At 50.4% G+C, this 115,343-nt stretch carries 112 protein-coding genes and 1 other annotated feature (1 of these 113 cut by a window edge); of the genes, 16 read left to right on the forward strand and 96 right to left on the reverse strand.

The window, feature by feature from the left end:
• Positions 1-553: 553 nt before the first annotated feature.
• The 11 genes from FD28_RS12250 to gmk form a co-directional block, all read right to left on the reverse strand.
• Positions 554-1,231 carry a thiamine diphosphokinase gene (locus tag FD28_RS12250; protein ID WP_057735338.1) on the reverse strand — a complete coding sequence of 226 codons (678 nt, stop codon included), beginning with the start codon at positions 1,229-1,231 and terminating at the stop codon, positions 554-556.
• On the reverse strand, positions 1,231-1,884 hold the full coding sequence (gene rpe / locus FD28_RS12255) for a ribulose-phosphate 3-epimerase (RefSeq protein WP_057735339.1): 654 nt from the start codon (positions 1,882-1,884) through the stop codon (positions 1,231-1,233). The genes FD28_RS12250 and rpe overlap by 1 nt, the downstream gene beginning before the upstream one ends.
• 12 nt (positions 1,885-1,896) lie before the next feature.
• Positions 1,897-2,793, reverse strand: a complete 897-nt coding sequence (gene rsgA / locus FD28_RS12260; RefSeq protein WP_057735340.1) for a ribosome small subunit-dependent GTPase A — start codon at positions 2,791-2,793, stop codon at positions 1,897-1,899.
• A 150-nt stretch (positions 2,794-2,943) separates the two neighbouring features.
• Positions 2,944-4,980: a Stk1 family PASTA domain-containing Ser/Thr kinase gene (pknB, locus tag FD28_RS12265; RefSeq protein WP_057735341.1), complete on the reverse strand. Its 2,037-nt coding sequence runs from the start codon at positions 4,978-4,980 to the stop codon at positions 2,944-2,946.
• A complete protein-coding gene (locus FD28_RS12270) occupies positions 4,980-5,723 on the reverse strand; it encodes a Stp1/IreP family PP2C-type Ser/Thr phosphatase (protein ID WP_057735342.1) in 744 nt (247 codons plus the stop codon). Before FD28_RS12270 ends, pknB begins: the two co-directional genes overlap by 1 nt.
• Before the next feature lie 12 nt (positions 5,724-5,735).
• Complete coding sequence (gene rsmB / locus FD28_RS12275; protein ID WP_057735343.1) at positions 5,736-7,079, reverse strand: 16S rRNA (cytosine(967)-C(5))-methyltransferase RsmB; 1,344 nt, start codon at positions 7,077-7,079, stop codon at positions 5,736-5,738.
• Complete coding sequence (fmt, locus tag FD28_RS12280; protein ID WP_057735344.1) at positions 7,079-8,023, reverse strand: methionyl-tRNA formyltransferase; 945 nt, start codon at positions 8,021-8,023, stop codon at positions 7,079-7,081. Before fmt ends, rsmB begins: the two co-directional genes overlap by 1 nt.
• A gap of 671 nt (positions 8,024-8,694) precedes the next feature.
• Complete coding sequence (gene priA, locus FD28_RS12285; protein WP_057735345.1) at positions 8,695-11,112, reverse strand: primosomal protein N'; 2,418 nt, start codon at positions 11,110-11,112, stop codon at positions 8,695-8,697.
• Between the two features lie 10 nt (positions 11,113-11,122).
• Positions 11,123-12,334: a bifunctional phosphopantothenoylcysteine decarboxylase/phosphopantothenate--cysteine ligase CoaBC gene (gene coaBC, locus FD28_RS12290; RefSeq protein ID WP_057735346.1), complete on the reverse strand. Its 1,212-nt coding sequence runs from the start codon at positions 12,332-12,334 to the stop codon at positions 11,123-11,125.
• A gap of 156 nt (positions 12,335-12,490) precedes the next feature.
• Positions 12,491-12,706, reverse strand: coding sequence for a DNA-directed RNA polymerase subunit omega (gene rpoZ / locus FD28_RS12295; RefSeq protein ID WP_020089007.1), 216 nt, complete (start codon positions 12,704-12,706; stop codon positions 12,491-12,493).
• Between the two features lie 3 nt (positions 12,707-12,709).
• The gene (gene gmk / locus FD28_RS12300) at positions 12,710-13,324 is read right to left on the reverse strand and encodes a guanylate kinase (RefSeq protein WP_057735347.1); all 615 of its coding nucleotides are present in this window, start codon (positions 13,322-13,324) and stop codon (positions 12,710-12,712) included.
• Between the two features lie 378 nt (positions 13,325-13,702).
• Between gmk and FD28_RS12305 the strand changes: the two genes are divergently transcribed.
• Complete coding sequence (locus tag FD28_RS12305; protein WP_057735348.1) at positions 13,703-14,032, forward strand: hypothetical protein; 330 nt, start codon at positions 13,703-13,705, stop codon at positions 14,030-14,032.
• A gap of 46 nt (positions 14,033-14,078) precedes the next feature.
• Here FD28_RS12305 and FD28_RS12310 read toward each other — a convergent pair whose 3' ends face one another.
• From FD28_RS12310 to FD28_RS12430, 24 genes are all read right to left on the reverse strand, one after another.
• Positions 14,079-14,540 (reverse strand): hypothetical protein, encoded by a 462-nt coding sequence (locus tag FD28_RS12310; RefSeq protein ID WP_083478193.1) that lies wholly within the window; start codon positions 14,538-14,540, stop codon positions 14,079-14,081.
• A gap of 198 nt (positions 14,541-14,738) precedes the next feature.
• Positions 14,739-16,520, reverse strand: coding sequence for a prealbumin-like fold domain-containing protein (locus FD28_RS12315; protein WP_057735349.1), 1,782 nt, complete (start codon positions 16,518-16,520; stop codon positions 14,739-14,741).
• A gap of 166 nt (positions 16,521-16,686) precedes the next feature.
• Positions 16,687-18,390, reverse strand: coding sequence for a DNA repair protein RecN (gene recN / locus FD28_RS12320; RefSeq protein ID WP_057735350.1), 1,704 nt, complete (start codon positions 18,388-18,390; stop codon positions 16,687-16,689).
• Between the two features lie 267 nt (positions 18,391-18,657).
• Positions 18,658-19,113, reverse strand: coding sequence for an arginine repressor (locus tag FD28_RS12325; RefSeq protein ID WP_057735351.1), 456 nt, complete (start codon positions 19,111-19,113; stop codon positions 18,658-18,660).
• Positions 19,114-19,209: 96 nt separating this feature from the next.
• Positions 19,210-20,025 carry a TlyA family RNA methyltransferase gene (locus FD28_RS12330; protein WP_057735352.1) on the reverse strand — a complete coding sequence of 272 codons (816 nt, stop codon included), beginning with the start codon at positions 20,023-20,025 and terminating at the stop codon, positions 19,210-19,212.
• Entirely contained in the window at positions 20,022-20,927 is a 906-nt protein-coding gene (locus tag FD28_RS12335) for a polyprenyl synthetase family protein (RefSeq protein WP_057735353.1), read from the reverse strand. Before FD28_RS12335 ends, FD28_RS12330 begins: the two co-directional genes overlap by 4 nt.
• Positions 20,917-21,165 carry an exodeoxyribonuclease VII small subunit gene (locus FD28_RS12340; protein ID WP_057735354.1) on the reverse strand — a complete coding sequence of 83 codons (249 nt, stop codon included), beginning with the start codon at positions 21,163-21,165 and terminating at the stop codon, positions 20,917-20,919. Before FD28_RS12340 ends, FD28_RS12335 begins: the two co-directional genes overlap by 11 nt.
• Positions 21,158-22,510 carry an exodeoxyribonuclease VII large subunit gene (gene xseA / locus FD28_RS12345; protein ID WP_057735355.1) on the reverse strand — a complete coding sequence of 451 codons (1,353 nt, stop codon included), beginning with the start codon at positions 22,508-22,510 and terminating at the stop codon, positions 21,158-21,160. Before xseA ends, FD28_RS12340 begins: the two co-directional genes overlap by 8 nt.
• Complete coding sequence (locus tag FD28_RS12350) at positions 22,497-23,363, reverse strand: bifunctional 5,10-methylenetetrahydrofolate dehydrogenase/5,10-methenyltetrahydrofolate cyclohydrolase (protein ID WP_057735356.1); 867 nt, start codon at positions 23,361-23,363, stop codon at positions 22,497-22,499. Before FD28_RS12350 ends, xseA begins: the two co-directional genes overlap by 14 nt.
• A gap of 200 nt (positions 23,364-23,563) precedes the next feature.
• Entirely contained in the window at positions 23,564-23,995 is a 432-nt protein-coding gene (nusB, locus tag FD28_RS12355; RefSeq protein ID WP_057735357.1) for a transcription antitermination factor NusB, read from the reverse strand.
• Positions 23,995-24,435, reverse strand: a complete 441-nt coding sequence (locus FD28_RS12360) for an Asp23/Gls24 family envelope stress response protein (protein ID WP_057735358.1) — start codon at positions 24,433-24,435, stop codon at positions 23,995-23,997. The genes nusB and FD28_RS12360 overlap by 1 nt, the downstream gene beginning before the upstream one ends.
• Before the next feature lie 36 nt (positions 24,436-24,471).
• Positions 24,472-25,032, reverse strand: coding sequence for an elongation factor P (gene efp / locus FD28_RS12365; protein WP_057735359.1), 561 nt, complete (start codon positions 25,030-25,032; stop codon positions 24,472-24,474).
• A 77-nt stretch (positions 25,033-25,109) separates the two neighbouring features.
• The gene (locus FD28_RS12370; RefSeq protein ID WP_057735360.1) at positions 25,110-26,174 is read right to left on the reverse strand and encodes a M24 family metallopeptidase; all 1,065 of its coding nucleotides are present in this window, start codon (positions 26,172-26,174) and stop codon (positions 25,110-25,112) included.
• 257 nt (positions 26,175-26,431) lie between these two features.
• Positions 26,432-26,725: a 50S ribosomal protein L27 gene (rpmA, locus tag FD28_RS12375; RefSeq protein ID WP_057735456.1), complete on the reverse strand. Its 294-nt coding sequence runs from the start codon at positions 26,723-26,725 to the stop codon at positions 26,432-26,434.
• 24 nt (positions 26,726-26,749) lie between these two features.
• Complete coding sequence (locus tag FD28_RS12380; protein WP_057735361.1) at positions 26,750-27,088, reverse strand: ribosomal-processing cysteine protease Prp; 339 nt, start codon at positions 27,086-27,088, stop codon at positions 26,750-26,752.
• A 27-nt stretch (positions 27,089-27,115) separates the two neighbouring features.
• Positions 27,116-27,424 (reverse strand): 50S ribosomal protein L21, encoded by a 309-nt coding sequence (gene rplU / locus FD28_RS12385; RefSeq protein WP_011667708.1) that lies wholly within the window; start codon positions 27,422-27,424, stop codon positions 27,116-27,118.
• A gap of 20 nt (positions 27,425-27,444) precedes the next feature.
• Positions 27,445-27,524 (reverse strand) — a sequence feature (ribosomal protein L21 leader region).
• 107 nt (positions 27,525-27,631) lie between these two features.
• The gene (locus FD28_RS12390) at positions 27,632-28,219 is read right to left on the reverse strand and encodes a TetR/AcrR family transcriptional regulator (protein WP_162255556.1); all 588 of its coding nucleotides are present in this window, start codon (positions 28,217-28,219) and stop codon (positions 27,632-27,634) included.
• Positions 28,220-28,607: 388 nt separating this feature from the next.
• The gene (locus FD28_RS12395; protein WP_057735363.1) at positions 28,608-29,150 is read right to left on the reverse strand and encodes a dUTPase; all 543 of its coding nucleotides are present in this window, start codon (positions 29,148-29,150) and stop codon (positions 28,608-28,610) included.
• Positions 29,151-29,162: 12 nt separating this feature from the next.
• Positions 29,163-30,104, reverse strand: a complete 942-nt coding sequence (locus FD28_RS12400) for a hypothetical protein (protein ID WP_057735364.1) — start codon at positions 30,102-30,104, stop codon at positions 29,163-29,165.
• Positions 30,097-30,975: a hypothetical protein gene (locus FD28_RS12405; RefSeq protein ID WP_057735365.1), complete on the reverse strand. Its 879-nt coding sequence runs from the start codon at positions 30,973-30,975 to the stop codon at positions 30,097-30,099. The genes FD28_RS12400 and FD28_RS12405 overlap by 8 nt, the downstream gene beginning before the upstream one ends.
• 934 nt (positions 30,976-31,909) lie before the next feature.
• Positions 31,910-33,250 (reverse strand): type I glutamate--ammonia ligase, encoded by a 1,341-nt coding sequence (gene glnA, locus FD28_RS12415; protein WP_057735367.1) that lies wholly within the window; start codon positions 33,248-33,250, stop codon positions 31,910-31,912.
• 45 nt (positions 33,251-33,295) lie between these two features.
• Complete coding sequence (locus FD28_RS12420; protein ID WP_020090028.1) at positions 33,296-33,679, reverse strand: MerR family transcriptional regulator; 384 nt, start codon at positions 33,677-33,679, stop codon at positions 33,296-33,298.
• Between the two features lie 126 nt (positions 33,680-33,805).
• A complete protein-coding gene (miaA, locus tag FD28_RS12425) occupies positions 33,806-34,723 on the reverse strand; it encodes a tRNA (adenosine(37)-N6)-dimethylallyltransferase MiaA (RefSeq protein ID WP_057735368.1) in 918 nt (305 codons plus the stop codon).
• Positions 34,708-35,475, reverse strand: a complete 768-nt coding sequence (locus FD28_RS12430; protein ID WP_235806906.1) for a glycerophosphodiester phosphodiesterase — start codon at positions 35,473-35,475, stop codon at positions 34,708-34,710. Before FD28_RS12430 ends, miaA begins: the two co-directional genes overlap by 16 nt.
• A 155-nt stretch (positions 35,476-35,630) precedes the next feature.
• On the opposite strand from FD28_RS12430, the gene FD28_RS13100 reads away from it, so the two are divergent.
• Positions 35,631-35,807, forward strand: a complete 177-nt coding sequence (locus FD28_RS13100; protein ID WP_083478194.1) for a DUF3042 family protein — start codon at positions 35,631-35,633, stop codon at positions 35,805-35,807.
• Between the two features lie 511 nt (positions 35,808-36,318).
• On the opposite strand, the gene FD28_RS12435 is transcribed toward FD28_RS13100, so the two are convergent.
• From FD28_RS12435 to FD28_RS12460, 7 genes are all read right to left on the reverse strand, one after another.
• Entirely contained in the window at positions 36,319-36,732 is a 414-nt protein-coding gene (locus FD28_RS12435; RefSeq protein ID WP_057735369.1) for a rhodanese-like domain-containing protein, read from the reverse strand.
• Between the two features lie 32 nt (positions 36,733-36,764).
• A complete protein-coding gene (locus FD28_RS12440; protein WP_057735370.1) occupies positions 36,765-37,736 on the reverse strand; it encodes an ROK family glucokinase in 972 nt (323 codons plus the stop codon).
• 3 nt (positions 37,737-37,739) lie between these two features.
• Positions 37,740-37,970 carry a YqgQ family protein gene (locus FD28_RS12445; protein ID WP_057735371.1) on the reverse strand — a complete coding sequence of 77 codons (231 nt, stop codon included), beginning with the start codon at positions 37,968-37,970 and terminating at the stop codon, positions 37,740-37,742.
• 42 nt (positions 37,971-38,012) lie between these two features.
• Complete coding sequence (locus FD28_RS12450; protein ID WP_057735372.1) at positions 38,013-38,693, reverse strand: rhomboid family intramembrane serine protease; 681 nt, start codon at positions 38,691-38,693, stop codon at positions 38,013-38,015.
• Between the two features lie 15 nt (positions 38,694-38,708).
• Positions 38,709-39,260, reverse strand: a complete 552-nt coding sequence (locus FD28_RS12455) for a 5-formyltetrahydrofolate cyclo-ligase (protein WP_057735373.1) — start codon at positions 39,258-39,260, stop codon at positions 38,709-38,711.
• Between the two features lie 59 nt (positions 39,261-39,319).
• Positions 39,320-39,469, reverse strand: coding sequence for a 50S ribosomal protein L33 (gene rpmG / locus FD28_RS13105; protein ID WP_081721478.1), 150 nt, complete (start codon positions 39,467-39,469; stop codon positions 39,320-39,322).
• Between the two features lie 752 nt (positions 39,470-40,221).
• Entirely contained in the window at positions 40,222-42,288 is a 2,067-nt protein-coding gene (locus FD28_RS12460) for a peptidoglycan D,D-transpeptidase FtsI family protein (RefSeq protein WP_057735374.1), read from the reverse strand.
• A gap of 156 nt (positions 42,289-42,444) precedes the next feature.
• Here FD28_RS12460 and FD28_RS12465 point away from each other — a divergent pair, with 156 nt between their 5' ends.
• Positions 42,445-45,084 carry a YfhO family protein gene (locus FD28_RS12465; RefSeq protein WP_235806907.1) on the forward strand — a complete coding sequence of 880 codons (2,640 nt, stop codon included), beginning with the start codon at positions 42,445-42,447 and terminating at the stop codon, positions 45,082-45,084.
• A gap of 217 nt (positions 45,085-45,301) precedes the next feature.
• Here the strand turns inward: FD28_RS12465 and FD28_RS12470 are convergent, their stop codons facing one another.
• The 10 genes from FD28_RS12470 to FD28_RS12520 form a co-directional block, all read right to left on the reverse strand.
• Positions 45,302-45,616, reverse strand: coding sequence for a HesB/YadR/YfhF family protein (locus FD28_RS12470; protein WP_057735376.1), 315 nt, complete (start codon positions 45,614-45,616; stop codon positions 45,302-45,304).
• A gap of 184 nt (positions 45,617-45,800) precedes the next feature.
• Positions 45,801-46,025 carry a hypothetical protein gene (locus FD28_RS12475; RefSeq protein ID WP_057735377.1) on the reverse strand — a complete coding sequence of 75 codons (225 nt, stop codon included), beginning with the start codon at positions 46,023-46,025 and terminating at the stop codon, positions 45,801-45,803.
• Between the two features lie 5 nt (positions 46,026-46,030).
• Complete coding sequence (gene greA / locus FD28_RS12480) at positions 46,031-46,507, reverse strand: transcription elongation factor GreA (protein WP_057735378.1); 477 nt, start codon at positions 46,505-46,507, stop codon at positions 46,031-46,033.
• A 106-nt stretch (positions 46,508-46,613) separates the two neighbouring features.
• Positions 46,614-47,297, reverse strand: coding sequence for a uridine kinase (udk, locus tag FD28_RS12485; protein WP_057735379.1), 684 nt, complete (start codon positions 47,295-47,297; stop codon positions 46,614-46,616).
• A gap of 3 nt (positions 47,298-47,300) precedes the next feature.
• A complete protein-coding gene (gene mltG / locus FD28_RS12490) occupies positions 47,301-48,434 on the reverse strand; it encodes an endolytic transglycosylase MltG (protein ID WP_057735380.1) in 1,134 nt (377 codons plus the stop codon).
• A 332-nt stretch (positions 48,435-48,766) separates the two neighbouring features.
• Positions 48,767-51,175: a phenylalanine--tRNA ligase subunit beta gene (gene pheT, locus FD28_RS12500; protein ID WP_057735382.1), complete on the reverse strand. Its 2,409-nt coding sequence runs from the start codon at positions 51,173-51,175 to the stop codon at positions 48,767-48,769.
• A gap of 9 nt (positions 51,176-51,184) precedes the next feature.
• Positions 51,185-52,231, reverse strand: a complete 1,047-nt coding sequence (pheS, locus tag FD28_RS12505; RefSeq protein ID WP_057735383.1) for a phenylalanine--tRNA ligase subunit alpha — start codon at positions 52,229-52,231, stop codon at positions 51,185-51,187.
• Between the two features lie 389 nt (positions 52,232-52,620).
• A complete protein-coding gene (locus FD28_RS12510) occupies positions 52,621-52,989 on the reverse strand; it encodes a winged helix-turn-helix transcriptional regulator (RefSeq protein WP_157059904.1) in 369 nt (122 codons plus the stop codon).
• 35 nt (positions 52,990-53,024) lie between these two features.
• A complete protein-coding gene (locus FD28_RS12515; RefSeq protein ID WP_057735384.1) occupies positions 53,025-53,522 on the reverse strand; it encodes an HD domain-containing protein in 498 nt (165 codons plus the stop codon).
• 127 nt (positions 53,523-53,649) lie between these two features.
• Positions 53,650-54,420 carry a TrmH family RNA methyltransferase gene (locus tag FD28_RS12520; RefSeq protein WP_057735385.1) on the reverse strand — a complete coding sequence of 257 codons (771 nt, stop codon included), beginning with the start codon at positions 54,418-54,420 and terminating at the stop codon, positions 53,650-53,652.
• 241 nt (positions 54,421-54,661) lie between these two features.
• On the opposite strand from FD28_RS12520, the gene FD28_RS12525 reads away from it, so the two are divergent.
• Together FD28_RS12525 and yidC are read left to right on the forward strand one after the other, a co-directional pair.
• Positions 54,662-54,937 carry an acylphosphatase gene (locus FD28_RS12525; RefSeq protein ID WP_057735386.1) on the forward strand — a complete coding sequence of 92 codons (276 nt, stop codon included), beginning with the start codon at positions 54,662-54,664 and terminating at the stop codon, positions 54,935-54,937.
• A gap of 110 nt (positions 54,938-55,047) precedes the next feature.
• Positions 55,048-55,983, forward strand: coding sequence for a membrane protein insertase YidC (yidC, locus tag FD28_RS12530; protein ID WP_057735387.1), 936 nt, complete (start codon positions 55,048-55,050; stop codon positions 55,981-55,983).
• Between the two features lie 360 nt (positions 55,984-56,343).
• Here the strand turns inward: yidC and FD28_RS12535 are convergent, their stop codons facing one another.
• The 3 genes from FD28_RS12535 to FD28_RS12545 form a co-directional block, all read right to left on the reverse strand.
• Positions 56,344-56,748, reverse strand: a complete 405-nt coding sequence (locus FD28_RS12535; RefSeq protein ID WP_057735388.1) for a YxeA family protein — start codon at positions 56,746-56,748, stop codon at positions 56,344-56,346.
• 224 nt (positions 56,749-56,972) lie between these two features.
• Positions 56,973-58,634 carry a HAMP domain-containing sensor histidine kinase gene (locus tag FD28_RS12540; protein ID WP_191982178.1) on the reverse strand — a complete coding sequence of 554 codons (1,662 nt, stop codon included), beginning with the start codon at positions 58,632-58,634 and terminating at the stop codon, positions 56,973-56,975.
• On the reverse strand, positions 58,631-59,317 hold the full coding sequence (locus FD28_RS12545; RefSeq protein WP_020090053.1) for a response regulator transcription factor: 687 nt from the start codon (positions 59,315-59,317) through the stop codon (positions 58,631-58,633). The genes FD28_RS12540 and FD28_RS12545 overlap by 4 nt, the downstream gene beginning before the upstream one ends.
• Positions 59,318-59,733: 416 nt before the next feature.
• Between FD28_RS12545 and adhP the strand changes: the two genes are divergently transcribed.
• Positions 59,734-60,750 (forward strand): alcohol dehydrogenase AdhP, encoded by a 1,017-nt coding sequence (gene adhP, locus FD28_RS12550; protein ID WP_057735389.1) that lies wholly within the window; start codon positions 59,734-59,736, stop codon positions 60,748-60,750.
• Between the two features lie 301 nt (positions 60,751-61,051).
• Here the strand turns inward: adhP and FD28_RS12555 are convergent, their stop codons facing one another.
• Both FD28_RS12555 and FD28_RS12560 read right to left on the reverse strand, forming a co-directional pair.
• Complete coding sequence (locus FD28_RS12555; protein ID WP_057735390.1) at positions 61,052-63,511, reverse strand: phosphoketolase family protein; 2,460 nt, start codon at positions 63,509-63,511, stop codon at positions 61,052-61,054.
• A gap of 614 nt (positions 63,512-64,125) precedes the next feature.
• Positions 64,126-65,256, reverse strand: a complete 1,131-nt coding sequence (locus FD28_RS12560) for a GGDEF domain-containing protein (protein ID WP_057735391.1) — start codon at positions 65,254-65,256, stop codon at positions 64,126-64,128.
• A gap of 415 nt (positions 65,257-65,671) precedes the next feature.
• On the opposite strand from FD28_RS12560, the gene FD28_RS12565 reads away from it, so the two are divergent.
• The gene (locus FD28_RS12565; protein ID WP_057735392.1) at positions 65,672-67,027 is read left to right on the forward strand and encodes an FAD-dependent oxidoreductase; all 1,356 of its coding nucleotides are present in this window, start codon (positions 65,672-65,674) and stop codon (positions 67,025-67,027) included.
• A 117-nt stretch (positions 67,028-67,144) separates the two neighbouring features.
• Here FD28_RS12565 and FD28_RS12570 read toward each other — a convergent pair whose 3' ends face one another.
• From FD28_RS12570 to FD28_RS12580, 3 genes are all read right to left on the reverse strand, one after another.
• Positions 67,145-67,795: a matrixin family metalloprotease gene (locus tag FD28_RS12570; protein WP_057735393.1), complete on the reverse strand. Its 651-nt coding sequence runs from the start codon at positions 67,793-67,795 to the stop codon at positions 67,145-67,147.
• Between the two features lie 332 nt (positions 67,796-68,127).
• Positions 68,128-68,766, reverse strand: coding sequence for an HAD family hydrolase (locus FD28_RS12575; RefSeq protein ID WP_057735394.1), 639 nt, complete (start codon positions 68,764-68,766; stop codon positions 68,128-68,130).
• A 2-nt stretch (positions 68,767-68,768) separates the two neighbouring features.
• Entirely contained in the window at positions 68,769-69,590 is an 822-nt protein-coding gene (locus tag FD28_RS12580) for a Cof-type HAD-IIB family hydrolase (protein ID WP_057735395.1), read from the reverse strand.
• Positions 69,591-70,095: 505 nt separating this feature from the next.
• Here FD28_RS12580 and FD28_RS12585 point away from each other — a divergent pair.
• From FD28_RS12585 to FD28_RS12595, 3 genes are all read left to right on the forward strand, one after another.
• A complete protein-coding gene (locus FD28_RS12585; protein ID WP_057735396.1) occupies positions 70,096-70,818 on the forward strand; it encodes a WxL domain-containing protein in 723 nt (240 codons plus the stop codon).
• A 124-nt stretch (positions 70,819-70,942) separates the two neighbouring features.
• Positions 70,943-72,007, forward strand: coding sequence for a WxLIP family cell surface protein (locus FD28_RS12590; RefSeq protein ID WP_157059905.1), 1,065 nt, complete (start codon positions 70,943-70,945; stop codon positions 72,005-72,007).
• 16 nt (positions 72,008-72,023) lie between these two features.
• A complete protein-coding gene (locus FD28_RS12595; RefSeq protein ID WP_057735398.1) occupies positions 72,024-73,484 on the forward strand; it encodes a WxL domain-containing protein in 1,461 nt (486 codons plus the stop codon).
• A 165-nt stretch (positions 73,485-73,649) separates the two neighbouring features.
• On the opposite strand, the gene rpmF is transcribed toward FD28_RS12595, so the two are convergent.
• From rpmF to FD28_RS12745, 30 genes are all read right to left on the reverse strand, one after another.
• Entirely contained in the window at positions 73,650-73,838 is a 189-nt protein-coding gene (rpmF, locus tag FD28_RS12600; RefSeq protein ID WP_057735399.1) for a 50S ribosomal protein L32, read from the reverse strand.
• A 67-nt stretch (positions 73,839-73,905) separates the two neighbouring features.
• Complete coding sequence (locus FD28_RS12605) at positions 73,906-74,460, reverse strand: YceD family protein (RefSeq protein ID WP_057735400.1); 555 nt, start codon at positions 74,458-74,460, stop codon at positions 73,906-73,908.
• Between the two features lie 73 nt (positions 74,461-74,533).
• A complete protein-coding gene (locus tag FD28_RS12610) occupies positions 74,534-75,682 on the reverse strand; it encodes a nucleotidyltransferase (RefSeq protein ID WP_057735401.1) in 1,149 nt (382 codons plus the stop codon).
• A gap of 2 nt (positions 75,683-75,684) precedes the next feature.
• Positions 75,685-76,428 (reverse strand): class I SAM-dependent DNA methyltransferase, encoded by a 744-nt coding sequence (locus FD28_RS12615; RefSeq protein ID WP_057735402.1) that lies wholly within the window; start codon positions 76,426-76,428, stop codon positions 75,685-75,687.
• Entirely contained in the window at positions 76,425-76,787 is a 363-nt protein-coding gene (gene rsfS, locus FD28_RS12620; protein WP_057735403.1) for a ribosome silencing factor, read from the reverse strand. Before rsfS ends, FD28_RS12615 begins: the two co-directional genes overlap by 4 nt.
• 60 nt (positions 76,788-76,847) lie before the next feature.
• Positions 76,848-77,450: a bis(5'-nucleosyl)-tetraphosphatase (symmetrical) YqeK gene (gene yqeK / locus FD28_RS12625; RefSeq protein ID WP_057735404.1), complete on the reverse strand. Its 603-nt coding sequence runs from the start codon at positions 77,448-77,450 to the stop codon at positions 76,848-76,850.
• The gene (locus FD28_RS12630) at positions 77,443-78,075 is read right to left on the reverse strand and encodes a nicotinate-nucleotide adenylyltransferase (RefSeq protein WP_057735405.1); all 633 of its coding nucleotides are present in this window, start codon (positions 78,073-78,075) and stop codon (positions 77,443-77,445) included. The genes yqeK and FD28_RS12630 overlap by 8 nt, the downstream gene beginning before the upstream one ends.
• A 14-nt stretch (positions 78,076-78,089) precedes the next feature.
• On the reverse strand, positions 78,090-78,413 hold the full coding sequence (yhbY, locus tag FD28_RS12635) for a ribosome assembly RNA-binding protein YhbY (protein WP_057735406.1): 324 nt from the start codon (positions 78,411-78,413) through the stop codon (positions 78,090-78,092).
• Between the two features lie 4 nt (positions 78,414-78,417).
• Complete coding sequence (gene yqeH, locus FD28_RS12640) at positions 78,418-79,560, reverse strand: ribosome biogenesis GTPase YqeH (RefSeq protein ID WP_057735407.1); 1,143 nt, start codon at positions 79,558-79,560, stop codon at positions 78,418-78,420.
• Positions 79,541-80,083, reverse strand: coding sequence for a YqeG family HAD IIIA-type phosphatase (locus tag FD28_RS12645; RefSeq protein ID WP_057735408.1), 543 nt, complete (start codon positions 80,081-80,083; stop codon positions 79,541-79,543). Before FD28_RS12645 ends, yqeH begins: the two co-directional genes overlap by 20 nt.
• 865 nt (positions 80,084-80,948) lie before the next feature.
• Complete coding sequence (gene rplT / locus FD28_RS12650; protein ID WP_057735409.1) at positions 80,949-81,308, reverse strand: 50S ribosomal protein L20; 360 nt, start codon at positions 81,306-81,308, stop codon at positions 80,949-80,951.
• A gap of 70 nt (positions 81,309-81,378) precedes the next feature.
• On the reverse strand, positions 81,379-81,573 hold the full coding sequence (rpmI, locus tag FD28_RS12655) for a 50S ribosomal protein L35 (RefSeq protein WP_045806761.1): 195 nt from the start codon (positions 81,571-81,573) through the stop codon (positions 81,379-81,381).
• A gap of 53 nt (positions 81,574-81,626) precedes the next feature.
• Positions 81,627-82,127 (reverse strand): translation initiation factor IF-3, encoded by a 501-nt coding sequence (infC, locus tag FD28_RS12660; RefSeq protein WP_057735460.1) that lies wholly within the window; start codon positions 82,125-82,127, stop codon positions 81,627-81,629.
• Positions 82,128-82,391: 264 nt separating this feature from the next.
• Entirely contained in the window at positions 82,392-83,894 is a 1,503-nt protein-coding gene (locus tag FD28_RS12665; RefSeq protein WP_057735410.1) for an MDR family MFS transporter, read from the reverse strand.
• Between the two features lie 275 nt (positions 83,895-84,169).
• Positions 84,170-86,113 (reverse strand): threonine--tRNA ligase, encoded by a 1,944-nt coding sequence (thrS, locus tag FD28_RS12670; protein ID WP_057735411.1) that lies wholly within the window; start codon positions 86,111-86,113, stop codon positions 84,170-84,172.
• Between the two features lie 446 nt (positions 86,114-86,559).
• Positions 86,560-87,486, reverse strand: coding sequence for a primosomal protein DnaI (gene dnaI, locus FD28_RS12675; protein WP_057735412.1), 927 nt, complete (start codon positions 87,484-87,486; stop codon positions 86,560-86,562).
• A gap of 3 nt (positions 87,487-87,489) precedes the next feature.
• Positions 87,490-88,848 carry a replication initiation and membrane attachment family protein gene (locus FD28_RS12680; RefSeq protein WP_057735413.1) on the reverse strand — a complete coding sequence of 453 codons (1,359 nt, stop codon included), beginning with the start codon at positions 88,846-88,848 and terminating at the stop codon, positions 87,490-87,492.
• A gap of 3 nt (positions 88,849-88,851) precedes the next feature.
• The gene (nrdR, locus tag FD28_RS12685) at positions 88,852-89,352 is read right to left on the reverse strand and encodes a transcriptional regulator NrdR (RefSeq protein ID WP_057735414.1); all 501 of its coding nucleotides are present in this window, start codon (positions 89,350-89,352) and stop codon (positions 88,852-88,854) included.
• A 203-nt stretch (positions 89,353-89,555) separates the two neighbouring features.
• Positions 89,556-90,191 (reverse strand): dephospho-CoA kinase, encoded by a 636-nt coding sequence (gene coaE, locus FD28_RS12690; RefSeq protein WP_057735415.1) that lies wholly within the window; start codon positions 90,189-90,191, stop codon positions 89,556-89,558.
• On the reverse strand, positions 90,184-91,044 hold the full coding sequence (gene mutM, locus FD28_RS12695; protein WP_057735416.1) for a bifunctional DNA-formamidopyrimidine glycosylase/DNA-(apurinic or apyrimidinic site) lyase: 861 nt from the start codon (positions 91,042-91,044) through the stop codon (positions 90,184-90,186). The genes coaE and mutM overlap by 8 nt, the downstream gene beginning before the upstream one ends.
• Before the next feature lie 20 nt (positions 91,045-91,064).
• Positions 91,065-93,728 (reverse strand): DNA polymerase I, encoded by a 2,664-nt coding sequence (polA, locus tag FD28_RS12700; protein ID WP_057735417.1) that lies wholly within the window; start codon positions 93,726-93,728, stop codon positions 91,065-91,067.
• 437 nt (positions 93,729-94,165) lie between these two features.
• Complete coding sequence (locus FD28_RS12705; RefSeq protein WP_057735418.1) at positions 94,166-94,870, reverse strand: Bax inhibitor-1/YccA family protein; 705 nt, start codon at positions 94,868-94,870, stop codon at positions 94,166-94,168.
• 198 nt (positions 94,871-95,068) lie between these two features.
• Entirely contained in the window at positions 95,069-95,794 is a 726-nt protein-coding gene (gene pnuC / locus FD28_RS12710; RefSeq protein ID WP_057735419.1) for a nicotinamide riboside transporter PnuC, read from the reverse strand.
• A gap of 40 nt (positions 95,795-95,834) precedes the next feature.
• Positions 95,835-96,560 carry a nucleoside phosphorylase gene (locus tag FD28_RS12715; RefSeq protein ID WP_057735420.1) on the reverse strand — a complete coding sequence of 242 codons (726 nt, stop codon included), beginning with the start codon at positions 96,558-96,560 and terminating at the stop codon, positions 95,835-95,837.
• A 2-nt stretch (positions 96,561-96,562) separates the two neighbouring features.
• On the reverse strand, positions 96,563-97,225 hold the full coding sequence (locus tag FD28_RS12720) for a Crp/Fnr family transcriptional regulator (protein ID WP_057735421.1): 663 nt from the start codon (positions 97,223-97,225) through the stop codon (positions 96,563-96,565).
• A 416-nt stretch (positions 97,226-97,641) separates the two neighbouring features.
• A complete protein-coding gene (gene murC / locus FD28_RS12725; protein ID WP_057735422.1) occupies positions 97,642-98,973 on the reverse strand; it encodes a UDP-N-acetylmuramate--L-alanine ligase in 1,332 nt (443 codons plus the stop codon).
• 139 nt (positions 98,974-99,112) lie between these two features.
• Positions 99,113-102,127 carry a DNA translocase FtsK gene (locus FD28_RS12730; protein ID WP_057735423.1) on the reverse strand — a complete coding sequence of 1,005 codons (3,015 nt, stop codon included), beginning with the start codon at positions 102,125-102,127 and terminating at the stop codon, positions 99,113-99,115.
• A 428-nt stretch (positions 102,128-102,555) separates the two neighbouring features.
• Complete coding sequence (gene ytpR / locus FD28_RS12735; RefSeq protein WP_057735424.1) at positions 102,556-103,197, reverse strand: YtpR family tRNA-binding protein; 642 nt, start codon at positions 103,195-103,197, stop codon at positions 102,556-102,558.
• A 21-nt stretch (positions 103,198-103,218) separates the two neighbouring features.
• Positions 103,219-103,551 carry a thioredoxin family protein gene (locus tag FD28_RS12740; protein WP_057735425.1) on the reverse strand — a complete coding sequence of 111 codons (333 nt, stop codon included), beginning with the start codon at positions 103,549-103,551 and terminating at the stop codon, positions 103,219-103,221.
• A 283-nt stretch (positions 103,552-103,834) separates the two neighbouring features.
• Positions 103,835-105,232, reverse strand: a complete 1,398-nt coding sequence (locus FD28_RS12745; RefSeq protein WP_057735426.1) for a MucBP domain-containing protein — start codon at positions 105,230-105,232, stop codon at positions 103,835-103,837.
• A 140-nt stretch (positions 105,233-105,372) separates the two neighbouring features.
• Here FD28_RS12745 and FD28_RS12750 point away from each other — a divergent pair, with 140 nt between their 5' ends.
• Positions 105,373-105,849 carry a hypothetical protein gene (locus FD28_RS12750; RefSeq protein ID WP_057735427.1) on the forward strand — a complete coding sequence of 159 codons (477 nt, stop codon included), beginning with the start codon at positions 105,373-105,375 and terminating at the stop codon, positions 105,847-105,849.
• 423 nt (positions 105,850-106,272) lie between these two features.
• Positions 106,273-106,539, forward strand: a complete 267-nt coding sequence (locus FD28_RS12755; RefSeq protein WP_235806908.1) for a PepSY domain-containing protein — start codon at positions 106,273-106,275, stop codon at positions 106,537-106,539.
• An 85-nt stretch (positions 106,540-106,624) separates the two neighbouring features.
• Here the strand turns inward: FD28_RS12755 and FD28_RS12760 are convergent, their stop codons facing one another.
• The 4 genes from FD28_RS12760 to pepV all read right to left on the reverse strand — a co-directional run bounded on the left by FD28_RS12760 (position 106,625) and on the right by pepV (position 109,727).
• A complete protein-coding gene (locus tag FD28_RS12760) occupies positions 106,625-107,236 on the reverse strand; it encodes a DUF2812 domain-containing protein (RefSeq protein ID WP_057735429.1) in 612 nt (203 codons plus the stop codon).
• Between the two features lie 19 nt (positions 107,237-107,255).
• Positions 107,256-107,567 (reverse strand): PadR family transcriptional regulator, encoded by a 312-nt coding sequence (locus FD28_RS12765; RefSeq protein ID WP_057735430.1) that lies wholly within the window; start codon positions 107,565-107,567, stop codon positions 107,256-107,258.
• A 228-nt stretch (positions 107,568-107,795) separates the two neighbouring features.
• On the reverse strand, positions 107,796-108,293 hold the full coding sequence (locus FD28_RS12770; protein ID WP_057735431.1) for a universal stress protein: 498 nt from the start codon (positions 108,291-108,293) through the stop codon (positions 107,796-107,798).
• A gap of 33 nt (positions 108,294-108,326) precedes the next feature.
• Complete coding sequence (gene pepV / locus FD28_RS12775; protein ID WP_057735432.1) at positions 108,327-109,727, reverse strand: dipeptidase PepV; 1,401 nt, start codon at positions 109,725-109,727, stop codon at positions 108,327-108,329.
• A gap of 147 nt (positions 109,728-109,874) precedes the next feature.
• Here pepV and FD28_RS12780 point away from each other — a divergent pair, with 147 nt between their 5' ends.
• Positions 109,875-110,705, forward strand: a complete 831-nt coding sequence (locus FD28_RS12780) for an NAD(P)H-hydrate dehydratase (protein ID WP_057735433.1) — start codon at positions 109,875-109,877, stop codon at positions 110,703-110,705.
• 137 nt (positions 110,706-110,842) lie between these two features.
• Positions 110,843-111,175 carry a nuclear transport factor 2 family protein gene (locus tag FD28_RS12785; protein ID WP_057735434.1) on the forward strand — a complete coding sequence of 111 codons (333 nt, stop codon included), beginning with the start codon at positions 110,843-110,845 and terminating at the stop codon, positions 111,173-111,175.
• Positions 111,176-111,257: 82 nt separating this feature from the next.
• Here the strand turns inward: FD28_RS12785 and FD28_RS12790 are convergent, their stop codons facing one another.
• Both FD28_RS12790 and FD28_RS12795 read right to left on the reverse strand, forming a co-directional pair.
• Positions 111,258-111,956 carry a pseudouridine synthase domain-containing protein gene (locus FD28_RS12790; protein ID WP_057735435.1) on the reverse strand — a complete coding sequence of 233 codons (699 nt, stop codon included), beginning with the start codon at positions 111,954-111,956 and terminating at the stop codon, positions 111,258-111,260.
• A 12-nt stretch (positions 111,957-111,968) separates the two neighbouring features.
• Positions 111,969-113,612, reverse strand: coding sequence for a putative polysaccharide biosynthesis protein (locus FD28_RS12795; RefSeq protein ID WP_057735436.1), 1,644 nt, complete (start codon positions 113,610-113,612; stop codon positions 111,969-111,971).
• 225 nt (positions 113,613-113,837) lie between these two features.
• Between FD28_RS12795 and FD28_RS12800 the strand changes: the two genes are divergently transcribed.
• Together FD28_RS12800 and FD28_RS12810 are read left to right on the forward strand one after the other, a co-directional pair.
• Positions 113,838-114,146, forward strand: a complete 309-nt coding sequence (locus FD28_RS12800) for a hypothetical protein (protein ID WP_057735437.1) — start codon at positions 113,838-113,840, stop codon at positions 114,144-114,146.
• 537 nt (positions 114,147-114,683) lie between these two features.
• Positions 114,684-115,343: the 5' portion of a flavodoxin family protein gene (locus tag FD28_RS12810; protein ID WP_057735439.1), read on the forward strand. It continues 105 nt past the right edge of the window; only the first 660 of its 765 coding nucleotides appear in the window; the start codon lies at positions 114,684-114,686; its stop codon lies beyond the right edge, outside the window.

The raw sequence follows: 115,343 nt of genomic DNA on the forward strand, positions 1-115,343 counted from the left end.
ACCTCCATCTCTGGCCTCCTCCGGCTAAGTTCGCGATTTTCCAAGGAATTGGCTTAGTTCCCGACGGCACGTAACTCACGTAGCCGAGAGTGAAGCCAAATTTGGGCTCAGCCGCGGGAGTTGCTTAGCGGCGTAAGCCGGTTAGCAACTGGCGCCTTTGAGATGTGAACTTCAGCTCAAAGCGAGGGAGAAGACCGCTCTTCAGGCTTCTCCCGTCCTGCCCACCGCGTTCCAGCCCAAATTTGGCGAACGGTAGGCGGTTGGTTTTCACCCTGTCATCCCTTCGAGAATCTCTGGCAGCCGCAGGTGACCACCCCCACGTTGGTGACCGTCCGGTTAAAATTTTAAACAGTTGGTCAAAAAAGTGAGACTGTTTCCGCCTTTTTAACGTTCGTAATAGTATGGGGGGTAACAGGCCAGTCAAAAAACCACCGCCCCAGAACACTTGTCCTGACGCGGTGGCTTTTGAAAAAGTTTTGTTTGAACTGCTAACACTGGTGAAGGGTTCTATTGGCCCCTCACCGCCCACGACCACGCATTCGCGATCCATTCGCTATTCGTGCCGGGCCTCATACGTGTCGCAACTTTGGATGACGCATAGCAAGCCCGTATCGAATTGGAACTCGCCGGTGTCACCCACAAACTCATTGCTCGCAAAAGAAATGGGGTACGGAATTGGCTCGTTGTGGAGTTGGTATTTTTCGTTAACTAGACTCAAATGGTCAATGGGCGTCAGTGGGATGAAGGCCAGATAGTTCTTATCCGGTTCCTTAGCCACTTCGTAATGTCCAGGCAAATAAAACGAAATCGTATTCTGCTTGTCAATCAACCGAATTCGATTGGCATACCGCTTATACTCCGGTTGAAGCACGATAAACAGATTAGCTAGAAAATGGTCCAACCGCCCACCGGTCGCCCCGTAGATGTCGATTTTTTCGGCACCGTAGTCATTTAAGGCCACTGAGACGGCGAGTTGGGTATCGGTGTAGTCCTTTTCCGGTTGTGATTGTCGAATATCTTTAACGTTGCGGCGCACCCGTTGTAACTCTGGGGCCTGCAAGGAGTCAAAATCACCAATCGCTGCCACCGGTTGAATATTGTGGTCGATCAGCCGTAACGTCCCCCGATCAACGCCAATCCAGGAGCCGTCAATTTTCCGTGAACGTAGGTCGTCTGGCCATTCAGCCTTAGGCCCACCCACGAGGAGATTGAACGTTCCGCCCCGTGGCACTATTTCGTCGCTGCTTTCAAGGCGTTGATGCGTTCAACCGGGTCATCGGCGTTGAAAACATACGACCCAGCTACGGCAACCGTTGCCCCAGCGTTGGCACAGTCAACAACTGTCTTGTCGTTAACCCCACCATCAACTTCGATATCAAAGTCGTAACCCTTAGCCTTCTTGATGGCATCGAGTTGCGCAATCTTTTCAACCGTACTGTGTAAGAACTTCTGACCACCAAATCCAGGGTTAACCGTCATCACGAGGACTTGACCAACCATGTCTAAGACGGGTTCGATGGCAGAAACGGGGGTCCCGGGGTTGATAACAACTTCTGGGGTAACACCGGCGTTTTGGATCATTTGTAAAGCACGGTGAATGTGTGGCGTTGCTTCAACGTGAACACCGATAATGTCGGCACCAGCCTTGGCAAAGTCATCGACGTAACGTTCTGGGTTTTGAACCATCATGTGCACGTCTAAAACCATCTTCGTGATGGGACGAATGGCCTTGACCCAACCGGGACCGTATGACAATGCTGGGACGAAGTTACCATCCATAATGTCGATGTGTAAGACTTCGGCACCGGCCTTGTCGACCATTTCGATATCTGGTTGTAAATTGACGTAATCTGCACTTAAAATTGATGGCGCTACTTTAATCATAAAATTTATTCCTCATTTCTTTTTATTGTAAACAGGTTTTTGATTCTTTAACAACGTGAGTAATAGCAGGTAGTTATCGTAACGACTCTGCATAAATTTGCCGTCCGCAATCCCCGCCTTGACCGCGCAACCGGGCTCGTTCAAGTGAACACAGCCCCGGAAACGACAGTCACGGGAGGCCAACGCAAATTCGGGAAAGTATTGACCGAGCTCGCGATAGTCAATGGTCAGCGTATCGTAGGATGAAAATCCTGGCGTATCTGCCACCAAGCCATCCGCTACCGGCATCAAGCTTACTTTACGGGTCGTATGCTTTCCCCGATTCAGTGCCGTGGAGATTTCACCAGTCGCTAACGTCAGGTCCGGTGAGATGTGGTTGAGTAACGTCGACTTGCCGGCCCCGGTCTGGCCCATAATGACCGTCACCTTATCCGCTAGCAGGCCGCGCAACTCATCCAGACCACTCTGTGCAAACGGTTCGCGCGTCAAGCAGACATCGTACCCAATCTGACGATACCCCGCCGCTAACGTCTCAAATTCCTGATAACGTTCATCAGAAATCAGATCAGTCTTGGTGAAATAAATCACTGGTGAGATGTGACTCACCTCTAACGCGATCAACTGCCGATCCAATAAATTCGTGGAAAATTCGGGCGACGCTACCGCCGTCACGACCACGCCCTGGTCAACGTTGGCCACGGGTGGCCGGGTCAGCGCGTTATCCCGTGGCAAGATTTCTAGAATATACCCTTCCTTGGGGGTTGAGCTTTCAAACTGTACCCGATCGCCTACCAGCGGCGTAATACGCCGCTTGCGGAAGTTTCCCCGGGCACGTGTCCGATAGAGCTCGCCATTACTGAAGACGTCGTAAAAGCCGCTCAGTGACTGGCGAATTTGTCCCTCTGACATGCAGCACCTCCTTCTTTCTTTTTCCCAATCATGACTTGCGTCTCGCAGCAACCCCGTCATCCTTAAACCAGGATGACACTTCGCTAGGCGCAAAAAAACTCAGTCCTCTATTATTATAAAAGAACTGAGCTATAAATGCAGGTTTTTTCCCTAATTTTTCGTGACATGATTATCTGAAGCAATGACGTGGCCGTCACGAACCACCTTATAAGCCCCGGACTTCCCCGATGCTACCGTAAATGGCAGCGTCACGGTCGTGTCCGCGGTAATCGTCATTTGTTTGTAAATCGAGCTTAACGAATGGTCCTGATCCCGTAAATAGATCTGAACCAGGTTGCTATCACTGCTGCTAGACGATGAGCTACTGTCGCTGCTGTCATCCTCGCTCTGATCATCGCTAGAGCCACTGTCGAATGGAATCTTCACGTTAACGCTGAATTCATCCACACTGGAACTGCTCTCGCTTTGATCGCCACGGGACATGGTCAAGGTGATCTCATCACCCTCCTGAACCACGGCACCCTCGCCCGGTGACTGCCGGATGACTCGGCCCTTGTCAACGTCGTTAGAGTAAGCGTATTGGAAAGCCAAGTTCAAGTTGTGATCCGTCGCATAGTTCTGGGCCTGACGCTTGGTCTTGTTGGTCAAGTCCGCCAGCGTCACCGTCTCCGATCCCGTTGACACCGTAAACGTCAGGGTTGTCTTGCTGGGTACCACATTGCTGCCGGCCGCCGTGCTCTGCTGCATGATCTTACCAGCGGGTACACTGGTCGAATGGACCGACTCCCGCCGTACGGTAAAGCCCAAAGCCTCAAGCTTAGCCGCCGTGCTGGCATAAGAATCGCCCTGGTAATTGGCCAGCTTATAGCGCTTAGGACCGGTACTGATCCACAGATCAACCACCGTCTTTTGCTTAAGCTGGGTCCCCGAACGTGGCTCCGTCCGAACAACCCGGTGAACCTTCACCTTGTCGCTAGCCGTCTTATGAACCGTCCCGACCTTAAGCTTGGCCGTGACCAAGGCACTGCGCGCAGCAGCCTCCTTGTCACCCACCACGTTGGGAACATTCGTCATCTGGGGCTGGAATAAGGCCATGCCAATGAAAATCCCCAGAATCACCAAGAGCAAGATCCCCCCGGCAATCAAGAATTTCCGTCGACGCGGGTGGCGCGACTTCTTCCGTTTCTTTTTACCCGTATCCGCTTGATCAGTCGATGTCGTGTCGGCCTTAGCCGACTCGGCGTCTTCACCTACGGGTTTGGCAATGGCATGGGGCACCGGCATCGCACTGAGAGCGCTGGCTGGTAAGACTTTGGTCTCCCCATCATCGTTTTCTGCCGGGGTAAACCGCAGTTCCCCCGCCCGTTTCGGCGACAACGACGTTCTGAGATCATCCGCCATGCTCGCCACATCCGTGTACCGGTCAGCCGGTCGCTTGGAGGTTGCCTTGAGCACCACGTTTTCCAGCGCTTGCGGAATCCGCGGATCAATGTCACGCACTGAAGGAATCTCCGATTGGAAATGCTTCAATGCAATTGACACCGCCGTTTCACCCTCAAAGGGCACCGTTCCCGTCAACATCTCATAGAGAATAATCCCTAAGGAGTAAATGTCCGACTGCTTGGTCGCCATCCCCCCACGTGCTTGTTCTGGGGACAGATAGTGTACCGACCCCAACACGGTGTTGGTCTGCGTCAAACTGTGTTCGGACAAAGCCACCGCAATCCCAAAGTCGGTAATCTTGGCGACTTGGTGCTCATCGATCAAAATATTTTGGGGCTTGAGGTCCCGGTGAATGATGTTGTGCTCGTGCGCCGTCTTCACGGCGCTGAGAATCTGTTCCATGATCTGAATGACTTCCTGATAAGGAATCGGGAAGTGTTTCTTGATATAGGCCTTCAGGTCGGTCCCTTCCACGTACTCCATGACCAGGTACTGCATGCCATTTTCTTCACCGACATCGTAGACCTGAACAATATTGTTATTCACCAATTCGGTGGCGGCGAGTGCCTCACGCTGAAACCGGCGAACGGTTCCCGGATCATCACGTAGATCTAGCCGCAATAACTTGACGGAGACATCTCGGTCCAAGATCAAGTCATGTGCTAAGTAAACGTTGGCCATCCCACCTTCACCCAGAGAGCGAATGATGCGATAACGGCCATTTAACGTATAACCCGTGCGCATCAGCTCACCTCCCCGTCAGGATTGGCAATGATCAGCACGGTAATATTATCCAAACCGCCGGCCGCATTGGCCATTTCAATTAGCTGATCGCATTTTTCGGCAGGTGTCTGATCGCTCAATAAGACCTTACGAATGTCCTCGTCGGCTACCATGTTGGTCAGGCCATCGGTACATAAGAGAAGTTGATCACCAGCGACCAACGGATAGGTATTGAGATCAAACCGCGCGTCCGTTGAAATCCCAAGCGAACGAATAATCACATTCTTCTGAGGATGATGACGAGCCGCTTGCTTACTGATCTCACCGCGTTTAACCAGCTCGTTGACCAAGGAATGGTCCTCGGTCAGCTGGCGGAATTGGCGATCGCGCAGCAGGTAGGCTCGAGAGTCCCCTATGCTGGCAATCACCACCTCCTCCGTAAAGTACAGGGCGGCAACGAGGGTCGTACCCATGCCATTGAGATCGGCAAATTGATTTGATTTGTCAATAATCGACTGGTTTTCCGCGGTGATTTCCCCGGTAATCCAGGTGCGGGCCGCGGCCGGGGTCGTCAAATCGGTCTGTTCAAACTCATGACCGAGGTGGGAAACCGCCATGGCACTCGCCACGTCGCCCCCCTGATGACCGCCAATGCCATCCGCAATAATGGCCAGGTGCTGCCCAGCCAAATTCGTGAAAACATCCACGTAATCTTCATTATCATTGCGTTGCTTGCCAATCGACGTTCGGTATGCCACTTTCATTGCCCGTCACCCCTATTTTTTCTTACGAAATGCACTCACGAAGAAACCATCGGAATCAAAATCATCCGGATAGATGGCCAACGTGTCCGTGCTCCGATCATCCTTGACCTTTAATTGCGTCTCCACACGGACGGATTCAAAATCGGGATGAGCTGCCAAGAACTTGGCAGCGACGTCCGCATTTTCCGTATCCAAAATCGTGCAGGTACTGTAGACCAGAATGCCGTTAGGCTTAAGTTTTTCACTAACGGCATCCAGAATGCCCAATTGCACCTTTTGCAGCTGTTGAATGTCTTGTGGGGTCTTCTCGTAACGGATTTCTGGTTTCCGCCGAATCAGGCCCAGTCCAGAACAAGGGGCATCGACCAAGATCCGGTCGAATTCCTTCTTAGGAAATTGGTCGTTGATCTTCCGGGCATCGAGTGCCACGGCATCCACTCGGTCGCTCACGTGCATCCGCGCTGCGTTCTTTTCGATCAACGTGACCTTCTTGGGGTGCAGATCAAGCGCCGTCACTTTCCCACCGGAATGGGCGTCGAGCAAAGCCGCAATTTGCGTGGTCTTCCCACCAGGAGCGGCACAGGCATCCAGCACTTGATCGCCGGGACGGACCTGTAAGGCTTCAACGGGTAACATTGCACTCTCATCTTGGATCGTCAGCTCACCCGTTTCAAAGACATTGCTTTGGTTTGCTGCCTTATCGGTCAAACGAAAGGCATTTCCGGCAACCACACTAGGTGTCACCGTGTAGCCTTGGTCAACCAAGGACTGTTTGACTTCTTCGACCGTGCCAACCGCCGTGTTCACACGAACGGATTGTGCGGCTGGTTGGTTGATGGTTTCCAAGATGCTGACGGCCTTGTCATCGCCGACTTGCTTTTGAATTGCCGTGACCAACCATTCCGGAACGGAGTAGGTCAGGCTCAGCCGCTTCACGGGATCCTTGATCTCGTTGACGTCAGGTAAACCTTGACGATCCATGGCATGCAAAACGCCGGTCACAAAACGCCGAATTCCTTCGTGGCCCCGGTCCTTGGCCAACTGAATGGCTTCGTTAAAGATGGCCCGCTTAGGCACACGGTCCAGGTAGAGGCCTTGATATAAGGCCACTAATAACGTCATTTTAACCCACGGTAACATCTTCTGGTTAGGCTTCACGAAGCCTTCCAAATAGTATTCCAACGTTAATTGATGTTGGATGGTCCCGTAGACCAAATTGGTCACGAAACGGCGGTCAACGTCGCTCAAGTTGTGACTCTCTAAAGTTGTTTCCAATTGTAAGTTCGAGTAAGCCCCGTTAGCCACACGTGTCAGTGCTTCAACCGCTAAAGCCCGGGGAGTTGTATTTTTTGTCATTATTCAGCCACCTGTTCGCCAATTGTCAGTGCATCGCTCGTCCCGTTCAGAAAGTCGGTGATACTTAACTTCGGCTTACCGGCGGGTTGAATCTCATTTAACGCTAAAACGCCATGGTCACCAGTCGCAATCGCCAAGTGGTGCTTGTCGTGGCTAACCAGTGAACCGGGCGCCATCTCGGTCGTCTCGTCCAGAACGGTGACATCCCACAGCTTGGTCCGCACGCCGTTAAGGTAAATGTGCGCGATCGGTGCTGGGCGAAGTGCCCGCACCTTGCAGTCAATCAGGTGCGCACTCAGGTTCAAGTCGATGCGTTCTTCATCGGACTTGATGGTTGGGGAGAAGGTCACCTGGTCCTCATCCTGAGGCACAGGGGTAATCTCACCGGCAAGCAGCTTAGGCAGCGTCTCCAATAACAAGTCACGCCCCACATCACTGAGCTTGTCAAACATGGTACCCACGTCATCTTGATCCGTGATCGGAATGGCTCGCTGTGCCAGCACGGCCCCGGCGTCCATCTTCTTTTCCATAAACATAATGGATACCCCGGTCTCCTTGTCACCATTCATGATGGCGTAGTGAACCGGTGCCCCACCGCGGTACTTAGGCAATAGTGAGGCGTGCACGTTCACCGCCGCCACCTTGGCCGCCTTCAACAGCTTGGTCGGTAAGAATTGGCCAAAGGCTGCCGTCACAATCAGGTCAGGTGCCAGTTCGATGGCACGCGCCATTTCGTCACTACCGGAAATTTTCTGAGGTTGGAGCACTTCAATGTTGTGTGCCACGGCAACCTCTTTCACGGGAGACGCCGTCAAGACGTGCTTCCGACCAACCCGACGATCGGGCTGGGTGACTACGGCGAGAACGTCGTAGCCCTTTTCAATTAAACTACTGAGGATGGGCGCCGAAAATTTAGGCGTTCCCATAAAGATTACTGAAGTCATCGTACACCATACTTTCTTGGTTTAAATATCTATTTTAAATTCTATGTCTATTAGTGAGACGTCCTATCTGTGGTCAACAGCGCCTTCAGGACGATGAAAATGAGCTGGAACGCTGAGGGCGGGCCATTTCTCTCTAATTATCTCATCGTCAGCCTACCACACCTAATCATAGCAGATTGGGCGCCCTTTCCCTATCACCTTTGGGGGATTTCATCCTATTTTTTAAGAACTAACGGATGAAAGTTCCAAAGTACCAGCCATGCCCGCTTTAACAACCATAGAACTAAAACTAGGCAACATAGTGATTCCTTTGCCTTACCGGTCGGCAGAGATGGCGTTCTCAGACGACTCTGAGAATAATTATAACAGTCGTTATTAGTTGACCTCTCAGACGTCAGGTAGTCATCACTTACAGCTATTTTCGTGACCAACCACAATCAGCGCCGGAGGAGGCCAGGGATGTAGCCGGCCGTGAAGGTGGTGTTAGCTGACGATTTTTTCAGCCAGCTTACAGCACGGGCGACTTTGGAGACACGTGTTCTTCGTGGCTCCAAATCGAGCAAGAAGACTGGCGGCCTTCCAGGCTGAAGCGTCCCCACAGCAGACGGAATCCCTGGCAGCCGTAGTGCGCCCAATTTTGCTTAATTTACCAGCCTGTCCGTCCAACCCACCTACATGAAGTTCATGGGTTCAGAATCGATGGTCACCGAGAGACCGTGACGAGCTGGCACCTGGGCCGCTTGACGAATCTGTTCCAGCACCGGTCGCAACTGAGGTTCTTGCTTATACTTAATCACCACTTGATAGTAGTACTTCCGCTTAACCCGCGCAATCGCCTTGGGCGTGGGACCTAGGATGATAGCATCCTTGCTGAGCCCCTGTTTGAGGGCCGCCACAATCTGAAACATGGCCTTTGCCGCCACGGCTTCTTCCTCATGACTGGCCGTCAACTGAACCGCAAAGTAATACGGTGGATAATTTCCCTGATGGCGCATGTGCATTTCCGTTACGAAGAAACGCTCGTAGTCTTGGCTCTGCGCCAGCTGAATAGCGTAGTGATCGGGATTAAAGGTCTGAATGTAGACCTCTCCGGGCTTGGTTGCCCGACCGGCCCGGCCACTGACCTGTGTCAACAGTTGGAAAGTCCGCTCGCTGGCTCGAAAATCGGGTAAGCCCAACGCCGTATCGGCATTTAAGACGCCGACCAGCGTCACATTAGGGAAGTCCAAGCCCTTGGCAATCATCTGTGTTCCCAGCAGGATATCGGCCTTGTGCTCGCCAAATTGTCGGAGAATCCGTTCGTGGGCACCCTTTCGCCGGGTAGAGTCCACGTCCATCCGCAAAATTTTAGCGGTTGGCAGTAACTTTTCCAAAGCCTGTTGAACCTTCTGTGTCCCCGTGCCGTAGTAGCGAATCTTCTTGCTATGGCAGTTGGGACACACGTGGGGAATGGCTTCCTCATGCCCGCAGTAGTGGCATTTCATACTGTGCGTGTCCATGTGCAACGTCAGTGAGATATCACAGTTGGGACACTTCAGAACGAAACCACAGTCCCGACACATGACAAATGACGAATAACCCCGGCGGTTCAACATCAGCACAATCTGTTCATGGCGGTCCAATCGTTCCTGAATGGCCGTCATGAGGGGCTCGGAGAAGTCGCTATCTCCCTGCTGCTTCAACTGCTCACGCATATCGACAATGTGAACGGTCGGCATGGGTTGTGCCTTGGCCCGTTTTGAAAGCACCAAACGGGTGTACAGTCCCTTGGCCGCCCGGGCCCGCGTCTCTAGTGACGGTGTGGCACTCCCCAAAACGACCGGACAATGATGGTACTGACCACGCCAAAGCGCGACGTCTCTAGCGTGATACCGTGGATTCTCATCCTGTTTATAACTACTTTCATGTTCCTCATCCATAATGATGATCCCGAGGTTCTCAACCGGCGCAAAGACGGCAGAACGGGCCCCAACGACCACTGTGGCCTCACCACGGTCGATGCGGCGCCATTCATCGTACTGTTCCCCCTTGGATAGCCCACTGTGGAGGACTGCCACCCGCTGGCCGAACCGGGCCTTGACCCGGTTGACCATTTGCGGTGTGAGGGCAATTTCAGGCACCAGCATCAACGCCGTTCGTCCCTGTTGCAGGGCCTGCGCAATGCTTTGGAGGTAAACCTCGGTCTTGCCACTCCCGGTAACACCCTCGACTAGAAAGTTTTTGGACTGTTGGCCGTCAATGGCCTGGGTGATCCGGTCCACGGCGACCTGTTGTTCCGGATTCAGCTTCAAAGCTCGAGTTGGCGTGACCGGTTGGTGGAAGGGATCGCGATAGACTTCGAGTGTACTCTTAGTCAGCCACCCTTTATCTGCGGCCGTGGCAATGACTGCGGGCGTGACCCCGGCCTTTTTCGCCACAGCAGCCTGGGCAACGACCTTATCCGCGGGCATCTGGGCCAAATAGACCAATAGTTCCGCTTGCTTGGGCGCGCGCTTAGCCACCTTGTCGGCAATCTCTTGGAGCTTAGCCGGTGTCAGTGCTGGTGCAATCCCAGTGGTCGTCTTGGCGGCCGCCTTATCCTTGACCTCATAGACGACCTCGACTTTACCGGCGCGTTGTAATTTCAACAAGCCGGCAACCGTGGCATCGTCAAGCTTGGTGGCATCGAAGTCGCGTGGGGCGCCTTCTGGAAAATACGTGGCCATTTCTGCCGGAGTCAGGGTGGTGGTCGGTTGTACCTGCCGTTTCGGTTGGGTCTTCAGCAGATTAGGTAGCATCGTCTGAATACAAGTGATGCGAAAGGCATAGGTCGTGGTCGCCAGCCAATCGGCCAACTGACGTAACTCCGTGTTTAGAACGGGCGCGAGGTCGAGCACGGTCTCAATTGGCTTTAGTTTGCCATCAAAACTGGTGACGTCGCTCAACCCCACGACCACACCAGAGACTAGGCGGTGACCACGGCCAAACGGCACGATCACGCGCATCCCCACCTGTACCTGATGCTCCAATTCGGTCGGAATCGCGTAGGAATACGGATCATTCGTCTGCATGGTTGGAACATCCACTAAAATTTGGCCAATCTGGGCCATGGTTGTCACCTCATTTCGTTGCTAAAATTGCCGCAAGCTTGGCGACCAGTGCCGTCGCAATCAGCGGTTTACTGGTCTTAGGCGTCTGATCGCTAGTCCCATCCGCTTGGATAAACGTGACCTGGTTGTCATCGCTATTAAAGCCGATGTCGGCGCGGGAAACGTCGTTAGCGGCCAGGAGGTCTAACGACTTACTGTCGAGCTTGTGTTGGGCGTTAGCGAGTAAATTCTGTGTCTCCGCCGCAAAGCCCACCGTCACCTGATCCGCACGCTTGATTTTGGCGACTTCGGCCAGGATGTCCGGTGTCTTTTTCAATTTTAAAATTAATTCATCATTATCTTTAGTTTTCTTGATCTTCTGATCGGCTGTCGTCAGGGGCTGGAAATCGGCCACGGCAGCGGCCATCACGAGTGCATCCGCCTCGGGAAAACGTGTTAAGACCGCGTTCGCCAAGTCCGTTGTGCTTTGGATAGGCACTACCGTAACGCCAGCGGGTGGCGTCAACCGTGTCGGTGCCGTGATCAGCGTCACGTTGGCTCCCGCTTGTTGAGCGGCCGCGGCTACCGCGTACCCCATTTTACCGGAGGAGTCGTTGGTTAAGAAACGTACGGGATCGAGACGTTCACGCGTCCCGCCAGCCGTAACTATGACCGACTTGCCTAGTAATGTCTGGGGCGTAAAAAGAACTAACTGACTGATTTGCCGGACGATTTCGGTGGGTTCCAGGAAACGTCCCGTACCGGAATATCCTTCGGCCAAGGCCCCAGTGGCGGGCATTAAGACGGTCACCCCATCGTCAACGAGTTGTTGCCGATTGCGTTGCGTTGCGACGGCCTGCCACATGTGACTGTTCATGGCCGGCACCACGATCTTAGGTGCACTGGTCGCCAACCAAGTCGCACTGGCCACATCGTCAGCGAGGCCGTTAGCCAATTGGGCCATCAGATTAGCCGAGGCCGGCGCCGCAAGAGCAAGATCCGTCCAATCGGCCAGCTCAACATGCGCAATCTGACCATCATCGCGCCACCATGTCTCATCGGTGAGTACGGGTTGTTTCGTCAATGCCGCAAAGGTCGCGGGCGTCACAAACTTCGCCGCTGCACGGGTCAAAACGACTCGCACGGTTGCGCCAGCGCGTTGTAATTCACGGGCCAACGTGGCGGCCTTGTAGGCGGCCACACTACCACTGATGGTTAACGTCACATGTTTTCCTTCAAACATACTTTCCCTCCGTTCGTGAGACAGCTCACGCTTAGAATTGTGTGGCTGGGAACCCCAGCTCACTTTAAGCATGAGCTGAGCCATCGGCACCACAACGTGTTGATAAAAAAAGCCAGATTACCCAACGGCAACCTGGTCTTTTCTGAAATGCCCGTGTTAGGCGTTCAAATCCTTTTCGTCCGGATCGATCATTAAAGCGCCGGCCGCAATCTCTTCGAGGGCCCGGCCAATCGTCTTTGGGGACTTGTAATCGGTCAAAAGTGGCTTGGCACCGGCGTCTAATTCGTGCGCCCGCTTGCTAGCCAACATAATTAAAGAATACCGTGAATCCACTTGTGCCAATAAATCATCAACTGAGGGATAAAGTAGCATTATTTATTCGTCTCCAATCATTTGTTCGTAATCCGGCATGACCCGGGTTACCCGTAACCGTTCACTGCGAATAATCATTTGAATCCGGTCAACCGCTTTGGCGACCTCATCGTTAACCACGGCGTAGTCGTAGTTGCGCATCATCTGAATTTCGCCGACGGCCTTCTTGATTCGTTTGTTAATGACGTCCATGGCGTCAGTGCCCCGACCAATCAAACGATGCTTCAATTCCATCAAGTCAGGTGGGGTTAAGAAGACAAACACAGCGTCGGGACAATTAGCCCGAACCTGCATGGCCCCGTTGACTTCGATTTCCAAGAAAACATCCTTGCCTTGATCCAAGGTCTCATTAACATATTTTAACGGGGTGCCATAGTAGTTGTCAACATACTTGGCGTATTCCAGCATCTGTCCGGTCCGAATATTCTCCTCGAATTCCTCTTTGGAGACGAAGTAATAGTCGACACCATTCACTTCACCCTCACGCGGTTTCCGCGTCGTCATCGAGATGGAGTAGGAAAAGTCGGTCGCGCCGGTATCAAACAGTGCCTTACGCACCGTTCCCTTACCCACGCCGGATGGACCTGAAAGCACAATGAGCATTCCACGTTTAGCCATCGTTTAAAAATCCCTTCACTTAAAAATTTAATTATGACACCGTTACCCATAGGCACCGTGTCGTTTAAAGCCAAACATCTTTGACTTCAGCTATAATCTATAGGTTACTATATTACCACTATTTAGGAAGAAATACTGCTTTTAACGCTGAAAACGTGGAAAAAATCGCCGACGCCCGTGCTATTACCCCTACCAGCCACCAGTCCGAGCTGAGTGGTCGCCCATAACTATTTTTATTTAAGGGGCGTTAACGCCTACCGTCATTAGTGTTCACCCACTTAAACATTAAGATAATCACCCACGATGAGAAAAAAGACTTGCAATATCAAACACGTGTTCGTATAATGAAAATACAAACAAACGTTCGAGGTGATCAGCATGCAAAACTTAATTACAAATGGTACAACTGCCCTGTCTGATCGGGTAGCGACGGCGTACAAAGAACTCTTTAGTGACTTGCCTGTCATCAACGGCCAAGTCGTTTATCCCCAGATGCCCGACTTCCAGCTCACCTACTTCATTCAACAGGCCCTTGATCGGCACTACTTAGTTCGGCTTCAATTCAAAGCAGCGATAGACGTTGCCCCGGCAACCGTCATTGGCACATTGAAGGAAGACGCCGCTGGTCACCTCATTTTAAAGCAGAGTCACGCGTTAACCACCATTGTCAGTCGTGGTCTCTTACGTTCGGTTCAACGCGCCCGTTAAACTCACAAGGTCTCTCCGAGACGTCACTTCAGGGAGACCTTTTTCTTTACTTAGAGAAGACCACGGCCGCGTTCTTCACACGGTGGAAATATAACGGATAACCGTTGAGGTCCTTCCCATGACGATACTCTTTGAGCGTCAGGGTGCCATTTTTTACCTTAATGAGGAATTTTCCCTGCTTGGTGGTAAGGGTCTGGTAGCCTTGCGCCGTCTTTTTCCGTTGCCAAGTGGCCGTCCCCGCCTTCACCGTGCGACCAATCTTGTAGGTCTGTTGGTCGACCGGATGCCACTTCTGCTTGGCATAATAACCACCACCAAAAATAAAGGCCGTTTTTGTTATCTTCACACGATATTGCAGATCCTGATACTGAAACCAACTGCCACGATAGGCTTTAGGCGTGGTTTCAACAGTGGCAATCGCCTCAACAGTCTGCGGCCGAACATTAGCTACCCCTACCGAAACACCTAGAGTAGCCACGGCTAACCCCAAAAATAATTCCACTTTCATTTTAACAACCCCCAGATTATTGCTTTACACAACTGATTATACGATGATCGGTTAGCCATCACTATTAAAAGACTTCCTAATCCTGGGTATCGCTGAATTAGACGGGCGACTTGATTTGTTCAGTTAACTTGCCAAACGAATAGCAAGACAAAACTGGCACCACTCAATAGAAATTTGAGCGATGCCAGCTTTTTTCAGTTAATGGGTCGTATGCGTTTGCCGCCAACGCCAGCCGGCGACACTGAGGCCTAAAATCAGGAACCCAATCAGCATGGCTAACGCGCTGCGCTGACCACTGGTCCGTGGCAGGTAGCTGTTGGGATTAGTCTGCCGTTTAGCCGCCTGAGACGCACCATTAGCCGTCGTTCCCGCGGCATTGCCACCATTGTGCGGTGATGGTGTTGTGCTAGAGCTGTTGGAACCCGTAGCTGCCACAATTCCGTGTTTGGTTTTGGTGGTTGAGGTGCTGCTGGAACTGGTCTTGGTCGAGCTCGTTTTAGTCGAACTTGTCTTGCTACTGGAGCCACTAGAATCACTAGTCTTGTCAGAAGTCTCTGACGTGCTGGTACTTCCAGAACTGTTTGAATTACTAGAGTTGGTAGATTCATTAGAGCTACTACCGCCGCTAGAATTACCAGAACTGCTAGAATTACTTGAACTGTTGGTACTGCTGGAACTACTTGAACTACTTGAACTCTCTAGTTTGTCACTCGCACTAACTCTTAAGTCATCTGGACCATCATTCTCCGTAATTATTGCCTTATATGGCGTTGGATCCACTGCATAGCCTGTAGGAGCAGAATTCTCCACATAAGTGTAGTTTCCGGGTATCATGTTTGCCCAAAATATTTGACCATTGTCATCAGTTGTCCCCTGATATTCAGTTCCATTTGAACTTGTTAGTGTATAGGTTGCGCCTTTAAGGGGAATACCATTAACACCTGTCTTAGTTAAAACAATCGTACGACGATAGTCTCCCTGATAATCACCGAAGCCACCCCAAAAAGAGTTTTTAATGACCTTGGCCGGATTATCCGCTGCTCCTGTTCCATTTCCGGTTCCCTCATCACCAGTTGTCGGATTCGTACTTACCATAGAAACACCGTTGTTTAAAGCGCCACCCGATCCCGATAAACTATTAGCAACGGTTGACGTGTACCAAATTGTGATTTCTTTAGAATCTATATTTGGAAACTCAAAAGTGATGACCTTACCACTCGAATCTACGGACACTTTAGGCATATATTTTGCAGCATCTGTATCCGATTCTTGGGTACCATCTGGATCGGTTACTTGCAGAATGGTAATTTTATCTTTAGCTGGGTCATACGTTTGAAACTCTCCTAAAGTATCTGTGAGTGTAACTTTACCCAAGTCTTGATGTAAAGAATTGAAGTCAATGTCCCAAGTCATCTGAGTTGGAATCCCATTACTTCCTCGAGATTCTTGAACCCATCCATTTTTCGAAATAACAGTACTACCGGAAGTCGTATTTTCAGCAGTTCCACCTGAATAAAACGACACCGTTCCGTGTCTGTTGTGGTTTTCCTTGAGATCCTTTGTAAACTCAATATGAGCCTTTGCAGCAGCTCCATCTTTACCACCTTTATCAACAACTAGCCAACCGATCTCTTCGTTCGTTGAGAGATCCTGAATAGCCAGTGGAGAGGCAATGTTTGGCGTGCTACCCGTAGGCAATGTGACCGTCGCTGTGTCACCTTTATTGATTGTCACACCGTCTTTTATAGTCCAGTTATAATGCAGGTAATAACTTTCACCGGATTCAAGAGAAGAATTAGACGGCATTGTTTTCCAATCGTTACCATCGCCGCTCGCGCTTAATTCAATAGCACTAGGACCATCTACCCCCGTCATGGAGGACGTAACATCCGATGCACTTGCCTTTAGTTGCCCCCCACTCACCAAAACCAGCAACCCTATCAGCAAGCTAAAACCCAATATCCCAATCTTTCTCCACATGACACACACACCTCTACACCGTTTGTTTGATAAATCAATTATATATCAACTTTCAATTTAATTTAAGGGCAAATTTATAACGGTATTAAACTAAACTATTTATAATATTAAAAGACGTTATCAATCACTTGATAACGTCTTGCTTATACATTTATTCATTTTTACTTCAGCCGCGAGATTCCTTAACTTCATCGGCTAATTTCAGCAATTCATGCGCGTGTTCCAGCGCCAGCTTCGTCACCTGTGTGCCGGCCGACATTCGAGCCAATTCATCCACTCGGCTGTTTTCGTCCAAACGCGTCAGCGAGGTCTCCGTCCGGTCCGCGACCACCTGCTTCGCAATGAAGTAGTGGTGATCCGCCATCGCGGCGACCTGCGGCAAATGCGTGATGCAGAGCACCTGTGACGCCTGCGCAATGCCACTGATCTTTTCGGCAATCGCCTGGGCAACACGACCGCTGACCCCGGTATCCACCTCATCAAAGATAATCGACGTGATTCCCTGTGACTCGGAGAAGATCGTCTTTAGGGCCAACATGATCCGTGACAATTCCCCACCGGAGGCAATCTTGGCCAACGGTCGCATGGCCTCGCCGGGGTTCGTCCGCAGATAGAATTCCACGTGATCCAAACCCGTGCTCATCAGCGTCTGTCCCTTGGACCGGGTGAAATGCACCGCAAAGACCGTCTTATCCATATACAGATCCGCCAGCTCACCGTGAATGGCCTTCTCCAAACGCTTGGCCGCTTCCTGACGCGCCTTACTGAGCTTCTCGGCCAACTTCAACAGAACTGACTCTTGGCTGGCAACCCGGTCTTCCAAATCATCGGCCGTCTCGTCGGTTGCCTGCATCTGTTTCAGTTCCGCCGCAATCTTATCGTAGTAGCTGAGGACCTGTTCCTCGGAGTCGCCATACTTTCGCTTCAGTTGGTTAATGACGTCCAGCCGGCGTTCAATTTCGTCCAGCCGACCTTCATCCCATTCCAACAAGTCAAGTTGTGAGGAGACATCCCCCACGGCGTCGCTCAACGCATAGTAGGCCGTCTCGAGGCTCGAGGCAATCTGCTTAAACGCCGGATCGAAATCAGCAATGGCCTGCATCGACTGCATGGCACTCCCAATCTGATCATTGGCGCCAGCACTGGTCTCCTCACCGGTCAGGATCACCTGCGTCTGTTGCAGGGCGTCGTTGATCTTCTGGAAATTGTCCAGCCGGTCCCGTTCCGCTACCAGCTCGCTTTCCTCACCAGCCTTGAGTTGGGCCGTATCAATCTCGTTGACCTGAAACTTCAGCATATCCAGATGCTGCGCCCATTCCTTCTCATTCGCCCGTCGGCTCTCCAACGTGGCCTTGAGCTGGGTATACGCCGCATACTTCTGGGTGTATTCCTCACGCAACTTCGCGACTGTCTTCCCGGCAAACTCGTCGAGCATCCCCAGGTGCTTTTCAGGTTGCATGAGCTCCTGGTGTTCATTTTGGCCGTGGATATCCACCGCCGTCTCACCAATCCGCTTCAACGTATTGGTGTTGACCAACATACCATTCACGCGACAGGTGTTGCGTCCATTCGCGTGAATCTCGCGTTGCAGAATCACGCTGCCATCATCGTGATCAATCCCCAATTCATCGAGGACCCGGTAAGTCGTGCCACCGGTTGGAAAGACAAAGCTCCCCTGAATGATGGCTTTATCCGTGCCGGTTCGCACAAAGTTAGCCGAGCCACGACCACCAGCCAATAGGCCCACGGCATCAATGATGATTGATTTCCCGGCACCGGTCTCCCCGGTCAAGACCGTCATGCCATTTTTAAATGCCACATCCAATTGATCAATAATGGCAAAATTTTTAATAGACAGCTCCTGTAGCACGTTCTGGCCTCCCAAATTAAACGTAATTTTATTCGTTCTGCTTAGTTTTATACGCATTTTGTGAATATAGCGAGGGTGACCGTCACCGGTCGCCCGCCTTCATCAGCGTCACCTTTATTCTATAACTTTCTGTGATAAAACACGATTGATTCCGCCGCTTTGCACAAAATCATCATGATTGGTCGAAAAAAGTAACGCTGCGGTAGACTAAAACGACCACAGCTGCTTCGTCAGCGCTGCGCTGGTCGGTCAGTCCGTGGTCGATTTTTAATCCGCAATCATGCGGTTAATCGTCTCTTCTAATTGTAAAGCGCCCTTATGGGAAACGCAAACCGTTAACACGGAGCTATCGTCACCCACCGTCCCAAACACGAACTCATAGCGCATTTGATCCAGCAATGATGCGATGACTGGGCCGTTACCCGGTAAGACCTTCAGAATGGTAAATTCACCCTGAATGGCAAAAGAGACGTAGGCGTTTTGAAGCGTCCGTTGCAGTTTCTTTTGCGTATCAATCTTCTTTTGGACCGGCAAGCTGTAGCGGTACCCGCCCGAATCGGCCGGCAACTTCACCAGCTGCATCTCCTTAATGTCCCGCGAAATGGTTGCTTGCGTCACGTGAATCCCGTCCGCCTCTAATAAGTGAACGAAATCCTCCTGGCGTTCAATTTCTCGTGACGTTAATAAGCGTTTGAGTAACTGCTGGCGTTCTTGCTTCTTCATACTTGGCCCCCCTTTTTCTCTGATAAAAAATGCATAATCTTATCATATACCAGACCTAAGTATTTGGAAAGCAAATTCTCATAATTTTCTCATAATCTAGTGGTTAAGCCCCTCATAGGCAGCATCAATCGTTCGTTCAACGGAAACTGAACTTGCACAGACTGCATTTTTATCAACCGCGCGCAAATGAACGAGGAACTCAATATTGCCTTCGCCACCCTTAATCGGTGAAAAGTCTAAGCCCAGCACACTGAAACCAGTGGCAACCGCAAAATCAATAATCTGCTGCACCACGGCCGTATGAACGGCGCGATCGCGCACAATCCCATGCTGACCAACGTCTTCCCGATCGGCTTCAAATTGGGGCTTAATCAACGCGACGACATCGCCACCAACCGCAATGATATTTTTCAGCGGTGGTAGGATCATTTTTAACGAAATGAATGACACATCGATGGAGCTGAAGGTCGGTTGTCCACTGGTAAAGTCGGCTAACTTACTGTAACGGAAGTTCGTGTGTTCCATGACGATCACGCGGGGATCCTGGCGTAACTTCCAAACGAGTTGGTTACTGCCCACGTCCAGCGCATAACTGAGTTTAGCACCATTCTGGAGCATGACATCGGTAAAACCACCCGTGGAAGACCCAATATCCAATACCACGCGATCCGTCACGTCGATATCAAAGACCTTCAACGCCTTGGCCAGTTTAAAGCCCCCCCGGGACACGTATGGTAGCGGGTGTCCCTTCAGATGTAGTTCCGTATCCGCGGGGATCATCGACCCCGGCTTATCCAGTCGTTCTTCATTGGTGCCGAGAATCTCGCCCGCCATGACGGCTCGCTTGGCCTCGTCCAGTGACGTAAACAACCCCTGTTCAACTAATAAATCCGCAACGCGTTTCTTCTTCATGGTTTCACCCGTTTCGTGTCAAAGTAACTGAAAAATGCCGCCAACAGATCACGACCATCACCGGCCGGCAATTCGGCCAACGCCTGCTTACCGGTCTGAATCGTCGCAATGAGGGCCTGATTAGCCCCCTCTAAGCCCAGCTTACCCGGATAGGTATTCTTAGCCTCGCCGGCATCCTTTTGCGTTGCCTTGCCCAACTCAGCGGCCGTCCCCACAACATCCAAGATGTCATCGTAGATCTGAAAGGACAGTCCAAAGGCATCAGCAAACTGCAAGTACGGTGTCCACTGCGCCTGTGGGGTCTGTCCCATAATCAGCCCGGCCTGAACGGCGTAGTGTAGCAAGGCCCCCGTTTTTTCGCGGTGTAAGACACGCAACCGGTCCAATGGCAAGTCTACGTGTTCGGACTGAATGTCCTTGGCCTGTCCCGCGACCATGCCGCCGGGACCCGCAGCAATCGCGAGCGCCTGAACCAACTGGGCCTGTGTCGTGGCCGGTAAGTCCGACGCCGTCAACCACTGAAAGGCCAGGGTTAACAGGCCATCTCCGGCCAACGTCGCCATCCCCGCACCAAATTTCACGTGATTGGTGGGTTCGCCCCGACGCAGATCATCGTTGTCCATGGCTGGCAAATCGTCGTGAATCAAGGAATAGGTGTGCAGTAATTCCAGAGCCATCACCGGTTGCCAGTGGCGTTGCTCCTCGAAGGTGACGCCCAAGGCTTGTAACGTGGCCACGGTCAGCAGTGGCCGCAGTCGCTTGCCACCAGCCATTACGGAGTAAGTCATGGCGTCAGCCAAACGCGTATCGCCCGCATCCCGCTCAATTGCCGCCTGCAAGGGTGCGTTTAACCGCGGCACCCAGGTCGTCTCAAATTGCGTTAGCCGTGTCTCAATCGGCATCACCCGTGCCCCCTTGTGGCGTTTCAAAAGCTTGTTCCTGATCCTGGTCGTTCATCATGGTGGCGAGCGTCTTTTCGGCGCCCTGCAAGGTGCCTTGCAGATCCTTACTCAAGGCAACGCCCTTCTGAAATTGGGCGAGGGCCTGTTCCAACGGAATATCCCCCTGCTCCAATTGCGCCACGATGTTTTCTAAGGTTGTTAAATTCTCTTCAAAAGTTGGTTTTTGTTCTTCACTCATGTTGATCCTCCGATGCTGGTTGAATGTTGGTAATTTCTGCGGTCGCCGTGCCATCGCTCAGATGAATCGTGGCCGTCCCGGTCTTTAAATCGGCCGTCTGCCGAACCACGTGCTCGTCTTGGGTCACGTAACTGTAACCCCGGCCCATGATCTTCAATGGACTCAGATAATCCAAACCATTGATCAGCTTGCCGACCCGTTCCTGCCGATCCGCTAAATAACGTTTCGCTTCGACCGTCAAGCGTGCCGTCAACTGGTCAACCGTGGTCTGGTCACGCTGAACCCGTGCTAGCGGGTTGTGACTTCGTAGCCCCTGTCGCGCCAACTGATAGCGCTGCTGACCCTGTCGTAACTGTTGCTGCATGTTACGCGTCAAGCCTTGCTGAGCGTGGTCCAGACGTTGAACGTAGGTTTCGTACAACCGTTGTGGCTGCCGGAACACATAGGCCGCCATTAACTTGTTCAGGCGTTCTTGCTGAAAATTGATCCGGTTCGTCATGGCATTAAAGAGCCGCGTCCGTTGTTGTTGTAGCTTCAAGACTTCGTCGGTCAAGACCGGCACGGCCAATTCGGCCGCAGCCGTTGGCGTCGCCGCTCGCACGTCGGCAACCAGATCCGCAATCGTGGTATCCGTTTCGTGCCCGACCGATGAAATCACGGGAATCCGACTGGCCGCAATTGCCCGTGCGACGCTCTCTTCGTTAAACGGCCAGAGGTCTTCGATTGAGCCACCCCCACGCCCGATAATCAGCGTATCGTAAGTGCCAGCCGCATTGACCCGTTCCAGCTGCCGCACCAGGTCTGGCGCAGCGCCATCTCCCTGAACCACAGCCGGATACAGGACAATCTGAGCAATGGGAAAACGCCGACGGGTGGTCGTGATAATATCCCGAATGACAGCCCCGCTAGGACTGGTAATGACCGCGATCCGTTTAGGAAAACGCGGCAATGGTCGTTTGGGTGCCGAAAATAAGCCTTCATCAGCCAACTTCTTCTTCAGCTGTTCATAAGCCTGGTAGAGTTGACCAATGCCATCCGGTTCCATCCGTTCCACATAGATCTGGTATTGGCCAGTGGGCTCATACAACGAGATCCGTCCCGTGACCAGAACCTTCATCCCGGTCTCGGGCGTGAATTTTAATTTTTCAAACGCCGACCGAAACATAATCGCACTGATCTTCGCGTGATCGTCCTTCAGGCTAAAGTATTGATGGGCGTGTGGTCGCAGGCGAAAGTTAGAGATTTCACCCGTTAAATAGACCTTGCCCAAATAGGGATCAACCTCGAACTTGCGTTTTAAATACTGAGTCAGCGCCGTAACGGTTAAGTAATCAGTTGCTGCCAAGTTCCTCACTCCACTCACATAAATCTACAGTCTGTTGCATTAGCGTGGCAATCGTCATGGGACCAACCCCACCGGGAACGGGCGTAATGGCACCCGCACGATCAACCGCGCCATCGAAGTCCACATCACCCGTTAACTTGCCATTTTCATCGCGATCCATCCCAACGTCAATGACGATGGCGCCGCGTTTAACATCATTGCCCTTAATTAGATGGGTTACCCCCGTGGCAACCACCAAAACGTCAGCGGTGCGCGTCAATTCACTCAGGTGTTTCGTATGCACGTGGGCAACGGTGACGGTCATGTCGGCATTCAACAGCATCGCTGCCATGGGCCGGCCCACAATCATGCTCCGGCCGACCACAACGGCTTGCTTGCCGCGGAGATGTTCATTCAACGTGCCCAGCATGGTCATAATCCCCCGTGGTGTACATGAGACCGGATAATGGCCCGGTAGATTGGCAAATAGCCGCCCGACATTTAGTGGATGAAAACCGTCCACGTCTTTGGCAGGATCAATGGCGGCCACCACCGTCTGTTCATCCAGGCCCACCGGTAGCGGCGACTGGACGAGAATCCCGTGAATGCTGTCATCGTGATTGTATTCCGCCACAATCGCTAACAGCTCCGCCTGCGTAATGGTTGCCGGCAATTCACGGACAATGGACTTAATCCCCAGCTTAACGGCCTTACGATGCTTGTTACGCACGTATATGGCACTCGCTGGATCATCGCCCACAATAATCACGGCGAGTCCAGGAACGACCCCCTGTTCTGCCAGCGCGGCAACCCGTTGCTGGGTCTGCGCGTTAAGGTCTTTTGCGATCTGCTTACCGTTGATAATAATGGCCATTGCGACTCGTCCTCCCCATAAATTTCAAGTTACTTTCCATTCTAGCATACCTCTTCTGAAAACGGGCAAGGTATCCGTTCCCATAACTAAAACTATATCATGGGCCTGTTCACGACCGATCCCCTACGGTAAGGCGGCGGCCTTAATCATGTTGCCAAAATAAAAGGCCGGCCACCCCTAAGGGCAGTCGGTCTTCTAGCTTAAGCTTGTGAATCAGTGGTGTCATCGTCCAAGGTATGGGCGAGTACACCGTTGATGAACCGACGAGAACGATCATCACTAAAGTTCTTGGCTAATTCCAAGGCTTCGTTGACGGCCACTCGGTTCGGCACTTCTTCCACGTGTTCGATTTCAAAGAAAGCGATGCGCATGATGACTAAGTCAGTCTTAGCGATCCGCTTTAATTGCCAACCAGTACTCAAATACTGGTCAATCTGCGCGTCCAATTCGGCTTGGTTAGCCAAGACGCCTTGAACTAAGGTCGTCAGATAAGCGGGCACGGGAACGGTTTGGTTCGGGTCATCGGTCAAGACACGTTGGTATAATGCGTCCTGATCGGCTTCAGGATTGGCATTCAATGCAAAGAGCATTTGAAATGCGCGTTCCCGAATCTGATGTCGTGTAAGTGTCACTATTGGTCACTGTCTCCTTCATCGGTCTGGTTAAACAGGTTATCTGGGTCAACCTGTTGCGCCGTCTTTTCGGGAATGACGCCTTCCACGTGAACGTTTACTTCACGTAAATCGAGGTCAGTCATGAACAACAATTGTTGCTTCACGCTATCTTGAATGGCCAAGGCAACCTTGGGAACCGCTACCCCGTAATTCAAGTAAACGTAAACATCAACCGCTAATTCATCGCCGTCAAACACGAGCTTAACGCCCTTACCGTGTTGTTCCTTGCGACCCAAAAGCTCCGTAACGCTGTTTGCCAATGAACCACGCATCCGCGCAACGCCCTCAGTTTGACTAGCCGCAATGCCGACGATGATTTCGAGGACTTGTGGTGCCACTTCGATCTTACCCAGTGCGGGTTCCTTTGATTCTAAAATGATATTAGTATCTTCTGCCATTCGTTGACCCTCCCTTACTGTTTAAACGTTTAAAACTTAGGCACGAGAAATGTAAGTACCATCAGTCGTGTTGATGGAGAGCTTGTCGCCTTCGTTAACGAAGAATGGCACTTGAACGACTAAGCCAGTGTTCATGGTAGCAGGCTTGGAACCACCAGAAGCGGTGTTCCCCTTGATACCAGGTTCAGTAGCCGTAACTTCCAAAACAACGGTGTTAGGTACTTCGACACCCAAGATTTCGTTACCAAATTGAACCAAGTCAACATTCATGTTTTCTTGCAAGTATGGTAATTGACCCTTGATTTGTTCTTCTGGCACTTCGATTTGTTCGAAGTTGTCCGTGTCCATGAAGACCCGGTTGTCAGCATCTTCGTACAGGTATTGCATAGAACGCGTCTGGATGTCAGCACGTTCCATCTTAGCACCGGCACGGAAAGTCTTTTCTTGAACGGCACCCGTCCGTAAGTTCTTAAGCTTTGAACGAACGAAAGCGCCACCCTTACCAGGCTTAACGTGTTGGAATTCAATGATCCGCCAGATTGCGTGATCGACTTCAATAGTTAAACCATTTTTAAAATCAGCAGTAGAAATTGCCATAATGTGTTCAGCCTCCTAAAATATGTCTTCTTTATAATATCAATTTTTACCCATAAAAAGCAAGATGAGCGTGCGACTTACAGAATAATTAAATTCCGGGGTGCCGTCGTCAGCGTCTCATGGCCGTTTGGCGTCACCAGCAAATCGTCTTCGATTCGTAAGCCACCCTGACCAGCGAAGTAGACCCCCGGTTCCACCGTGATCACTTCGTTAGCCGCCATGACGTCAGGCCAACCCCGACCAATGTTCGGTCCTTCATGAATATCCAGACCAATGCCGTGGCCGGTACCGTGAATAAAGGCATCACCGAAGCCCTGTTCCGTCAAATAGTCACGACCAATCTGGTCCAGTTCACCACCCGTAACACCGGGCTTAACTGCGGCCATGATCTTCTCCTGAGCCGTCTGAACGGCCTGATAAGCCGACTTCAGCATCTCACCCGGATCACCCAATGCCACTGTCCGCGTCACGTCAGACGTGTAACCGTCAACGTAGAAGCCACAGTCAATGGTGACCATCTCGTGTTTTGCCAGCGGTTTATCACTAGCCGAACCATGGGGCCAAGCCGACCGAGGACCACTCGCAACGATGGTCTCAAAGCTGGTACCCGTTGACCCGTGATCGACCATCCACCGTTCCAGCCAGTGGGCGGCCTGGCGTTCGGTCATCCCCACGTGGAGTTGATCCATTAACGCCGCGACCCCCTGACTGGTCAGCGTTGTCGCCTTGCGAATAGCCGCAAGTTCCGTCGGCTCCTTGATCTGTCGCAGATTGTCCACCACACCAGCCAGCGGTACGATGTCCGTCCATAGATGCTCGTCTAACCACTGGTACTCGTTTAAGGATAAACTATCCTCGATTCCCAACACAGTGGCGCCAACGGCCTGTAAATGGTCATTAGCTGCCTGCAAATAGTCCCGGGTAATCGCCAACGGCATATCCGGAATCGTTTGTTTTAACTCCGTCAGATAACGGGCATCCGTGATAAACACAGCATCCTTGGCCGTCACCAGCAGATAACCATCGCCGCCTTCAACACTCGCACCGGCAAGATACTGCTGGTTACTAGCGCTGGATACCAGGAAGCTATCAATGCTGAGCCGATCAAATTGTGCCTGTAACCGTTCAATTCTAGTCGCCATAAAACCCAACCCCCTTGCAATTTTAGAGATGAATTTGATGCCTGATGAAGCTCATAGATTGTTCCTTCAGAAAATGCGGTTCGTCACGCGAGAGCACCGCTAAAGTTATGTAACTGAATGGTCATCGTTGCCTAAGGCCGTCCGATCACCGTTCCTTCAGCGCTAAGCTTAACACCTAACATTTAGAGAGAAAAGAAGAGCCTAAAGCGAATTGGTCTCGCCTCAAGCTCTTCAGTCGTTACGAGGAAAACCTCGTGTTATTTAGCTACTTCTTCAGCAACTGGGTATACGGATACTTGACGCTTGTCACGGCCAAGACGTTCGAATTTAACGACGCCAGCAACCTTGGCAAACAACGTATCGTCACCACCGCGGCCCACGTTTACACCTGGGTAGATGTGCGTACCACGTTGACGGTAAAGGATAGAACCACCGGTAACAGTAGAGCCATCAGCAGCCTTCGTCCCAAGACGACGACCAGCAGAGTCACGACCGTTAGCAGTAGACCCACCACCTTTATGGTGAGAGAAGAATTGTAAGTTCATGTTCATCAGCATAAGTTTCACCTCCGCAAATTAATCTTTGGTTTCTGCGAATTTAACAAAATCCGCGTAATTTGTGGCGACATCTCTTAACCCATCCTCAAAACTCTGGAGGAGCGTTTGTCCCTTAAGTTCAGCCGTTGCTTCCAGCTTTGGTGGGAGGTGGACTTCCAGAAAGCCACCTTCCTGATCGCGATTGTCAACCTGCACCGGAATCTCAGCGATTCGTTGCAGGCTATTGACCGTCGTGATCGCAAGCACCGAGACTGCAGCACAAACGATGTCTTGACCATACTCACCTGAGTCAGCGTGGCCAGTGATTTGGAATGAATCGATTCGGTTGGCTCCGTGATGGAACGTCGCGTGAATCATCGAGATCGCCTCTCTTAATCTTTAGGCTTAAGCGTTGATAGCATCAACGACAACCTTGGTGTATGGTTGACGGTGACCCTTCTTCGTATGTTGGCCCTTCTTGGCCTTGTACTTGAAAGTAACAACCTTCTTTTCCAGACCCTGCTTTTCAACAGTTCCAGTAACGGTTGCACCTGCAACAGTTGGCGTCCCGATCTTAGGCGTGTCGCCGCCGACAAAGACAACTTGGTCAAAAGTAACCTTTTCACCAGCTTCAACGTTCAACTTTTCGACGTAAACAGCTTGGCCTGCTTCGACCTTGTACTGCTTGCCGCCAGTTACGATAATTGCGTACATGTGTGTGCACCTCCTTATATATTTAGACTTAGACTCGCCGAAAACAAGTGCTCCGCAAGCGGAAAACTTAATGACTCGTCCCGAGCGGTTGCAGCTGTGGAAGTCCACAAATACAACATGAAAATTATACTTGATAGGCTATCTCACGTCAAGCTTTATTTTCAAAAGCGCGGGTTAGCCGATTCCATACGCTCAGCCAGTATCCGTTTAAGCCTTCAAGCTGGCCGTCAAGAACCACTGACTCAAGCGAGTGGCCTCCTGGCTAGGTAGTAGCTTGGCAAAGCTTCGGCCCAGATGTTCATAGCCAAAGCGCCGATCGTCGGCCAACCACTGCATGACCATCCCCATAAACGCCGAGGCGAGATAACTCGCCGGAATTTCATTTTCCGTCATATGGAAGTTCTGCTGGTTGCCCTCAAAGGTCATGCCAAACTGATACAGCTTTTGAATCAGCGTCGCGAGTAGCATCTTGCGAAACTGTGGAAATTGTGTGTCGAAGAGTGTCGCTAAAATCCGATGGTGCTGATCCGCGAACTGTAAGCCCGCATTTAGATCAAAACCGACAACTCGGGTCACGCCATCCGCTGAATCCGTGTCAGCGATCACGGTGACCATTTCGGCTTGTTCAAACCATTCGTTAATGACCTGCTTTTCTGTTTGTAGGAGAAAATCGGCCTTGTCTTTGTAGTGTAGATAAAAGGTTCCCCGTGTAATCTGAGCCGTCTTGGTGAGCGTCTGCACGGAAACTTCCTTTAGCTGATGGTCCTCAAGTAAGGCACTGAGCGCTTGTCGCAACCGTTCGTTGGTCCGAACGACGCGTGGATCGATGTGACTAATGGTAGTCCCCTCCCTTTTTAGTTCTAGGTTTCTTAAACATTGGTTTGGGTTAAATTTGGCAACAATCCGTACAGATTATTGCCAAGGTTATCTATAGCGTATACTTTTTACGCCAGTTGCAATTGTGACCGGCGAGTTAGTCAATAATCAAACTAACTAAGCCTATAAATTCCAACAGTCCCTGCATTTTAACAGTCTCCCCATAAAAATACCAGCAGTATTCCACGAATTCTACCGAATGGGCGCACGCACACGCAACAGTTCCCCCTATTAAGCGTGTCTACACCACGCTCGGTGCATGCAAAAGGGACCGACGTAAACGACGATCCCTTTAGTTTTGGACGACCTAATAGTCGTTGGCTTGCCGGTCCAAGTTCACCTTACGCTTTTCCTCGTAAGCCGCTTGGATTTCATCCTGGCTGAAGCCAAAGTCCACAAATCCCCATTTTAGAAAGAGTCGCCAAGCATGGCGGAAATCTTCCTGACGGTGATCAAAGTGACTGTTAAATAACATCCGTTTTAAGATTAAGTATTGTTGGTCTAAATCCTTTGCTGGCCGGCTCTTTTCCAAGCCCGTCAGATCTTCTTCGGTGATCATAATCAGATGGGTCCACGTCTTCTTGGCCGCAACCAGAAAGAAGAAGTCCATCGCATCGGTATACTCCGTCAACAAGGTTTGGCGTGGTGTCCGCCCCTCATCAGCTTTTCCCCGGTGCGTCTTCCAAACTTTGAACCACTCGGAGGTATTGGCCGTTTCCGCCAGTTCTACATCGAGGGCCACGTAGGCATTTTCAATCTGAACTTTCCGTGGCAGTTCAATATCTCTGTCCCGGGTAATCTGTTCATCTAACGCAATTGACTGTTGCACTAACTTTGCTAGCTCTAACACCGAATGATCCTCCTATTCGAAGATGAGTGGATCTGACTTAATTTCCAGATCCGTCAGATTTTCTAAGTACCAGTCCCGCATGAACGGGTATTTCAAGAGCACATCGAACCATGAGATCTTCTGTTCATCATCGTGAACGGTCAGAACCCATTCCGGTTGCCCTTCCAATTGATTATTAAAGATATCAACCACGACGCTATTGTCCAGCGCAATCTCCGCACCGTTGCCATTGACACCGTTGGTCAACATGTAGTCGTTCTTAGCTGCCGCCACAAACAAACGGTCCACAATACCGGCAGGTAAATCAGCCGCCCGAACCGCATAGTTCTGTCGGTTAGCCGCATCCAAGATGTTGAAGTCTACGGAGTAACCGTAATCTTCCTTCAAGTAACGGGCAAAGTCCAGCAAAACCTGTACGGACGTCTTGACCGTCTCAGCCGGCACCGTATCGTGCAAATCAATGATGAACAATTGCGTTAAGGCGTGGCTGTTAAACCGAAACATCTTCCGTTCCAAGTTCAAATAGAACAGGGACTGACCCGTTGCGCGTTCACGGTAGAACACCCCACCATTTTCGGAGGATTCCACCCGGAAGTTAAACGAACCGCGATCGCCCAGCGTTGTCAGCTGTTGGGTTAACTCTTCACGGTGGTCCCGTGATTGCAAGATCACTTGGCTACCTTGATCGTGCAGTTCCAACATCCGGGACATGAACAACAGGTAATAGTCGGCGTTGCTGTACTGGTGCGGGAACGTCACGTAGTCAGAGTCTAGCTTAAAGTCAGCCAACTGGGTTGCCGCATCCACCAATTCATTGGGATCGGTGGTCCGAATCAACTGGTCCATTAACTTGGTAAAGGTCAGCCCCGTTTGTAGGCCATCCTTAATTGCTTCGTTATAGTTCAACAGACGGCCACTAGTGGTTAACGTGGATGGATCATTTTCGTTAATCATCGACGGTCACCTCACCCTCGCTCTTGCCTAAGAGGCTGTTCAAGTAGTCGGCGTACAGACTGGCATTGTGAGCTTCGAAGTGTTCAAAATCATCAAACGCGTCACGAATGCTTTGCTTTTCGTAATTCAAGATCGTATCTTCCTTGGATAGAACTAAGATCTTGTCATCATTTTCCTTAATTAACTTGTGCGCGTTCAGGGCCTTTTCGTCCTCATCCGCTAACTGCGTCAATTGGTCAATGATCTCTTGTCGTTCGCCCTTCACCTTGCCAGACTCCCAAGGCATACTGCTCTTCCCACTGTTTTCCTTAAGTTGGTCGCGCAGCTGGGCTTTTTCGTTGTCCCGCTTAGGTTGGGCGTTGACCAGTTCCTGTAGCTTTTCACTTTCGGCAGAAACGGCCTCGATCTTCGCTGTGTTGAGTCGTTGATTTTGGCTCTCCAGGGCAAAGGAGTCGCGTAGCTTTTGATATTCCGTCTTGTCAAATTCAAACCGGACGTTGATGACATCCAAGTCACCAAACAAACGCCGGTCCCACCAGTTACCAAAGTAAATGTGGAACATGCCCGTTGTAAATTCTTCGTAGTAGAAGAAGGGGTAAATGTGCCCTAAATAATCGATTAAGTTATCACTCAAATAATGGCTAATTTGGGGATGAATATTGTCGACCAATTCGGCTAAATGGTCCACAGACCGGTTAGCACGGGTCTTCTTTACTTCTTGGTAATAGCGAACTTGATCAAGAAGTTCGTAGATTTTTCGGTCGTCACCATGCTGAACCGCTGCCTGCATCGTACTTAAGTAATCGAGTTTGTTTGCGATTACCTGCGTCAGGGCATCGGCTGCATTGGCTTGCTGTTCTTGATTTTCCATGGATTATCCCTCATTCTCATGTTCCCCAGCCTGTGCTGTAAACATTTGGTTATACGTTCATGTTACCAAAAAATGCCGCAGAATAAAGCAGTTTCCCGCAATTTTGCCGGAAAACAACGAAATTTTTAAAAATCGTGCCCTACTGCTAGCTTAACCCCATAAAACCTGAAGGGCCTTCCGCAGTTCTAGTGGGCAAGCAGCACCCTGTGGCAACAAAAAGCCATTGTCGCGGCCCCGGTCGCCAACAATGGCTTTACACCTTATTTTCCCTGTGAATTGAGATCACAAAATCATCTAACAATTCTCAGCGAGTTTGCATTTCGAACATTAGCTTGGTGGTAAGCGTTCACTTGCGGCTGCCAGAGATTCCGGCGCTGTGGGGACCGCCTGCGGCCTGAGAAGCGGTCCTCCGGCTCGGTTTGAAGCCCGGCAAAATTCGCCGGTCTCCAAACACGTCCCACGCTGTAAGCCGAAGAATCGGCTAACACCGTTGTCACGGCTACCTCCATCTCTGGCCTCCTCCGGTTAAGGGAGTTCTTAGCCTCAACGTTGGTGTGAACCTCGCTGAGCTGTCAACGTTCATCCCAGGTTATGGACAACCTGCCGTGGAGCCGTGAGTGAGTCAAATTTGGGCTCAGCCGTGGGATTTTCCAAGTGGACTACTTGGAAAATGGCGTCTTTGAGACGATGGTCATTTTCTGCTCAAAGCGAGGTCAGAGACCGCTCCTCAGGCTCTGGACATCCTGCCCACAGCGTTCCAGCCCAAATTTGGCAACGGTAAGGCGACAGTAGACACAGTGTTGCCTAAACGTCCTATCCCATGCTGTATTGCCAATCTTCAATCGTAACTAAAAAGCCATCGTTGCAGGCCAAACAGGCTAGCGACGATGGCTTTGTTTACTTATTTATTTATGAAAGCGCGTTGGACCTGATTTTAGTACAATTCCAGGTACTGGTCGCGTTCCCATTGGGAAACCTGCGTCCGGTAAGAGTTGTATTCCAAGTTCTTGGCTTCCATGAAGCTTTGGAACAAGTGATGGCCCATGGCATTGCGCATCACGTCATCAGCCGCCAGATCCTTCAACGCATTGTGTAAGGTGTCTGGTAAGTTAGTGATGTGGTTTTCTTGCCGTTCTTCAGCATCCATCCGGTAGATGTTCCGGTCAATGGCTTCACGAGGTGCCAATTGGTTACGTAAGCCATCCAGACCGGCTTCCAGCACAGCGGCAATGGCCAAGTATGGGTTGGCAGCGGGGTCAACACTCCGGAGTTCCAACCGCGTTGACAGGCCACGAGAGTTTGGTACCCGAATCAATGGTGACCGGTTGGAACCGGACCAAGCCACGTAAACGGGTGCTTCGTAGCCAGGAACTAACCGCTTGTAACTGTTAACGATTGGGTTGCAGATTGCGGTAAAGCTCCGGGCATGTTTCAGCAGGCCACCCAAGAAGTGGAAGGCGTCTTCTGACAACTGCATGTTGCCCTTTTCATCGTAGAAGGCGTTCCCCTTGTCATGGAAGAGGGACATGTTCAAATGCATCCCGGAACCGTTGATACCCGCCAAAGGCTTTGGCATAAACGTAGCGTATAGCCCGTACTTCCGAGCGATGGTCTTAACCACCAATTTGAACGTTTGAATGTTATCAGCGGCCGTCAAGGCGTCCGCATACTTAAAGTCAATTTCATGTTGGCCAGGTGCGACTTCATGATGGGCGGCTTCCACGTCAAAGCCCATTTCTTCAAGGGTTAAGACGATTTCACGCCGACAGTTTTCACCCAAGTCCATTGGGGCCATATCGAAGTAGCTCCCCTTGTCATTGAGTTCCGTGGTTGGTTTGCCGTTTTCATCCATCTTAAACAGGAAGAATTCGGGTTCTGGTCCAATGTTAAAGTCGGTAAAGCCGGCCTTACGCATGTCGTTTAAGACCCGGATCAGGTTGTTCCGTGGGTCGCCTTCAAATGGCTTGCCATCCGTGGTGTAAACTTCACAGATGACCCGGGCAATCTTGCCCCGTTCCGTACTCCATGGGAAGATCATCCAAGTTGAAAGGTCAGGGTAGAGGTACATGTCACTTTCTTCGATCCGAACGAAGCCGTCAATGGAAGACCCATCAAACATCAGCTTGTTATCCAACAACTTACCAAGTTGGCTGATAGGCACCTCAACGTTTTTGATTGTCCCGAATAAGTCGGTAAACATTAACCGTAGAAATTTAACGTTCTCGTCCTTTGCCATCTGGCGAATATCATCTTTGGAATAGTCCCGTTTTGCCATTAAAATCGCTCCCTGTCAATTTTTGTGTCTACCAAATATCAGCGGTTAAAGAGGTCGCTGCTGAAGCCCCGGTTCCGGATGGCCTAGCCCACCCTGCCGGATAAATTCATCCTGCAAGATGCGGCGGACATCCTCATCGGTCAGCGGTTGCTGTTGTGCATCGCGTTTGGCTTGAGCGGCAGCTTGTTGCTGGTCATAAATGGCCTTGATACCGGCCACATTGACCCCATCCGCGAGGTAATCACGTATTTCAAGCAGGCGGTCGATATCGTTCAGCGAATATAGCCGGCGGTTACCGTCGCTCCGTTCGGGAGAAATCAGGCCTTGAGACTCATAATAGCGAATCTGCCGGGCGGTTAAGCTCGTCAACTTCATCACGGTTCCCATTGGCAGCACTGCCATTGACCGTCGTAACTCTTTCTCCTTCATGTGATTGGCCCCCTTTAACTATGAAGCTATCATACCACCCCTAGACAGGGAGTCAAGCGCTTATGTCATGTTTTGTGACATGAAATCTGATTTTTAAAAAATCTTTAGTAAATTGCCTATACCAAATTAACGATTTAGCCAATCGGCAACCTGCGTCTCAATCGTTGCCAGTTGTTCGGGCTGCTGAACCAAGTCGTACCAATCGGCCGTAGTTTGATTACGGAACCAGGTTAACTGACGTTTGGCGTAGTGGCGAGAGTCTTGTTTCACCAGATCGACGGCTGCTGATAGCTTCTGCGGCTGATCCAACACCGGCAACAGCTCCCGGTAGCCAATCCCGGTGGCTGCTGGCAACGTGGTGCCCCCCTGCGCAGCTAACCAGCGAACTTCATCTAGTAGACCCGTCTGCATCATCAGGTCAACCCGCTGATTGATGCGGTCATATAACAAGTTGCGGTCCGTATTTAACGCGATATAACGCTCATCATACTGGGGACCCGCGTTCTCCTGTTGTGAAAAGAGGTTGCCCGTCACCGAAATAACCTCCAGGGCCCGGACCGTCCGGCGAACATTGGTGGTCGGAATCTTAGCGGCCGCCCGCGGGTCTTTTTCCTTCAGCTGGTTCCACAGATAGGCTGCGCCTTGTTCCTTTGCAATCGCCCGGAAATGATCACGAACAGCCGGGTCTCCCGGCGCATCCGCACCCAATTTAAGGCCATCAAACAAGGCTTGCAGATAGAAGCCCGTTCCCCCGGCAATAATTGGCAGATGGCCGCGAGCCGTGATCACCGGAATCAGCTCCTGAGCAGCGGCAACAAACTGGGCCACCGTGAATTGTTGGTCAACATCCTTGACGTCAATCAGGTGGTGGGTCGCCTGAGCCTGCTCAGCAGCCGTTGCCTTAGCCGTTCCAATATCGAGGTGCCGATAGACTTGCATGGAATCTCCGGAAATGATCTCCCCATTAAATTTTTGTGCCAGGGCAATGGCCAATGCGGTTTTACCCACAGCGGTTGGCCCCACAATCGCTAAGACTTTTTCCATGAATCGGATTCTCCTTGTATTTGCCGACGCAGGCGAACCGCCTGAGCCGGATAGTCGGTAATGATGCCCGCAAAATGGTGTTTAAAACAATAAGTCATGTCAGCCGATGAGTTGACCGTCCACGGTCGTAGCTGGACGTGCGGTAGCCAGAAGCGGTGAGCCTTAACCCACCGAATGTCCGGATGCAAATCGGCTACCTGGTGCAGACGCTGCATCTTCTTGGCTTGCCGACTAGCCGTCTGAAAGAGCTTGGCATATTCAGCCTGCGGGTACAGTCCCCGCAATGTCACCAACGACTGGGCCCGAAAACTAGAAAAGACCAGTCGAAACGGCACTGGTTGTTGCTGAAAGTACGCCGCCAGCTGTTGCTCGATCCCGGGATACGGAAACTTATTGGTTTTCAATTCCAAGTTAAAAATGCCCGTGAACTGGTTGCGTAACAGGAGCTGAATCACTTCATCCAGTGTGGGAATTCTCGTGTCGGCATACTCAGGCGCAAAGTGTTGGCCCGCGTCCAAAGCCTTTAGTTGTGCTAAAGTCAGGTCCCGCACATTACCCGTACCATTCGTGGTCCGATCAACCTGCTCGTCGTGCATAATCACCATTTGGTGGTCCCGCGACAGTTGAACATCCGTTTCAATGCCATCCGCACCGGCATCGAGTGCCGCCTGAAAGGCAATCAACGTATTTTCCGGGCGCGTTCCTTTGCTCCCCCGGTGCGCAATAACCTGCGTGCGTTGTCGTCCAAACACGGCCGTCACCCCTTTCCTTTTCATTTTAAACTTAGCGTACCACAAAACCATGTAAATTTTCGGGTTCGTTTTGCTAATTGCTGGCTATTTCCCCGTAAAACCAGCATAATGGAAGCGGATAACTAAATTATTAAAAATGATGGGAGTCGATACGTATGAAGCATTTTACTAAGGGATTTCTCTTTGGCGTCGTCGCGACGGCTAGTGCTGTTGCTGGCGCAGTCTTCTCTTTCAGAAAAAAGGTTGTTCAACCCATTGAAGACCAAGAAGCTCGCTTTGAAGAAAACCGCAAACGCGCCAACCGGAAGAGCCATTCTGCTCACAACGGTTAGTCATGAAGGAACTTCGGAATCTTTCCGGGTTCCTTTTTATTTTGCCCTTTATCTAGCGACAATAGTGGGCCGAAAACTGGGCAACTTAGTGGGCTCATCGCCTTACCGGTCGACAGATATGGACTGGAACGGTGCGAACGCAACTTGAAGCCTCGAAAAAGCCGAGTCTACAAGCTTGGTTTTCTACTAAGCCAGTAAGAAAATCGCTTACTGACTTAGTAGAACGACGCACCTGAGCCCATATCTGCCGACCTCACGGCTTACACGGTGTTCTTAGGCAACTGAGTTAATGACGGTTATAGTCGTTATTCATTGGACCGAAATCGCTAAGTCCCTGCTTTTCCAACTGTTGTCGTGGTAAACCACAATCAGAGCCGGAGGAGGCCAGGGATGGCCCCAGCCGTGAAAGTGGTTACAAATGCTAAGACGTGGCTGCCATTTTAGCTTTTAATATTTAGATACGGAAACAAAATGAGGACTCACGGCATAACCACCGTGAGTCCTCGTTTTTTTAATACTTCGTTTTCTTCGTCTTACCTTCCCAACGCACGTAACCGTTCTTTAAGATAAAGATTTGCTTGAAGCCATCTTTTCCTAACATGATTGCGGCCCGCGTACTCAGCGTCTTCCCTTGATCGTATAAGTAGACCGGAAGATCCTGACGGAGTTGGCTGTGATAAGCCTTAAACGTGGAATAAGGAAAGTTGCGCGCCCCCAAAATGTGTCCCGCGTCAAAGTCCTTCTTTTCGCGTAAGTCGACGACTTGAGCCGTCCGAATACCAGCTTCAAATGTTTCGGCGTCGATCAACTTGGCCACCCGGTTACGCCGAATGATCGTTGTCAACTGCCAGCCGCCCCACACGGCAATAAGAATAATGAGGACAATCGTGTAGACCGTCCATCCTGAGATTGCACCAATAACCAAAACGAAATCTTCCTTCCTAATCCTCTAAATGTCTAATTTGTTTTTTGGAACCGCAATGCTAATGAAGCGGCTCCGATAACACCGGCGTCATTGCCAAGTTGTGCCAACCGCAGTTTGGTTGAATCCCGTACTGCTGGGAAGGCATTTTCTTGGAAGTAACGTGTCGTTGGTTGTAACAGCGTGTTACCGGCGTTAGAAACCCCACCACCAATGATGATGTTGGCTGGGTTTAAGATGTTGGCCACGTTAGCCAAGGCCAAGCCTAAGTAGAACGTAACTCGGTCAACCACTTGGTTAGCCAAGATATCCCCGTTATCGGCTAAATAGAAGACCATCTTGGAGGTGACGCTTTCCTGATTGTCTTCCATTTCCTTCAAACGAGAGGTGCCCATGAAGTCTTTTGCCATGTCGGCAGCCACGTGAACGACCCCAGTTGCGGAAGCGTATTGTTCCAAACAACCGCGCTTGCCACAAGTACAAAGGTAGCCATTAGGCTGTACGGTAACATGGCCCAATTCTCCGGCACCGCCGTTGATCCCGTGAAGTAAGTGGCCGCCAGCGATGACCCCACCGCCGACACCAGTTCCCAAGGTCACGAAGACCACGTCAGCATCCTTTTCACCGGCACCCTTCCAGTATTCACCCAATGAAGCCACGTTGGCATCATTGTCTAAGATGAACTGTAAGCCAATTCCGGCTTGAATCTGGTCACGTACTTGTTGGCGCTTCTTCCAATTTAAGTTAAAGGCACCAATGACCGTTCCATTTTCAATATCTACTGAACCGGGTGTCCCCATTCCGATCCCAATAAAGTCATCCTTGCTAAATACTGAGTTACTAATGTGCTGGTTGATTGAATCGATAATGTTGGGAACGATGTGGCTACCCTCGTCTGAGATATCCGTGGGAATGCTCCACTTTGCGAGAATTTCGCCAGAAGTGGAGAGAAACGCCATCTTTGTCGTTGTCCCACCCAAATCGATGCCAATTAAATTCCGTGCCATACTCTAAATCCCTCCAATGGATTGGTGTTGATCTCTTGCATGTTGTACTTCAATGCGGTGTTCATGTGTCAGAACCACCTTGGCCGCAACAAAGGTTTTATCATCGACCGCCCGTGCTTTACGGAGGTGATCCAATTCCAATGCCATGACTTCAATGTCCCAAAGACGTTTGCCCACGTATACATAAATACCAAATTTTTTAAGTAGCTGCTGAACATCATATAACGTTTTCATTGTGCCACAACCTCCGTGAAATTGCACGAGACATTTTAGCTTCTACTGCGCCATACCGTGCATATACAACCAGACCAATCCAACTATTAAGACAATCGTTGCCACAACCCGTTTGATTACGTTAACCTTACCAATTCGCGGCACGCCTAATGAATACGCTACCAAAAAGCCGGCAGCCAGACCGCCAATATGACCCGCCAAATCAATACCAGGCGCGAATAAATCAAATAAAATGTTCATCACCACGAAGGCCAAGAAGGTCTGCGCGAGTTGGCGAATCACGGGATTTTGCCAGAAGGACTCACCCATCATCATGAAGGCACCAAACAGGCCGAAAATCGCCGTGCTGGCTCCTGCCGATAAACTATTCGAGAAGCAGAAGCTCGCCACGTTCCCCCCAACACCAGATACCAAGAACAGTATCAGGAATCGGGTATGACCAAAGGCCGCTTCAATCTGCATGCCCACAAAATACAGGGTAATCATGTTCATCAGGATGTGGGTGAACCCAATGTGAAGGAACATGGGCGTGAAGAGCCGCCACCATTCCCCCTGTTGAATCAACGCGTTGAGCTTGGCCCCAAAGGTAATCAGCACGTTGACGTTGGTGCTCCCACCGTCAAGCGTCATTGCCCCGTAGACCAGAACCATGATCACAATCAGTCCGATCGTCATGAAGGGATATTGATTGAGCCGGCTCAGTCGATATTTAACTTGCGCCACTATGCCGCTTCCTCTCTATTTTAAATTAGCGGCTAGTACCGCGTCCAATAATATGTCAAAGGAATCAACGGGCCAAGTCGGCTGCGCAATCTGTTGGGCTGGTAATGCCAAGGCCAACTTGATTCCCGTCGTCTTAGGCAGGTACCGGTCATAGTAACCGCCCCCAAAGCCAACCCGTTCTCCGGTAGCCGCAAAAACCAGTCCCGGCACCAGTAACAGGTCAAACTCGGTAGGATCAACCACCCGATTATCTTGTGGCTCCATCAGACCAAATTTCGTCCGTGTCAACGTCGTGGTCTCGTCCATGACGTGGAAAGCCATTTGACGATGTGGCAACGTTTGCGGAACCGCAACAATTTTACCATCGGCCTGAGCGCGTTCGATAATTGGCCGTGTTGCCAGCTCAAAACCGCCGCTGATGGTCGTGGCAATCGTCGTGGCCTGCTGATAGGCCGTTGACGTCCAAAGCTGCTGATAGAGGTCGTCAGACGCTCGTAGCCGGTCAGGAACCGCCATTGCTGTCAGGGCATGAATCGTTTGTTGCCGAATCTCTGCTTTGCTTGGCATCATTTACCCCCTTGATTCTTCGATGATATAAAAAAAGGGTCGGACTCTCGCCCGTACCCTTACTTAGTTTCGCGATGCAAAGTTACTTTCCGTTCACGCGGGCAGTACTTCTTAAATTCAACCCGGTCCGGGTTATTACGCCGGTTCTTGCTGGATAAGTAGTTGCGTTCGTGACATTCAGTACATTCTAAAGTGATGTGTACACGCATTGTGGGTAACCTCCCAACTTGTTCAGAATTACAGGCATGAGCCTTAACTCGTAATATATTACCATTAATCTGACGGAATTACCAGTCATAATTCCAAATATGTTAAGGAAAAATACTTAACAGCTAAATGAATAGGCCTGGCCTCGCTTTCGATACGCTATTAATTCACACTTAAGGGGTATTTCTACCAAAACGATGTACTGGGATATGGACCATATAGAACCCCCATTGCCTTAACCGTTCGCCAGATTTGAACTGGAACGCGGTGAGAAGGACGATCAGAAGCTTAGAAACGGTCTCTGGCCTCACTTTGAACCGGATAGCCCCGCGTTTATCCCACGGCTGAGTTCAAATCTAGCTCACTCACGGCTACACATTGTGCCAACAATGACTTGGAATGACTACTTCTCTTAAACGACGGTTCAACCCATATTAAAGTTCAACATCTGTGTAACCGGAGGAGGTCAGGGATGTAGGCAACTGTGTCAACGCTGTTAGCCGATGTTTTACGGCTTACAGCGTGGGACGTGTTTGAAGACCGGTGCTTTCCCCGGGCTTCAAACCGAGCTGAAGGACCGCTTCCCAGGCCGCAAGCGGTCCCCACAGTAGCCGGAATCCCTGACAGCCGCAGGTGACTGATTTCAGCTAATCTGTAGTTAACAACCACCCTTAAACAAGAATAAGATAACCCGATTCAAAATAAAAAGCGGTACAAATCAGCCACAATCGACTGACTTGTACCGCTTTCCTGACTATTGATTAATGGTTGAGGTTGATTGAACCGTCTTCCAATAAGCCGCATAAATCTTCTTGGCCAGCGTCATGTTGTTACTTTCGGCGTTGACACCCAGGTTAGGCATGGCTAGTGCAACAACCACCTGTGGATGCGTGGAAGGTGCGAAAGAGGCCAAACTCAAGGTAACCGTTTCGTTCCCCTTGTAATACGTTTGGGCAGTCCCAGTCTTGGCAGAAATCTTCGGCGTAATTGAGGACATAGCACCACCAGTCTTGTAGGTGTTGCTCCCGTGAACCACGTCGTAGAGACCTTCCTTAACCAAGTTCTTTTGCGCCGTGGTCATGTCAATCGTGTTCAGCACCTTAGGCTCAACCGAGGACTTCACTGCCCCCAGCTTCCCGTCCGAGGTCGTCCCCCGAATGGATTGCACCACGTGTGGGGCGATCCGCGTGCCACCATTGGCAATCGTTGACATGTACTGGGCAACCTGCATAACCGTGTAGGCGTCGTAGTTCCCAAAGGACAAGTCCAAAGCGTTCCCAATGTGGGCAAACGAGCTTGACCCTTCCAAACCAGAGCTTTCACCAGGCAAGTCGATCCCGGTCTTCACACCGAGTCCGAATTGCTTAAAGTAACCCCGTTCGATATCAAACGCCTTGGTGCTCATCGTTAAGGCCGCACCAGAGGAGTAGTTGAAGCCCGCTTCCTTCATGGCTAACTGCATCATGTAGGAGTTAGAGGAAACTTCGAGGGCGCCCGCAGCGTTAACGGCAATGTTCGAGCCACCACCATGGTTGAACCAAGAAGACTTCTTGACCCCACCAACGGTGATTGGCATATCCGTCAAGGTACTGTTGGTTGGCGTGATTACACCATCCATCAGAGCCCCGGAGACCATGGCCCCTTTGACCACGGACCCCATAACAATATCACTGTTAATGGTTCCCAAAGCATTGTCGGTCGTCTTTCCCGTTGAAGGATCACGGTCGACACCGGCCATCCCAATGACACCACCCGTATTCGGGTTCATGACGACGGCATAGGTCCCGGTTGAACTTCCCCCGGCACCCGCTTCGGCGGACTTAACCAGCGATTGTAACTCGCTTTGGAACTTAGAATTGATCGTCAGTTGCAGGTTATCCCCCTTCTGACCACCATACTTCTTAACTTCCTTCGTCACCGTATTGTTTCCGGCAACTTCAACCTGTTTCTCAGCCTTGGTTCCTCGCAGGACGGATTCATATTCCTGTTCCAGGTAGGATTGCCCCACACTGTCATTACGGGAATACCCCTGTGCCAGCAACTCGTTGACCTTGTCACTTGGCAACCCGGTCTTTTCAGACGACACGGTCCCGATGATGGAATTCATCGATTTCCCGTTCGGGTAGTTCCGTGACCAGCTCGTTCCCACTTGGATCCCAGGCATTTCGGACAGATGTTCACCAATCTGCGCAATTTCTGTGCTGGAAACACCCGAATCCTTAATGTAGGTCGTCGACAGCGCGTAAGCACCGCTCATCTTGGCAAAGATGGCTGCGGCGTTCTTCTGGGTCTGAGTTAACTTAAAGGAGGAATCATTCTCCAAATAACTCAAGGCCTTGTTGTAAAGTGCTGTTGTCGACAATCCCTTGGTTCCAGAAAGCTTGCCTTCCACTGCCTTTAACCGTTTCGGATCGGTTAAGTAGTAGTCGATTGACTGACGGGGCGTTAAGCTACTCGTTGAGACCGTCAAGTAATTGCCAAGCTTATTGGCAATGTCGTACATGCTGGTCGACAAAACGTTGACCCCTTTGGTGTACGAGATTGCCTGATGGGCCTTGTTACCCACTAAGACTTTACCGGTGGCATCGTAAACCATCCCCCGTTGAACATTCGTCGTCTCAATGGTGGTATCGGTCGAATTGACCTCCGCCTTAAATTTTGACCCGTAAATCACTTGCAAATACGCCAACTGACCAATCAGCGCTGCAAATAACAGGGCAACGATAATGAATAGGAAGTTTAACCGAAACGGGATCTGCGACTTCTGAGGGCCGTCAGACCGCCGATTACGGTTGCTAACTCGATTATAAAAATTCTTCACAACAGCTCTGCTCCTTATTGTACAGCTACTATTTTACCAAACTTCGCTTGAGACAACTATCCCGCTACCGAAATTTAATGTTTCTATGCTATTCTAGATATCGAAAAGCAAAAAGTACAGGCTCCAAGTTAACTTTTATAATTTCTAAAGATTGAGGTGGCTTCTTTGCAAGATCGAAACCGGCGCTGGCGCCTCTCGCCACGCCAATTTACCCTACTCGGGGCTTTTTTGACCCCCTTTATTCTCATGACGGCCTATTTTATTTACCGTCAAATGGCACCGTTTGGGTCGAGTAGCCTGTTAACCGTCGATTTAGGGCAGCAATACATCGACTTCTTTGCTTACATGCGACGTGCGTTACTCCATGATCCAAGCAGCATCTTTTATACCTTCGCCAATGGCCTGGGTGGTGAAATGCTGGGGACTTGGGCTTATTACCTACTGAGCCCGCTAAATTGGATTTTACTGCTGTGCCCAGGCTCGTCTTTGACGACGGGGGTCTTCTTTCTGACGGTCATCAAGTACGGACTGGCAGGACTGGCCTTTGCCTGGCTGCTACTCAAGACCACCACGCAATCTGGTCTTAAGGCGGTCACCTTTGCCACGGCCTATGCCCTAATGGGTTGGTCGATTGCGAACCAACTCAACATCATGTGGTTGGACGCAGCCTACCTGTTGCCATTAGTCTTCTATGGCCTGTACCTCTTGGTGCACACGGGAAAATGGCGTACCTACGTTGTCTGGTTAGCCATTACACTAATCGTCAACTACTACATGGCCTACATGATCTGCCTATTCATGATCCTGACCTTTATCTTCTTGGCCGTGGATCGCTACACCAACTTCCGGGGCTTCCTGAAACAAGTCGGTAGCTTTGCTTGGACCTCGGTTGCCGCGGGCCTACTATCGGCCGTCGTCTTACTTCCAACCTGGTGGTCCTTGGCCCAGAGTAAGGCCCAGTACACGGTCACCACCTTTAAATGGAAATTTGAATTTTTCCCACCAAAGATGTTGGCGAAGTTCTTCTTAGGCGCCTTCAACTTTGACCAAATGCCCGATGGCACGGCCAATCTTTTCATCGGTGCAATTGCGCTGTTGGGCGCGCTCTTCTACTTTGGGGATCGCAAAATCGCGTTGCGCACCCGGATCACGGCCGGAATCATCACGGTATTTTTGGCCCTGTCCCTCTGCGTCCAGCCGCTCGATCTGCTCTGGCACGCGGGTCAATTTCCGGTCTGGTACCCCTACCGTTTCTCCTTTATCGTCAGCTTCTGGCTGATTTGGTTGGCGGCCCAGACATTGACCGCCGACTTCGAACCCGGCTGGTTGGCCATCGCCCTGGTCACGATTGTGGTGGTTGCCGGTGCGGCTTACGTGGCACTTAACCTGAAGTCCTTTAAGTTTTTACAAATGAATCAGGTCCTGCTGGGCATGTTCTTTGTGGTGATGGCGCTCGTTCTCACCACCTTGCCCATCAAGCACCACTGGATCTATCCGTTCCTATTCTTTGTCATCGGGGTCACCGAAATCTCGGCCAATGCCTTTACTTCACTGAACAATATCAGCTACGTCTCTCAGGGCGAGTACGGTAACTACACCGATGAGTTGCAGCGGCTTGTCAACAAGGTTCAAAAGAAGGATGCTGGTTTCTACCGGATGGGTAAAACCTTTATGCGGACCAAGGGAGATGCTTTCCAGACTGGCTTTAACGGTGGCGGGGTTTTCTCTTCCGTCTTACCTAAGGCTGTTCCCACCTTTTATGGCAATACGGGGAATCCCGATGGCGATGGGTTTGTCGCCTACAGCAACGGGACTCTGGTCACCGATGCCTTGCTGAACATGAAGTACTACTTCCAGCAAAAGGAACTGTCGGGGGCTCTCAGCGGGTCCAGCATGCTGCCTGCAACGTCCAACAAGGCCGACTTGGCCGCTTACAACAGAATTAGTAGCGATCACTGGGCAACGACCTACCAGAACCCCTACGCGCTGCCATTAGGGTATGCCGCAAGTTCACAGGTGCTCTCCCTCAAGAATAAGACGGCCGATCCGGCGCAGTATCAGGCCAACTGGTTAGCCGCGTTAACCGGAAATGCTGCTGATACCAAACTCTACACGGCCGAAAACTTCGACCAAGTGACCTTTGCGAACATTAATCAACAGACTAAGATCACCGGTGCCATCTTGCAGAAGAAGAACTTGTTGAAGCCTGGCAGTATCACGCTGACCATGAAACCCACGACCAATGATCCGTACTACCTGACCTTTGGTTCCACGGTCAATCCAGACAATGCCACCTTCGTGTTGAATGGGAAGGCGCTCAATCAGTACAAGACCTACCGCAATACTATTCTGGTCAGCGTCGCCGATCACGCCAAGGGGAAGACCCTCAAACTGACTATCAGTCTCAAGAAGGGCTCCCTGTGGCTGGAGAACTTCACGCTGTACCGGCTAAACACCGCGTTGTTCCAGTCGGCCATCACGCAGCTGAAGACACAGCCGTGGCACCTGACGCGGCACTCTAACCGCGACTTTAGTGGCAAGATCACGACCACGAAGGCTGGCGAGGTCCTCAACACGTCGATTCCGTACTCGCAAGGCTGGCACGCGACCGTTAACGGTAAGGCGGCCAAAACCGACAAGACAGTGGGCATGTTTACCGCAGTCAAGCTGCCGAAGGGTAAAAATACGGTTACCCTATCCTATTGGCCACCTCTGCTCAACCTCGGCTTTCTCATCAGTGGGCTGACGTTAGTAGTCTTGACCGGTGGCTGGTGGCTCACTCACCGACGTCACTGATTATTGCAATGGTCCTCGCCAGTCATGCGCATCAGTTACACCGTTTAACCGCCAGATCATCAAACAAAAACAAGCGATCCTGCCAGATAAATTGGTGGACCGCTTGTTTTTTTGCATCTCATTTTTTCATTTTCCGAGGATCTCGCGCTAAGCCCTATTTTATTGAAACAGCGACTCGCAATGATCCCCGCAACAACGGGGCTAAATCCGGTGATACTTAATCTTGCTGATCAAGCTCACCGTTATCGTCATAAATATAGGTCGGCCCATCCGTCTTGGGATCGTAATCAACTGTCAAATCATACCCGACAAAGAACCACTGATCCCCTTCAGTAATGTAATAGGTCACATCGTCCTTGGTCTCCGCAACGATAGGGTCACGCGGATGATCATCCGGTGTCATCCCCAGGGAAAAGCCTTCATGAACTGGCGTCTTACCGTAAACTTTGCCAAAGAAACGAATGCCACGACCGGTCATTCCCATTTCTTCTCGAAACCATTTACTTGCTGCATCAGTAACCGTAATTTTCATTATCCAAGACTCCTCTTAGGCAGACTATGAATCCGTTTTCATGTTCTCCTTCTTTATAACACGGAATGGCGCTCCTTGGCAAGTTTCTACCAATTAGCCTGCCATAATGGTTTAAACTAATTGTACACAACTGACTCGCTATTCACCACCATTTTGCCTAGGATTCACTTACCCTTTTGCAAAATCAGCCCCCAGCACGACCACTTATTAATTTCCCACTAATACTCGGCTTGTAAACCCCATTACGGGCCCCAGAAGATAACAGCCACGTGCTACCATTAAAAACGACTTCCGGCTGCCAGAGGCCCCAGTTTCGCCGGTTGTTGACTAACCCGTCTGCGTTTTGTCCGACCATCGTCATCAAGTCAAAAAAAAAGAACCAACCCCACAGGATTAGTTCTTTAGACATTCAATCTATTCCACATCCAAAACCTTAACGGACATGTCGCCACCTGGCGTGTTAAAGGTTACTTCTTCACCCTTGCGGTGGCCTAGTAAGCCCTTCGCAATTGGTGAATCGTTGGAGATCTTACCAGACATGGGATCGGCTTCAGCGGCCCCCACAATGGTGTATTCTTCGGGTTCTTCATCAGGTAATTCCTTGAAAGTAACCTTCTTACCCACCGTGATTTCATCCTTGTCAGTACCATCGTTATCGATGATTTGGGCGTATTGCAACATCCGTTCAACGGTGCTAATCCGCGTTTCCAACATACTTTGTTCATCCTTAGCTGACTCGTATTCTGAGTTTTCGGATAAATCCCCGTAAGAACGGGCAATCTTGATCCGGTCAATGACCTTAGGCCGTTGCACCATCTTTAAGTCTTCCAGCTCGTTTTCGAGCTTTTCCTTACCTTCTTCAGTCATTGGATACATTTTATCTTGTGCCACACTGGCCACCCCTTTAATTGATATTTTTTTAATATTGACGCGCACGCCAACCTAAATTTTTGTTTGTAGAAAAGGTTAGCCGAATGACCAGCTAACCCGTCCTATTCTATATGGTTGTATCTGGATTGTCAAAAACTTGTTCATTACCACTTGCTTCAAGAATCGCCCGAATCTTGGTTACCAAGAGGTCAATGGCCACTTGGTTCTCGCCACCTTCTGGTACAATCAGGTCCGCATAACGCTTGGTTGGTTCCACGAATTGATGGTAAGTTGGCTTAACCGTTGCCAGGTATTGTTGAATGATGGATTCCAAAGACCGGCCCCGTTCATTCATATCCCGTTCGATTCGCCGAATGATGCGAATGTCATCATCCGTATCAACGAAGACCTTGATATCCATCAGGTCCCGCAGGCGTTCATCATCTAAAATTAAGATACCTTCTAGAATAATGACATCCCGTGGTTCCTGATGAATCGTCTTGTTACTCCGCGTTGAAAGCGTGTAGTCGTAAACCGGCTTTTCAATCGGCTTACGGTCTAACAGCTGCTTGAGTTGTGAGATCAGCAGATCCGTATCAAAAGCCAACGGATGGTCATAGTTGACGGCTGCCCGTTCTTCCATGGTCATCTCTGACTGGTCATTGTAGTACGAATCCTGCTGTAAAATCATGATTGAGTGTCCAATCAATTGATTAAAAATTGCCCGACTAACCGTTGTCTTCCCGCTACCGGAACCCCCGGTAACTCCAATAATAATCGGTCGCTTTTTGTCTGCCAACACTGTCGCCATCCTTTACTTATTATCACTTGCTAATGAACTGGTCTTTGCTTGATGCTCTGCGTAAGTCTGGGAGAAGTAAACCTTTCCCGTCTTGGTATTTGCGATGAAGTAGTAGTACCCCTTCTTCTGTTCCTTAGGGTGCAACACCGCATCGATTGAGGAAACACTTGGGTTGTCAAATGGCCCTGGGCCGTAACCGGTATGAACATACAGGTTATATGGCGACTTGACCTTAAGATCCTTGTAAGTCAACGTTTTCTTCGTTGTCTTCAAAGCATATTGCACGGAAATATCGGACTGTAAGGCCATCCCGGCTTTGATCCGGTTCAGGAAGACCCCGGCAATCTTATCTCTGTCCGTTTGGGTAACCCCTTCACGTTCAACTAGGGACGCCAACGTCATGACCTCTTGTACACTGCGTTTTTGTTTCTTAATGGTGCCATAGTTACCCTGTAGGTTCTGATTGGACTTTGCCACCATCTGCGTGATGATATCCTTGAGCGTCATCTTCTTACCGGCTTGGTAAGTCGCAGGCGCTAGGTAGCCCTCTAAACGATAACGGACATTTTTGGCCGTCTTCGCCGAACCGAGAAGTTGTGGGTACTTTTGGGCCAGTTGATCGAAGAAAGCCTGATCCTTCATCAGTTTCAGGAACTCTGCCTTGGTGAAATCAGTCTGAATTGGAATCTCAGCTGCTAGCTGATCAACCGTCTCACCCTCACGCACCAGTAGTTTCCCTGCCGTACTTTGGATCGGTTCAGCCGAACCGCCCTTCTGTAACTGCTTGGCTATCTGGTTAAGCGTCATGGACGGTTTTAACTGGTAATACCCCGCCTGAAAATTCGTGAACTTATTTGATTTCACGTAATAATTGAAGACCATCCCACTCTTCACAACTTTCTTGTCCTGCAAGATCTGTCCGATCTTATTAGACGTTGCGCCAAGTGGCACGTGAACTTGCACCACGTTGTTATCCTTCGTATTCATCGGCTTGAGTGCGGTTTGAAAGTAGTGGTACCCGAAGATTCCAATAACCACTGCCAGCAAAACCAGCAGACTCGCCACACCAATCATGATGCGTCGGCCAAACGACCGTTTCTTGCCCGAATCCTGCCTTGACGGTGTGGGCGTATTGCCATTATCCAACTTATTTCCTCCGTTCTATGCCATAGTCTTCTCCATTATACAGAAATTCCCGGAGAGCGGAAATAGGAAAGCGCGACTTTGATAAAAATGTAATATTATAGTGTACTCCGAAAGGTGGTGGGGTCCTGAGCATTAACGTCAGCAACGTTAAAAGCCCGGGTTTGGGGTTTGACTGTTTGAGGTTAAGCGCATTTCGAAGCACGTTTTGGCCAAAAAACAGCGCGCCACCTCCGAGAATTACCCTCAGCCACCACGTATACCTTAAATCAGTCAACCTAGCAAAGACGCGTTCGATTTCTAACTTAGAAATCAAGCGCGTCTTTAAACTTCTATTAACGAATCTGAGCCCCTAAGTCGTCTTCAAGACGCTTAGAAACCTTTTCGAATGCTTGGGTGACGGCATCGTCAACCAGCGTTTCGTGTTTGTCTTGATAAGTCAGCGTGTAAGCCAAGGACTTCTTGCCCTTTGGTACCTTGACGCCATCGTACACGTCAAAGAGCTTGACGGATTGTAAGAAGGCCCCACCGCGGCGTTCGATCAAGGCGACAACTTGATCGTTCGTAACGTCATCATCCACGAGCATCGCAATGTCACGGGTGATCGCTGGGTAACGGGAAATCACGTCGTATTGATTTTTTTGTTTTGGCATGTCGATAATCGCCTGCAGGTTCAATTCAAAAACGTAGGTTGCGGCAATCTTGAATTGCTTAGCAACTAACGGGTGAATTTGACCCAGGAACCCGATCCGGTGACCGTGAACTAAGACATCAGCGGTCCGACCAGGGTGCATTTCAGGCATGTCGGCGTTTGGCACGTAGGTCACGTCGCCATTAACCGCCATATCCTTCAAGTACGCGGCCACGATCCCCTTCATTTGGTAGAAGTCGACCGGTTTGGCTGCCTGGTTCCAGGCTTCGGGCATTAAGGTGCCACTGATGGCCCCCGCAATATGTTCCTCTTCGCTTGGCCGATCCGTTCCATCCTCGCGGTAGAAGACCCGTCCTTGTTCGTAAAGGGCAACGTCCTTCACCTTACGAGCGGAGTTGTACGCAATGTCATCCAGCAATCCAGAAACCACGTTCATCCGCAAAACGGCGTGATCCACGCTCATTGGCCAAGCCAAATGCGTCGGTTCACTGGCACGCATCATAAACATCTGGGCCTTAGCCTCAGTCGTCAGTGCGTAGGAAATGGCTTGGTTCAAGCCTAAGCCTTCCAGGGAATGACGGGTAGCGCGCATCAAGCGTTGCTTATCCGTCAAGGTTCCCATGGTCATCCGCCCAGTTGGCAGCGTTGCAGGGAGTTGATCGTACCCATAAATCCGGGCAATTTCTTCCAAGAGATCGGCTGGAATGTGGATGTCATTTCGGCGAACAGCAACCGTAACCGTCAGCGTATCTCCGTTAACTACCACCTTGAAGCCCAAGCTTTCCAGGATGTGGGAAACTTGGTCCATGGTCAATTCAGTCCCCAAAATGGCATTAACATGCGTCAGCGTAATGTCAATCACGGCTGGTTCAGGGATGTTTTGGCTACCCACAACGGTGCCCGTCTGGACCTCGCCATCGGCTAGCTCATTCATCATCTGTGCCGCTGCGTCTAAGGCATCTTGAACACCGGCTTGGTTAACACCCCGTTCGAACCGTTGGGAAGCATCTGTGTGCAAATTGTGCCGTTGGGCGGCCTTCCGAATGTGGTCGTGTTCAAAGACGGCTGATTCAATGGCCACTGTCGTCGTTCCGTCTTGAATAGACGTACTCAAACCACCCATGACACCAGCTAAAGCGATTGGCGCCTTGTCATCAGCGATCACGATATCATTTTCGTCAAGGTCGTGGTCGTTTTCATCCAAGGTCGTCAACTTTTCGCCAGCCTTGGCCGTCCGTACGTAAACATCATTGCCGGCAAACTTGTCATAGTCGAAGGCATGCAAAGGCTGACCGTATTTCATCATGATGTAGTTCGTGATATCAACCACGTTGTTGATTGGCCGCATCCCTGCATTCCATAGACGAATTTGGAGCCACATTGGACTTGGTGCTAACTTAACGTTCTTAACCAAACGCATCCGGTATTGTGGTGAAAGTTGATCATCCACGTGCACGGCCAATTGGTCAGCAATTGCCGTTCCGTCTTCCTTAACGTCCGGCTGGTCTAACTTCACTGGTTGGTCGTAAATGGCGGCCAGGTCATGTAACGTTCCAAAGAGACTCAACATGTCCCCCCGGTTAGGCGTTACGTCCAGGTCAATCATGCTGTCGTTCATACCTAAGTAATCATAAACCGCATCCCCAGGAGTAGCATCTGCAGGAAGGACGTAGATGCCATCGACATACTTCTTAGGCACAACGTCTTCGCTGAAACCAATTTCTTGTAAGGCACAGATCATCCCTGCTGAAGGAACCCCGCGCATCTTGGACTTCTTAATTTTAACGTTGTCCGCAATCCGGGAACCTGGTAGCGCCACGATGACATTCTGGCCAGCCGCAACGTTGGGTGCTCCACAAACGATTTGTAAGGGTTCGTCTTCGCCCACATCGACTTGGCAGATGTGTAAGTGATCTGAGTCTGGGTGAGCTTCCATTGAAAGGACGTGACCAACCACGATCTTCTTAAGGCCGTCGCTAGGCGTGGTTACGCCATCGACTTCCACCGAAGTACGTTCGATCTTTTCCGCCAAATCAACGGGTTTTACGTTTAAATCTAAATATTCTTTAATCCAATTGTATGAAATCTTCATGGTTGGCGATTATCCTTTCTTTGTGAATTGGGTGAGGAAACGGACATCATTTAAGTAGAAGTTTCGAATGTCATCGACACCGTACTTCAACATGGCAAAACGGTCGGGACCAACCCCGAAGGCAAATCCGCCGTAAACGTCTGGATCCACACCGGCCATCTTCAGGACGTTCGGGTGTACCATACCGGCACCCAGAACTTCGATCCACCCCGTGTTCTTGCAGACCTTGCAGCCCTTACCGCCACAGTTGAAGCAGGTAATATCGGCTTCAACGGAAGGTTCGGTAAATGGGAAGTAGCTTGGCCGTAACCGAACATCGAACTTGTCTCCGAACAATTCGTGAGCTAAGACTTGCAGTGTCCCCTTTAAGTCAGCCATCGTGATGTGCTTGTCAATCACTAAACCTTCAACCTGATGGAATTGGTGAGAGTGTGTGGGGTCGTCGGTGTCACGCCGGTAAACGACACCGGGTGAAATCATCTTTAATGGGCCCTTGCTGAAATCATGCTTTTCCAGCGTTCGTGCCTGCATCGGTGACGTCTGCGTCCGCATCAGAATTTCCTTCGTGATGTAGAAGGTATCTTGCATGTCACGAGCTGGGTGATTCTTAGGCAAGTTCATCATTTCAAAGTTGTACTTGTCTTCTTCCACTTCGGGACCACTGAGGACTTGGTAACCCATGCCCAAGAAGAGGTCTTCGATTTGATCCACGATTTGTTGGATCACGTGGGGTTCACCCTTCGCAACGGGGGTCCCTGGTAAGGTCACGTCAATGGTTTCCTTGGCCAGTTGTGCGTTTAACACGGCCTGTTCCAGTTCTTCCTTCCGTTGCGTCAAGGCCGCCGTCAGATCGTCACGAATCTCATTGGCAAATGCCCCTACCTTGGGCCGTTCTTCGGCATCCAGGTCGCGCATTCCCCGTAAGACTTCGGTAATTGGTCCCTTTTTACCTAATAACTGGACGCGCACTTGATTAACGTCTTTTAAGTCTGAAGATTTTTTAATATCTGCTAAACCGCGTTGCCGCAGTTCGCTGAGTTTATCCTTTAACGACATACGTCATCCTCCATTTTCTCTACTTTTCCTACTATTCGATAACCTTGCGCCTTTCGCACTGGCCAACCACTGGTCTCGCGACGAAAAAGCCACAAAAAAAGGCCCCGTCCCCTAACTAGGGACGAAGCTTCGCGGTACCACCCTGATTCAGTCAGCGCCACTAAGGCACCAACCACACTCAGAAGTGATAACGGTCACTCACCGGAGAATCATTCATCGTGTTGCCACGAATCCCGATTACAACTCAAGAACTGAATTCACCCAGTAATTTGAAGTTTGCTTCCAGTCTAGACAAACTCTTCCTGACAAATTGCACCGGCTACTGCTTTTCTATCATCGTTTTTAATTATTACATGTTATAGACTAGCTGACTTTAGGGTGCCTGTCAACTACTTCTGGTCTGTCTCAGTTGGGCAATACCACTTATCCGACCACGCGTGAACCGCAGCCATGACGTCCTTAAATTCTTCACCCTTGGTGGTCAGTTCGTATTCAATCAACGAATTGTCCGGGAAAGTACGCCGAACAATGACCCCATTGGCTTCCAATTCTTTTAGCCGTTCAACTAAAACACGATCACTGCACCGTGGAATCTTACGGGCAAGGTCTTTGAACCGTTGGGGCCCCTCTTGAAGGAGCACATCAATGATTAGCCCATTCCACTTCTTCCCCAAAAAAGAGAAGGTCTGTTCGAAACGTGGACAAAGCGAAAAATCGACTGTGCCATCTGCTGTGGTTTTTGAAGACATCATTTGCATCTTAATTCTGGCCTCCCATCTAGGTTCAAGTGAAACTAGGCGTTAGGCGTAAGCTTCTCAACAAAGGCTTGGACGTGCTTACGAGTTGGTCCAAAGAATTCATGAACTGCTTCGTAATCATCAACCAAGGAAACAATCGCACTCTCCCGATATTTAGGTGTTGCCAGGGTTGCCCCCCACATATGCTTCAGGATGATGTCTTTTTCCATGGGGCTCAAATCAGTCAGCTTTTCAGCATTCCGTAAAGCGACCCGTGGGTGAATAAACGCGTGCGAACCTAAGTTGAACTTCGTCGTGCGCCAATCATAATAGAATAGATCGTGTAACAAACCACCCCGTGCGGTGGCCCGGGTATTCAAACCAAGTTTCTTTGCAATTAAATAACTGTTATAGGACACCGAAATCGAGTGTTCCAAACGCGTTGAATGGTGATGCTGGGTGTAATTCGCCAGGCGTTGAACTGGCTCCTTTTCCAACAAATCAGAAACTAAAGCGAGGTACTCGGGGTCATCACGCCAAGTAAGTTTGGTCATAGAATGCTTCCTTTTCATTTAGAGTTATGATTTTAGTCTTTCTCAATTACCCTACATGATACTTCCTTTTTAACAAAAAGCAATGAAAAGGTTCTGAAAATGGATTTCATTTACCGTTTCTTAACGTTCATCCTACCAATCGGAACATGACAATCCCCGCGGCAACGGCAACGTTGAGCGATTCAGCTTGTCCCTTGATTGGAATGTAAAGATTTCGTGTTGTTAACTGTTGCAGGTCAGGCGCCATTCCATTACCCTCGTTGCCCATCACGATCGCTCCCGCCTCTAACGGGGCCACATCGCGGTAATCCTTGGCTTGGGGGTCCAGGTTGGTCCCATAGACCGGCAACTGCCGCTGCGTAAAGGCGGTAATCCAGTCATGCAAATCCCCTTCAACTAACTGAATGTGGAATTGACTCCCCTGCATGGACCGCAAGACCTTGGGTAAGAACCGGCTTGCACTCCCCTGACCCAATACAACGCCGGCCAAGCCAGCTGCATCGGCTGTCCGGACCATGGTCCCAATATTGCCGGGGTCCTGAACCTGATCCAGGAATAGCCAGCTTCCCTGTGCTGTAGCGGGATCCACGGCCGTGTCGTCGGGCATGGGTGCCGTCGCAAAGATCCCTTGCGGCGTGCTCGTATCCCCCAAGGTTTGGGCAATACTGTCGGTCAGTTCAAAGACGTCCACTCGTGCTGGAAAATCTGCAGCGTGGGCATCCAACTGTTCTGCCGTACCTATAATGGCTGTCAGTGGCAACTGCGCCTTCAAGGCCTCCTGAACCAAATGCCAGCCTTCCAGTAAATAAGACTGCGTTGCCTTCCGTCCCTTTTTAGAGGTTAAGGCCCGCCACTGCTTGACGCGTTTATTTTGACCCGACGTTATCTTTTCTCTCACGTTGATGACCTCCACTTACTGATTGCGAAATAATCGCTGTCATAAACAACATTATATATAGTAGCTTTTCGTTCTAAAAACAGGCGTCATGTGCCACCTGTAACCGTTGGTAGCGCTATCTACCGATTCCAACGATGCGCCGTTAGCTAAAGTCGCACGGTTAATTTTACCATATCACTAGGCAGGCGCGGGACTTCGCGTTATGATTAATCTAAATTTTCCAGCATGAGGGGGAACTTTTGTGATAACGCAACACTTTTTAGTCACGGGACAGGTTCAAGGCGTGGGCTTTCGCTGGTCCGCTAGTCGTTTGGCCCAACAGTTAGGGATCACCGGCACCGTCCAGAATCTGCCAACGGGACAAGTCGCCATCGTCGCCAGTGGTGAGCAACAGCAACTTGCTGACTTTGCGCATGAAATCAAGCACGGGGTGACGCCCTGGGCCATTGTCCATGAGCTTAAGGTCACCAACGCCCGCACGCAACGATTTGCCAATTTTCGGATAATCACTAGATAATCATTTGAAAATCACTTACAAATCAAGTAATATGTTTGATGTTAACGGCGTTTTCGTCGTTGGGGGCGTCCGCGCTCTACGTTTTAAATACAAAGGGGTTCAAAATTAATATGAAAATCTCCAAGAAAGTCACGGTTACTGGTGCATTAGCGGCCATGGCCCTCGTCTTGAGTGGTTGTGTGCAGACTAAAAACGGTAAACCGTATGGCTTCGTCTACGACTACCTAGCCGTTCCCGGGCAACACGTCATGGACTGGCTCGCTCAGATCTTCGGCAATAGCTACGGTTGGGCAATTATCGTGCTGACCGTGATCGTCCGGATGGTTCTGCTGCCAATCATGGTTAAGCAGATGCGCAGCGCCACCGTTCAACAAGAAAAGATCTCAATGGTCCGACCACAAATGGCTGCCTTACAGAAGCGTCAAAAGGAAGCCAAAACGCCGGAAGAACAAGCCGCTGCGAGCCAAGCCATGATGGCCATGTACAAGGAAAATGGGATCAGTATGACCGGTGGGATTGGTTGTCTGCCACTACTGATTCAGATGCCAATCTTTGCCGCCCTGTACGCCGCTATCCGGTACTCACCAGAGCTTTCAGGGGCCGTCTTCATGACCATTCCGTTAGGGAAATCCAGCTGGATCCTGGCCATCCTGTCCTTCCTATCTTACCTGTTGCAAGCCTACCTCTCCATGTTGGGCATGCCCGAGGATCAGAAGAAGCAGATGCGGATTACGTTGCTCCTATCACCCGTCATGATCTTGTTCTTCACGATGAGTTCCCCTGCTGGACTGGGACTATACTTCTTCGTGGGTGGACTGTTCGCCTGTGTGCAAACGCTGATCATCAACTTCTACCGGCCTAAGATTCGCCGGGAGATTAAGGAAAAGATGGAAAGTCGGCCTAAGCCAGTCGTTGAACCAGTTGCACCTAAACCGGTCACGCCTGCAACGCCAGCTTCATCAAATGCTGCTGAGCAACCAACTGCAGCCAAGACGCAGAATAAGAAGAATCGCAACCGCAATGCCGGGAAACAACGGCATCATTAATCTAAAACTGAGTCACCGTTCCCTTGACCATCATGGTTAAGGGAATTTTTTTGTCTTAACTAGCCGTCAGTATCAGTATTCTCGCCATTAATTGCGTCTAAGTTGGGCTGACTACGGCTGCCGAGAATTCCACCTGTGGTTATACTAAAACCACTGTGTCAACCAAGAGATCAGCAGAGAACCACCAGATTGTCCCAGTTTTAGTTCCACGGTCGTCAATAAAAACTGTCAATCCATGTATCACACGAGCATTGACACTCAGCTTATTGCCTGTAGCAATCATCTATTTTGCTGCTTACAATTCGTCTCAAAAATGGCCGTCCTGACTACAAGTTCTCTCGTCAGGACGGCCATTTTTTGCTAGGACATCATTAAGTTTTGCCGCACCCCACTGGGGACCTCAGACTTGTCAACGGCCTTCCAGGTCTCGACATTTTGCCCCTTCGTCGTGATCTTCAGATAGCGGTGTGGTTTCAACACCCACTGTGACTCAAAGTGCAGCTTCCGTGATTCACCGTGTTGATTATAAGTCTGCATCTCGTAAACATACTCGTGCTCGCCACCGCCACCAATGTAATGCCGAATGGGCTTAATCGTCGTATCGGCGTAGACATCCTCGGTCTTTACCGCCGGATTAACGTTATCAATTGCCAAGGCCAGTTCCGAACCATGATTCTTCGTTAAATTCGGCGTGATAATAGCACCCGCCCCGATCAGAACAGCCAGTCCCCCAAACAATAGTCCCAGTTTCATCAAAAATTTCATTTTAAAAGCCCCCCCATATTGGTTAGCTACTAAAGTAACTAACTAGTTATCTTAGAATACCTGAGCCCGGCAATTCTGTCAACCACCTAGAAATTAAAAGATGATTAACCGCCGTTTCCGTATGCTCCAAACAACGACTACCCTATTTTTTTGCTGGCCTACCACGAAAAAAAGTGTCCTTGAATGATTTCCATTCAAAGGCACTTCTTCAGGTGTTCCCTTATTTATTTGGTTTCGGTCGAATCGTCATCGGACTGTGTCGTTGCGTCATTTGACGGATCTTCCAGCAAGGCCGACTTGATTCCCGGAATTCCGGTATCGTTGGCCTCCGCCTGAGCGCGATCCTTCTTTTCATTTAACACCCGAGCATCTTCATCTGACAAGATGGGGAGTGAAATCCGAAAGACCGAGCCATAACCCACAGCGCTTTCGATCATGATTCGGCCATGATAGGCCTCAATCAGTCGTTTGGCGATGGCTAATCCCAAGCCATTGCCACCCTTGGTCCGCGAGCGGGCCTTATCAACCCGATAGAAGCGGTTAAAGACCCGGTCACGGTTCTCCTGGGAAATACCCTCACCGAAGTCTTGAACGGCCACCTCGACGTTTCTAGAGTCACTCTCGAAGGTCAGGTGAATCTCTTTACGCGTCTGCGTGTATTTCACCGCGTTATCGAGCAGGATAATCAAAATCTGTTCCAAGTGATTCCGGTAGATCTGCGCCTGAACGGGTTGATGAACGTCATCATCCAGAATAAACACGAAGTCCGGGTGAATCATCTTAAAGTTATCGTAGACCTGTTGGACGACTTCACTAACGTCGGTGACCTCATTGGTATAGTTCACCTCAATCTGTTCAGCTCGTTGGAGATCCAGCATCTCTTGAACCAGACTCTTCATCCGCTTGGTTTCCTGCAGAGAGGCCTTGATGGATTCATCGAGTACCTCGGGATCATCCTTCCCCCAACGGTCCAGCATCTCCATGTGGCCCTGGATGATGGCCACTGGTGTCCGTAATTCATGGGAGACATCTTCCACGAATTGCTGTTGCTGATCCATGTAACCCTGCGTCGTATCGAGCATTCCATTGAAGAGATTCCCGAGATCGCTGAGTTCATCGGTATGCCGAATTTCCGGCACCCGTTTGTCCGTCTGGGGATCATCACGCACGGCGTGAATCGTCTCCCGAATGGCTTCAACCGGCCGCAGCAAGAACGAGGCCAGAATGTAACTGAGAATTGCCACTGCTAATCCGGCAATCAGTCCCAGGACAATGGCCACCTGAAAGAGCTTGACCTGTGTTGCCCGGTAGTCCTTCAGGTTATCCGTTACCTGAACGTAGCCTAATAGCTGATCGTTTTCCTTGCTATGGATGGGCATCCGTCCGACCAGATGCTTACGATTCTGCAGTGTGGTCACTGCGATGTGTTGCTTACCAACAGCCCTAAACTTGGCCGTCGTATCGCCCGTTGAAAAGAGCGGCTTCCCCTGCGTATCATACACCGTGACCGTCTGACTATCGCGGGCTAGGGTTGTAACCACCGCATTGTTGTAGGGTGTTCCCTGTTCGCTGCCACTGGTCTCATCGGCCAAAACGTTACGCGGTCGCAACAACTGGTCGACCTGACTAGCCGTCAAGGTCGCGCTCTGATTGCTCAACCGTTCTACCACGACATTTAGGGAATCCGCAACGTGGGTCTTTTCCTGGCGCATTAACACCGTCATGAAACTACTAAAGATTAAAATCACGATGGCCGCAAAGATAATTAAGACCCCAAAAGCCGTGGATAACGTCCACTCCCATTTAAGGGAGAAACGAAACCCCCGCTTTTTCTTGGGTTCTTCTTCATTTTCCGGCTCGCGATCCGTAATATTTATGGATTTCACGAACGCATCACGTACCCCGTGCCCCGAACCGTCTGAATGTAACTCTTCTGGCCGGCCACATCAATTTTATTCCGCAGGTAACGCACGTAGACATCCACCACGTTGGTTTCAACCTCGGATTCGTAACCCCAAACCTTGGTTAAGAGCACATCTCTGGCCAAAACAACATTAATGTTTTCCATTAAAGCCAGAAGTAATTCATATTCACGCTTGGTGAGATTGATGACTTCATCACCACGCCGAACGATCCGGTTTTCCTTTTCAATGGTGAGATCCTTAAACTTCACGGTCGTTTGCTTGGTGTTTTTCTGTTCACCTTCCAAATGAATCCGCCGAAGTAAGGCCCGCACCCGCGCCAACAGTTCTTCAATGGCAAATGGCTTAACGATGTAGTCGTCAGCACCATGGTCTAACCCGGAAACCCGGTCGATCACGGAATCACGCGCCGTCATCATGATAATGGGCGTGCTCTTCACTTCCCGAACACGACGAGCAACTTCAATCCCGTTAAGTTCTGGCAACATCAAATCCAGCAAAATAACGTCGAAGTCTTGGGACAGCGCTGCTTCCAGCCCCGTACGACCGTTGAACTGCACGTTAGTCTCATAACCTTCGTGCTTCAATTCAAGCTCGACAAAGCGGGCGAGATTTTTTTCATCTTCAATAATTAAAATTCGACTCATTGCGCTTTAACTCCTCTGACTAATTAAATGCGTCCGTTACCAAACAAATCCATACCGGTAGCGGACGTCCGTTATTCATTTCAACATTTAATTTTATCATAGTTTCTCATAATTGTATGCGAAAACCACCAGTCGCTTCACATTTATCTCATTTTTAACCTGTTAGATTTCTCATTTGGGGCGCTAAGCACTATAGCAACCGGTTGCATACAATTCTCTTTCTTGCTTATGAAAACCCTTCAAATTTTTTCTTTCACATTTAGACATTTACTTAATAATCCAAGAAAGCAACCATTGTTAGGTTTGCACAACGTATCCCGTTTCGATTTTTTTGTTTTTGTTCACATTTTCACTTGAAATTAACGATTTTTTTAGTATACTAGGCATTGTAGAAAAAAGAAAAGGGGTTTTTTGAAATGAAAGCTGCTGTTATTCGCGATTCAGTCGACGGTTACGTTGATATTAAAGATGTTACCTTACGTCCTATCACCCATGGTGAAGCCTTAGTTAAGATGGAATACTGTGGTCTCTGTCACACCGACTTACACGTTGCTGCTGGTGACTTCGGTAAGCAACCTGGCCGGATCATCGGACATGAAGGTGTTGGTCGTGTTATCCAAGTTGCCGACGATGTTGACAACTTAAAGATCGGTGACCGGGTTTCTATCGCTTGGTTCTTCAAGGGCTGTGGCCACTGTGAATACTGCCTGACTGGCCGCGAAACACTTTGCCGCAACGTTAAGAACTCTGGCTTCACGGTTGATGGTGCCATGGCTGAAGAATGTATCGTTGATGCTAACTACGCCGTTAAGGTTCCAGAAGGCTTGGACCCAGTCGAAGCTACTTCCCTCACCTGTGCCGGTGTTACCATGTACAAAGCACTTAAGACCGGTGAAACGAAGCCAGGTCAATGGGTTGAAGTTGTTGGTGCCGGTGGTTTAGGTAACTTGGCTATCCAATACGCTCACAATGTCTTCGGTGCCCACGTTATCGCCGTTGATGGTAACCCTGACAAGTTAGCTGCTGCCAAGAAGGACGGCGCTGAAATCTTAATCAACCGTCATGACGGTGACGTTGCTGAACAAATCCAAGAAAAGGTCGGCGGTGTTGATAACGCTCAAGTTACGGCCGTTACCAAGGACGCCTTCACCCAATCCGTTAACGCTTTGAAGCCAGATGGCAAGTTAGTTGCCGTTGCCTTACCTCAAGGTGATATGGAATTGAACATTGCCAAGACTGTTCTGGATGGTATCTCAGTTCGTGGTTCCTTAGTTGGTACCCGTCAAGACTTAGCTGAAACCTTCCAATTCGGTGCTGAAGGTAAGGTTCACCCTATCGTTCAAACCCGTCGTCTTGACGAAGTTAACGATATCATCGACGAAATGAAAGCTAACAAGATTGTTGGCCGGATGGTTGTCGACTTCACTAAGTAATTTCAACTAAACTTCAATGCTTCTAAAAACCCCACTCTGTCGTGAAGAGTGGGGTTTTGTTGTGGTCCAACACCTATTTATCTCATAATGATTGCCTGCCTTAACACCGAGAACGTCGTCGGCTCACGTTCTGGGCTCACTCAGCGCAACTGAAGATTACACCACTTCTCCCCCATGCACCTTCTCATGAGGCGATCTGACTCATTCAATGACGCCCGGCTTTCGCAAAACTAAGGTCTAAAAAAAGAGGATCAACCCCGATTGGGATTGATCCTCTTTTGAAAAATTCAGATTGAAGAAATTACTTCTTCAATGGGGCCCATTGCCACTTAGTGAATTCTTCGATATCATGACCTTCGTCACGAGTGATCTTCATGTGCTTAGCTAAGATGTCATCCATCTTCTTGTCGAAGTCTGCAGCAGCAGCCTTGTCAACAACGCCGTTAGCAACCAAGGTGTTAACAGCATCCTTAGCTTGGTGGAACCGGTCTAATTCGGAGTATACACGCATGTCGTAAGCAGTCGTGATATCACCATCTTCACGGTAACCATGAACGTGTAAGCCTAAGTGTTGACGTTCGTAGAAGAATGATTCGATCAAGTCTTCGTAACCGTGGAAGCCAAACAGAACTGGCGTACCAGATTCGCCGAAGAATGACGTGAATTCAGCATCGCTCAAGGCACGTTCGTCGTTCAGAGGGCCGTTCTTCTTTTGAAGACGTTCCAATTCAACAACGTTGACGTAACGCATCTTAACGGCTGGGAAAGCATTGTTAACCAAGCTAAGCGCAGCAAGCGTTTCGATGGTTGGTTCAACACCGGCAGAAGCAAAGACGATATCAGCATCTTCGCCTTCAGCAACAGTGGAAGCCCAGTCGATCGTCTTCAAACCAGTGTTAGCCAGTTCGTCGGCTTCGGCAACGGAGAACCATTGTTGACGTGGTTGCTTAGAAGCAACGATGTGGTTCAACTTTTGACGGTCCTTGAAGGCGCGGTCAAATACGGCCAAGAGTGAGTTGGCATCTGCTGGAAGGTACTGACGGATAAAGTCAGACTTCTTTTCAGATAAGTGAGTCAACATACCAGGGTCTTGGTGGGTGTAACCGTTATGGTCTTGTTGGAATACAGTAGAAGTAGAAACCAGGTTCAATGATGGGTAATCATTACGCCAGTCTTCTGCTGCGGCCTGACGGATCCACTTGAAGTGTTGCGTCGTCATTGAGTCGACAACCCGCAAGAATGATTCGTAAGACGTGAACACACCGGTACGACCAGTTAAGGTGTAACCTTCAAGCCAACCTTCAGCTTGGTGTTCTGATAATTGGGCATCCAAGATACGGCCTTCTGGAGCTTCGTATTGGTCATTTGGTTCCTTGACCTTACTCATCCATTGACGGTTGGTAATCTTGAACATTTCCCAAAGACGGTTAGACATCGTTTCATCAGGTCCGAAGATCCGGAATGATGATGGGTTCTTAGTGGCAACGCCAGCAAAGAAGGTTGACAGAACGTTCATATCCATGTTGCGGTTGCCATCTGGCAAGTTCGTCCCACGGTTACTTTCGTTGATGTCGTTAGCGTAGTCTTTCCAGTTAGGTAAGTCGAGCGTTTCTGGCTTTTCGCCACGTGCACGACCACCGTTAGCAACTGGGTTAGCAGCCATCCGCTTGTCACCCTTAGGTGCAAAGTCAGCGACTTCTGCCTTCAATGAACCGTCTGCATTGAATAATTCAGCAGGCTTGTATGAGTTCATCCATTCTTCGAATTCTGGTAATTCGTCGAAGTTGTTTTGACTCAAGCCAAGTGGAACTTGGTGAGCACGGAATGAGTTTTCAATTGGTTCGCCGGCTGGGTTCTTTTGAGGACCGCCCCAACCCTTTGGCAAACGTGCGATAACAACAGGCCAAGCGGCAACTTCACCGTCTTCGTACTTGCCGTTTTCACGAGCATCTTTTTGAATTTGCTTGATGTCAGCGATAGCTTGGTCAAATAACTTAGCCGCTTTTTCGTGGTAAGTCATGTAATCATGGATATCGTCGTTTTCAAGGAAGCGAGGTGACCAGCCCAAACCTTCGAAGAACTTAGCGATCTTGTCGTCGCTCATCCGTGAGAAGATCGTTGGGTTGGAAATCTTAAAGCCGTTTACGTCAAGGATAGGTAATACGGCACCATCGTTCTTAGGGTTCAAGAACTTGATGGAGTTCCATGCAGTCATAGCAGGACCAGTTTCAACTTCACCATCACCAACTACAGTAAATGCAATTTGGTCTGGGTTGTCTAAAACGGCACCAGTAGCATGGGAGAGAGAGTAACCAAGTTCCCCACCTTCATGGAGTGAACCAGGCGTTTGAGCAGTCATATGGGAACCAATCCCACCTGGGAATGAGAACCGCTTGTACAGACGTGCCATACCTTCGAGGTCCTGAGTAATTTCAGGGTAATCTTCAGTGTAGGTACCGTCTAAGTAGGCGTTGGTTACCATAACTTGGCCACCATGACCGGGACCACCGATATAGAACATGTTCAAGCCGTACTTGTTGATCAGACGGTTGGCGTGGGCATACAGGAACGTTTGTCCTGAGATAGTACCCCAGTGCCCGATAGGCTTAACCTTAACGTCTTCTTTTTTGATTGGTGTGTTGGTAACTGAGAACAATGGGTTGTCCTTCAGGAAAATCATACCACCGGAAAGATACGTTGTAGCACGCCACCAGGCGTCAACCTTTTCCAAGTATGACTTGGAATCGTAATCTACTGCCATGAATTTTACACTCCTTCGTTGAATAACATCCTTCTAAACAATTAACGTAAATCATTAGAGGTTAATTTTGTACTTCTTCATCATACTAAATTTTATCGAAAAGTCAACCTTTTTATAAATTGATACGGTCCAATTCGTAAAATTATCATTTACACGTTGGCATTTTTCGTGAAAATCAGCTGGTTTTTAGTCAAAATCGTGATTAAATTGTCCTCAGGATGCCCGCCACTACGCGATGTTCCGTCAAATGTGTCCCATAATCGCCACGTCATACTAAATTTTCCCAGCCAACGGCCACAAATTCATTTCTGGAAAGATTTTGCCGAAAAAAAGCACGTCGTCGCCTTACGCAAAAAAAATGACGCGTCTCAACCGACCAAAGTTTGGTCACAACTTTCGCCTGCCCTTTCCACCAACTAGTCTACCAAAGGAAAGTCAATTACCCTACTGTTATGCTTCACTTTTTACGAAGTCTTCACGTTTTTAATCACGGCCCCGTTGCGGCGCCCTGACGATTGAAAACAAATCAGCTATTTCAGAAGTCAAGACGTTTCTGAAATAGCTGATTTTAAGGGATGTCTCGGTTTCTTGCCAAGCACCCCTATTTGCTACGTTTAAGCCACCGTAATCTGGTGACGGCCATGTTGCTTGGAATAGTAAAGATTGCGATCAACCCGATTGTAAAAGTCCATGGGCGACTTATCCGTCGTCACAACGGCCGAAACGCCGATCGATAGGGTCACCCGAATGTCCTGAGCAGCCGTGTGAACCGTCAGTTGATTAATGGCTTCAAATATGTCTGTTGCCAGAGCACTAGCTGCCGCCACGTCGTACCCTGGACACAGAATGTTAAATTCCTCGCCACCGGTTCGATACAGCTTAATCTCAGGATCGGTCTTTGCCAAGACCTTACTGACCGTTGCCGCGACTTGTTGAAGCACGGCATCCCCCGCCGAATGACCATAGGTATCGTTCACCTGCTTAAAGTGATCGATGTCAAACATCACCATGGCTAAAGGCTGGCCCGTTTTGAGGCTCGCGACAAACTGGGTTCTCGCACTCTCGGTATACGCCGAAAAGTTCCCGGCAGCCGTCAGCGTGTCATGGCTGGCCAACCTCGCCAAGCGCACCTTCAACTCCCCATCGTGGGTAATCATGTTGACGTAAGCGTAGAGTAACGCCTCGAAAATAATTAAGTACAGCCACTGTTGCTGCATCGTCGTCCAACTAAAGTTGAATTTAAACTTCATCCAAACCCAGAGCACCCCTCCAAACGGAATCCCCACGCCCATGTAGATGGCCCAGGCAAATCGCTGGCCATGAAATCGCCGACGAATCCAGTTCATCGTCATGAAAAACGCAACCAACGTCACGGCGTATCCCCAAGATTGCCAATAGCCAAAGGAGCCATTAAAGAACATATAGGCCAAAACAATCGGTGGAAATAGATAGTAGACCAAGTGAATATTCAAAAAGTACGAACAGAAGATGACGGCCAACAACTGAAAGTTCATAAACTCCCACCCATTCGCGCTACCTAAAATCGGCGTCTGCATGCTAAAAACAAAAGCCAGCATATAGATCACACCGTACCATTCGTTAATCACGTCATCCGTAACGTTAAAAGCATGCCGATGAACCCAAGTATCAATCCAGTTAAGGGTCACCCAATAGAGGGTAAAGACACCCAAAATAAAGAAGATACTCGATACAAACGGCGGTACCTGCCATTGTGACCATGTCATAGTGAAACCCTTCTTCACTCGAAATTGGGGGGATGCTAAATTCAGGATTGGTGACACCTGGCCGACACCATCCCCTGGCGTCTTCCTTTCAGTGTAACCAATGACCCGACATCTTTTAGTTCCTATTACCCATTAAATTGATGACTAACTTAAGTATGCCAGGAAATACCCCCAAAAAGCAACTGGTCAACCGGGCCTATCTGTTCCCCTGATAGTTAACCTCAAATCTTGACGATTGGACGGCCCGAATCTCGTCCACATGTCCAAGCCAAACTAGCCACGCTGACAAGGCTGTCCCGTTGTCTTTTTTACAAAAAGTAAGTATAATTTAACATGATATATACCGTTTCGATTAAAAACTTGTAGGGCAAATCATCTATTAATTCATCAAACAGTAAAAGGGAAGGCCATTTTTATGAAAGTTGTTGTTGTCGGTTGTACGCATGCTGGAATTGCTGCTGTTAAACAGGTCTTAAAAAATTATCCGGAAGCAGACATTACCGTCTACGAACGGCAGAAGAATATTTCATATTTATCCTGTGCCACTTACCTCCACATTGAAGGCACCGTTCGTTCTTTAGCCGATACTTTCTACGCAGAGCCCGATGACTTCACCAAACAGGGCGTTCAGATGAAGATTCAATACGATGTGATTGCGATCAATGCCCAAACGCACACGCTAGTCGCCCAGGACCTCCTCACGAAGGAAAAGGTAACGGATACCTATGATAAGTTGATCTTAGCTACCGGCTCCATTACGGCAATTCCGGCCATCACTGGCATTGAAAACCCCAAGGTCCTCCTGTGCAAGACCTACGATCAGGCCCACGACCTCTGTGAAGCAGCCGATGATCGTCACCGGGTCGCCATCATCGGTGGTGGCTACATTGGGGTCGAATTAGCCGAGGGTTACGCCCGCACTGGTCACGAGGTCACTTTGGTCCAAAAACCCGCACAGTTGTTAAATGGCTACCTGGAACCCGAGCTCGCCCAAAGAATAACGACCCTACTCACAAAAAATGGGGTGCGTGTGTTAACCGGCACCCAAGTCACTCGATTTGATAATACGCCGGCGGGCAACCTGCTCATCAGCACCACGGGCGAGCCATTCGAAGTCGACATGGCGGCCGTTAGTGCCGGAATGTTGCCCCAAACGGATTTGTTGGCCGGCCAGGTTAGCATGACGCCCAAAGGGGCCATCATCACGGATGACTACATGCAAACCTCCGATCCAGATATTCTGGCCGCCGGAGACAATGCCGTGGTCCACTACAACCCCACGCAGTCACTCTCCTATTCGCCACTCGTTTCCCACGCGATTCGTCAGGGCGCATTGGCCGGTATCAACACCTTTGAGCGGCGGGTCCGGACGATCGGCACGCAAGCCTCAACGGGGATGTTGGTCTTTAATCACACGATTGCCTGTGTTGGCATGACCATGCGTGCGGCCGAAGCCGCCCACTTAAACGCGGCGAACGTCCATTATGAAGGTTCCTACCGTCCCGATTTTATGCCCGAAGCTTATCAAGTCACCATCGAGCTAATTTATGATCGCAACAATCGGCAAATTCTGGGGGCGGAATTAATCAGTGAGCATGACGTTTCTCAGGCCGCCAATACCATCTCTACGCTGATGCAAAACCACGCGACTATCGATCAACTGGCCCTCGTGGACATGCTGTTCTCACCTAATTTCAGCCAACCCTTTAACTACTTGAACTTGGCCGGTCAGATGGCAGTGGAACAGGAACATGGTTACTTACGATCCTAATAAAAGTGAGCGTCGTAAACGACTCATAACGATTTAAATTCACCACAAACAGCACATACGCCTTAGATCCGCCACAGGATCTGGCCGTATGTGCTGTTTTCGATAAAATCCCCTGATTTAACCCTTTTGTGCGTACAGCGTTTTAAGGGTCTTCAGATCCGCAGTCGATAGACGTAAGTGGCCCTGATCAAACGGATACATGCTCGACTGACGACTCTTACTATGGTCTAACCCCACCGCGTGCCCCAATTCATGAAGGGCTACCGACGTCCGAATACCAGCATGCGGGTGAGCCAGGTTCAAGCCTGCTCGTGCCCGATTGATCGTGTAGGTCCCCAAGCCCACATACCGTTGAATCTCCGGCCCTCCTTCCCCTAATTCAAGGAAGTTCGGTTGCTCCGCCGAGTTGCCCTTGGTGTAGGTGAAAAAGGTAATGCCATTTTGCCGCTGCTGCGGCCGCCCCGCAACCAGCCTTACCAGACCAGTCTGATTGTAAATCGTCACCGCTTCCTCAAATACGGGTCGGACATTAAGCGGCACGTTCGTCGCAAAGTGGTAATAATAGGTCGCTTTTAGAGGATACTCCGCGGCAATCTTCTCTACCGGTGTCCCTGCTTGGCTCTCATTACCCGATAAACTGGTTCCTAAACGATGCATCACCCGGTCGATGTGCACCTGGTAGAAACCTAAGCTCTGCGGAACGCCCATTCTGATTGCGCCAAAAATTCCCGCCACCACTAAAATCAACAGCAATCGCCGCTTCCACATGCTTGCAATTCTCCTCCTTCTTGTAAAACTATTACCAGTTTAGCCGTCTTATACGCAAAAATATAGGGGCGTCTCCCAAATCATGCAAGAATAACCGGCTTCACGGTTAAAATTGACATCCCTAATTATAATCATCATTATATTTTAATCTTGAGTGTTATTACGACAGGGATTGGCTACTCCCAAACTTGATTATGAGAATTCAACAATAATCTGTTTTTTTCTCACTCGATCACACGACAAGAACACCTCTGGTCGCTGAAACGCTGTGGAAATATGAAAAGCAGGACCAAAAAAGACGTCCGCGCACATTTGCCCAAACGTCTCTTGATTTACAGCTCAAGTAAGGCTGCCGGCGTATCTAGCAAATACGTCGGTTTTTCAGCTTTCACGGACGCCGGGTCTGCGGCACCCCACATTGCCCCCGCCGTGGCGACACCGGCATTGTGGCCCATGCGTATGTCATACTTGGCATCCCCAATCATCACACTGTGCTGGGGATCCAGATCAAACCGCGCCATCAGGTCCAAAATACCATCCGGAGCTGGCTTATAATGCGCCACCCTATCCGAACCACAAATCGCCGCAAAGGACTGCCCCAACCCCACTTGATCTAGATTACGTTGGAGCGGCGTCGAATGCTTACTGGATACCACGTAAAGGCGCTTCCCGCGGGCGTTCAATGTCGTGATCGTTGCTGGTATTCCCTCAAACACCGTAATCCCCGTCCGTTCAGCACGCTGATACTGCTGACGAAATTCTGTGAACAGGGCTTCCAACTCGGGCGTGCTCAGGGGAACCGTCGCCATCTGAGCGAAGGACACCTCGATTGGCACGCCCATGTAACCCACGATGGCTTCACGCGTCGGCGCAACTAACCCCTTAGCGACGTAAGCCTGTTGGGTGGCCACCACAGCCACGTTACTGGAATCAGCCAGTGTATTATCAAAATCAAAGAAAAAGTTATCCATACTTAGTCTCCTGTGACCATCAAGGCCGCGCGAATGGTTGTTAAAACGCCATCATGCTCGTTATCAACACTGGTCACACGACTCGCCGCCGCCTGAACACTGGCGGGCGCATTCCGCATGGCCCAGCTGTGGTGTGCAAATTTCAGCAAAGGCACGTCATTTGCACCATCGCCAAAGGCCATGACTTCATCGGCCGTTATCTGCCAACGATCAGCTAGCCATTGCACGGCCGGCAACTTGCCCACGTTCGCAGCGACCACATCGACAACACCATAACCGCTGTCATGTGCGCGGAGTCGTCCACCAAAGTATGTGTTCAGGTCCGCCACGAGCTTAGCCCCTTGGCCCGGTGCCGTGGAGATACTGATCTTCTTAATCCGATCAGTCACCGCACTGAGGTCTGGTACCTGCTGCAGATTATCATAAAACTTTTCGGCGGCATCAATTAACACTTGCGGCGCACCCGTCTCGGTGTAAGACCCCTTCTGACCCACTAGAATGACATATGCCGACTTGAGGAAGTCCTGCTGACGGTCAACCGTCACAAACTGGTGAACCTGCTCATCACTCAGACTGCCATCAAAGACCTGTTGGCCCTGTAAGTAGATGGAGGCACCGTTCTCCGCAACGATCGCCAAATTATCAGCCATCACCTCGTGAAACAATTTTTCCAAATGGGTGAACTGATTCCCCGAGGAGAGCACTAACTGCACCCCACGTTGTCCCAGGGCCTGTAGTGTCTGCTTGAACAGTGGCAGATTGAAAGTCTGGTCATTGTGTAGTAACGTCCCGTTTAAATCGGTCGCGATTAATTTAATTGCCAAAATTTCACTCCTCAAATTTCGTTAATGTCGTCATTATACCTTTTTTCCCCAACCTGACGCAAAGGCCAGCTTACTTTTTTGGTGCCAAATTGGTTCGGCACGGCCGCTCAAACCAAGCGTGGTCAAAATCGAGAACGAACGCTTTCACTGATCTTGCCTAAATACCGTGAATCATCAGCCCCTCAACACTTTACAGGAAGCGGTGCATTTATGACTAAACGAATTGCCCGCCAATTGTTGTCGCCACCACCACTATTGGATCACTCGTCAGCCATTTTGCCACTAAAAGAATCTCACGTTTAGCAGTTAGGTTGGCGGTCGATCGAATAATAGTCTCCCCATAGGCTTCATTAGCGCGAAGCTGGTACGATACAGTTGCCACTGGATAGATGAGACAGTCTGCCAACCTCGACTTGGTATCGACTCATTTTGCGATGTACGTCCATACCAGGCAATCGTTTGATGTTGTTAAGATTTAGTTTGTCATAGATTGGAGGAGAAAAACATGCGTGCTTTAAAATTGTGGCCCCGCGTTGGGAGCGCAGTTATGGTTGCGGCGGCAGCCCTATTACTCTCGCCTTTAGCCGCCGGCGCATCCGGGCCCGGAACCGCGACCAATAACCTAACCAATGTTTCTGGCGGCTACGTTGCGGACAGCTCTGGCAACGCCGAGGCCACATCCAATGCCGAATTTACCGTTACAGCCGGCACTTTAAGCCTGAATCAAGTACCAAACATCATGTTGGGCAATGTCAGCGTTAAGGACATTGCGACCGCTGACACAAAGCTTCCAGTTGCCAGTGGTGCCCCAACTGCCGGCACCGCTTACGATGGCAACAATACCGGCACCTTAAACGTTACCGATTATCGGGGAGACAACGCCGGCTGGTCCCTGACCGTAGGCATGAGCCCATTTGTCTCTGGAAAAGCCGCGATTACGCAAGCCACTCTGAATCTCGATCAAACACCGGGATCCTTAGACAACAGCGCTACCGCAGCCCCTAAGAGTCTAAAGTTGGCGCAGTCGACCGTCACTAACGGCTGGATTGCAAGCCCCCAGTTACTTTGGGATGCCGCTGCGAACACCGGTGAAGGTACCAACACCGCAACAACGGCCACTAGCAGTAATTTACTGGTCACTAAACAGTCAAACGTCGTAGCAGGGACCTACGACGCGACCCTGTACTGGGCGCTGCAAAATGCCCCAGCAACGACGCCCGCAACGTAACAACGTCGTATTGGACCTGTCAATCACACACGTATGAGGCGCCACTCGATAAAATCATCGGGGAGCGCCTCATATGTGCCGGTGTCATGACGTCACAAGAATCATGAGAAAGGTCGTGCTGAGAATGAAAGTGAAATGGCTTTATAGTTGGCTAGGCATCCTCGTCCTCCTAGTGGGCGCATTGGGTGGTGCATCTCCAGCCACGGCCGCCAAGGTCCCGGCTAACTTTGCGGCGACCCCGTTGCTCCCTAAAAATCAGCTGTCGAGCAAGGTCGGTTACTTTGATCTGCAGGTAACGCCGGGCGCAACGCAGGTGTTAAAGCTAGCCGTGACTAATGCCAGCAGTTCTCAGCGAACCCTTCAAGTGATGCCGGTCAATGCCACTACTGCCGACAGCGGTAACGCCGTCTATATCCCCTCAAAGCGGACTGATCCCTCGGCCCAAACCACATTTACTAAGATGACCTCGGGCGCGGTCACCGTGACTTTGGCGCCCCATCAAGGAAAGACCGTAACGTTCCACACGCAAATTCCGGCGGCCGGCTTTTCGGGGCAAGTGCTAGGTGGTCTCTTCGTAACTGACCCCCACGCCACGGCCTCAACGGCAGAAAATGGAGACGCTTCCGACTTTCATTTAAACAACCGGTACGCCGAAGTAACGGCCGTCTCCCTTCAGTGTCAGCCCAACCAGAAACAACGAATCAACCTGCAGCTTGCGCGCGTCGGTGTCCACCGGGCCGATTCACAGCCCACCGCTTTTGCCCGCCTGCGCAACCTGACCCCCGCCCTTTTTGGCGACCTACAAATTGACGCGCGCGTCGTGCAAAACAGTACGGGTAAACAAATCGCCACACAAACCCTGAGCAACGGGTCGATGGCCCCTAACAGTTGGTTTAACGACAACGTCAATCTGGGCAACAACCCTCTCGATGCCGGCAAGTATACCCTCAAGCTCCACGCTACCAGTGGAAAACGTGTCTGGAACTTTAGCGGTTCGTTCGTATTGACCCGCCGACAGTCAGTAGAGCACAATTCTCTGATTAAATCGGACCGGCAACCGACTTACTGGTGGATCTGGTGGCTGATTCTGGCACTACTGCTAGCGCTCCTGCTCGCCATTGGGGCTTACTGGTTAGGCAAACGCCGTGCGCGCGCGACTGATGATGACGATGCCGACAAGGACGCATAAGTTGGGAGGGCTGGATATGACATTGCAACGACAACTCGGACGCTTCGCGATAGGGCTCTTAATCGGGCTCAGTTGGTTAGGTTGGGGGATTTCCGCCAGTGCCGCCAGCGCGCCCCAAGACCCAACGTCTCCCCCAGTGTCCATCATGGGTATCAATCTGGCAGGTGGATTCACGCAAGAACCCATCGATTCCAACGATGTTTCCGGGAGTTCCGTCACCTTATCAGCGAAGGGAACCCGTAACATCTTGGAAGCCTTAAGCAATCCCTTTGGCAGTCGGAAATTCGTTTGGTGGGAGTCCACAGATGGTGGCACCACTTACAGCAAGGTCGGCTCAAACAGCCAAACTTACCAATTCACTGCGCCTAGCGTTAGCAAGACCACGCCCCTGTATTTTCAATGTGAATACGACTTTACCGGAATCGGCTTCTTCTACAGTGAGTGGTCACGAATCGCGACCGTCAACGTTTCACCCAACCGAATTCCCGCAACAGGGATTCACGTCACGTCAGATAGTCCTGGCTTGTACAACGGCGAGTCTACCACCGTGCATGCCGCTCTGACGCCCACCACCGCGACTGACCCCATCACCTGGACCAGTAGTAACCCCGGATTGGCCTCGGTTGACGAATATGGTAACGTGATCGCAGCCGATACTTCCAGCAGCACCAGTGGTACTGCCAACGACCATGGCATCGTCACCATTACCGGAGCCGTCAATGGCCACAAGGATTCCGTTAAGATCATGATTGGTGCCCTGCAGGACGTCTCGGTTAACGAAGGCAAAGATGCGACCTTTACCCTAAAGGACCTGCCGAGTGGTATGTCCGTTGCGGACTGGTATCGTGTTGACCAAGATGGCACGGTGACGTCGCTAGACACCACAAGCAATAGCTACACGATTAACAAAGCGAGTGTGTTAGGCGACAACGGAACCTCCTACTACGCGACGCTCAACTACACGATCAACGGGAGTACCAAATCGGTTAACACCAACGCAGCCTTACTGACGGTCAACAAAAGTGGCTTGCTCTCACTAACGGCAGTCCCCAGCTTCAATTTTGGGACAATCGATGTCGCAACCCTGATTCAAGGGGATGCTACCCTAGACAACATGGATACGACCACCACGGGTAGTGCGCACGATGGCAACGACAATGGTGAACTCACGATCTTTGATAGTCGGACGACTGGTGGCAACTGGACACTAACCGCCAGTTTGGCACCCTTCACGCTAGCTAACACAGGTGGCGGTCATTTAGGGGCCGTTAACCTCGACCTTTACGATCCCACAGCGCGGTTAGATGAAAATGTGCCGTCAAACAATATGGCGACTAAAATCTACACCTCCAGCGACTACGACGGCCAGACCTTTGACGTCACCAACAGTCAGCTTGACTTTACCCAAGACTCTCAAGTAATCAGTGGTGACTACGAAAGCATCATCACCTGGACCCTGTCGGTGGCACCGAGTTAAGCGTGGTGATCCCCTATTCGCCACGAGATGGCGCCATCACGCAAAAACCGACTCTTTCAGAAGTGGTTGATGTTCTGAAAGAGTCGGTTCCATTTTGGTAAATAAAGCGTCAAAAAAACTCCCAGAAGCCGCGGACTTCATGGGAGTTTTTTGAACTAAATTAAATTAGTTGTTTGCGTTCTTAACCGCAACGACCTGACGGCCATCGTAGAAACCGCAACTTGGGCAAACCATGTGTGACTTACGTAATTCACCACAGTTAGGGCAAGCAGTTAAATTAGGCGTGGTTAACTTGATGTGACCACGACGCATAGCTTTTTTCGTCTTAGACGTTTTCCGTGCTGGTACAGCCAAAGAAAACACCTCCTTCAAATAAAATTATATCCACTAGTGAAAAAATTTTTAAGGCTTACAAAGAGGATTATTGATCATCCTGATCAGGGAAGAAATCCTTTAACTTTGCAAGACGTGGATCAACTGATTGATTTTCTTTCTCAACCGCTTCAAGGTTCTCTTCGGAAACGACTTCCCAGTCTTGACCGGTTGGCATCGCTTCGCCCTGTTGTTCGGCGTCAGAAAGAATGTGCATCGGAATCTCTAAAATAATGTTATCGCCGACGGCCTTGTTTAAATCAATCTGGTCATCGGTGACCACCATCACAACGTCGGTCTTCTCAAACCGTTGGGTTGCCGTGGGATCAGAAACATAAAACTCCGTCATCTTAAAATCAACGGGTAAATCAACCGGTGCTAATGACCGGCTAGACGGGACCGTTAAGTCCGCCGTTACCTGTGCGACAATGACAACATCTCCGCCACTCACGACGGAGGCAATCCCCTTCGCGTGAACGGGACTAATGTCCAACACCTCGTTACCATAGCGTTCAATCAAATCAGCCTTTAAGTCTAAGGTTTCATCGAACATCAACGGATCATTTCGGTGATTCTTTCGCAGTTCGGTCAACGACCATTTCATCGCAATCCCTCCAATGCAACGTGATAAATTATACCTGTCAAAAAATGTGATGTCAAGGTAATTTCCTTGATAGTCACTCTGAAAGCGTTATTTTTACGGGAATTCGGCCATAATCCTGGGGAACTCCCGTAATCAAAGTCCGCAGTGCCCCCAACCGATCGTCGAGCGCACCGGGGCCTTTTTGCCAATCACGATCGGCCCGACTGATTAAGGGGAGCGTCACCTGCTTCTTGATCTGATGCAAGTACCGTTGACCGGTTGCTGAATACCCCAGTACGCGCAGATATTCGGGCTCCGCCTGCATCTCTGCGGGCTTCATCTGGCCCAGCAAGTATGCCGACTGCCGCTGTAACCGCGTGTAAGTGTACCGTTTGGTCTTCACCGCGTGCATGAAGTCCGCAAAGGTCGCACTGTCGAGCGCGGCCCGTTTCAACCGGTACTCAACGCCCTCAGTGATCTGATACATCTGACGTAAGTCGGCAACATCGCCACTAACCAGCTGATACCGCAGATACGGCCAGAAGTCAGTCCAACTGGTCAACTGCGCGGCCCTCAACAAGCTCTGGGTCGTTGCTGGGACAACCGCGGTTACCGCAGCCCAATCCCCCGCCAACGCCGCGGAACGGATGGCCGTTGCGCTGGCAAACTGACTGGCTGCCGCAATCGCAGGATCATTGTGCTGACTCCCTTTGCGCGCCAACGCCAACAGTTCCAGCGGGTTTCCCTGCCGACGATTGGCCAGTGCATAGAAGAACCCCAGAATATCATTCGCAGCACTCAGGGTAATCCCTGTCTGCTCACGAAGATAGCCCTGAAACAATGACGCATAGGTCTGATCGAACCGCTTGAACGTGGCCGGATCAGTCGGCAGATTGGCCATGAGCCGTTCGTAATCCATCTCGGGATGTTCACTGCCAAAAGCCAACCAGCGACACTGTAACGCCGCTAGCAGGGCGACCCCGCCCGACGCAAACAAATGTGCCGGTTGTACCGCAATCGCTGTGGGCAACTCAACCACAAGGTCAACGCCACCTGCAATTGCCGCCTGCGTGCGCTGCCACTTGTCCATCAGTGCGGGCTCGCCGCGTTGAACCCAGTTGCCACTCATTGCTGCAATGACGACATCGGCTCCTGTACGGGCCTTAGCCTGTGCCACCTGGTAGGTGTGCCCATTATGAAAAGGATTATATTCCGCAATGATGCCAACCGCCTGTAGTGTCATCCCTATGCCTCCCGCGTAACCTCAAAGAACCACCGTGTCGTATCAGCGGCCACTTCTGCTTCACCAAAGTCCGCGCTGACACGTTGTAAGGTCAGGCCGGCTTCTTTCAGCGCGGCTTGGTAGTCAGCCAACTCATAGGTCCGTTCGTGATGCAGTTCCGTCACCTTGTGGTAATCTCCGGTCTCCTCATTTTGCGTGAAGAAGGTCAGATCATGTTCGGCCGCATGGTCCTCATCCTCGATGCCATAGCTGGTCCAAATAAAGGCCCGCGTGTCATCGACGTAATTATACATGTACCCCGGATAAACGTCATCCGTTTGGTGCGGTGTAATCACATCAAAGAGGAATTTCCCGCCAACGGTCAGGTGATCGTGTACCTGACGGAATGCGGCTGTAACGGCTGCCAAGTCTGACAGATAACAGAAGGAATCCGCAAAACAGGTAATCGTCTGGTAATCACCGATCATGGTGAGATCCAACATATCACCTGCCATTAAGGGCATGGTCACCTTGGCTTCCTCGGCGTGCTTAGCGGCCAAAGCCAGCATCTCCTCAGAGAGATCCAAGCCACTGACCTGATAGCCACGTTGGGCCAATAAGACGCCTAGACGACCACTACCGCATGCTAGATCCAGCAATTCACCGTCAGCAGGTGTGACACGTTGGGCGACAAAATCCAGCCACTGGTCGTACATGGCTGGATCGAACAATTCGTCGTAAAGCTCAGCAAAGGACTGATAGATCATGCCTCAGCCTCTACCCACTGTGAAAGGTCAACTTCGGGTGCGTCAGACCACAGCTTTTCCAAGTTGTAGTGGCCCCGTTGTTCCTTTTGGAAGACGTGCACGATCACATCGCCCAGATCAATCAAGATCCAGTTAGCACTGTTCTTGCCTTCGACGTCCTTAATCGCAACACCTTGGGCGCTGACTTGGTCTTCAACTTCGTCAACGATCGCTTGGATCTGCCGACTTGAGTTGGCATCCACGATTAAGAAGTAATCCGCCATCAGGCTAACCTTCCGCATATCTAAAGCAGTCATGTCTTCTGCCCGCTTGCTTTCTGCAGCTTTAACTGCAATTTCTAAGATTTGTTTGCTATCCATGCAAGTACCCCTCTCAAATGTTGATTCTTTTAATAGTTAACGGATATCGACACCACCGAACTAGTTCTGGTAGCGCGGTACCCAGGCATTGTAAGTCGCCAATGACTTGGGATAAACGGGTAACCCATTTTCAATCAGGTACTGCAACGTGTGCTGTGCCTGAAAGGCTACCCCGGCGCCCAGATCTTTAGCGGTCACCTGACGGGCTTCAGCCACCCCCGGAAAATCCCGAGCGGGTTCGATATAGTCTGCCATGTAGATCACTTGTTCCAAAGGCGTCATGTAGACGTCACCGGTGGTATGATGGCGCACGGCATTCAGGATGTCTTCATCGTAAATGTGAAGTTCGCGTTTGATCAATTCCGCGCCGACGACGCCGTGCCAAATCGCATTGCCATAGTGCAACAGTTCTGGATTCAGCTGATAAGCCTTGATGGCTGCAATGAAGTCCTCATCGGGCCGCTGTTTGGCGTAATCATGAACGAGGCCCGCGATACTGGCACGTTCCAGATCCACGTCATTCTTAGCGGCCAATTCTAGCGCCGTTTGTTCCACCCGCAGCACGTGGTGGAACCGTTTCGGTCGTAATTGCTGTGAAATGCGATCGAGCAATTCCTGGCGAGTGCCGGGAAAGATATTGGCTTGATACGTTAACTCAGTCACGGTATAACAGATGCTCCTTTATATAGAGGTCCACCATGGTCGGTACCAAGTAGCGAACCGATTGCCCCCGACGAACCTGATCACGAATCATGGTCGAGCTGATCCCAATACTGGGAACGTCCACCCACAACACAGGATACGGCGATTCACGGGTAAACCCCTGGCGACAAACCCCCACAAACTGAACCAATTTTAACAGGTCATCGATGCGGTACCATTTTGGCAAATACGCCACCATGTCCCCACCAATGATAAAGTAATACTGATTTTCGGGATGCTCACGCGTTAATTGCAACATCGTGTCGTAGGAATAACTCTTTCCCCCACGCTGCACCTCTGTCAGCTCCAACTTAAATCGTGGATTGTCCTTAATGGCTGCTTGCACCATCGCAACGCGATCAACCGCTGGAATAGCCAGCTTACGATCGACATGTGGCGGTTCGGCATCGGGCATAAATAGCACCTGATCAAGTCCCAACTGCGTGGCAACCTGATCGGCAATGACCAAATGACCCAGGTGTGGCGGATTAAAAGTGCCACCAAGAATGCCAATCCGGCGTTTCTTAGCGGTCGCTTGCATCTGAGTCGCCACCTGCGTACTCGTTTGCTCTGAAATCTTTACCACGACTGCCAGACCTCCTACATATTTTCAACGACTGATGAAATTCTTTGGTTTTCTTCATCCGTTGCGGGCCGGTACAGAACCAAGACCCGACCAATGGTTTGAACAACTTGAATGTCCGTTCCTTGCTCGATAAACTTCTTGGTATCCTCAACGGAGGCTTCCGCACTCTGTTGCAGGTTAATCTTGATTAATTCTCGTTTCTCTAAGGCCCCGGTTAATTGATCCAACCAGGCCTGCGTTAAACCGTTCTTCCCCACTGAAAATAAGGGGTGCATGGCGTGTGCGTGAGCACGTAAATATCTCTTTTGTTTCCCTCGTAACACGTTGTTTTCCTCCATCTATCTAAATCATTGCGCGTCGGACCAATACGCCGACGCCTGCAGGTGCCCAACCGGTGACATTGACGCCAGCCGGTACTGTAATCCAACCTAAGCCTTCAAAGACCAGGTCGCTCTTAACGGTTGTTTTAAATTCATGCGCAACCAATGGTGGAAAATCATCCTTGTTTTCCGGTTGTGGTGGCGTCAACAACTGTCCCAATTGACGGTCGTAGAAGTCATCCGCATTTTCCAGCTTGGTCCGATGAATGTAAAGATTATTTTCAAAGTAAGCAATGAAGCCCGTCTTAGGCCCCTTGGTGTAATCGAAGCGCGCAACCCCACCGAAGAACAACGTTTGCTGATCGTTCAGTTGGTAGGTCTTAGGCTTGATCTGCTTTTGCGGCGCCACAATCTTGAGGTCTTTACCGTCCAAGAAGTGCGCCATTTGTTGGTTTTGAATGATCCCAGGGGTGTCAACCAGCACGTGGTCGTCGTCCAAAGGCAATTCAATCTTATCCAACGTCGTCCCAGGGAACCGTGACGTGGTGATTAAGTCCTTAACCCCAGTATTTTGGCGAATGATTTGGTTAATCAACGTGGACTTCCCAACGTTGGTTACCCCTACCACGTACACATCACGATCGCCACGGTACTTGTCAATCATCGTCAATAACTGGTCGACCGACTGATTGGTCTTGGCACTTAACAGGGTCACATCAATGGGCCGCAAGCCTTGTTCATTGGCACGTTGACGAATCCAGTCCTTAAGCTTACTCCGCTTTAGGGAGCTAGGCAGAAGGTCTTCCTTGTTCCCCACCAATAAGATTGGGTTTTCACCCACAAACCGGTGAAGCCCAGGAATCACACTACCGTTGAAATCAAAGATATCCACAACGTAGACAATCAGTGCGTTGGCATCTTGAATTTGGGTCAACAAATTCAGGAAGTCATCATCGGTCAAGCCAACCGGCACAATTTCATTGTAGTGCCGTAGTCGGAAGCACCGTTGACAATAGACTTCCTCTTTTTCCATACCCTTATCTAAGGCCGACTGGGGCGTGTAGCCCGGCGCCGTCTTGTCTGTTGTTTGAATCTCCGCTCCACACCCAATACAGTGCAAAGCTTCACCGTCAACTAAAACGGGTTCAGTGTGTTTTTCGTTCATTAAGATCCTCCTGCCAAGTTAATTCTGGGTACGCATGCCGCAAACGCCACATAACGACCTTTTCTAATAAGCGATTTCCCTTTGTGATCCAGGCATCCGACTTCAAGATCGGCTTGACCAGGACACTCCGTACACCGCTACGATGTGCGGAGAGCACGTCCGTCAAGAGTTGGTCACCTACCATGATGGCCTCTTCTCGTCGTAAATGCCACCGCCGTAACGCCCGTCGAATTCCCCAAGTCAATGGCTTAAGGGCACGATGAACGTAAGGCAGATTAAAAGGTGCGACGGCTCGGTCGACCCGCGCGCGGCTATTGTTGGACACCACAATGACCTGAATACCGGCCATTTCTAACATCGTTAGCCAATGCCGTAATTCAGGTGTGCCATCGGGATTATTCCAAGCAATTAAGGTGTTGTCCAGATCGGTCATCACGGCCTTGATGCCGTGTGCTCGCAACTGATCCGGTGTCAAATCATATATATTTGTAACCATCCACGTTGGTTTGAATGCGGAAACCATGCGGGTGACTGCCCCCCTTCGTCCGTTTGCCGTTACCGGCTGTCTAGCATTTCATTATACGCAATTTTAGCGGATTTTACCACTCGTAACGACTGAGAATCTGAAACGATTGTCGGCTTAAAAACGCGATGACTGTGCTGGTACGGTTGTGAGCGGTTTACTTTAGCGGCCTTGAATTTCATACGTTATCTCTAATTATTACAATAATAATGGTCGCGGTCTGCATGGACACGATGCCTGAAAATGCCGTTCTAATTTCGGCGGCTTTCCAGATCATCTGCTCGGTAACCAGCGGCCTTTGAAACGTGTTCGGCAAGGCAGAGTGCGCTTAGCAAGCTAAGTGACGCCTGCCCGGCTAGAAGCGTTAATCCTATATTATCTTAGAGACTGGCACTCAAAATTCTCTATCCGGTAACCTGCGGCCTCGGAAACGTGTTCGGCAAGGCAGGTCCCTGCGCTTAGCAAGCTAAGTGACGCCTGCCCGGCTAGAAGCATTAATCCTATATTATCTTAGAGACTGGCACTCAAAATTCTCTATCCGGTAACCAGCAGCCTCGGAAACGTGCGTCGTCAGGCAGGTCCCTGCGCTTAACCCCATTAAGCACCGGCTCGGTTTCTACCAAAAACTGTCCTCTTATGCCATTTCAAGCGGCCGCCCTCAAAGTTATCTACTTCGGAAACTTGCAGCCTCAGAAACGTGTTCGGCAAGGCAGGTCCCTGCGCTTAGCAAGCTAAGTGACTCCTGCCCGGCAAAGCCGAACAGAAGCCCCTTAGCTCCCTAATGCTCAGAACCTAAGCGTCTTGCCTCTCACTCTAATAAAAAAGAACCCCGCTTATCAGCGAAGTCCCTTTCTCATTAACTGAATTAAGCAGCCAATGCAGCCTTAGCTTGTTCTGCTAAAGCAGTGAATGCAGCAGCATCGTTAACTGCCAAATCAGCTAACATTTTACGGTTAACATCGATGTTGGCTAACTTCAAACCGTGCATCAACTTGCTGTAGCTCAGACCGTTCATCCGGGCTGCGGCGTTGATCCGGGCAATCCAAAGCTTACGGAAGTTACGCTTCGTAGCTTTACGGTCACGGAAGGCGTATTGACGGCCCTTCATGACTTGGTCCTTAGCAACCTTAAATAAACGGTGCTTTGAACCACGGTAACCCTTAGCTAATTTCAAAACTTTCTTACGACGTGCGCGTGTAACAGTACCGCCTTTAACTCGTGGCATAATCTTTTCCTCCTAAATCAATTCAAACATTATGTCGACATTTCGTCGACCCGAAAAATCTACGACTAGCTTACTTTTGTAATAATGAACGGTAAGTCTTAATAGTCGTTTCGTTCATCATCCGGGTACCACGAAGGTTCCGGCGTTGCTTCTTGGTCTTACCGTGGAAACGGTGAGACGTGTAAGCATTGGCACTCTTGATACCGCCCTTAGCAGTTACTTTGAAACGCTTAGCTGCGGCGCGGTTAGTCTTCATCTTTGGCATAATACGAAATTTCCTCCTTAAATCGGTAGCTATTGCTACCCAATCAATTCACACTATTTCTCTGCGATGGGCGAAAGCATTAAGAACATGCTCCGACCGTCCATCTTTGGCCGTTGAACAACTGTTGCGACGTCTGCCGTTTCAGCTGCCATGCGATTAAGCACTTCGCGACCAATGTCTTTATGGGTAATTGCCCGACCCTTAAACCGGATTGAAACCCGTACTTTTTCACCCTTGGCCAAGAACTTCTTAGCGTTCTTCAGCTTGGTGTTAAAGTCGTTGGTATCAATGGTAGGACTCAAGCGAACTTCCTTGACACTGACCACTTTTTGCTTTTTACGCGCTTCGCGTTGCTTCTTTTGCAACTCGAATCGGTATTTCCCGTAGTCCATGATGCGGGCTACTGGTGGCTTAGCTTTCGGTGCAACCAGAACTAAATCGAGGTTTGCGTCTTCGGCGATCTGTAAAGCTTCGCGCTTGGTCTTGATACCCAATTGCTCGCCGTCTCCAGCGATAAGCCGTACTTCACGTGCTCGAATTCCCTCGTTGACAATCGTGTCGTTTGCTATGGTAATCCACCTCCAAAATAATCTCCGAGAACTGCAGAATCTCACCCACAAAAAATGCGGGAACCTTTGATGATAATCAAACGGCTCCCGCAAGAAATCCAATCAAAACAATCGGATTAACGTGCATATCCAGCCTAGCAGCGTTAGCCACAAGGCGAGAAGCGGAAGCCTCTGCTTAATTTCTCAACTTAACCATCATACCAGCTAGCTGGTCCCCTGTCAACGCTGTTTTATAACTTTTCAGTTAACCTACTGTGCTGACGATGATTCTTCTGATGCGGCCCCGTTTCCCAGAATCCGATTGCTAGAATCCAACCGGTTGATCACAAAGGATAAGACAATAATGCCGAAGCCAATCACATACACCCAATGCAAACCATTATACAGGATGTGGCGAAGTGCTGGCAACAATTTTTCCGGTAGTGTGCTTGCCGTCTGCGGATTAATGAGTCGGTTCATCATGGCCATATTGGTGCCCGCATAGTGTTGCATGTCCTGCTGCATCCCCGTGTTCAAGATGATCCCAAAGATGGAAACCATCAGCGTTTGGCCAATGGTCCGGCCTAACGTGTTAAAGGACGTGGCCACACCCACATTTTCAGCCGAAACCAGTCGCTGCGACGTCAAGGTTGTGGTGGTCATCGCAATCCCAAAGCCGAAGCCGTTGACCGCGGTGATGATAAAGAACCAGCCAAACGGCGCCTCTAATGGCAGTAACGCCAAAACGAGTCCGGCCACCAGGATAAATGCCAAGCTGAAGTAGAGAATCCGGCGTGGCGTCCACCGCGCCAAAAAGTAGCTGGTCGCAAAGGCCCCAACGACCCACATCAACGAGTTCGGTGTGAGCGCCAACCCCGCTTCCGAGGCCGAAACACCGTGGATACCTTGGCCCCAGGTTGGCACGTAAACCGTCAACGCCATCAGGTACCCGTTGATCAGCGCTGCGATTGCATTTTGAACGATAAAGGGACGATTCTTAAAGAGTTCCAACGAAATAATTGGATCAGCCGCGCGTTTTTCCCGGCGGATGAATAAGATCAGGCTGACGATGCTAACGACCAGGCCCCCAATGAAGGCCGCCCAGACAATGGGCTGACTGCTCAACACCTGAAAGCTCAGCATTAGGCTAAGCAGGCACACCATCAGCCAGAAACTTCCAAGATAGTCGATGCTCTCGGTTCGCTGGCGCTTGGGTTCGTGTAAATATAATTGAAATAATATCATGGTAATTAAGCCCACTGGTACATTAATGAAGAAGATCCAATGCCAACTGAGCTTATCAATAATAATGCCACCTAGTAATGGCGCAAGCACCGCCGCAATCCCCCACGCGGAGTTGGTGATTCCTAGAATTTTAGCGCGTTTCTCGATCGCATAAATATCCGCGATAATGGTCATGGATACGGGTAATAACGCCCCCGCCCCAATACCTTGGATCGCCCGCCAAAAAATCAATACGGGCATGCTTGTGGACAGGCCACTCATCGCCGACCCCACGATAAACACGGCTAAGCCGAATTGCATCACGGGCTTACGCCCAATCACGTCGGCCAATTTACCGTAGATGGGGGTCACCATCGCGGTGGCTAACAAATAGATGGAAAAGACCCAATTCATTAACGCAACACCGTGTAGATTTCCGACAATCGTGGGCAGGGCCGTTGACACGATGGTGCCCTCGATAGCACTCACAAACGTCGCCACGTAAATCGCAATCGTCACGGCAAGCACGTTTGTTTTTGACTGTGACATTTCAACATCTTCCTTCTTAGAGCTGCGCCAACCATTCTTTAGGCGTTCTCACTTGCCCTTCGATAGTCGTCAGCCGTTCTCAATTAATGATCCGTTTCTTTTGGCAATTCCAATAACCACGTTACCACTTCTAAACCGCACACACTAGTAAAACCAGCACTCTCCCGAAATTGCCTTTGTCTGTGATGGCTGTAAATAAAAAGGGCCTGAGCATTCACCCAGACCCTTCCTATAACCTATTTAACGTTAAGAACAAAATCTGCTCTTAAGACGTCTTACTTATCTTCGCGACTGTAAGAAGCGATGTCGCCGAGGATTTCCTTGACGAAAGCGTCACTGCTCATGGAATTACTGTCTTCTTCCCCGTACTTCCGGACAGAGACCGTACCATTCGCCATTTCGTCTTCACCAACGACCAACGTGTATGGAATCTTGTGCGTTTGGGCGTCCCGAATCAGGTAACCCATCTTTTCACCACGCTTGTCGACGTTAACCCGCACGTCAGCAGCCTTTAATTCAGCAGCCAACTTGTCGGCGTAGGCACCGTGCTTCTCTTCAGAAACAGGGATGATCGTGACTTGCTTAGGGGCTAACCAAGTTGGGAAGGCACCCTTGTAGATTTCAGTCAGGTAAGCGGTGAACCGTTCCATCGTTGAAACCAAGCCACGGTGAATCATGACTGGACGGTGTTCTTCACCATCGGCACCGACGTAGTGCAAGTCGAAGCGTTCTGGCAACATGAAGTCCAATTGGATCGTGGATAACGTTTCTTCGTTCCCAAGAGCCGTCTTGGTTTGGACGTCCAGCTTAGGACCGTAGAAGGCAGCTTCCCCTTCGGCTTCAACGTAAGGCAAGCCAAGGTCATCCATGGCACCCTTCAACATCTTTTGCGCGTTGTTCCACATTTCATCGTCATCAAAGTACTTTTCAGTGTTCTTAGGATCACGGTAGCTCAACCGGAACGTGTAGTCCTTGATGTCAAAGTCCTTGTAAACTTTAACCATCAAGTCCAGGATGCTCTTGAATTCATCTTGGATTTGTTCTGGGGCAACGAACGTGTGACCATCGTTCAAGGTCATTTCACGAACCCGTTGCAAACCACTCAGGGCACCGGACTTTTCGTAACGGTGCATCATCCCTAATTCAGCAATCCGCAGTGGCAATTCACGGTAAGAACGGATGTGGTGGTTGTAAATTTGAATATGGCTAGGGCAGTTCATTGGCCGTAATTCAAGTTGTTCGCCATCACCCATGTCCATTGGTGGGAACATGTCTTCACGGTAGTGCGCCCAGTGACCGGATTGCTTGTACAGATCCAGGTTGGCTAGCACTGGCGTGTAAACGTGTTGGTAACCATTAGCCACTTCCTTGTCGATGATGTAACGTTCGATCGTCCGACGAATCGTGGCACCGTTTGGCATCCAGTATGGTAAGCCGGCACCGACTTTAGGATCAACGAAGAACAAGTCTAATTGGTTCCCGATAACCCGGTGGTCACGTTCGCGGGCTTCTTGGCGCTTAGCTAAGTCAGCGTCTAAGTCAGCTTGCTTGTAGAAGGCCGTCCCGTAAATCCGTTGGAGCATTGGGTTAGAGGACTTACCTTGCCAGTATGCACCAGCAACGGAGAGTAACTTGAACTTCTTCACGTCACCCGTGTTGGCTAATTGGGCACCGTCACTTAAGATTTCGTGATCGCCAATCTTCAAGAAGTTCACTTGGTCGCCAGCAACGGCCTTGATTAAGTCGGTCGTGTAAGGATCGTCCTTAGCCTTAGCTAAAGCATCGTCCTTGCTGATTGCAACACGTTCGATAGCCGCCTTGTCAGCGATTAATTTTTCAACAATCACCGCAATAGCATCTAATTCGTCAACGCTAACCTGTTGGTCGTCCTTGTCGGTATCAACGTAGAACCCGTCTTCGTCGGCACTAACTTCGCCCAAACGAATAGCTGGGAATTCCTTCTTCAAGGCAATCCGAACCAAAGCAGCCGTCGTGTTCCGCAGAACCGTCAAGCCATCTTCATCGCTCTTCGTGACGATTTCAATGCTACCGTCATGGGCAATTGGCGTTAAGTTGTCGATCAATTCGCCGTCTAATTTAGCTGCAACGGCCTTCTTGCCTAAACTAATTGAAATAGACTTGGCAACATCTTCTGGCGTGGTGCCAGCAGCGAACTCTTTAACGTTGCCATCTGGAAATTTAAGTGAAATACTTGCCATAATTTTCAATCTCCCTTATTGATTTTGGATCGAACGACGAAAAAATCCCCAGTGCCAAAGAAGGCACTGGGGACGTCATTAACGTGGTTCCACCCGATATTTTTCACGAGACTGATCCCGTGAACTCTAATCGTCGATAACGGAACGGACCGGCCGAAAATTTCCTTTCGACAGCTAGGAAAGTGGTAATGTCTGCGGGCGCTAAGTCGGCTTCCAAGCAAGGCCAACTCTTCCTGTGAACGTCTCCGCGGACACCATGTCTTTCGTCATAGCTCATGTGGTTTCATTGACTATTAAACACTTGCGGCCAAATATTGTCAAGCGGTGTTCACGAAAAATAACGGGTAAACTTCCCGGCTGCCCAGAAGCACCCTCATTCATAAAAAAGCCAACCCCTTTGGAGATGACTTCATCCCCGCACGAGTCGGCTCTTGCTTAATTTGACGTTATTGTGGCCGCCGATTGACGCCGACCATCGTGATTTCTCTTGCTAGGAAACGAATCCGCTGCATCAGCCGCTGGGCCTTCAGTGGTTCGTCGTCCCCCCGCGTTGAAATGCGTAGGTGCTCCTTCTCCAATTGGACCATCGAGAAATTGGAGCTAAAGAAAGTGGGAAGCTCCTCTTGCATCCGATATTCCAGGATGACCCCCAGCACATCGTCTCTGACCCAAGCGGACATGGCATCCGCTCCAATATCATCAATCATCAGAACCGGCGACTTCTTAAGCGCATCGAGTTTCTCGGCCACCCCGTTTTGGGCAATGGCGTTCTTCATTTCCACCGCAAAGCTGGGGAAATGAACCAGCGTGGTGGAAAAACCATCCGTTGCCAACTGATTAGCGACAGCCGCCAGTAAATAGGTCTTGCCCACGCCGAAACTACCGGCCAGGTAAAGCGCCTGGTGACGCCGCTTGGGATTGGCCTCGTAGGCGTCCACAAAATCCAGGGCCGCCATCAAAGCTTCTGCCCGATCGGTGTCTTGGTCAAAGTTAGCCAGCGAAGCCTCCCGAATACTCTTCGGCATGGCAATCGACTTCACCCGTTGCCGTAACTGTTGCTGGGCCTGTTTCTCCAGGGTATCCGCCGTGGGGACATAGGCCACGTCAATCAGGTGGTTCGAGACAATCAGTTGCGGTTCGTATCCCGTTGCAAAGGTCGTCCCACCCTTGGCTAATTTCTCCCGTTCGGAAACAAATTCATAGAGTTTCGCTGCGGAACGAGTCATGACATCATCCGCCAGCTCCTCTTGGTGGTCCTGATAAAACTTAGTTACGGTGGGGTCATCGTAGACCTTAGCCATCAGCTGCCGATAATTGTCGTTCAGGTGCCGTTGACTCATCAACTGCTGCATGGTTTTACTTAAATCTTCCATCTGCTAGTCCTCCTTTCCCTTGCTGCGTTCCTCGAGCCGCGCAATCCGTTCCTGCAATTGCTTTTGCTGATCCGCTGACAGCTTAGCGGTCGTGGCCGTTTGGGTCGTCCCACTCGGCTTCTTCGCCCAATCCGGCAAAGTCTCCTTGACGGTCGGCTGTTGACGCCGAGAGCGCCGTGGCTTCGATGCCTCTTGCTGGCGATCGCGAATCTTCTGAATGGCCAACTGCGGCGTATTGACCTTGGCCTTGCTCCAATCATTGGCGATAGTATCTAACAAATTCTTATTCAATGTCGGCTTGTCTTCATCCACCAAAACGTGGTAGATCATGAGATTCAAAACAGACTCCGGGAACAGCTGTCGACTCACCAAATCGCGCACAATCCGTTGCTCACCATCCGTGACGAAACCGCCCGTATTCTGTTTAATCCCTTGTAGAAACGCCACGGGTGCCGTATTCGTTGCGACCTTGATCAAGGCCCGTTCAGCACTGGAAGCCCCCTTAACGGCGGTGCTAGTCGACGTGTCGGTCACCGGCGCGGGTTCACCCCGATGCTGGTAACCGAAGGCCTGAGCCACGATCCGTTTGAACTGTTCCGGATTGAAGATGTTTGTCGCCAGATCCGTCGCCTCACCAATGTAGCGGGCCATGGTGGGCTCATCCAGGCCATAGGTGGCGTGCTCCGTTAACAGCAACTGGCGATACTTGCTGACCGCTCGGGTGTCCACGAAGGAACGTTCCAACAACTCGCCCAGTAATTTAAAGTCAAATTGGACCTTGTCCGCCGCTAAATCCGGCGCACTGCTGGTTTGCGTGAGGGTTTGGCGATTAGCCGTGACCACCTCAGGAATATCGCGTAGCTCGTCCCCGTCCACGTGAAAGACGTCCAAAAAGTTTTTGGTGATATTTTCTTCATTTTCCCCCGGCTTAGCCGTTGCGACATTGGCCGTCACCAAAGCCTGATAAAGGTCTTCACCCACTACACCCAGCAATTGCACGCTGAGCAAGTCGTCCTTAAAGAAGGCCTGCGGTGTCAACGGCGCATGGAGTTCATAGACGAAGCTCGATAGGTCGCCCTCCGTCTTTACCCGGGTGGTAAGTAACCCCGTCGCTTCTAAACGTAACCGCGCCGCATACAGGTGCGCCAGGTCTAACCCCAGCTCCGCCAGTAAGATGGCATGCCGCTTATAGGTCTCGCGTTGTGGGAGCCAAAAAAGGGCCGAGAAGAGCCCCGTGGCACTCGGTCCAATGATCGGTTGATAGAGTTGGGTTAAGGTTTGCCAACTCTGATCGGTTAACCGGTCCGCCAACCGAACCAAAAAGCCCGTCTTTGGCTGCAATTGGTGCCAGGAATCCTCCATGCCCTATTTCGCCTCGCTTTGCCGATGGTTCCGGTCTTTGGCCTTCGCCTTGTCCTTATCCATCATGTCTTTTAATTCGTTGAAGAAGACCCCTGTATCCTTGAACTGCCGGTAAACACTGGCAAAACGGATGTAGGCGATCTCATCCACGTCGACCAACCGGTTCATGACGTATTCCCCAATCAGTTGACTGGAGATTTCGTTGACACCGAGTGCTCGAATCTTATTTTCAACTTCATCCACGATCTTCGTCATGACATCCATCCCCACCGGTCGTTTCTCAGCGGAGCGGATGATGCCACGAAGAATCTTTTCACGATTAAACTCCTCGCGCGTGCCGTTCTTCTTAATTACCAACAGCGGTGTCACTTCAACCCGCTCAAACGTCGTGAACCGAAAGCCACAGCTCTCACACTCACGGCGCCGGCGGATGACGCGCCCATCGTCGGTCGGTCGACTATCGACGACCCGCGATCCATTATGATGACAGTGCGGACACTGCATTTTGGTCACCTCATTTTTTCATTGGTTACTCATTCATTCTCTGATAATCGGTCTCTCGACTGCTCGCCGGATTAGCGTTAGTTGTCATTCGTGCTTAATCATCTAACAGCAGCTATTCCACCGCCAACTAACCAGTCTAGCTGAATTCATCGACGTCCCCAATATCTTGGGGGTCAACGACTCAGCCATTAGCCATACACCATCTAATCCAATCCCTCGGCCAAAATCGCTGCCGACGAGCCCAAATTAGTGGTGTCAAGCCATTTTACCACTTGTTGGCGCGTTTCGGCAATCGTTCCCGCATTATCAATCACCACATCGGCTAAAGCCGCCTTCTTGGCGATGGACCACTGTTGCGCCATTCTGGCTTGTGCGGCTTCTTCTGACAGGCCATCACGGGCCATCAATCGTTGGCGTTGTACCGTTACCGGCGTTGCGACCACCATCACGTGATCGACCAGGTGAATCAGGTAACCGACTTCATAGAAGGTGGGCGCGTCAATTACAATTCCCGTAACCTGCTGCGCACGATACTGAGCGAGTTGCTGCTGGATCTCCGCGCGAATTAGTGGCGTCGTGATTGCTTCAAGCCGATGCAAGTCCGTGGCGTTGCCAAAGACCAGTTGCCCCAGCTTTTTTCGATCCAGGCTGCCATCCACTCGACGAAACGACGCCCCAAAGGTTGTACAAATCTGTTGGAGACCAGGTGTTCCCGGTGCCACCACCTGCCGGGCAATCACATCGGCATCGATAATCTTGAGTCCCGCCAGCTTCAACCAGCGACTCACCGTCGATTTACCCGTGGCAATTCCGCCGGTTAACCCCCACACCTCAGTCATCAGTGACTTCCTCCAGGACTTCCGGTGGGTACGGCTGACAGTGCGGGCAAAAATGCGTCCCCCGCTGGGCAACCTTGATCTTAACAATCTCGGTTCCACAGCGTTCACAGGGTTCTCCCTCGTGACCATACACGTGCAGATGATTCTGAAAGTTACCGGTCTCGCCAAACGCCGTGGAGAAGCTATGCACCGTGGTGCCATGGCCCTTAATGGCCCTGGCGATCTCGGCAATGATGTTTTGACGCAGTGTCTCTAACTGGTCCTGAGTCAACGTATCGGCCGGCGTCAGTGGATTAATTTTGGAGAGCCAAAGGACCTCATCCACGTAGATGTTGCCCAACCCGGCAATCTTGGATTGATCCAGCAAGAAGGGCTTAACCACCTTGTGTGATTTACCAAAGACACGCTGCATATAGGCCAGCGTTAAGGTTTCTTCAGTAGGTTCCGGTCCCAATTTGCCGAGTGACTTGAGCGCCGTTCCCTCGGTGCCCGTCTCGACCAACCGCATCCGACCGAACTTGCGGGTGTCGTTGTACCGCAACTCCCGGTGGTCCTTCAAGTAAAAAATGACATGGGTGTGTTTCGGCACGGGACTGCCCGCGGGCTGCACGTCATATTTGCCCTCCATCCGCAGATGGGACACCAAGGTGAGGTTGCCGCTAAGTCGAAAAAGCAGGTATTTCCCGCGCCGATCAACCTTTTCAATCTTGCGACCGATCAGATCCGCCGTAAAAATCTCGGCATCGGGCCGCACCATCTTGGCATAAAAGACGGCCACGTGATCAATGGTCGCCCCTGCCACCAGCTGGGTCAAGCCGCGACGCACCGTTTCAACTTCTGGTAATTCTGGCATGGCTATTCCTCCCTTTGGCGCTACTTGGCGTCATACCAAGTTGGGCCGTAGTGACTTTCAACCTTCAGTGGGATCTCAAGGTCAATGGCGGAGTCCATGACACTTGGGACTAATTTAGCTAACGTGGCGATCTCCTCGGCCGGGGCCTCGAAGATCAATTCATCGTGAACCTGCAGCAACATTGTCGCCTGCATATCCTTGATGGCCGCTTCCATACGAATCATGGCAATCTTAATAATATCTGCGGCACTCCCCTGAATCGGCGTGTTCATCGCTGTCCGTTCGGCAAACGACCGCTGGTTGAAGTTTCGGGAATTGATATCTGGCAGGTAACGGCGACGGTGGGCGATGGTTTCCACATATCCCAGCTCGTGCGCCTGTTGGACCATGCGTTCCGTATAGGCCTTAACGCCTGGATATTCCTCAAAGTAGGTGTCAATAAAGTTCTTCGCTTGTTTGCGAGAAATGCCAATATTTTGTGACAGTCCAAAGTCACTGATCCCGTAGACAATCCCGAAGTTAACGGCCTTGGCCTGCCGCCGAATGTTCGGCGTCACTTCGGCATCGGGTGCCATCTTAAAGATCCGCCGGGCAGTAGCCGCGTGAATATCTTGGCCTTCCTTGAAGGCTTCCTGCATGTTGGCATCATGGCTCATGTGCGCGAGCACCCGCAGTTCAATCTGTGAGTAGTCAGACGAGAAGATCTGCCAGCCCTCATGACGTGGCACGAAGGCTTTCCGAATCGCACGCCCTTCTTCACTTCGAACCGGGATGTTTTGCAAGTTAGGATCAACTGAGGACAGCCGCCCCGTCTGTGTCAACGTTTGTAGGTAACGCGTGTGGACTTTCTGATCCTCGGGATGAATGACCTTCAACAGGCCCTCCACGTACGTCGATTGAATCTTGGCAATCTTCCGGTAACGCAAGATATTCTCGGCAATTGGGGCGTCCGCTGCCAATTTTTCGAGCACACCGACCGCCGTAGAATACCCCGTCTTGGTCTTCTTAATCACGGGCAGGCCCATCTTCTCAAATAGAATTTGTCCCAGCTGTTTAGGCGAGCCAATGTTAAATTCTTCGCCCGCTTCCTGATAAATTGTCTGTTCAATCTCGGCCAATTGTTCAGTAAACTTGCTGCCCATGGCTTCCAATTCACTGGCATCTACGGTAATGCCGGCAATTTCCATCCGTGCTAACACGAAACTCATGGGTAATTCAATCTCACGGTAGAGCTTCGTTTGTTCATTTTCATCCAGGCCTTCAAACAACTTGGGCCGCAACTGTTCAATCGCCCGCGCCTTTCGCGCCAAATGTTTGAACAGAACCTCATCATCTTCGGGGATGGCCCGCTTAGCCCCTTTACCGTAAACATCTTCATCGGTGGCCACTTGCTCGTAACCGTGTTCCATAGCCACGCGGCCGAGGTCATTGCTGTTGTCGTAAGTATTCAACAGGTAGGAGCACAACAACAGATCGCAGTCTACGCCAGCTAAGGTAATTCCTAAGCGGTTTAAGCCAACATAGGTCCGCTTGGCGTCAAAGACCTGTTTGGCCACGTCAGCAGACGCCAGAATGTCTTTTAAAGGTGCCTGTTGCAGGAGGCTGACATCGCGGCTCACCCACCATTGGTCATCATCACCGATCGCAAAACCGGCGAATTCGGACGTGTGGTAGTTTTCATCCGGCATTTCCAAATAAAACTCACAACCGTCAGCGGAAAAGTCTGGTAAAGCTGTCACATTTTCAGCCGTCAGCACCGTGTAATCAATGTCCTTGAGTCCTGGCGTTGCACTCGGTGTCTCGCCCTCAAAATCCATCTTGCTGAGGAACGTCCGGAAGTTCATCCGTTGATAAAAGGCAATCAGGTCATCGCGGTTAGGGCCTTCGTAGACCAGATCGGCCACTTTCTTCTCGACTGGCGCGTCACGGTTAATCGTCGCCAGTTTTTTAGCCAATAGCGCTTGGTCGTGATCGGCAACCAGGTGCTCTTTGAGCTTCTTGGCCGTAATGTCATCGATATTCTCGTAAATGCCCTCAATGCTGCCATACTTACCCACCAAATCAACGGCACGCTTAGGCCCCACACCGGTCACACCGGGATAGTTATCCGAGTTATCGCCCTGAAGTCCTTTAATATCAATGATCTGTTCGGGTGTCACACCCATCTTTTCCTTCACGTAGGCTGGGGTGTAGCGTTCAATCTCGCTGACCCCTTTTTTAGAAATGGCAACCGTGGTGTGGTCGTTGGCCAACTGCGTGAGGTCCCGGTCACCGGTGACAATGGTCGTGGTGAACCCGTCCGCTTCGGCCTGCTTGGCTAGCGTCCCGATAATATCATCGGCTTCGTAATTGGGTAGCTCGTAGGTTTGAATGCCCCGTGCTGCTAAGAGTTCCTTGACGTAAGGAAATTGTTCGGAAAGTTCCGGTGCCGTCTTCGCCCGGCCGCCCTTGTAGTTGTTATACATTTTAGTTCGGAACGTGACCTTCCCGGCATCGAACGCCACTAGGACGTGTGTGGGGTCCACATTCTTCAGCATGGTCTCTAACATCGTGTTAAAGCCATAAATGGCGTTGGTGTGCAGCCCTTCGCTGTTGGTAAATCGCCCTAACGACGTGTATAACGCGTAAAAGGCCTTGAAGGTCACACTGTTGCCGTCGATCAATAATAATCGTTTGTCCGCCATAATTCGCTCCTCCCGAGTGGTCCTATCAGCGGCCACTCGCGTATTCTGCTTATATTTTACCAAAGATCCCTTAAAATCCGAAATGAAAAACCGCTTTACCGTGGATTTATAGCGACTTTTCCGAAAAACTGCTGTGGGGGTATGGAACCTAACTGTGGTTAAGATCGGCCGCTGAGGTGGCGTCCTCATCCAAGGAACACCATTCTAAGGGTCAGAAACAGTTGCAGCTCTCCAGTTTAATATTGCTTGTATATGCCAAGATCATGATATAGCCGCGTTATGCTGAGGACAATTTAGCGCAAAGCTCAGTAATTGGCCACGGTAACCCCCGTGCACCCTCGCTACGGTAAAGCCTCTAAAATCAATTTGTAAAACACAAAAAGCGAGATACCGGTTAACCCAGTGTCTCGCTTTCCCATTGATTGACCACCCGGTGATTAGTCTCTGCCACCGAATAAGCCGAAGATTTGTAAGAGTTGTAAGAATAAGTTGACGAAGTCCAAGTACAACTGTAAGGCCCCGTTGATGGCCAAACCAGTTTCAGAGACTTGGTCGCCGTATTGGAGATACATCTTCTTCATGCGTTGCGTGTCCCAAGCCGTCAAGGCGGCAAAGATGATCACGGCAATGAAGGAGAAGATCATGGCAATCAGTGAGCTCTGCAAGAAGATGTTAATCAACATGGCCACGATCAACCCGATTAAAGCAGCTGATGCCTGTGTCCCAATCTTGGTTAAATCACGCTTGGTGGTGACCCCAATCGTTGCCATAGTCAGAAAGACAGCTGCACTGGAAACGAAGGCTGCGGCAATCGACGCGTTACTGTAAACCAGCGTGTAGATCGAGAAGACTGCCCCGGTCACCACTGCGTAGACCATCAAACCGACAAAGGCAACTGTTGGACGTTTCATAGATTGACCACTAATCACGAATGGCAAGATAAACCACACGACAATTGGCAGAATAATCATGCCACCGCTGAGGTTTTGTAAGGCACCGCTGAACTGGGTAGCCATGAGAAAAGCCGTCACGGCAGATACCAGCACAGACAAGCCCATCCAGCCGAACATCTTGGTCATAAAACCATTGAGACCGACCTCAGTATTAATCGTTTGACGGGGTTGCTGTTCATAGTTGTTCATTGAAACGCTCCTTTTTATGCAAACTTTCCCAGCTGAGTGCCACCCAATTGCGGCACAACTTCTGGGTTTATTAGAGTATATTCTATCAAATCCGTGACCAAATACAAGTAATCTGTCGCGGACAAACCCAGCAAAAAAGGGAACGACCCGCGCCGTTCCCCCGTAAAATCCGAATTATTAAGTTTATATTGCGGACAACTATTTACCCGCACCACCTTCATTGTCAGCTTCACCGCTGGCCCAAACCTTGTTAGCGTAAATCGAGTTGAACAGGAGTGCCGCCTGTAAAGCCACCTGTGACAGGTTCGCCCCGAGTGACCCGATGCTCGTCGCCCCAATCAAAATCTGAACCGTCAGGATACTCCAGTACAAAACGTTGGCAATGTTGACCACAATCCATAAGGACCAGTTTTCCTTGTATTTCAGAATGTAAAGCAACTGTGCAATGATGCTGACCACGAAGTTCACGGAGTCAAAGTATGGCAGTTGACCGTTTAAAGCGGCCAGAACGACCCAGCCAATGGCCCAAGCAACGAATGCGCCAATGAAGATCCACCGCCGCGTGTTCTTCTGGAAGGAATGGGTGGCGTCATCGTGACCCCACATGTACCAGCCGATGGGTTGTGAAATAACATAAATAATATCCATAGCAAAAGACCCATAAGCGTGGCTGATCCAAGCGACATACGTCATGGCCAAACACTGTACCAGACCAAAGATAAATGAAATCTTCCGGCCCTTCATCCCGTAAACCAGGCACAGCACACCGCCGACCCCAGAAATCATCCCGATAAAGCTATCCGGCACGATCATGTAGACCACCAGTTGCAGTAGAATCAAGATTGAGACGTAGATGACTTCAAATTTTTTCCAATTCGTGAAGAGCTGGTTATACCACCAGTTATGTTGTTTAGCATTATCCATATTGCATTCCCCTTTTCACTGTCCTTATATGTGGTACCCCTTACAATGACTGGTCGCTTAAAATATTTAACGCTAGCTTGATGGAATCGGTCTCGCCCTGAGCCATCAGATCATCCCCATTGCTCAGATCACTCACGCCCGCGGCCAGATCGCCCTCATATAACACCACATTATTGAGGATCGACAGCGTTTCTAAGCCCCGTTGCCGCCCAATCACCATCATAGCACCAGACTCCATATCTGCCCCTAAAATGCCCTTGGCGGACCAGAAGGCCTCGTTTTGGGCGTTGTCATCCATGTAGAAGCCATCGTGCGACCGAATGATGCCGTAGTAGGCTTCCGGCGCATAGTAGTGAGCCAACGCCATTAACCGAAAGGCAGGTACGGCAGGGTAGATGTTAGGCACGTATTTCCCGGTCAGGCCATCGTCTCTGACGACACCCTCCCCAATAATGAGCTTGCCCAAATCAATCCCCGGTTGCATGGCACCGGCCGAACCAACCCGGATAACCTTCTTGACACCGACGTTGTTGAGTTCCTCAATGGCGATCCCCGTCGAAGGTGCCCCAATTCCCGTGGACATGATCAGGATGCGTTTGCCCTGATACGTCCCCAGGATCGACTTGTATTCCCGGTTAAAGGCCCAATCCTCAACGTTTTCCAGAAAACGACGACTCCGATCAACCCGTGCTGGGTCGCCCATAATAATGGCACTATCCGTATTAATGGTTGGCAATAACTGCGTATGTGGTTCTGGTTCCGTCATGTCTATCCCTCATTTCTTAGAATCGTGATGAGCTGTGGCAAATCTGTAACGACGATCTGAGACTTATTGATCTTAATCACATCCAAGTCTCGCAGCTGTTTGAGAATGCGATTGAGATTGCGACTCGACGTATCAACTTCATTGAGCAGGTTGGTTCGCGTAATCACCTGATTCCGGCGTGTTGACCAAATCAGCGACGAAATCGCCTGGTCCAACGCCGAATGCAAGCTATAGCGTTCCGTCCGGTTGGTCAAGGTATAAATCTGCATAGATAAATTGTAAATCAATTTCTGCGAAAAGTATTGGTCTTCTTTCAGCCAGACTTTGAACTGATCGTTAGGAATTTTCAGGACCGTCACGGGGGTTAGATTAATCACCGAGGCGCTGTAAGGCTTATCCAGCAAGGCTTCCTGCTCACCGATAAAAGCACCCTGTTCATAAATATCGAGGGCAACGGCCTTGCCACCGGCTGACATCAGATAAATTTTTACCTTACCTTCAACCAGAATATAAGTATTATCGTATTGTGTCCCTTGTAAAAACTGGAAATCATCCACCGCATAGTGCTCAATCTGAAAGTCATTGACAATGTGTAACGGGCAAGTCCGCAATAACTGTTGCACGGCCGGTGTGCGATCCACCAGCGCAAACACGTCATTCATCATTACTCAAACAGCTCCTTACAAGATAAGATTAGCAAAATAACACCAGAATCCCAATGACGTGATTCTTCAAATGTATCCGCTTTCACGTGAAAATTAAGTCTATTTTAGCGTTTTACGGGACAGATGTCCTCGACAAATTTGACCGGCTATGAAACCGCATCCAATTAGGCTACATTTCACGATAACTCTGCTTTTCATTCTAGGAATAACCGGTTATCTCGTCAATTACTAATTGCGTTGAAACCTTGGCGCCATGCCCTAGATATGACCGACCCAATTGGACAACTGCAAATTAAGTGAGACTGAAATCGCCAAAATTTCGTTTGTATCAATAGATGGCCCGTTTTCTTAACCCGCGTCATCTATAAAAAAAGTACCCGCCGACAGTGCCAGCGGATACCTCAAAAGTCTCAAATTTAGTTATTCTTTAAAGATAAATGACTCAGTAATTCTTCGTAAGCCCGTTCGTACTTCTGCACGTCACCGGCGCCCATGAAGACCACAACGGCGTCATGGAAGTCCAACAGTGGTGACATGTTGTCCACCGTCAGAATCTCGCCACCCTTAACAATCTTAGCGGCCAAATCCTTACTGGAGACAGCGCCTTGCGTCTCACGCGCAGAACTGAAGATGTTGGTCAGAAAGACCTTATCAGCCAGGTTCAGGCTCTTCGCAAAGTCGTCCATCAACGCGATGGTCCGGCTAAACGTATGGGGCTGGAAGACCGCAATGATCTCCTTGTCCGGGTACTTTTGCCGTGCGGCATCCAACGTTGCCTTGATTTCGGATGGATGGTGCGCGTAGTCGTCGATGATCGTCATGTCGGCCAACTTCCGTTCCGTGAACCGACGCTTAACGCCCTTGAAATCAGCCAATTCGCGCTTGATTTCATCCATGTTGACCTTTTCGAAGTAAGATACCGCAATCACGGCCAAACTGTTCAGCACGTTGTGTTCACCGTACAAGTGAATTTCAAAGTTGCCGAGGTTCTTCCCGTCATGGTAGACGTCAAAGGTTGAACCCGTGGTAGAACGCTTGATGTTCTTAGCTTGGAAGTCATCGCGATCGTTGGTCCCGTAGTAGTAGACGGGGACGTCCGTCTTCAGCTTCCGCAACTCAGGATCATCGCCCCAGGCGAAAATCCCCTTCTTCACTTGGTTAGCCCAAGTTTCAAAGGCACTGTATACGTCATCGATCCCCGTGTAATAGTCTGGGTGATCGAAGTCAATGTTCGTCATGATGGCATAATCTGGCTTCGTTGCCAGGAAGTGACGCCGGTATTCGTCGGCTTCGTAGACGAAGAAACGGGCATTGGGCGTCCCTTTCCCGGTCCCATCACCAATCAGGTAAGAGGTTGGGGCAACACCACTTAAGACGTGAGAAAGCAAACCAGTCGTGCTGGTCTTCCCATGCGCACCGGCAACCCCAATACTGGTGTAACCTTCGATTAAGTGACCTAAAAATTCATGGTAACGGTAAACGGGGAGACCCATGGTGCGGGCCTTCTTGATTTCTGGATGGTCATCCGTGAAGGAGTTCCCTGCAATCACAGTGAGGCCTTCGTGAATGTTCGCTTCGTCAAAGCCCATGACTTTGATGCCAGCCTGTTCCAAGCCACGTTGCGTAAACGTGTACTGGGTAATGTCTGAACCCTGAACCTTGAATCCCTTATCATGTAAAATCAGGGCAAGGGCACTCATCCCTGATCCTTTAATTCCAACAAAATGATAAACCGTTGCGTTATCCATTAATGATCCTCTTTTCTACTCTTTGCGGTCAGGCCACGGGATTTCGCCCACCGTGCGAGTGACTCTCTTTCCATTCTAGCATATCCCCCCACCCCTTAAAAGATGGAGACCAATTAAAGGGCAGTGACGACTATTCATCTTATGATGAAAATGGTGCATCCTTGTCGTGCGGCTCAGGCAAATCCTTACCCAAGTCTTCCGGCGTGAGATAGACCTCACGTGGCTTCGATCCATGTTGCGGTGACACATAGTGACTCTTTTCCAGGTCATCGATCAGATTAGCTGCGCGATTGTAGCCAATTGAGAAGACCCGTTGCAATTTCGACGTTGAAACCGATTTTTCTTGCGCGATATAGTCAAGCACCTTGGGTAACAGCTCATCTTGGTTCTCTTCAGCCGTTTCGCGTTGCAATAACCCCTTCGGTTCAAACGCATAATGCGGTTTCCCCTGCGTCCGTACAAAGTCCGTAATGGCATCGACTTCGGATTCCACAAAGGCCCCCTGTAGACGCATCGGTTGACTGGCCCCATTACCCAGGTACAGCATATCCCCGCGACCTAGCAGGCTTTCGGCACCGGCCGTATCCAGAATGGTCCGTGAATCGATCTGGCTGGAAACCATGAAGGCAATCCGCGTGGGAATGTTGTTCTTGATGGTCCCAGTGACGATGTCGACACTTGGCCGTTGCGTGGCAACCAGCAAATGAATCCCGGCAGCACGCGCCTTTTGCGTGATCCGAACAATGTAGTCTTGCACTTCACTGGCTGCCATCATCATCAAGTCTGCCAATTCATCAATAATAATGACGATGTACGGCATCTTCAAGGAAGGTTCATCATTGGCATCGGCACGATCGTTGAACTGTTCGATGTTACGAACCCCGGCCGCGGCCAACTTTTCGTAGCGTTGATCCATCTCGGTCACGACCCACTTCAGTGCCGCGGCGGCCGCCTTAGGATCGGAAATAACCGGCGACAACAGGTGTGGCAGAGCGTCATATGGCGCCATTTCAACGGCCTTAGGATCAATCAATAAGAGCTTGACCTGGGCCGGCGTTGCCTTGTAGAGGATCGACAGGAGTAAGGAGTTGATGAACACACTCTTCCCGGAACCCGTGGCCCCGGCAATCAGCCCATGTGGCATCTTCCGCAGATCGGTGACTTGTGGCTTACCAAATAGGTCGACCCCGAGGGCCACCGTCAACGGCGATTCACTGTTCTTAAAGGCGGGTGAATTCAAAATTTCAGATAACATAACTGGTCGCGACTTCACGTTCGGAATTTCAATTCCCACCGTGGTCTTACCAGGGATTGGCGCTTCGATCCGGATATCCTTGGCAGCCAAAGCCAGCTTCAGATCATCGTTTAGATTGGTAATCTTGTTGACCTTAACCCCGAGAGCCAGGCTAATCTGGAACTGAGTTACCGTTGGTCCGACCGTCCAGTCCGTGACGTGAGCATCCACGTGAAAGGCGCTCAACGTGGCATCGAGAACCTCGGCTTGATGTTCGATCCATTCGTCCAGGGCTTCCTCATCGGGTACCACGGGTTTGGGCAATAGGCTCACGTCTGGGAAATGATAACCCCGCTCCGATTGGTCAGCGGCCGCTTCGGTCGTGGCCGGCGCGGCATCGGGACGATCAAATAATGCCAGATTGCGCTGGTCATTCCCCTCTTCTTGCATAATGTCGCCCAGGGAGTGTCCGAGGCCACGAGCCGGCTTGGCTTTAGGCTTAGCACTCGGTTTGGCAGCGGATGGTGCCGTTGACCGTGGCGCCGTCTGATCGGCATTCGCCCGGTCAAGAAGTTGGTTAACCTCGGCCGGTCGCTGAGCCTGATTGCTTGCCGATACTGATGACGCCGGGTCTTCGCTAGAGACCGCCGCTGACGTGGCCGTCTGTGACGTCGCTGCCGATGCACTGGTCCCGAGGTCGGCAACGGAGGTCGACAGATGATTAGCCGTCGAATCAGCGGTTACTGCTGGTTGATGGCTGGCTGACGCTACACTCGCCGGTACACCCGCCGCGGAACTGACGACCAAATGGGCGGTTGACCGGACGATCGCTGCCGAGCTAACGTGCGGCTGTGCCGGTGCGGCTGAAGTCGTGGCCTGTGATGCAGCTGATTCGCTGTCAGACGTCGACATTACCGCATCCGAAGTCGTTAAATTGGCAGTAGCTTGATCGTTTGCTGGGGCCGTCTGATCCGTAGGCGCCGACTTAACCGTCCCCACTGGCAGATAGTCCCCTGCCCGACTGTCGCTGGCAACGGTCGCCACACGATCATGACTTTCAGGCTCATTTGCCGTTTCGACTGAACGAGGCTGCGTTGGATAAAAGACTTCGGTCGGCGCCGCTGGCGTGACCGGCGTGCTACGGACTGATTCGTCAGTCGCAGCGACGGGTTGGCTTGCGGATTCTGTTGCTGTGGTTTTAAGTTCAGTTTCGGTTTCAACGCTCGCTGTAGCGGCCGCACTTGAGTCAGCCGTCACGCTTTTCGCTGATTCCATCTGATCAGAACTGCTCGATGATGCCGTAGTTTGATCGGAATCTGTAGCCGGCGCCGTTGTTGCCGCCGCATTGGCTGTGGCGGATTCAGTAGTGCTGGCTGATTCGGCTGACCGACGCTTCTCAACCGATGCCGTGTCACCGGTCATCGACTCGGACTGTGCTGCCGAATTTTGACTTTCCACTGGCTCATTTGTATCAGCAGTTGGCTGACTGGCTTGGCTAGCAGTTACCGGCGTTTCCGGTGCAACGTTATCATCGGCCGTGCCAAATAAGAGAAAACTACGGTCCGTTTTCTCTAAGCTGGCAACTAACCGGCGATAACGTCGACGTGATTCAGAGGTTGGCTGTGACCAATGCAATTGCTTGGGAATTGGCGTTACTTGAAAAGGCCGATAATTGTCAGCCGCGCTACTAGGTGCCACTTCCGGCTCAGCAGGCGTGGGCGTGGCGGGCGCTGCCGCACGCGGTTGTTCGGCCTGCTTTCGTTCGGCCTCTCGTGCCTCACGCTGACGCAAACGGTCGTTCCGTTCACGCCGCTGATTGACGGAACGTTGAGCCCGCTCATGCGTGGTATCTTCTAATTGTTCGGGGCTCGGCTTTACCGCAAATTTCCGGAAAAAGGCTGGTCCATCATAGTGCTCCATGTTTCTTCCTCCTTGACGGGTGCACACCGCACCTGCCGAATTTCAACACTACGGGAGGAGACACCGCCTAACTTCAGCGGCTGGTTAACTCATTCCCTAATAATCTTTTTTAATCTAGCACGTACTGGCTAGTTTTATGGCTTACTCAGATGATTCTCTAATCGTAACGTTCTTTCTTTGACCGGCAACCTTGTTAAAACTGGCTGTCTACCGTTCACCGAATATGAGCTTAAACGCGACCAGCTATCTCGATAGCTACCATGCAGCATTTAACCACAAATGACGGTTCGGTTGACCAATACAAAGACGATAGTTTTATACAATTAACCAACTCACTCAGAGTGGTTAAAGTCAATCTCCCCTATTGTACACAAAAAAGCGGGGTGCCGACAAGGGCAAACCCGCTTTCGTAATGTTTCTTAAGCAATTTATGAGGCTGAGAAGATAGTTTGGCCCCGTTCGAAATCAAACGGTTCGCCAACTTCGTAGTCATCCGGTAGAATCAGGGCACCTGGCTTCTGTGGTGCGTTGGCTAAGCCCAACTCACGACCAGAGCAGATCATCCCATCACTTTCCACGCCCCGTAAGGCACCCGGCCAGATAATCAGACCATTAGGCATCATGGCACCAACCTTGGCCACCACAACCTTGATGTCCGCCTGCATGTTAGGTGAACCACTGACAATCTGAACGGACTTGTCGTTGTCCACGACCGTATCCGTCACCAGTAAGTGATCGGAGTCGGGATGTGGTGTCGCCGTCTTGACGTAACCCACGATAAACTTGGATTCCGTTTGGGCGACCAGTTCGCCGTTGAAGCCGGCCTTTTCCAAAGCAGCGTTCAGTGCAGCAACATCATCAACCGTCAACATCACTTGGCCGTTGCCACTAATGTTCGGTAAAATCTTGGAAATGGCCAAGAAATTGTAGCCTAACGTCTTTTCCGTTTCGGTATCGTAAATTCGGGCGATACCATCGCGAACGGTGTGGGCTTGTTGGGGTGTGTCTTGCGCAACGATAACAATCAAAGTGTCCCCTAATTCTTGGGGATTGTAACTAGCAATTAACATGTGGGATCCTTTCCAACGGTTTTAATCGGCGTTAGTTGCCAATGAATTGATAAATTCTTCAACTTCAGCCTTAGTCTTACGATCTTTGTTGACCAATCGGCCAATTTCATCCCCATTTGCGTAGGCAATGAAACTTGGAATGCCGAAAACGTTCAGTTCGACAGCCAGGTCGATGTTCTCATCACGGTCAACCGCGATAAACTTAAAATCAGGATATTCAGCTTCAATGTCGGGCATTGCTGGCTTGATGAAGGCGCAATCCGGGCACCAGGTAGCAGAGAAGAATAACATGGTTTTACCGTCTTTAACGACGTCTTTCAGATCAGCGGCTGACATTTTGGGTAATTGTTCCATAGGTAAGCACTCCTTTATTTAAGTTTAAAAAATACACAATCATCATTATAGCAATGTGGCTGGGGGATTACAAAGTTTTAGCCTAAACTGCTTACTATTCGTTACTAAATTATGTAGGCGCCCGCAACCACGCATCTCCTGGTTCCTTCTAAATGGGCGTACTCACCATGTTCAGACGCATTTTAAATTGTACGCGATCACACCGCCCGGTCTAGACGGTTAGGCAAATTCACGCCTGTCGACAAAATCTGCCATACACGCGCCTCTCACTAAGTCGCTACGCTCACCGTTGTCTTTCCCTTTTAACCCAGAAACCCATGACGCCTAAAACGAATAACCCAACATAGCCTAACATCGAAATTTTAGCGGTTTTCTCAGAGGTCTGTGGCAGACTCGCAGGTATCTCCGAAGCACCATTAATTTCCGATTGTCTAATCGCTTGGTTCCTTGAGACAAGCGCTGTGCCAGCATTCTGATAGGATGCTCCCTCGTCCTGTTGCTGGCTAGCTACTAGCTGATGCCAAAATTTTTCAAACGTTGTGCTCTGCTCAATAGCCAATGCTTTGGCTGCTTGATCCGCTTCAAATTGTGACGATATATTTTGAACCGTCAAACGACCGGTCTCCTGATTGATTTTCAGAACTTTTACGATACTTCCACCATCGGCTTTTCCAAAGATATAGCTGTATTTCTTCGTATTGAGGAGACCAAAGGACTTGCCGCGATGAATCACCTCATTCGCCGAGAAATAAGTCCTTTTGCCCACGGGCACACCCATCACCTGCAGTAAAGCCACTGGCCGGCCTTGAGCATCCTTAACCAGGTCGATTTCAAAATCCCCGTCGTAGATTTGAACGGACTTCAAGCTGCCATCCCCGTAAGTAATGGTGAAAATATTCAGCCCATTTTTAGACGTGGCCCGAACCCACGGAATCCGATAAACAAAGGTCACCGTTTGTGCTTTGGTGCTGTAAATGCCACTGATCCGTGAAGCCCCTGTCAACATGAAATCCTTATCGTCGCCAGTCGTAAATTTTAAGCTCTCAGCCGTGAATTTTTCCCCAACGTGACCCGTCATAACCTTTTTGAGCAATTCGCCACCATGATCGGTCACGTAGCGAACATAGACCTTCCCTTTCGCCGCCTTTGCTGGTGTCGTGTTGGTTGTCGTTGCCGGTGTCTCACTGGTAACTTGTTCTTTATAAGGTATTGGGGTCGGATCAGCCGTCAATTTATACATTGGCGCTGAATGATCGCTGTCTTCGCCCGTTGGCTGTTCGCTATTGGTTGCCTCCTCACTCTCAGTGCTATCCTGCTTAACGAGGTTAGATTTGGCTAAAGAATTCTCCTGCGAATCCGACTTTGCTCCCTGACTGTCCGTAACGGATTCCGATGGTGTCGGCTTTTCCTGTGGTTGCTCACCCTCTGGCTCATCGTCGTTAGTCAGCTTAGACGCTGCGGGCGCCGCCACTGGTGCTGCAGGTGACGCTTCGCTTACCGGTGCGACATGCGTAACAACCGTACTGGCCGGCGCACGAGATACAGCGGCTTGCGCGGTGACGGCTTTTTCTTGAACCAACGCCACTGAAAACAGGGAAAGTCCTAGTAAGGCTAAATATTGGCAACGTTTCTGGCCGACATGGGCGGTTCGTGTTTGACTTGATGGTCTCTGTTTATTCATCTGAAACCTCCTGTGTCTTGATGTAAGACGTGATCGTAAAATAATATGAATAAAGGCAGGTGCGGGTATGTTAAAATTAGTTCACTGAATTAATGTATGACCTATTCTAAACGGACTGTAATCTGACAGGAGACTCGTAAATGAAGCTAACCACCCTAAAATGGCTCACATTAAGTACCCTTTTTCTTAACCTACTATCCCTTGTAATACTGACGAGGTGGAAGATCGGTGCATTTCATTTAACCCAAGCAGCGGCTATTGGCGCTAGCTTCTGTCTCGGCTGGTGCGTCCTCTCTCTCGGGATAGTCCTGTTCCGTGATTGGAAAGCCCCCAGCACCCCTAGCGCTAACGTGGATATCGATAGTATTAACAGCTTTTCTTTCAAGAATCTATCGGAATGGGAAAAGTTTGGTGTCGCCATCATCTTTATCGCAGATTTCACTTTGACTAATACCCTCTGGGCGGACACCTTTATCATCTTTTTCTTTCTCTATTGGATGATTACCTTTCGAATAGGCCATCAACATATTTCGGGTAAAAATGGCTATAAGGCCGTTGGATCCATGCTAGGGACATTCTTAGTCGTGATTTGGCTCATCTTTGCGTCTGGTATTTAAATTTATAATTAACCCGTTCGAACTGATGCCCTTTCCTAACTCGCAATGGACCTATGTGGCGTAATTTTTAGACTATCCATTCCGTTGAGTCTGTCACAAGACCTATACTTATAATTTATCCTTAACCGTTCACGGAATCAACCTTCATTTCATATATAGGTTAGGTCGCAAGCCAAAAAGGCCACGCAAATTAAATCACCATTTTCAAGCTTTACATCTCGCTCAATTCTACGTATACTAACGACAATATTATTTTCCCAACTTTTCTACCTTTTTACGGGAACTTCCAGACAAACATTGCTATACTAGGGGCAGATGGAACGTTTACACGTTTGATAACACAACTGCTAAGGAGGCGGTAGGATGACTGCTAGAAACGGACAACTTTATCAACTGAGCCTTACCGGTGTACTCGGAGGTCTCATGGGCATTTTCATCACGCGCTTCTTTGGTGGTGGCTCGCGCTTGAATCCGGACAACATCTTGGAACAGGTCAAGCATCAGTTCCGCCAAGAATCCCCTATTGAGGGCGCCTGGATCGAGAAACACGCGGTACCTTTCCAAAAATTCGCGGTGAAATCACGCGTCTACTATGGCGGCATTACCCGCTACGAAGACGACCAGTTGGTCCAATACCAATTCGTCGCAGATGCAAATACTGGAAGTATCCTTGATATTCATCGTCTTTAATTGAATACGATCTAAACACAAATGACACGTTGAAATTTCAACGTGCCATTTTTTGTATACGCCTCGTATGACCATGACTATCTAATCACTGCTGATAACCATTTCGAATTGCCCGACACAGATAATAGATGCCGACAACCAGAAAAATAAATAGAGGTACCACACGCATGACCGCAAATGGCGTTTCAAAAATGATGGCTTTCCAGAACCATTCCCCTTGCATTTGCCACAGTCCCGGCGTTAAGTACCAATTTCGAATATCAAGAAAATTAATGCTACCTGTCATCTTCCAATAGGCGAAGACGTAACTCAGAAAAAAGGTCGCATAAAAAAGACTGAACCGACCGAATCGCCGCTGTATTCTGATCCTGGAACGCTCATCGGAAAAGATATCGCGATCCGAAGTCATTGTTTTCTGCTGAAGATATTGAATGCCACCGTGGCGACTCCCGGCAACTAACCGCCAACCACTATCGCTAAAAAATTGACGATAGTCTTGGTAGTTCCGCCGACTCATGCCCTTATCCCGGAAATCCAACCGCGTATAGGGGTTGAATTGATCGTCGGCAGTCAGCGGTTGGAACGTGTAGCAATGAAGGAACGGATTGACCCAATCCAAGCGGTATCCCTCTTCCTGAATCGTATTAATCCAGTTCTCCTCGTCATTAAGGTTCAAAAACACGTGAAATTTTTTCATATTCCTTTCCTCCCCAGACCTAATAGCCGAACGTCTCAGCCAGCTTCCCCAAGCCCCGTAAGCGTTGCGTTTCCAATTGCAACATTGACTGACCGGTTTCAGTGATACGATACACCCGCCGGCGCTTATCGCTGCTAGGAACCTCTTTGATCCACTTCAGCTTCAACAAGTTCTCTATTGCGCCATACATGGTGCCCGCTGCCACTTTAACGGTTCCCTGACTCAGCCGTTCAATCTCTTGAATGGCGGCGTAACCATGGCGTGGCTGGGTGAGGGCCAGCAGGATGTAATACGTTGTTTCAGTTAGCGGTAAATTTTCATTTCGTGCCATACTTCTTCTCCCACCTCACTCCATCACATGTAAAGTTGAACTATATACAGTTCGACTATATACAGTCTAACTGCTTATAGTCTTTTAGTCAAGGGAAACCAACCCGGGGCCGTTTAAAAATCCGGTTCGCCAGTCATCCCATCGGCAAAACAAAAAGGACCGCCCCTCACAGGCAGTCCTTTCTTTAACGCTTCTCACCATCGCCAACCAAACGCATTGGTCGACAGCCTAAACGTGTTTAAATTTGCTAGAATGATTCGACAAATCCGTGCGGACAATCAGAACATCCGTCACCGCATTAGCCACCACCGCACTGGCCGTGGAGCCCATCAACATGCGTTCGACCACGTTGGACCCAATGGCCCCAATCATGATCAAATCGGCATCGTATTCCTGTGGCAAGGTCTTGGCCAGGTCAATGTTGGGATGTCCGTAGAACACGGACGTTTCAACGTGTTTGACCCCGGCCTTTTTTGCTTGCTTCCGGTACGCGTCGACGGTCTGTTCCGAACGTTGGCGGGCCTCATCCATGACTTCCTGATCCACAAAGCCGAAACCGACTTTGGTATTGTTGCCGATTCCAACGTAATCGCCACCCGTCATGATGGTGACAATAATCAGATCAGCTTCGTTTCTGACAGCAACCGCAATGGCTTTTTCCACCGCGCGTTTTGCTTGCCGGGAACCGTCCACCCCAACTAGAATTCGCTCGTAGCGTTCGGACATCTTTACCACTCCCTTGTGGGTGCTCTCGTCACCCTATTTCGTTAGTTCATAGGTCGCCTGCCCGTAAATGGACATCGCCTTAATTAAATCATCTTCTGGTTGGAACTCATCGGCTTGGTGCATCGTGTCTTTTGTGCCAGGGAACAATGCCCCAAAGGCAACACCACGCTTCATCAACCGACCGTAAGTCCCACCACCCACAACTTCTGGTTGGGCGTCTAGGTCACCGGTCTGTTGCCGGTAAACGTCCATCAGCGTTGTGACAATTGGATCGCTAGGATCAACGTAGTGCGGTACCATTTCACGGTCCTGCTTGATCTCAACGTTCATCATTTCAGTCGCCTTTTGCAGCCCCACTAAGATCTCCGCTGCACCAATGCCCGTTGGGTAACGGAAGTTGGTGTTGATCAGGCCACCCTTGTCGGCGGTAAACGTCATGATTCCCACGTTCATCGTCAGGTCGCCCATAATCTTATCGTTAAAGGCAATCCCGAGCTTGTGGGCCCGTGAATCGTCATGCAATTGGTTGGCCAATAAGGCCAGGAAGTCTTCGGCGTCGCCACCAAAGTCGTAAGCCGTCAGGAAGCTGGCCAGGTAAGTCCCCGCGTTGATCCCATTCTTGGGTTCCATCCCGTGTGCGGCTTTCCCAATCACTTGGAAATGTAGGCCCGCAGCATCGGCTTCAACCGTTCCAGTAACGGGCGCTTGATCCAGGAAGGTCTTGAAATCGGCGACTAATTGGTCGGCATCGGCGGTTTCTACCGTGGCTTCGGCATCCCGAGGCACCATGTTCTCCCGCAAACCGGCATCGAATTCGCGTAAGGTTACGCTACCGCCATTGGCCCCAGCAAAGTGGCTTTCAAAAGTCACGTTTCCTTTTTCACCGTTGATTAGGGGGAATTCAGCATCGGGTGAGAAGCCCAGCGTTGGTGCTGGTTCCAGATCGAGGTAATGGTGCATCCCCGTCCAATCACTCTCTTCATCCGTCCCAATGATGAAACGAATCTTCTTGGTTGGCTTGATGCCTTGATCCTTCATCATCTTTAAGCCATAGTAAGCGGCCAGTGCTGGTCCCTTGTCGTCAGAGGTCCCACGACCATACAGGTTGCCGTCCTTCTTGGTCAACGTAAAGGGATCGGTATGCCACCCCTTACCACCGGGCATGGTGTCGGCATGGCCTAAGATGGCCAGCGTTTCGTCACCTTCACCGAATTCAACGTAACCGACTAAATTATCGAGGTTCTTGACTTTAAAGCCGTCGCGTTCGGCCAAGCCTAAAAAGGCGATTAGGGCTTTGGCTGGGCCAGGGCCGAGCGGATAGTCTGTGGTTGCCTTAGAATCATCTCGTGCACTGTCGATGCCGACTAATGTCGTCAGGTCAGCGACGTAAGCCTCGCGGTATTGTTCAGATAGCTGTTGCCAATCAATTGCCATGATTGGACCTCCTTTAATTTGTTAGACCCCGATGAGGCCTAAAGTATACTTAAAGTTAATTCTAGCATAACGACGCCGAATTGTAAGCCGTTTTCCACCACTAAAATGCTATACTGAAAGCGAAACCAATTTTGAGGAGGAATTCACATGGAAACGCTCTCGCAATCCATCTTAACTCAAACGATTCGGCAACGCCCAGCGGACAGCTATAAAGGGACTTACGGTCGGGTAACCCTGATCGGTGGCAACCGCAACTTCGGTGGGGCCATCCTCATGGCTAGCGCCGCCGCTGTCTACGCCGGTGCTGGCCTAGTAACCACCATTACCGACCCCAGCAATCAGACCAGTCTGCACGCCCGTCTGCCGGAAGCCATGTTTGCCGACATGAACAATCATGAGCAAATGAAATCTCTAACCAATTCCGCCGATGTGGTCATCATCGGTCCCGGTTTAGGCACGGATGAAGCTGGTCTAATGGCCCTGAACACCACATTCGGTGCGGTCAAACCCGAGCAGTATCTCGTCATTGACGGCTCGGCAATCACCCTGATTGCCCAGCACCACCTGACGCTGCCCGACGCCCACTTGATCTTTACCCCCCACCAGATGGAATGGCAACGACTCAGTGGCATCCCGATCGCCGAACAAACGGTGGCTAACAACCAGCCTGCCGTGGCCAAACTCAACGCCACGGTCGTGGTCAAATCCCACCGTACGCAAATTTACACCCCTACGGCCGTCTACGAAAATCCACTGGGAACACCGGCCCAAGCCACTGGGGGCATGGGTGACACCCTAGCCGGCATGGTTGGGGGGTTCGTGGCCCAATTCTCGAATGCTACCGATGCCGTTTTGGCGGCGGTCTACAGTCATAGCGCCATCGCGGAGGAACTGGCCGAGAAGCAGTACGTGGTCTTACCCCACCAAATCATTGACGTTTTGCCTCAGTTCATGAAGGCCCACGAAGCGCTGGTTTAGATTGTCCACGGCGATACCATTAAGGTGAGCAATGATTAACGACTGCTTTTGCTTGCCAGAAGCAGTCCATGGTCGCATACTAGAAACACTTTCGGAGCTGTATCATTGACTCCCCACCTAAAAAGGAGCACTTATCTATGGACGATCTCACCTTACCTACCGCTATCACCACCTTCATCTCGGCAACCAATGCCGCGAATGCCGACCAATTTGTGGCGCAATTCACGCCAGATGCCGTGCTTAACGACTGGGGCACCGAGTATCATGGCCCGGCAGAGATTGCGAAATGGAATCAAACCGACAATATCGGCAAGCAATCTCACTTTGAGTTACAAGACTTCACGCAGGACGATGCCACGACTTGGACCATCCAACTGCTCGTGACCGGAAATGGTTTCAACGGCTCCAGTCCCTTCCGCATGACGGTTAAGGACGACTTACTAGCCAACGTCACCATTCTGCCAGATTAATCTGACCATCAAATGACAACAGGCGCCAAGCTCATTGACCGAGCTTGACGCCTGCTTTTTGTTTAACTCTCATTAGATACCCTTAGGACTCAGCTGAAGTTGTGGCCGCCAATGGTCCATTCAAGTCATCGATCTCCACTGGGAACAAGCCGCGGTAAGAACCCACGGACAGATCCACGGGCAACGTCAGCGGGCCAAAAGCCACGCGACTGACCGGACCGTTGACTGCCGTTAGGGCCAGCAACGTGGGCACCGCCGCGGTTAGATCCCGCGTCTTCACCGTAACCAAGGTCGTCTGCCGAACGGTATCCGGCACAACCTGCACCGCAGAAAAACTCAAGTCATCCGCGAGGCCCGGCAATGCCGTCACGGCGCCCGCCAAGGACACTTGCAACGTGCTAACCCACTCCTGGGCCTCAACGTCTGCTAGGAAATGGTCATCGTCACTAGCCAAAACCAAGCCGGTAGCCTCTTTGGGCAAATCCGCCAAGGCCTTTAGTGGCCGAACCTGATCCAAGGTATTGAGCAAACTCCCCAGGCTATGCGCACTGGTCGGGTCCATACTCAGTTGAAACCCAATCGGTTTGTTAAAGACCAGGTATTGGGGTTGACGCCCCGTCACGGCCATGCCGTCCACACGAACCTGATCCGCCTTCGCCACCGTGGCGAGTGGTGAATCAATCGGATCGTCATTGACGGTGACCCGACCCTGACGCAGCAAGCGTAAAATCTGCCGCGGCGTGCCTTGTCGGTGATCCGTTAAATAACGTTCAATGTTCATCGCAACTTCCTCCTAATGAATGTGCAACCGACGACGTAGACCTGCTACCCGATCGCCAATGATCGCATCGGCTAACCGGCTCTTCAACATCATGTAGACGTAGAAATAGCCACCGAGTGCGGCTGCAATGGCCGTCACTGTAAAGCTAATGACCCGGCCGTTACTGCTGAATAAACTGCCTAACATGACCACAACACGGGCAATGGCAAACGTCCCAATCGACGCCAGTAAAATGCCGTTCGTCTTCTTAGCAATCGTCGCGTAATTGATCCCGAACTGGACATCCAGCGAATGGATGATCAGGTAACAGGTCACGAAGAGGCCAATCCCGGTTGCAACCAGAGGGCCAAACGCCCCCAAGAAGTAAACCAGTGGCCATTGCACGATGAACTTCACGACCGTCCCCACCGCAAAGTAATGCACGGCGCGCCGATTTTGCGAGATTCCCTGCATCAACGCCGCCACCACCGTGTACAGTCCTAGCAGGATTGACAGGTAGGACGAGAAGGCCAGGATGGATGAGCCCAAGGCTTCCTGTGTTTGCCCATAAAAAACAATGTTTAAGGGGCGGGCCACCGCGGCCATTCCCAAAGCAGCCGGAATCATCACGAACTCAAACATCAGGAAGGCGTTCGTTAATTGCCCCGAAATTTCGTGTTTGTTGCCTCGCGTATAGGCCTCCGACAACAGCGGCACCACCGTCACGGCCAGCGCCGAGGACAGTGAAATGGTAATCATAATCAATTTATTAGCGTTCACGCCGAACAGCGCGAATAGGTCATTCAAGTAAGTATCGGAGTAGTTTCCCGCCAAATGCATGATCGGTGCAAAGGTATACTGGTCAATCAGTTGGAAGATGGTGATTCCGGCACCCAGGATGATAAAGGGCACCGCCTGCGCAATAATTTCACGATACAACTGTTTAGCTGGCACCACGAGTTCTTCGTTACTCCCCGCCACCAATGAGCGGAAGTAATCGCGACGGCGCCAATAGTAGACGCCCAGGACAATCAGACCACAAAGTGCCCCGACAGCGGCAGCCAATGTGGATTGGGAGACGGCTGAAACCCAGTCTCCCTTCATCACGTCCATAATGATAAAGGCCGTGATTAACATATAAGCCACACGGGCCAGCTGCTCAGCAAATTGTGAGATCGCGGAAGGGGCCATCTGTTGGAACCCTTGGAAATACCCCCGCGTCAGACTCATCGTGGGAATAATCAGGATGGCCCAGGCCAACGAATGCAGGACGGGAATCAGGTGCTTATCGCCACCGGTAAACATCGGTGCTCCGAGGAACAGCAATAGCGCGATAATCACCCCGGTCATGATGGCAATCACCAGGCCCCGTTTGTAGAGCCGCACACTGATACCGTACTCGTTTAAGGCATTGTAGTGCGCCACCTGCTTGGCAATCGCGGATGGGACCCCAGCAATGGCCGCAATCAGGAAGAAGCTGTAAATGTTATACCCCTTCCCATATAACGCATTGGCTTGAAGGAAGAACGACCCAAACCAAATGCTCCAGGGCACGATATAAATTGCGCCGAGAATCCGGGAAAAAATACTCCCGGCAGTCATCCACGCGGAGCCCGAGACCATTTGATCCTGCGTGCTCACGGTTTGATTTCCTGTATGATCAGACCTTGCCGACATTTGACACCCTACTTTCACTTTTTAAAATTCAATGTAATCCGGGCTTGGCAAACAGCCAAGCTAATCAAACAAACATTATACCATAGGATTTGGTTAGCAAATATCAGGTTTCGGTAAAGATTTATAAATCCCAACGCCCGACTCTGCGGTTTTCTTACCGGATACGCCGAACAGTGGTATGCTGGAAGTAGTCAAGAAACCTACTATTCAAGGAGGAATGCCATTATGACGCAAACGGCAACACCGGAGATGCAGATGTCCCCGGAAAGAGCGAAACAGGTTATCCGAATGACGAAAAGCATTCGGCAACATTTTCCAGAGTTAACGCAGGTTCCGGATGCACAGTTGATTTATGCAACCTGGCGTAGTTTTAAGCGGATCGACCAGACCAATGATAGCGATTATCAAACGATGGCTGACGTTTTCTTCCACGAATTTGACCGTCATTTACTCAACTACCAGTTCTCAAAGGCTGGGGAGGATGAAGTGGTAAAACACCGTTTCTTCGCCATCCTAACAGAGTTACTGCAATAATTACATCTCAGGTACCCTCGTCGGCCGGTTGGTCCGCGAGGGCTTTTTGTTGGAAAAGAGTGCGGAACCAAACGGTTAGCTAGTGAGCATTAACGTCATAAGTAGAAAAATCCTGGGTTTGGATTATTCTGCTTATGGGGTTAAGCGCAGCTAGCTGTTTGGCGGAACACGTTTCGGCCACAGATAATTAAAGCGATATCTCTGAGCATTAACGTCATTAAGTTAAAAAGCCCGGGCCTGGCTTTTTGGCTTGATGCGGTTAAGCGCAGGAGGCTGCCTGGTGGCGCACGTTTCGGCCATAGATAATCCAAGAGATCCCCCCGCCTTAATCACCCCAATCATCCAGAAGTAAGCAGAATACCTCAAACTCACCCCAACATGCGGTATACTAGTTATACAGTCATTGGTGGCGCTACCAATCATTTGCGAACCCTTATCTTTCACCAGGTACATTCATCCCCGGTAGCGTTAATCCCCTCATCCGGGGCACAGCTAATGACCACATGACTTAAAATGATTTAAAGTGAGGCGATTGCTTTGCGTTACTTAGCACTATTAGGAAGTCACGAACGCCACGGCATCACAGCTGGCTATCTTCAGGCCGTCTTAGATGGCTTGCCGGACACCGCTGAGGTCGAAACGGTCTTTCTACGTGATTACGATATTTATCCGGATACGAAGGAACAGACGTGTCCAGCGTTGGACGAAATCGAAGCCAAGATGGCCGCCAGCGACTTCTGGTTGGTTTGTGCGCCGACCTACTGGGGTGGGATGTCCGGCGTGATGAAGCAGTTCTTTGACTGCATGCGGTTCCGCCTCGTGCGGATGACCTCAAAAGCCGATACCCTGCCCGGCAAATACAAGGACAAGCACTATCTCAGCATGACCAGCTGCTTTGTCAGCTCCACCGAGAACTTCTTTACCGGAATCACCGATCAGACCTTCGTCACCATTGACCGGGTACTGACCGGTGCCGGACTCATCAAGGTTGGCGAATTTGTTGGCACGGGGACTTGGGGCACACACGCTCCTCGGGAAAGTAAACTGGCGGAATGCCGGCGCCTCTCCCAAAAGATTACCAACCGACCACGAAAGGATGATAACACCTTGAAACGTTACATACTACTCTTCTTCATGATCGCCATCATGGCGCTGATTACGATGGGCCTCCAGGCGTGGTGGTTCGGCGTCTTTGCG

Origin of the sequence: Levilactobacillus hammesii DSM 16381 (genome assembly GCF_001434395.1) — a bacterium.
Classification (GTDB): domain Bacteria; phylum Bacillota; class Bacilli; order Lactobacillales; family Lactobacillaceae; genus Levilactobacillus; species Levilactobacillus hammesii.

Bases quoted from the DNA above. Each gene is read 5' to 3' on its own strand.
- FD28_RS12440 (WP_057735370.1), bottom strand. From the start codon at position 37,736: ATGGCACGGAATTTAATTGGCATCGATTTGGGTGGGACAACGACAAAG.
- efp (WP_057735359.1), bottom strand. From the start codon at position 25,032: ATGGCAATTTCTACTGCTGATTTTAAAAATGGTTTAACTATTGAAGTC.
- FD28_RS12305 (WP_057735348.1), top strand. From the start codon at position 13,703: ATGCAAAACTTAATTACAAATGGTACAACTGCCCTGTCTGATCGGGTA.
- coaE (WP_057735415.1), bottom strand. From the start codon at position 90,191: ATGACTGAGGTGTGGGGGTTAACCGGCGGAATTGCCACGGGTAAATCG.
- FD28_RS12555 (WP_057735390.1), bottom strand. From the start codon at position 63,511: ATGGCAGTAGATTACGATTCCAAGTCATACTTGGAAAAGGTTGACGCC.
- dnaI (WP_057735412.1), bottom strand. From the start codon at position 87,486: ATGGAAGATTTAAGTAAAACCATGCAGCAGTTGATGAGTCAACGGCAC.
- FD28_RS12785 (WP_057735434.1), top strand. From the start codon at position 110,843: ATGGACGATCTCACCTTACCTACCGCTATCACCACCTTCATCTCGGCA.
- pepV (WP_057735432.1), bottom strand. From the start codon at position 109,727: ATGGCAATTGATTGGCAACAGCTATCTGAACAATACCGCGAGGCTTAC.
- yhbY (WP_057735406.1), bottom strand. From the start codon at position 78,413: ATGGAGGAAAACAACGTGTTACGAGGGAAACAAAAGAGATATTTACGT.
- FD28_RS13100 (WP_083478194.1), top strand. From the start codon at position 35,631: ATGAAGCATTTTACTAAGGGATTTCTCTTTGGCGTCGTCGCGACGGCT.
- FD28_RS12750 (WP_057735427.1), top strand. From the start codon at position 105,373: ATGAAGCTAACCACCCTAAAATGGCTCACATTAAGTACCCTTTTTCTT.
- FD28_RS12455 (WP_057735373.1), bottom strand. From the start codon at position 39,260: ATGCCAAGCAAAGCAGAGATTCGGCAACAAACGATTCATGCCCTGACA.
- FD28_RS12705 (WP_057735418.1), bottom strand. From the start codon at position 94,870: ATGAACAACTATGAACAGCAACCCCGTCAAACGATTAATACTGAGGTC.
- rpmA (WP_057735456.1), bottom strand. From the start codon at position 26,725: ATGAACATGAACTTACAATTCTTCTCTCACCATAAAGGTGGTGGGTCT.
- rpmG (WP_081721478.1), bottom strand. From the start codon at position 39,469: ATGCGTGTACACATCACTTTAGAATGTACTGAATGTCACGAACGCAAC.
- FD28_RS12565 (WP_057735392.1), top strand. From the start codon at position 65,672: ATGAAAGTTGTTGTTGTCGGTTGTACGCATGCTGGAATTGCTGCTGTT.
- rplU (WP_011667708.1), bottom strand. From the start codon at position 27,424: ATGTACGCAATTATCGTAACTGGCGGCAAGCAGTACAAGGTCGAAGCA.
- FD28_RS12755 (WP_235806908.1), top strand. From the start codon at position 106,273: ATGGGCATTTTCATCACGCGCTTCTTTGGTGGTGGCTCGCGCTTGAAT.
- FD28_RS12610 (WP_057735401.1), bottom strand. From the start codon at position 75,682: ATGACACTACAGGCGGTTGGCATCATTGCGGAATATAATCCTTTTCAT.
- yqeH (WP_057735407.1), bottom strand. From the start codon at position 79,560: ATGAACGAAAAACACACTGAACCCGTTTTAGTTGACGGTGAAGCTTTG.
- FD28_RS12340 (WP_057735354.1), bottom strand. From the start codon at position 21,165: ATGAGTGAAGAACAAAAACCAACTTTTGAAGAGAATTTAACAACCTTA.
- pheS (WP_057735383.1), bottom strand. From the start codon at position 52,231: ATGTCGTTAAAGGATAAACTCAGCGAACTGCGGCAACGCGGTTTAGCA.
- FD28_RS12545 (WP_020090053.1), bottom strand. From the start codon at position 59,317: ATGAGTCGAATTTTAATTATTGAAGATGAAAAAAATCTCGCCCGCTTT.
- FD28_RS12800 (WP_057735437.1), top strand. From the start codon at position 113,838: ATGACGCAAACGGCAACACCGGAGATGCAGATGTCCCCGGAAAGAGCG.
- FD28_RS12325 (WP_057735351.1), bottom strand. From the start codon at position 19,113: ATGAAGAAGCAAGAACGCCAGCAGTTACTCAAACGCTTATTAACGTCA.
- FD28_RS12330 (WP_057735352.1), bottom strand. From the start codon at position 20,025: ATGAAGAAGAAACGCGTTGCGGATTTATTAGTTGAACAGGGGTTGTTT.
- pnuC (WP_057735419.1), bottom strand. From the start codon at position 95,794: ATGGATAATGCTAAACAACATAACTGGTGGTATAACCAGCTCTTCACG.
- mutM (WP_057735416.1), bottom strand. From the start codon at position 91,044: ATGCCAGAATTACCAGAAGTTGAAACGGTGCGTCGCGGCTTGACCCAG.
- FD28_RS12560 (WP_057735391.1), bottom strand. From the start codon at position 65,256: ATGACATGGTCACAATGGCAGGTACCGCCGTTTGTATCGAGTATCTTC.
- FD28_RS12715 (WP_057735420.1), bottom strand. From the start codon at position 96,560: ATGACGGAACCAGAACCACATACGCAGTTATTGCCAACCATTAATACG.
- adhP (WP_057735389.1), top strand. From the start codon at position 59,734: ATGAAAGCTGCTGTTATTCGCGATTCAGTCGACGGTTACGTTGATATT.
- ytpR (WP_057735424.1), bottom strand. From the start codon at position 103,197: ATGTTAATTGCTAGTTACAATCCCCAAGAATTAGGGGACACTTTGATT.
- FD28_RS12405 (WP_057735365.1), bottom strand. From the start codon at position 30,975: ATGGAAAATCAAGAACAGCAAGCCAATGCAGCCGATGCCCTGACGCAG.
- FD28_RS12420 (WP_020090028.1), bottom strand. From the start codon at position 33,679: ATGAAGGAGAAAGAGTTACGACGGTCAATGGCAGTGCTGCCAATGGGA.
- rpoZ (WP_020089007.1), bottom strand. From the start codon at position 12,706: ATGCTACTTTATCCCTCAGTTGATGATTTATTGGCACAAGTGGATTCA.
- FD28_RS12370 (WP_057735360.1), bottom strand. From the start codon at position 26,174: ATGGCGACTAGAATTGAACGGTTACAGGCACAATTTGATCGGCTCAGC.
- FD28_RS12535 (WP_057735388.1), bottom strand. From the start codon at position 56,748: ATGAAATTTTTGATGAAACTGGGACTATTGTTTGGGGGACTGGCTGTT.
- FD28_RS12445 (WP_057735371.1), bottom strand. From the start codon at position 37,970: ATGAAAACGTTATATGATGTTCAGCAGCTACTTAAAAAATTTGGTATT.
- rpmI (WP_045806761.1), bottom strand. From the start codon at position 81,573: ATGCCAAAGATGAAGACTAACCGCGCCGCAGCTAAGCGTTTCAAAGTA.
- FD28_RS12470 (WP_057735376.1), bottom strand. From the start codon at position 45,616: ATGAAAATTACGGTTACTGATGCAGCAAGTAAATGGTTTCGAGAAGAA.
- udk (WP_057735379.1), bottom strand. From the start codon at position 47,297: ATGGCGACAGTGTTGGCAGACAAAAAGCGACCGATTATTATTGGAGTT.
- FD28_RS12475 (WP_057735377.1), bottom strand. From the start codon at position 46,025: ATGTCTAAAGAACTAATCCTGTGGGGTTGGTTCTTTTTTTTTGACTTG.
- pknB (WP_057735341.1), bottom strand. From the start codon at position 4,980: ATGCGCACGGGTTATACGTTAAATGGCCGTTATCGCATCATTCGCTCT.
- thrS (WP_057735411.1), bottom strand. From the start codon at position 86,113: ATGGCAAGTATTTCACTTAAATTTCCAGATGGCAACGTTAAAGAGTTC.
- FD28_RS12360 (WP_057735358.1), bottom strand. From the start codon at position 24,435: ATGGCAGAAGATACTAATATCATTTTAGAATCAAAGGAACCCGCACTG.
- rsmB (WP_057735343.1), bottom strand. From the start codon at position 7,079: ATGACAAAAAATACAACTCCCCGGGCTTTAGCGGTTGAAGCACTGACA.
- FD28_RS12595 (WP_057735398.1), top strand. From the start codon at position 72,024: ATGACATTGCAACGACAACTCGGACGCTTCGCGATAGGGCTCTTAATC.
- FD28_RS12605 (WP_057735400.1), bottom strand. From the start codon at position 74,460: ATGAAATGGTCGTTGACCGAACTGCGAAAGAATCACCGAAATGATCCG.
- nrdR (WP_057735414.1), bottom strand. From the start codon at position 89,352: ATGCAGTGTCCGCACTGTCATCATAATGGATCGCGGGTCGTCGATAGT.
- priA (WP_057735345.1), bottom strand. From the start codon at position 11,112: ATGGCCCAGATTGGCCAAATTTTAGTGGATGTTCCAACCATGCAGACG.
- murC (WP_057735422.1), bottom strand. From the start codon at position 98,973: ATGGATAACGCAACGGTTTATCATTTTGTTGGAATTAAAGGATCAGGG.
- FD28_RS12765 (WP_057735430.1), bottom strand. From the start codon at position 107,567: ATGGCACGAAATGAAAATTTACCGCTAACTGAAACAACGTATTACATC.
- FD28_RS12400 (WP_057735364.1), bottom strand. From the start codon at position 30,104: ATGATTAACGAAAATGATCCATCCACGTTAACCACTAGTGGCCGTCTG.
- FD28_RS12680 (WP_057735413.1), bottom strand. From the start codon at position 88,848: ATGGAGGATTCCTGGCACCAATTGCAGCCAAAGACGGGCTTTTTGGTT.
- rsgA (WP_057735340.1), bottom strand. From the start codon at position 2,793: ATGTCAGAGGGACAAATTCGCCAGTCACTGAGCGGCTTTTACGACGTC.
- FD28_RS12795 (WP_057735436.1), bottom strand. From the start codon at position 113,612: ATGTCGGCAAGGTCTGATCATACAGGAAATCAAACCGTGAGCACGCAG.
- FD28_RS12730 (WP_057735423.1), bottom strand. From the start codon at position 102,127: ATGGAGCACTATGATGGACCAGCCTTTTTCCGGAAATTTGCGGTAAAG.
- FD28_RS12780 (WP_057735433.1), top strand. From the start codon at position 109,875: ATGGAAACGCTCTCGCAATCCATCTTAACTCAAACGATTCGGCAACGC.
- FD28_RS12575 (WP_057735394.1), bottom strand. From the start codon at position 68,766: ATGGATAACTTTTTCTTTGATTTTGATAATACACTGGCTGATTCCAGT.
- FD28_RS12270 (WP_057735342.1), bottom strand. From the start codon at position 5,723: ATGAAAGTGGCATACCGAACGTCGATTGGCAAGCAACGCAATGATAAT.
- rpe (WP_057735339.1), bottom strand. From the start codon at position 1,884: ATGATTAAAGTAGCGCCATCAATTTTAAGTGCAGATTACGTCAATTTA.
- FD28_RS12315 (WP_057735349.1), bottom strand. From the start codon at position 16,520: ATGTGGAGAAAGATTGGGATATTGGGTTTTAGCTTGCTGATAGGGTTG.
- FD28_RS12615 (WP_057735402.1), bottom strand. From the start codon at position 76,428: ATGATCTATCAGTCCTTTGCTGAGCTTTACGACGAATTGTTCGATCCA.
- FD28_RS12335 (WP_057735353.1), bottom strand. From the start codon at position 20,927: ATGCCGATTGAGACACGGCTAACGCAATTTGAGACGACCTGGGTGCCG.
- FD28_RS12760 (WP_057735429.1), bottom strand. From the start codon at position 107,236: ATGAAAAAATTTCACGTGTTTTTGAACCTTAATGACGAGGAGAACTGG.
- glnA (WP_057735367.1), bottom strand. From the start codon at position 33,250: ATGGCAAAACGGGACTATTCCAAAGATGATATTCGCCAGATGGCAAAG.
- FD28_RS12570 (WP_057735393.1), bottom strand. From the start codon at position 67,795: ATGTGGAAGCGGCGATTGCTGTTGATTTTAGTGGTGGCGGGAATTTTT.
- FD28_RS12510 (WP_157059904.1), bottom strand. From the start codon at position 52,989: ATGCAAATGATGTCTTCAAAAACCACAGCAGATGGCACAGTCGATTTT.
- FD28_RS12310 (WP_083478193.1), bottom strand. From the start codon at position 14,540: ATGAAAGTGGAATTATTTTTGGGGTTAGCCGTGGCTACTCTAGGTGTT.
- yidC (WP_057735387.1), top strand. From the start codon at position 55,048: ATGAAAATCTCCAAGAAAGTCACGGTTACTGGTGCATTAGCGGCCATG.
- FD28_RS12740 (WP_057735425.1), bottom strand. From the start codon at position 103,551: ATGGAACAATTACCCAAAATGTCAGCCGCTGATCTGAAAGACGTCGTT.
- coaBC (WP_057735346.1), bottom strand. From the start codon at position 12,334: ATGTTTGAAGGAAAACATGTGACGTTAACCATCAGTGGTAGTGTGGCC.
- FD28_RS12645 (WP_057735408.1), bottom strand. From the start codon at position 80,083: ATGGTTTCCGCATTCAAACCAACGTGGATGGTTACAAATATATATGAT.
- FD28_RS12790 (WP_057735435.1), bottom strand. From the start codon at position 111,956: ATGAACATTGAACGTTATTTAACGGATCACCGACAAGGCACGCCGCGG.
- FD28_RS12380 (WP_057735361.1), bottom strand. From the start codon at position 27,088: ATGATTCACGCGACGTTCCATCACGGAGCCAACCGAATCGATTCATTC.
- FD28_RS12720 (WP_057735421.1), bottom strand. From the start codon at position 97,225: ATGATGAATGACGTGTTTGCGCTGGTGGATCGCACACCGGCCGTGCAA.
- FD28_RS12515 (WP_057735384.1), bottom strand. From the start codon at position 53,522: ATGACCAAACTTACTTGGCGTGATGACCCCGAGTACCTCGCTTTAGTT.
- fmt (WP_057735344.1), bottom strand. From the start codon at position 8,023: ATGACTTCAGTAATCTTTATGGGAACGCCTAAATTTTCGGCGCCCATC.
- rplT (WP_057735409.1), bottom strand. From the start codon at position 81,308: ATGCCACGAGTTAAAGGCGGTACTGTTACACGCGCACGTCGTAAGAAA.
- gmk (WP_057735347.1), bottom strand. From the start codon at position 13,324: ATGGCTAAACGTGGAATGCTCATTGTGCTTTCAGGTCCATCCGGCGTG.
- rsfS (WP_057735403.1), bottom strand. From the start codon at position 76,787: ATGGATAGCAAACAAATCTTAGAAATTGCAGTTAAAGCTGCAGAAAGC.
- FD28_RS12770 (WP_057735431.1), bottom strand. From the start codon at position 108,293: ATGTCCGAACGCTACGAGCGAATTCTAGTTGGGGTGGACGGTTCCCGG.
- FD28_RS12665 (WP_057735410.1), bottom strand. From the start codon at position 83,894: ATGTCACAGTCAAAAACAAACGTGCTTGCCGTGACGATTGCGATTTAC.
- FD28_RS12745 (WP_057735426.1), bottom strand. From the start codon at position 105,232: ATGAATAAACAGAGACCATCAAGTCAAACACGAACCGCCCATGTCGGC.
- FD28_RS12585 (WP_057735396.1), top strand. From the start codon at position 70,096: ATGCGTGCTTTAAAATTGTGGCCCCGCGTTGGGAGCGCAGTTATGGTT.
- FD28_RS12590 (WP_157059905.1), top strand. From the start codon at position 70,943: ATGAAAGTGAAATGGCTTTATAGTTGGCTAGGCATCCTCGTCCTCCTA.
- miaA (WP_057735368.1), bottom strand. From the start codon at position 34,723: ATGGAAAAAGTCTTAGCGATTGTGGGGCCAACCGCTGTGGGTAAAACC.
- pheT (WP_057735382.1), bottom strand. From the start codon at position 51,175: ATGAAGATTTCATACAATTGGATTAAAGAATATTTAGATTTAAACGTA.
- polA (WP_057735417.1), bottom strand. From the start codon at position 93,728: ATGGCGGACAAACGATTATTATTGATCGACGGCAACAGTGTGACCTTC.
- FD28_RS12350 (WP_057735356.1), bottom strand. From the start codon at position 23,363: ATGGCCATTATTATCAACGGTAAGCAGATCGCAAAAGACCTTAACGCG.